Here is a 115343-nt window from a genome sequence, read left to right on the forward strand (position 1 = left end):
GCATCTCCGTCCGCTTCCGCCGCTCCTTGCTGCCCCCGGCGGCCGCGCGGCGGCCCGGCGGGCGGCCGCGGGCGGCAGGGACTGGTGGAGGCGCGGCGAGCCGGCCAGCGGGCCGCAGCCGGCAGACGGCCCCCGCACGGCGGCGCGCCGCGCCGCCGCCGCGGGCGGCAAGGAGCGGCGGAAGCGGACGGAGATGCCCCCGGCCGGCCACGTGCCCGGCGGCGAGCCGGGGGACGTCCCGGACCGGCGCCCGCCCGCGGAGGCCCTGCCGGTCAACGGCGGGCCGGGCGCCCCCGGCGAGGATTGGCGCAGGCGCGCAGAGGTGCCCCCGATGGACGGCCCGAGTGCCCCCGGCGGCCGCGCGGCGGCCCGGCGGGCCCGGGAGCGTCGCGGACGCGGCGAGGCGCCCCCGGCGGATGGCGAGCCGCTGACCGGCGCGGGTGCCCCCGGCGAGACGGCGGCCCCCGGCGGCCGCGCAGCGGCGCGGCGGGCCGCGGCGAGCGGCAGGGGGCGCCGGAAACGGACGGAGGCCTCCCCGGTCTCCGCCATGGACGGGCACCTGCCCGACGGCGAGGCCTCCGGCGGCCGCGCCACGGCCCGGCGCCGGCGAACGTCGGTGCCCGCGGCCGGTCGCGAAGGTGTCGGCGGCCCGCAGCCGGCCGGCGCCTGGCGGTCCGACGACGAGGGAGGGCACCTCTCCGGGGGCCGCGGGGGTGGCTACCCACCCGCCGGCGCCGACGTCGGGCCGTACCCGGCCGGGCAGGACCCCGCTCCCGCCGGCCGGGCCGCCGCGCGGCGGGCGCGGGTGGCCAGGGGCGCCGGTGGCGCCGGTGGCCGTGCGCCGGACGGGTATCCGCTCGTCGGCGGCGACGCCCCCGGCTGGCACGTCGCCGGGGGGCCGCCCGGCGACGCGGGAGGGGAAGACGCCGGGCAGGACCCCGCTCCCGCCGGCCGGGCCGCCGCGCGGCGGGCGCGGGCGGCGGCGGCCGGGGGTGCCGAGGGGGATCGGGTTGCCGCGCGGCGGCGGCGGGGGGAGCGGCCCGACGCGTTGCGGCGGTTGGTGCCGCAGGCGCTCGTCGTGGCCTTTCTGGCCGGCGGGACGTCCGCGTTCATCGCCGGGGACAAGACCGTCCAGCTCAGTGTCGACGGCAGGCCCCGCACCCTGCACACGTTCGCCGGTGACGTGGCCGAGTTGCTGGACGACGAGGGGATGGCCGTCGGGGAGCACGACATCGTGGCGCCCGGGCCGCATCACGATCTGGCGGCCGGTGACCAGGTGATCGTGCGGTACGGGCGGCCCGTGGCGCTGACGCTCGACGGGGAGCGGCGCCAGGTGTGGACGACGGCCCGTACGGTCGACGGTGCCCTGCGGCAGCTGGGCGTGCGGGCCGAGGGGGCGTACCTGTCGGCGTCCCGTTCGGCGCCCATCGGGCGCCAGGGCCTGGACCTGGACGTGCGCACGGAGCGCACGGTGACCTTCATGGCCGACGGCCGGGAGCGCACGATCCGTACGAACGCGGCGACCGTGCGCGAGGCGCTGGCGCAGGCCGGGATCGGCCTGAACGGCCAGGACACCACGTCCGTGGATCCGGAGAGCTTTCCGCGCGAGGGGCAGACGATCTCCATCATGCGGATCTCGGCCGACACCGAGACGCGCGAGGAGCCCATCGACTTCCCGACCGAGCGCCGCCAGGATCCGACGCTGTACAAGGGCACGGAAGTGGTTGTGCAGCGTGGTGAGAAGGGCGTGCAGCGGGTGACGTACGCCCTGCGCACGGTCAACGGGGTGCAGCAGAAGCCGAAGAAGGTCTCCACGCAGGTGGTGAAGCAGCCCAGGGCGGAGATCATCAAGGTGGGGACGAAGGCCAGGCCGACCACCGTGCAGGGCGCGGACCACCTGAACTGGGGCGCGCTGGCCCAGTGCGAGGCGGGCGGGCGGCCCGACGCCGTGGACCCGTCGGGCACGTACGGCGGGCTGTACCAGTTCGACGTGCGCACCTGGCAGTCGCTGGGCGGCAGCGGGCGCCCGCAGGACGCCTCGTCGGACGAGCAGACGTTCCGGGCGAAGAAGCTGTACGTCAGCCGGGGGGCGAGCCCGTGGCCGGTGTGCGGCCGTAAACTTCACGGGTGAGCTCCAGCCCCAGCACAGACCCCTCCGGCGAGTCCGGCGCCCTGCTCGGCCCGGCCGACGTCCGCGAACTGGCCACCGCCCTCGGGGTCCGCCCCACCAAGCAGCGCGGTCAGAACTTCGTGATCGACGCCAACACCGTGCGCCGCATCGTGCGGACCGCCGAGGTGCGGCCCGACGACGTGGTCGTCGAGGTCGGCCCCGGCCTGGGGTCGCTGACGCTGGCCCTGCTGGAGGTCGCCGACCGGGTGACGGCCGTGGAGATCGACGACGTGCTGGCGGCCGCGCTGCCCTCGACGATCGGCGCCCGGCTGCCGGGGCGGGCCGACCGGTTCGCGCTGGTGCACAGCGACGCCATGCACGTGGCCGAGCTGCCCGGCCCGGCGCCGACGGCGCTGGTGGCCAACCTGCCGTACAACGTCGCCGTCCCGGTGCTGCTGCACATGCTCGACCGCTTCCCCACCATCGAGCGCACGCTGGTGATGGTGCAGTCGGAGGTCGCCGACCGACTCGCCGCGCGGCCGGGCAACAAGGTGTACGGCGTGCCGTCGGTGAAGGCCAACTGGTACGCGGAGGTCAAGCGTGCCGGCGCCATCGGCCGCAACGTCTTCTGGCCGGCGCCCAACGTCGACTCGGGCCTGGTCTCGCTCGTGCGCCGCAGCGAGCCGGTGGAGACGACGGCGACCAAGGAAGAGGTCTTCGCCGTGGTCGACGCCGCCTTCGCGCAGCGCCGCAAGACGCTGCGCGCGGCGCTGGCCGGCTGGGCCGGTTCGGCGGCCGCCGCCGAGGCGGCCCTGGTGGCCGCCGGGATCTCGCCGCAGGCCCGCGGGGAGGCCCTGACCGTCCACGAGTTCGCCGCGATCGCCGAGCAGAAGGGCGCCGCCCAGTGACCGCATCCGTCACGGTCCGCGTACCGGCCAAGGTCAACGTCCAGCTGGCCGTGGGCCCGCTGCGGCCGGACGGCTTCCACGACCTGGCCAACGTCTTCCTGGCCGTGGGCCTGTACGACGAGGTCACCGTGCGCCCGCACGACGGGCTGAAGGTCACCTGCGAGGGGCCGGACGCGGACAAGGTGCCCCTGGACGCCGGCAACCTGGCCGCGCGCGCCGCCCTGGCCCTCGCCGCCCGGCACGGGCGCGAGGCGAATGTGCACATCCACATCGCCAAGGACATCCCCGTCGCGGGCGGCATGGCCGGCGGCAGCGCCGACGGCGCGGGCGCCCTGCTGGCCTGCGACGCCCTGTGGGGCACGGGCGCCTCCCGGGACGAACTGCTGGAGATCTGCGCCGAGCTCGGCAGCGACGTGCCCTTCAGCCTCGTCGGCGGCGCGGCCCTCGGCCGCGGCCGGGGCGAGCTGCTCACGCCGCTGGAGACCGGCGGCACCTTCCACTGGGTCTTCGCCGTCGCCGACGGCGGCCTGTCCACGCCGGCCGTGTACGCCGAGTGCGACCGCCTGCGCGCCGGGACGGCCGTCCCCGACCCGGAGCCCTCGGCGGACCTCCTCGCCGCCCTGCGCGCCGGTGACGCGCCCGCCCTCGCGGCCGTGCTGGCCAACGACCTGCAGCCGGCCGCCCTGTCCCTGCGCCCGGCGCTGGCCGGGACCCTCGCCGCGGGCAGCGGCGCCGGTGCCCTGGCCGCGCTGGTCTCCGGCTCGGGCCCGACGACCGCCTTCCTGGCGGCGGACGAGTCCGCGGCCCGCAAGGTGGCCGACGCCCTGACCGCCTCCGGCACCTGCCGGGCGGTGCGCACGGCCCGCGGCCCGGTGCCGGGGGCGACGGTGGTGGCGGGCTGACGGCGCCTGCTGCCCGCGCAGGCGGGACGACGAAGCGGCGCGGGTGCCTGTGGAGGTACCCACGCCGCGCGTCATGGGCCGCTGACCGGCTCGACGAGCCGTGCGCTCCCGATCAGATGTGGATGTTGCTGCCGGGGGAGCCGACCCCGCCGGCGAACAGGCCGACCTTGATCCAGCCGTTGCCCGTGTCGCCGCCGTTGTTCAGCCAGGCCTGGATCGCGCCGTTGTCGTCGACGGCGAGGTAGTCGGCCTTGCGGTCGCCGTTGATGTCGGAGAACCGGACCTTGCTGCCTGCGGAGCCCACGCCGCCGGCGATCTGGCCGGCGGTCTTCCAGCCGTTGCTGCCGGCCGTGTCGCCGCCGTTGAACAGCCAGGCCTTGACGGCGCCGTCGTCCTCGACGACGAGGTAGTCGGCCTTGCCGTCACCGTCGATGTCGGCGAAGCGCACCTTGCTGCCCGCCCCGGTACCGCCGGCGATCTGGCCGAGCGACTTCCAGCCGTTGCTGCCCGCCGGGTCACCGCCGTTGTTGAGCCAGGCCTTGACGGCGCCGTTGTCCTCGACGATCAGGTAGTCGGCCTTGCGGTCGCCGTTGAGGTCGGCGAAGCGGACCTTGCTGCCCGCCCCGGCACCACTGGCGAGCTGGCCGTACGTGCTCCAGCCGTTGCCGGTGTCGCCACCGCGGTTGAGCCAGGCGCGGACGGCGCCGTTGTCGTCGACGGCGAGGTAGTCGGCCTTGCCGTCACCGTCGATGTCGGCGAAGCGCACCTTGGTGCCGGGAACGCCCACGCCCGAGGCGACCTGTCCGAGCCCCTTCCAGCCCTTGCCGGTGTCACCACCCTGGTTGAGCCAGACCCGGACGGCGCCGTTGTCGTCGACGACGACGTAGTCGGCCTTGCCGTCACCGTCGAAGTCGACCTGGTAGTCACCGAGGGGAGCGGAGGGCCGGGGCTTGGGCTCCGGAGGCGTGGTGACCTCGCGGACCCAGCCGGCGAGGTCGTCGACGCGGGTGTCGAGCGCCCCCGTACGGGTCTCCTTCTCGTCCGTACCGAAGCAGCCGCCCCGCCAGGAGCGGCTGTTGACGGCCACCAGCTCGGCGCGGCCGCCGACCTCGCGGAACGCCGGACCGCCGGTGTCGCCCTGACACACGGCCGCGCCCGCAGACTTGCCGGCCAGCCCGACGGTCGTGCCGTTCAGGGTGCCCACCGAGAAGGTCGCGGTGTGCAGGCGGTCCGGAACCCACTCGTCCTTGGTCCGCCCGTAGCCGGTGACCCGCAGTTCCTCACCCGCCAGCGGGGCGTTCGTGGTGACGGCGACCGGGGCGATGCCGGTGACCGGCTTGGCGAGCTTGGCCAGCACCAGGTCGCGGTCCGCACGCGGCACGAGCTCGACCACGTCCACTACGGCGCCCGTCTCGCGCGTGAGGTCGGCGCGGCCGATGGTGGCGGTTGTCGGGGCCGCGGGCTTGCCGGCCGGGATCGCGAAGCCGGCGTTGGGGGAGTCGGCGAAGCAACTGGCCGCGGTTATCAGCCACTGGTTGGCCACGAGGGCGGCGGAGCAACTGCGGGAAGCAGTGGTTGGCGTCGCGGCGATGTCGAGCTTCGCGGAGAACGCGAAGGAGTCCTTGACCGGGTCCCCAGCGACGGCGTGTGCGGACGGCGCGGTGAGCAGGCCGGCGGCCGCCGCGGTCGCGAGCAGGCCGGTCGCCCAGGCGGTGCGCGGACGTCTAGAAGTCATGGTGCCTTTTCCCTCTGGTTTGGAATTCCGGAATCGGTCACATGCCGGAGATCGGAAACGTATCACCAGTCGGAGACGGCCCCATGGGTGACGAAGCGCCAGAAAACCGGAGCGGCTAATTCCAGATGTTTTCGCGAGTCGTCTTCTCGGCGGAGAAAGGCCGGGGTCCATTAACCGGCACTGATCGGTGTTTGTGACAATGACCGTGCTCCGGAGCGAACTGCTGTCACGGAGCATGACCGGCTGCCGGTGAGCAGCCCTGAGAAAGAGTCACGGACATGATGCGCAGAACTCACGCCCGCCGCAGACATGCGGCTCGGTTCCTGGTGCCCGCCCTGGCAACCTCGCTGGTGGCGGGCGTCTTCGTCGCTGGTCCGGCCGTCGCGGCCGCGTCCACGGCTCCGGCGGCCACCGCCTCGCCGAACGCCGCCCCGGCCTGGAAGGTGCCGCGGCTCAAGGTGATGCCGCTCGGTGACTCGATCACCCGTGGCGCCGGTAGTTCCACCGGTTCCGGTTATCGCGCCGAACTGCGCAGCCGGCTGGCTGCGCACGCCGACAATCTGCAGTTCGTCGGCTCCGTGCAGACCAATGGACAGAACCATGAAGGTCATTCCGGATGGATGATCGACGATCTGTCCGACAACATCGAGCACTGGCTCGCGGACGCCAAACCCAATGTCGTTCTGCTGGACATCGGCACCAACGACATCGACCGCGACTTCCACGCCGACGAAGCCCCGGCCCGGCTCACCGATCTCGTCGACCGCATCACCACCGCCGCCCCCGACGTCACCCTTCTCGTCTCGTCGCTGGTGCCCAACGGAACCAAGGACGACCCCAGCCGGCAGCAGCGCGTCGAGCGGTACAACAAGTTCGTTCCGCAATTGGTCGAGGAGCGGCGGAAGAAGGGGCTGCACGTCGGCTACGTCGACATGGGTGCCGTCACCAAGGACGACCTCGTCGACAACCTCCACCCCAACGACGCCGGCTACGTGAAAATGGCCGAGGCCTTCTACGGCGGCATCGCACGGGCCGCCGCCGACGGCTGGGTCCGGGAGTCCGTCGACGTGAAACCGGCCCCGCCGGTCAGCGCACCGTTGGGCGACTCCACCGTGGACATCAACGGGGACGGCAAGGCCGACTACCTCGTCGTCGAGGACGACGGCCTCGTCCGCGCCTGGCTCAACAACGGTGGCGACACCGGCAACGGCTGGAAGTCCCTCGGCCAGTTCGCCGGCGGCGTCATGGCCTCCGGCTCCAAGGTGCGCTTCGCCGACATCGACGGCGACGGCAGGGCCGACTACCTCATCCTCGAGAAGGACGGTTCCGTCCGGGCCTGGCTGAACAACGGCGGCGACTCGGGCAACGGCTGGAAGAAGTACGGTCAATTCGCCGGCGGCACCGGCGCACCGGGCAGCAAGGTGCGCTTCGCCGACATCAACGGGGACGGCAAGGCCGACTACCTCGTCGTCGACGACAACGGCGCCGTCCGCGCCTGGATCAACAATGGCGGCGACCAGGGGAACGGCTGGACCTCCTACGGTCAGATCGCCACCGGCGTCGGCATGCCCGGCTCCAAGGTGCGCTTCGCTGACATCGACGGTGACCGCAGGGCCGACTACCTGGCCGTCGACGACAACGGCGGCGTCCGCGCCTGGGCCAACGACGGCGGTGACGGCCACGGCGGCTGGATCAACTACGGCCGCGTCGCCACCGGCACCGGCGACTCCGGCGACCTGGTGCGCTTCGCCGACGTCAACGGGGACGGCAAGGCCGATTACCTCATGGTCGACGCCGACGGCGCCGTGCGCGCCTGGATCAACAACGGCGGGGACAAGGGCAACGGCTGGATCAAGTGGGGCCAGATCGCGACCGGCACCGGCCGGAGCAGCGGCGGCAAGGTCCGCATCTGACCCGCAGAGCACCCGAGGGACCCCACGTACTTAGTTCCCCTCTGAGTACCCCGGCGGTGGTGCGGGCCGTCCCCCGGGCGCGAGAGTGCGCCCATGGCTTCCCGCATCACCGCCAAGGGCCTCGCCGAGGCCACTCCCGCCGCCCGTGACCGCTACGTCGACCTGTTGCGCGTCGCCTCCCTGGGCACCGTCGTGCTCGGCCACTGGCTGATGGCAGCGGTCACCGTCGCCGAGGGCGACCGGCGGGTGGAGATGGGCAACCTGCTCGCCGTGCAGCCGGGGCTGCAGGTGCTCACGTGGGTGCTGCAGGTCATGCCGGTGTTCTTCTTCGTCGGCGGGTTCTCGCACGCCCTGTCCTACCGTTCGCTGGCCCGCCGCACGCAGGGGCCGGTGTACGCGGTCTTCCTGCGGGGACGGCTGCAGCGGCTGCTGCGGCCCACGGGAGTGTTCGTCGCCGTGTGGGGCGGTGGGGCACTCGTGGTGCAGGCAATCGGTGGGGAGGGGGAGACAGCGGGGGTAGCCGCGCGGTTGGTGACGCAGCCGCTGTGGTTCATCGGGATCTACCTGGCCATGGTCGCCTTCACACCGCCGCTGCTGCGGCTGCACCAGCGGTACGGGTGGGCGGCCTTCGCCGCGCTCGTCGCCGCCGCGGCGGCCGTGGACGTGCTGCGCTTCGTGGCCGGCGTGCCCTACGCCGAGTTCCTGAACTTCGCCTTCGTCTGGCTCGCCGTCCACCAGCTCGGCTTCCTGCGGGCCGACGGCCGGCTGCGCCGCCCCGCCCTGCTCGCCGGCGGCGGGCTGGCGGGGGCCGTGGCGCTGGTGGGCCTCGGCCCGTACCCCCTGTCCATGGTCGGCATGCCCGGCGAGCGGATCAGCAACATGGCACCGCCCACCCTCGCCCTGCTCTGCCACGGCATGTGGCTGGTGGGCGCCGTCGAGCTGCTGCGCGGCCCGGGCACCCGGCTCGTGGCGCGGCCGCGCGCCTGGCGGGCGGTGGTCGCGGCGAACGGCATCGCCATGACCGCGTTCCTGTGGCACCTGACGGCGATGCTCGCCGTGTACGCGGCGCTGCTCGCCGCCGGCGTCACCCCGCCCGTTCCCGCGAGCACTGCCTGGTGGGCGCAGGCGCCCCTGCGCCTCGCGGCGGCCGCGGTCGTCACGGCCCTGCTCGTCACGGTCTTCCGCCGCGCGGAGCGCCCGCCGGCGACCGGCCCCACCGCCACCCGCCGCCTGGGCGGGCCTGTCGCCGCGGCCGGCGTGACGCTGGCGCTTCTCGGGGTGCTCGGGCTGTCACTGGTCGGATTCGGCGGCCTGTGGCACGGACACACGGCGCTGCTGGTAGCGGTGCCGGTCACCGCGCCCGCGGCGGTGCTGATGACGGTGGGGGGATGGGGCCTGGTCGAGCTGGCCGCAAGGGTCCGGGCGGGGCACGACGCACGGCATGGGATGCTGGAGGAGTAACGCACAGCGAGGAGCGCAATGGCAGCCAACCTGGTCAATCTGGAAGCCGTCGACAAGGTGTACGGCACCCGTGCCCTGCTCGACGGCGTCTCCCTCGGCGTCAACGAGGGCGACCGGATCGGCGTGGTCGGCCGCAACGGCGACGGCAAGACCACGCTCATCCGCATCCTCGCCAAGCTGGAGGAGGCCGACAAGGGCCGCGTCACCCACGCCGGCCACCTGCACCTGGGCGTGCTCACCCAGCACGACTCCCTCGACCCCGCAGCAACGATCCGGCACGAGGTCATCGGCGACCTGGCCGACCACGAGTGGGCCGGCAACGCCAAGATCCGCGACGTGCTCACCGGCCTCTTCGGCGGCCTGGACCTGCCCGCCTTCCCGCAGGGCCTGGACACCGTCATCGCCCCGCTCTCCGGCGGCGAGCGCCGCCGCATCGCCCTGGCCAAGCTGCTCATCGCCGACCAGGACCTGATCGTCCTGGACGAGCCCACCAACCACCTCGACGTCGAGGGCATCTCCTGGCTCGCCGGCCACCTGCAGCAGCGCCGCTCGGCGCTGGTGTGCGTCACCCACGACCGCTGGTTCCTCGACCAGGTGTGCACCCGCATGTGGGACGTCCAGCGCGGCACCGTCCACGAGTACGAGGGCGGCTACAGCGACTACGTCTTCGCCCGCGCCGAACGCGAGCGCATCGCCGCCACCGAGGAGGCCAAGCGGCAGAACCTCGTCCGCAAGGAGCTCGCCTGGCTGCGCCGCGGCGCCCCGGCCCGTACCAGCAAGCCGCGCTTCCGCATCGAGGCCGCCAACGAGCTCATCGCCGACGTCCCGCCGCCGCGCGACAGCTCCGAGCTGATGAAGTTCGCCAGCTCCCGGCTCGGCAAGACCGTCTTCGACCTGGAGAACGTCACCGTCCAGGCCGGCCCCAAGGCCCTCATCGAGCACCTGACCTGGCAGCTCGGCCCCGGCGACCGCATCGGTCTCGTCGGCGTCAACGGCGCCGGCAAGACCTCCTTCCTGCGCACCCTCGCCGAGGCCGCGCGCACGCAGGGCGAGAAGCAGCCGCCCGCCGGCAAGGTCGTCGTCGGCAAGACCGTCAAGCTCGCCTACCTCTCCCAGGAAGTCGCCGAGCTCGCCCCGGCCAAGCGCGTCCTGGAGGCCGTCCAGGAGGTTCGCGACCGCGTCGACCTCGGCAAGGGCCGCGAGATGACCGCCGGCCAGCTCTGCGAGAAGTTCGGCTTCTCCAAGGAGAAGCAGTGGACGCCGGTCGGCGACCTCTCCGGCGGTGAGCGCCGCCGCCTGCAGCTGCTGCGCCTGCTGATGGACGAGCCCAACGTCCTCTTCCTCGACGAGCCCACCAACGACCTCGACATCGAGACCCTCACGCAGCTGGAGGACCTCCTCGACGGCTGGCCCGGCTCGATGGTCGTCATCAGCCACGACCGCTACTTCGTCGAGCGCACCACCGACCGCGTCTTCGCCCTGCTCGGCGACCGCACCCTGCGGATGCTGCCGCGCGGCCTGGACGAGTACCTGGAGCGCCGCCAGCGCGTCATCGAGGCCGCGGCCCCGCCCGCCCCCGCCCCGGCCGCCGCCAAGCCCGCCAAGCCGGCCGCGGACGCCCGCGCCGCCAAGAAGGAGCTGCAGAAGATCGAGCGCCGCCTCGACCGCATCGGCGAGCAGGAGACCAAGCTCCACGAGCGCATCGCCGAACAGGCCACCGACTTCGAGGCGGTCGCCAAGCTCGACGCCGAACTGCGCGAACTGGCCGCCGAACGCGACGAACTCGAGATGCGCTGGCTCGAACTGGCCGACGACGCGTAAGGGGTTGCGCGCGGCCGCGCCGCGCGCACGGGGGCGGACGAGGGGCAACAGTCTCGTCACGGGCCGGTCTCAGGTGGTTGATACCTCCAGGGATCGGCCCGTGCGGCGTCGGTGCCGGGTGGTACAAAGAACACCCGCTCGCCTGCCGCACACTGGCGGGATTCGTACCCCCGTCCGCGCACCCAGAGGAAAGCCGATGTCACAGCCGCCCCAGCCCCCCGAGCCGCCGAAGGGCCCGCCGGCCCCGCAGGGCGGAGGCTTCGGCGCGCCACAGGACCCCCGCTCGGGCTTCGGCGCCCCCTCGCCCGCGCAGCCGCCCCAGCCGCCGCAGGCGCCCCCCGCCCAGCCGCCGGCCGCCGCGCCGCAGCCCACCTTGGTGGTGAGCCCGCAGCAGCCCCCGCAGGTGCCGGCGCCCCAGGCTCCGCCGGCCCCGCAGCCCCCGCAGGTGCCGGCGCCCCAGGCTCCGCCGGCCCCGCAGCCGCCGCAGGGGCCGCCGCCTCCGCCGCCCCCGCCCGGCGGGCGGCCCGGCGACCCCGGCTACGGCTACCCGCAGACGCCCCCGCCGCCCACCGCGCCCCCCGGCTACGGCTACCCGCCCGCGCCGCCCGCCGGCGGCTACGGCTACCCCGGTCAGGCCCCGCAGCCCGGCGCGTACCCGCCCATGTCCGCCCCCTACCCGGGCGCAGCTCCCTACCCGGGCGCCCCCGCTCCCGCCGGGACGAAGAAGCGCACGGCGGTCATCGTCAGCGCCGCCGTCGCGCTGCTGCTCGTCGCCGGTGGCGGCGTCTGGTTCGCCACCCAGGGCGGCGGCAAGGACGACGAGGCCAAGAGCGGCGGCTCCACCAGCCAGTCCGGCAACGGCCCGCAGGGCGGCGGCAAGGCGCCGCGCACGGTCGACGGCAAGCTGCTCTTCGGCACCGAGCCGGCACAGGTCACCGACCTCGTCTCCGTCAAGGGCATGTGGGTCACCGACAAGGTTGCCGCCAAAGCCGACGTCTACAAGGTGGTCGGCTACGGCCTCTCCGGCGGCAAGCAGTGGGAGATTCCGCTCGACGGCGAGATCTGCTGGTCCTCCCAGCAGACCACGGCCGACGGCAAGACCGCGGTGCTCACCAAGTCCAGCAAGCCGAGCGCCGACCAGAAGTACGGCGGCCCGTGCAGCCAGGTCGTCGCCCTCGACCTCAACAACGGCAAGAAGCTGTGGCAGAAGTCGCTGAAGAACGGCGACCAGGACCTGCGCTTCAACGAGGTCACCGTCGGCGGTGGCACGGTCGCCGCGGGCGGGACGAGCGGCGGCGCGGCCTGGTCGATGGACGGCAAGGAGCTGTGGAAGCCCAAGCAGGGCGACGACTGCCGCGACGACGGCTACGGCGGCGGCAGCAAGCTCGTCGCGGTGCGCCGCTGCGGTCAGTACGACCGGCCGCAGATGCAGGTGCAGACCCTCGACCCGGGCAGCGGGGCGATCAAGTCGGTCTTCAAGGTGCCGTCGGGGCTGAACTGGGTCCATGTTGCCTCGACCGACCCGCTGGTGATCGCCGTCGACGCCGGTGACCACAGTGGCAGCGCGGCCTCCGACTTCATGGTGCTCGACGACAGCGGCAGCGAGGCCAAGCTGCGCTCGAAGATCTCCTCGGAGAACGGCGCCTACACGCCGAAGTGCGACGCCACCAACGTCGAGGGCTGCTTCAAGCTCGCCGTCAGCAAGGACACCCTCTACCTGCCGACCGAGGACCACACCAGCGGCAACCCGCAGCAGCCCGGTCGCGTCAACGAGATCGTCGGATTCGACCTGGCCACCGGCCGGTCGCGGGGCAAGGCCGAGGGCACACCCGGTTCCACTCTGGTCCCGCTGGGCATCGACAAGGACGGCTACGCCATCGGTTACCAGGACCCGACCTACAAGTCGGGCGGCAAGGTGGTACGGATCGATCCGAAGTCGTTCAAGACCGATGTCCTGCTGAAGAATCCGACCGCCTCGGCCCAGAGCGAGAGCCGCCTCACGCCCACCCTCAACCCGGCGCTGTGGAGCCAGGGCCGGCTCTACCTGGGCAGCAAGTACGCCGACAAGCCGCGCTCGGTGCAGCTCGGCAAGGAATACGCCTTCATGATCTTCGGGGGCAGCTGATCCTGATCATTTGACGAGCGCTCCAGCCGTATCCCTGTCCACCGCGTGTGCATGCCTGAACGATCCGTTTCAGTCGGGAAGTACACGTGATTGGCAGGGATTTCGGCATTCCGGGGGACTTCTCACCGGTAAGGGGCGCGGAACGTCGAACAAGCGTGTAGCTTCCCGGGCAAGAGGGTGCCGGGGAGACATGGAGACATACAGACTTGCGTGGTCGGTACCGGGCCACCGCGCACGGACAGTCGGGCGACAGGGGGGAAGCTGATGGGCGTGCGGCTCATGGTGGTCGACGACCATCGACTGCTGGCCGAGGCCCTCGCCTCGGCGCTGAAGCTGCGCGGCCACCGCGTCCTCGCGGCGGCCGCGCCCAGCGCGGGAGCGGCGGAACTGGTCATCAGCCGCGCACCCGAGGTGTGCCTGCTCGGCACCGCGTCCCCGGCCGAGCCGGGCGTCTTCGACCCCGTCGTCCGCATCAAACGCGAACGCCCCCAGGTCGCCGTCGTCGTCCTCGGCCCCGTGCCCAACCCCCTGGGCATCGCGGCCGCCTTCGCCGCCGGAGCCTCCGGGTACGTCCGGCACAACGAGCGCATCGAAGGCGTCGAGCGCGCCATGATGAAGGCGCGGGCCGGCGAGGCGGCCGTCGATCCGCAACTGCTCCAGGGAGCCTTCGTCGAGCTGCTCAACCCGGCCGCCCAGCCGGACGACGAAGGCGCGCGACTGCTGCAGCTGCTCACGCCGCGCGAGGTGGAGGTCCTGGTCCGGGTCGCCGAGGGCGAGGACACGCGGCTCATCGCGGCGGGCATGGGAATAGCGCCCAGCACGGCCCGCACGCACGTGCAGCGGGTGCTCATGAAACTCGGCGTCGGGTCGAGGCTGGAGGCGGCGGCGCTGGCCGCGCGCACGGGCCTGTTGGAACGGGCGGCGGCACGCGGAGCGGGCGCGATCCCGGCCCAGCCGGGCCGCTAGGGCCGCACCACGGCGCCCCGTCAGGGGCGCGGGGAACTGCGCGATCGGCCACCGACGGCCGGCAGCCGAGGCGCTACCCCAGGGCCCGGTGGAGCACAGCACTGCGTCTGTGGGCGCGTCGTGGCTGATCGCGCAGTTCCCCGCGCCCCTACGGGGCGCGCCCGTTTGCGGGTGGCCCCCTCCCGGGGAGGGATGGTGCCGTGAAGAAGACGGCCACCCGGCTCGCGGACGGCCGCGAGCTGATCTATTACGACGCCCGCGACGACGCCGCCCGCGCCGCCGTCACCGACGCGCGTACCCTCCCGCCGCGCCCCGCCGCCGGCGAGGTCCGTGACGATCCGCTGCTCGGGGAGGGCGTCGTCGTCGCCTCGCACCGGCAGGACCGTACGCATCTGCCGCCCCCCGAGCAGTGTCCGTTGTGTCCGTCCCGGCCGGGGCGGCCGACGGAGATTCCGGCCGCCGATTACGACGTCGCCGTCTTCGAGAATCGTTTCCCCGCCCTGTCGGGGGAGACGGGCCGCTGCGAGGTGGTGTGTTTCACCGACGACCACGACGCCTCGTTCGCCGCTCTCGCCCCGGAGCGGGCCGCGCTGGTGCTCGCCGCCTGGACGGACCGGACGGCGGAGCTGTCGGCGCTGCCCGGGGTGGCGCAGGTCTTCTGTTTCGAGAACCGCGGCATCGAGATAGGTGTCACGTTGGCGCATCCGCACGGGCAGATCTACGCCTATCCGTTCGTGACGCCGCGCACCGCCCGGATGCTGGAGCGTGCTGCCGCCCACCGGGCGGAGACCGGGCGGAACCTTTTCGAGGACGTCGTGGCGGCCGAGCGCGTCGACGGCCGCCGGGTCGTCGCCGAGGGCGCGCACTGGACGGCCTTCGTGCCGCGGGCCGCCCGCTGGCCGTACGAGGTCCAGGTGCATCCGCGCCGCCGCGTCCCGGACCTGCTCGCCCTGGACGACGCGGCCCGCGCCGAGTTCCCGGCGCTGCACCTGGACCTGCTGCGCCGCTTCGACCGGCTGTTCGGCGCGGGGGCGCCGCCCACTCCGTACGTGTGTGCGTGGCACCAGGCGCCCGTGGCGCACCCCCACAGGGATGAATTCGGCCTTCACCTTCAGCTCTTCACCGTGCGCCGGGCTCCCGGCAAGCTGAAGTTCCTCGCGGGTTCGGAGTCCGCCATGAACGTCTTCGTCAACGACGTGCCGCCGGAGGCCGCGGCCGAGCGACTGCGAAAGGCGGCGAGCGCATGAGCGCGGGGACGTTCCTGGTCACCGGTGGTGCGGGTTATGTGGGCAGCGTGGTGGCGGAGCACCTGCTGCGGGCGGGGCACCGGGTGACGGTCCTGGACGACTTGTCGACGGGGCACCGTGACGCCGTGCCCGAGGGCGCGGACTTCGTCGAGGGGCGCGTGCAGGACGCCGCGCGCCACGTGAACGGCTCGTACGACGCCGTGCTGCACTTCGCCGCCTGCTCGCAGGTCGGGGAGTCCGTGGCCGACCCCGAGAAGTACTGGCGCAACAACACCGGCGGCACGCTCGACCTGCTGGCGGCCATGCGGGAGGCCGGCGTGCGCCGCCTCGTCTTCTCCTCCACCGCCGCCGTCTACGGCGAACCGGCCGCCGTCCCCCTCACCGAGGACGCCCCCACCGCCCCCACCAATCCCTACGGCGCGAGCAAGCTCGCCGTGGACCACATGATCGCGGGGGAGTGCGCGGCCCACGGCCTGGGGGCGGTGTCCCTGCGCTACTTCAACGTCGCCGGCGCCCACGGCCGCCACGGCGAGCGGCACGCCCCCGAGACCCACCTGATCCCGATCGTGCTGCAGGTGGCCCTGGGCGAGCGCGAGGCGGTCGACGTCTTCGGCGACGACTACCCGACGCCCGACGGGACGTGCGTGCGCGACTACATCCACGTCGCCGACCTCGCCGAGGCCCACCTGCTGGCGCTCGACGCCGTGCGCCCGGGCGAGCACCTGGTGTGCAACCTCGGCAACGGCAACGGCTTCTCCGTGCGCGAGGTCGTCGAGACCGTCCGCAAGGTGACCGGGCACCCCGTACCGGAGCGCCCGGCGCCGCGGCGGCCCGGCGACCCGGCCGTCCTCGTGGCCTCGGCCGCCCGGGCCGCCGAGGTGCTCGGCTGGCGGCCCCGGCGGCCGGACCTGGCCGGGATCGTCGAGGACGCCTGGGAGTTCGCCCGGCGGCGCGGGTGAGCGCGGAGCGGGCCGCGCGGGCGTTCCGCGCCCGGTACGGGACGCCGTGCGCGGGGGTGTGGGCGGCGCCGGGCCGGGTCAACCTGATCGGGGAGTACACGGACGTCAACGAGGGCTTCGTCATGCCGTTCGCGCTGCCGCTGCGCACCTGGGTGGCCGCCCGGGCCCGCGCCGACGGCCGGCTGCGGGTGCACTCCGCCGCGGCGGCCGGCGACGGGATCGTGGACGCGGGGGACCCGGTGCCTGGCGCGGTGCGCGGCTGGGCCGCCTATCCGGCGGGCGTGCTGTGGGCGCTGCGCACCGCGGGGCACCCGGTGGGCGGCGCCGACCTGCACGTGGAGAGCGAGCTGCCGGCGGGCGCGGGCCTTTCGTCGTCCGCCGCGCTGGGCGTGGCCACGGTGCTGGCGCTCGACGAGCTGTACGGGCTGGGCATCGGGCGGCCCGGGCTGGCCCTGCTGGCGCAGCGCGCCGAGAACGACTTCGCGGGCGTCCCGTGCGGGGTCATGGACCAGATGGCGGCGGCCTGCTGCGAGGCCGGGCACGTGCTGCACCTGGACACCCGGGACCTGTCGCGGCGGCAGGTGCCGTTCGACGCGGCGGGTGCCGGGCTGCGGCTGCTGGTCGTCGACACGCGGGTCGCGCACGCGGTGGGGGCGGGCGAGTACGCGCGACGGCGCGCGGGCTGCGAGCGCGCCGCCCGGAGGCTGGGCCTGCGCGCGCTGCGCGACGTGCCGTACGGGCAACTGGACGACGTGCTCGACGCGTTGGAGGCGTCGGGCGCCCCGGAGCTGCGCCCGCTCGTGCGGCACGTGGTGACCGAGAACGACCGCGTCGCGCAGGTGGCGGCGCTGCTCGACGCCGGGGACGTCCGGGCGGTCGGCCCCCTGCTGACGGCCGGCCACGCGTCGCTGCGCGACGACTTCGCCGTCTCCTGCGCGGAGTCGGACCTCGTGGTGGACGCGGCCGTCGCGGCCGGCGCCCTGGGGGCGCGGATGACGGGGGCCGGGTTCGGGGGATCGGTCATCGCCCTGGTGGAGACGGGGGCGGTGGGGAAGGTGAGGGAGGCGGTGTCCGCCGCGCTCACCGCCGCGGGCGGCCGCGCCCCGGCCGTCTTCGAGGCGGTGCCGGCAGCGGGCGCGCACCGGGCCCGGCCGCGCTGAGGCATCGGGAGCGTCAGGGGCGTCAGGAGCCGAAGCGCTTGGTCAGCAGGTGGTCGGTCACGCCCGGCGGATAGTCGTCGATCGTGGCGATCAGCTCGTAGCCGAGCTTGCGGTAGAAGTCCGGGGCCTGGAAGTCCCAGGTCTCCACCTGGCTGCCCACGGCGCCGTGCACGGTGCGGGCCTCCTCCTCCGCCCGCGCGACCAGGCGGCTGCCGAGCCCGCTGCCGCGGTGCCGGGGGTCGACCCACAGGAGTTCGAGGTGGAGCCAGTGCCACTGCAGGTGGCCTGTGGCGCCGCCGGCCAGTTCGCCGTCCGGGCCGGTGGCGAAGACGTGCAGCGGGACGGCGTCCCGCGCGGACGTTCCGGCCAACGCGCGGATGACGGACGAGTGTTCGGCATTGCTCGCCCGCAGACGCGCGTGCACCACATCCCGTCGTTCGGGATCGTTCACCGCCTCAATACTGAACATAAAGCTCACCATAAACAGCGGGGTCAAGCACTTTTGCCAATACGCCACCGGCACCCCGCCCCGGCCGTACGCTGAATCACAGCGCCGGTGGGGGCCGGTGCTGATCAGGGGGCGAGGCAGGCAGGTACGACGCCCGGGGTGGGGTGGTTGTCGGGCACGGCGGCGGCCGTGCGCGTGCGGCGGCCCCCGCCCGGGCGCCGTACCCGCGCTGTGTTCGCCCACCAGGACATGGGGGTGGTTGTGGCACGTATTCGGGTATTGGTGGTCGACGACCACCGCATCTTCGCCGAGTCGCTCGCCGCCGCCCTCGCGGCGGAGCAGGACGTGGACGTCGCGGCCGCCGGCAGCGGGCCGGCGGCGCTGCGCGCGCTGGAGCGCGCGGCAGGTGAAGGGCGGCGTTTCGACGTGCTGCTGATCGACGCCGACCTCGGCGCGGCGGCGGGCGGGGAGGTGGCGCACGTACCGGCGCAGCCCCGGGGTCCCGGCGGGGACGGCACCGACAGCACGGTCGACGGGATCTCGCTGGTCGGCAGGGTGCGCACGGGCCATCCGGGAGTGCGCACGGTGGTGCTGGCCGAGCGGGACGACCCGCGCCGGGCCGCGGCCGCGCTGCAGGCGGGCGCGGGCGGCTGGGTGGCCAAGGACTGCTCGCTCTCCCGCCTGCTCGCGGTGATACGAGGGGTGTTGCGCGACGAGACGCACCTGCCGCCGGCCCTCCTGACGGGCGTGCTGCGCGAGCTGACGGCCGCGCGCAAGCACCGTACGGAGAGCGAGCGGCTGGTGGAGTCGCTCACGCCGCGCGAACGGGAAGTGCTGCGCTGCATGGTGGCGGGGCTGGGCCGCAAGGCCGTCGCCGAGCGGCTGTACCTCTCCCCGCACACGGTCCGCACCCACATGCAGAACGTGCTGGGCAAGCTGGGCGTGCACTCCACGCTGGCGGCCGTGGCGCTGGCCCGGCGGGCCGGGGTCGGCCCGGTGGACCTAACCGGGGACGTTGTCGAACGGGGCGGTCAACTGGCGTAGCAGCCCGGCCAGTTCGGAGCGCCGGGCGGGGGAGAGCTCGACGAGGATGGCCCGCTCCTGGGCGAGCAGGCCGGCCAGCGCCTGGTCGGCCCGGTCCCGCCCCTCGTCGGTGAGCCGGACGAGCACGCCGCGCCGGTCGCTGGGGTCGGGCTCCCGCCGGACCAGGCCCTTCTTGGCGAGCCGGTCGATGCGGTTGGTCATGGTGCCGGAGGTGACCAGGGTCTGGGTGAGCAGCTGGCCCGGCGAGAGCTGGTACGGCGAGCCGGCGCGGCGCAGCGCGGTGAGCACGTCGAACTCCCAGGGTTCGAGCTCGTGCTCGGCGAACGCGGTGCGCCGGGCCCGGTCGAGGTGCCGGGCGAGCCGGGAGACCCGGCTGAGCACTTCCAGTGGTTCCACGTCGAGATCGGGGCGCTCTCGGCGCCACGCCGCGACCAGCCGATCGACCTCGTCCTCCATGTGATTAGTGTAGTTGGTCTGTCGACATGAAGTCTCTTGACATCAAGATAAGCGGGTGAGGATCCTGAGGGCATGCCCCCAGTAGCCACACCCTCCTGGGACCCCGGCCAGTACCTGCGCCACAGCGGCCCCCGCACCCGGCCCTTCCGCGATCTGCTCGCCCGCATCCCCGACCCGCCCGAACAGGGCCGGCGGCCCGCCCGCATCGCCGACCTCGGCTGCGGCGCCGGCAACATCACGGCCCTGCTCACCGCACGCTGGCCCGACGCCGACGTCCTCGGCCTCGACAACTCCCCCGAGATGCTCGCCCGGGCCCGTACCCACGCCGGAGTCACCCCCGGCGGCGGCCGGCTCGCCTTCGCCCACGCCGACCTCGCCGACTGGCAGCCCGACGGGCCCTGCGACCTCATCGTCTCCAACGCGGCCCTCCAGTGGGTCCCCGGCCACGCGCAGTCCTTCGCCGCCTGGATCGAGGCCCTCACCCCCGGCGGCACGCTCGCCTTCCAGGTCCCCGGCAACGGCGACGCCCCCAGCCACGCCCTGCTGCGCGACCTGTGCGCCTCCCCGCGCTGGCACGACCGCCTCGGCGAGGCCGGCCGGCGCCGGGTCGAGGTCCTGCAGCCCCAGGAGTACCTCGACCGGCTGACCCGGCTCGGCTGCACGGTGGACGCCTGGGAGACGACGTACGTCCACGTCCTGCAGGGCGAGGACCCCGTCCTCGACTGGATCAAGGGCACGGGCCTGCGCCCGGCCCTGACGGCGCTCGCGGACGATGCGGAGGCAACGGCCGCCTTCCTCACGGAGTACGCGGCCCTGCTGTGCGAGGCGTACCCGAGCCGCCCGTACGGCACGCCGTTCCCGTTCCGACGGGTGTTCGTGGTGGCACGGAAGCCGGACTGATCGCGGCGCGGCCGTCCTGCCGACCGGGCCCGAGGGGCCCGGTCGGTCAGCTCTTGCGGTGGCCCACCAGGCGGGGCTTGGGCTCCAGGCCGTCCAGGCCGTGCCAGGCGAGGTTGACCAGGTGCGCGGCCACCTCGGCCTTCTTCGGCTTGCGCACGTCCAGCCACCACTGGCCGGTCAGGGCCACCATGCCCACCAGCGCCTGGGCGTAGAGGGGGGCGAGCTTCGCGTCGAAGCCGCGGGCCTTGAACTCCAGGCCCAGGATGTCCTCCACCTGGGTGGCGATGTCGCTGATCAGTGAGGCGAAGGTGCCCGTCGACTGGGCCACCGGCGAGTCCCGCACGAGGATGCGGAAGCCGTCCGTGTACTTCTCGATGTAGTCCAGAAGGGCGAACGCCGCCTGCTCCAGGAGCTCGCGGGGGTGGCCCGCGGTCAGGGCGCCGGTGACCATGTCGAGCAGCTGGCGCATCTCGCGGTCGACCACCACCGCGTACAGTCCCTCCTTGCCGCCGAAGTGCTCGTAGACCACCGGCTTGGAGACCCCGGCCTTCGCCGCGATCTCCTCCACCGACGTGCCCTCGAACCCCCGCTCGGCGAAGAGCGCGCGACCGATGTCCAGGAGCTGCTCGCGGCGCTCCGCGCCGGTCATCCGCACCCGGCGCGGGCGCGGGCGCCGGCTCCCGGAGGGGGCGGGCAGGTCCTTGTCGTTGGTATTGCTGTCGATCGCCACGCCGTCAATCATGCCGCGTGTGCGGCACTTCCCTCCCCGCCCGTCTCCCGGGGCCGCCGCTTGGCGGCGATCCGGTCCGCGTCCGGCCAGCGCACGTCGTACGCCCAGCCGGCCTGCTCGCACCAGCGGATGAGGCGGGCGCTGGAGTCCAGCTGGCCCCGCAGCACGCCGTGCCGGGCGGAGGTGGGGTCGGCGTGGTGCAGGTTGTGCCAGGACTCGCCGCAGGACAGGACGGCCAGCCACCACACGTTGCCGGAGCGGTCGCGCGACTTGAACGGGCGCTTGCCGACCGCGTGGCAGATGGAGTTGATCGACCAGGTCACGTGGTGCAGCAGTGCCACCCGCACCAGCGAGCCCCAGAAGAAGGCCGTCACCGCGCCCTGCCAGGACCAGGTGGCCAGGCCGCCCACCAGCGGGGGGATCAGCAGCGAGATCGTCGTCCACAGCACGAACTGCCGCGAGATCGCGCGGATGGCCGGGTCCTTGATCAGGTCCGGGGCGTACTTCTGCTGCGGCGTCTGCTCGGAGTCGAACATCCATCCGACGTGGGCCCACCACAGGCCCTTCAGCAGGGCCGGCACGCTCTCGCCGTAGCGCCACGGCGAGTGCGGGTCGCCCTCGCCGTCGGAGAACTTGTGGTGCTTGCGGTGGTCGGCGACCCAGCGCACCAGCGGCCCCTCGACCGCCATCGAACCCATGATCGCCAACGTGATCCGCAGGGGCCGCTTGGCCTTGAACGCGCCGTGCGTGAAGTAGCGGTGGTAGCCGATGGTGATGCCGTGGCAGCCGATGAAGTACATGGCCGTCATCAGTGCGAGATCCAGCCAGCTGACACCCCAGCCCCAGGCGAGCGGGACCGCGGCGAGCAGGGCGAGAAACGGAACGACGATGAACAGCAGCAGGGTGATCTGCTCGATCGACCGGCGTTGCTCCCCTCCGAGAGTGGCGGAGGGCAGGGGGGTCTCCTGGGCCTTCGGCGCGTTTTCGATCACGTCGGGGCTTGCAGTCATGGAATCCCTCAGGGGGGTCGGGGCTTGGCTACGGTCTCGTGGCTACGGTTCCGTAACCTACGGCTTCGTAAGTATGGCAGGGCTCGGCCCCCGGGCAAGAGGCCGCGGCCGACCGCGCGTCGCCCGGCGACCTATGCTGGGGGCGTCGGACAGCGCGGTCCGCCACCCCTCCAGACGTGCTCGGAAACACCGCAAGGAGCCGCACCTGTGAGCAGTGCCGACAACACCAACGCCGCCCTGCGCGCCGACATCCGCCGTCTCGGCGACCTCCTCGGCGAGACCCTGGTCCGCCAGGAGGGTGAAGAGCTCCTCGACCTCGTCGAGCGCGTGCGCGCCCTGACCCGTACGGACGGCGAAGCCGCCGCCGAACTCCTCGGCAGCACCGACCCGCAGACCGCCGCCAAGCTGGTGCGGGCCTTCTCCACCTACTTCCACCTGGCCAACATCACCGAGCAGGTGCACCGCGGCCGCGAACTGCGCGCCCGCCGCGCCGCCGAGGGCTCGATCCTCGCCCGCACCGCCGACCAGCTCAAGGACGCCGACCCCGAACACCTGCGGCAGACGATCGAGCACCTCGGCGTGCGCCCCGTCTTCACCGCCCACCCCACCGAGGCCGCCCGGCGCAGCGTCCTGAACAAGCTCCGCCGCATCGCCGAGCTCCTCGACGACCCCACCGCCCACGCCCCCGGCGAGGGCGACCGGCGCCGCACCGACCTGCGGCTCGCCGAGAACATCGACCTGCTCTGGCAGACCGACGAGCTGCGCGTCTCCCGCCCCGAGCCCACCGACGAGGCCCGCAACGCCATCTACTACCTCGACGAGCTGCACGCCGACGCCGTCGGCGACGTCCTGGAGGACCTCCAGGCCGAGCTCGAGCGAGTCGGCCTCGACCTGCCCGCCACCACCCGCCCGCTGACCTTCGGCACCTGGATCGGCGGCGACCGCGACGGCAACCCCAACGTCACCCCCGACGTCACCTGGGACGTGCTGATACTGCAGCACGAGCACGGCATCACCGACGCCCTCGAACTCGTCGACGTGCTGCGCGGCGCCCTGTCCAACTCCATCCGCAACAGCGGCGCCACCGAGGAACTGCTCACCTCCCTCCAGCACGACCTCGAACTGCTCCCCGAGATCAGCCCCCGCTACAAGCGGCTCAACGCCGAGGAGCCCTACCGCCTCAAGGCCACCTGCATCCGGCAGAAGCTGGTCAACACCCGCGAACGGCTCGCCAAGGGCACCCCCCACCAGGAGGGCCGCGACTATCTCGGCACCGGCGAACTCCTGGCCGACCTGCAGCTCATCCAGGACTCCCTGCGCGCCCACCGCGGCCGGCTCATCGCCGACGGGCGCCTGGAGCGGGCCCTGCGCACCCTCGCCGCCTTCGGCCTGCACCTGGCCACCATGGACGTGCGCGAACACGCCGACGCCCACCACCACGCCCTCGGCCAGCTCTTCGACCGGCTCGGCGAGGAGTCCTGGCGCTACGCCGACATGCCGCGCGACTACCGCGGCCGGCTGCTCGCCAAGGAACTGCGCTCCCGCCGCCCGCTGGCCCCCACCCCCGCACCGCTGGACGCGGCCGGCCAGAAGACCCTCGGCGTCTTCCACACCATCGGCGAGGCCCTCAAGACCTTCGGCCCCGAGGTCGTCGAGTCGTACATCATCTCCATGTGCCAGGGCGCGGACGACGTCTTCGCCGCCGCCGTCCTCGCCCGCGAGGCCGGCCTGATCGACCTGCACGCCGGCTGGGCGAAGATCGGCATCGTGCCGCTGCTGGAGACCACGGACGAGCTGCGCGAGGCCGACCGGATCCTCGACGAGATGCTCGCCGACCCCTCCTACCGGCGCCTGGTCGCCCTGCGGGGCGACGTGCAGGAGGTCATGCTCGGCTACTCCGACTCCTCGAAGTTCGGCGGCATCACCACCTCGCAGTGGGAGATCCACCGGGCCCAGCGCCGCCTGCGCGACGTCGCCCACCGCTACGGGGTGCGGCTGCGGCTCTTCCACGGCCGCGGCGGCACCGTCGGCCGCGGCGGCGGCCCCACCCACGACGCGATCCTCGCCCAGCCGTGGGGCACCCTGGAGGGCGAGATCAAGGTGACCGAGCAGGGCGAGGTCATCTCCGACAAGTACTTGATCCCCTCCCTCGCCCGGGAGAACCTCGAACTGACCGTCGCCGCCACCCTGCAGGCCTCCGCCCTGCACACCGCCCCCCGGCAGTCCGACGAGGCGCTCGCCCGCTGGGACGCGGCCATGGACACCGTCTCCGACGCCGCCCACGGCGCCTACCGGCGCCTGGTCGAGGACCCCGACCTGCCCGCGTACTTCTTCGCCTCCACGCCCGTCGACCAGCTCGCCGAGCTGCACCTGGGCTCCCGGCCCTCCCGCCGCCCCGACTCCGGCGCCGGCCTCGACGGCCTGCGCGCCATCCCGTGGGTCTTCGGCTGGACGCAGTCACGGCAGATCGTGCCCGGCTGGTTCGGCGTCGGCTCCGGCCTGCGCGCCGCCCGCGAGGCCGGCCTGGACTCCGTCCTCGCCGAGATGCACGAGCGCTGGCACTTCTTCCGCAACTTCCTCTCCAACGTCGAAATGACGCTGGCCAAGACGGACCTGCGCATCGCACAGCACTACGTCGACACCCTCGTCCCGCAGGAACTGCGGCACGTCTTCGACGTGATCAAGGCGGAGCACGAGCTGACCGTGCAGGAAGTCCTGCGGATCACCGGCGAGGACGAGCTGCTGGCGGCCAGCCCCGTCCTGCGGCAGACGTTCCGCGTCCGCGACGCCTACCTCGACCCGATCTCCTACCTGCAGGTGACGCTGCTGCACCGGCAGCGCGAGGCGGCGGCCCGGGGCGAAGCCCCGGACTCCGTGGTCTCGCGCGCCCTGCTCCTGACCGTGAACGGCATCGCGGCGGGCCTGCGCAACACGGGCTGAGCCGGCGGAGTACCGGACGGGCCCGCGGTCCGTCCGGTACGGCCTCAGCCGTTGTACGTGCTCTGGGCGCGCTCCAGGCCGTCCAGCACGAGGGACTCGACCGCATCCGCCGCGCGATCGACCTCGTAGTCCAGGTCCTTGCGCTCCGTGGAGGAGAAGTCCTTCAGGACGAAGTCGGCGACCTGCATGCGCCCCGGCGGGCGGCCGATGCCGAAGCGGACGCGGCAGTAGTCCGGGCCCAGCGACTTGGTGATCGACTTCAGGCCGTTGTGGCCGTTGTCGCCGCCGCCCACCTTCAGCCGCAGCACCCCGTAGTCGATGTCCAGCTCGTCGTGGACGACGACGATCCGCTCGACCGGCACCTTGTAGAAGTCGCGCAGGGCGGTCGTCGGGCCGCCCGACAGATTCATGAACGACATCGGCTTGGCGACCACGACCCGCTGCGAGGCCGGGCCCGGCGGGCCGATCCGGCCCTCGACGACCTGGGCCCGCGCCTTGTGCGCCTTGAACCTGCCGCCCATCCGCTCCGCGAGCAGGTCGGCGACCATGAAGCCCACGTTGTGGCGGTTGCCCGCGTACTCGGGGCCCGGGTTGCCCAGGCCCACGATCAGCCAGGGGCTGGAGCCGTCCGTCATCTGCATGTCTCCTTCATACGCCGACCGCCGTCCCGCTTCCTCCTGGAAAGCGGGACGGCGGTGGGTCGAAAAGAACTACCGGGGCCTGGATCAGGCCTCGGCGCCCTCGGCCTCGACCGGGGCGACGTCACCGGCGACGACGTGCAGGACGACGGCGTCGGCGTCCACGGCCAGCGCGACACCGGCCGGCAGGACGACGTCCTTGGCCAGGACGGAGGCACCGGCCTCCAGGCCCGCGACGGAGACGGTGACGGCCTCGGGGATGTGGGTGGCCTCGGCCTCGACCGGCAGGGCGGTCAGGGTGTGCTCCAGCAGGTTGCCGCCCGGGGCCAGCTCGCCCTCGGTGTGGACCGGAACCTCGACGGTGACGGTCTCGCCGCGCTTGACGACGAGCAGGTCGACGTGCTCCAGGAAGCCCTTGAGCGCGTCACGCTGGACCTGCTTGGGGATGACCAGCTCGTTGCGGCCCTCGATGTCCAGGGACAGCAGGACGTTCGGGGTCTTGAGCGCCATCATCAGGTCGTGGCCCGGCAGGGACACGTGAACCGGCTCGGCACCGTGGCCGTAGACGACGGCCGGAACCTGGTGGGCGCGGCGGATGCGGCGGGCGGAGCCCTTGCCGAACTCGGTGCGGACGGCGGCGTTGAGCTTGACCTCGGCCATGGTGCACTCCTCGTGACAGATCTTGTGGTGGACGGGTTACCCGGCCCACGACAGGCCTGCTACGAAGAGCGCGTCGATAACGGACCGCCGCACATGAGTGCGGCCTCCCTCGCCGAGCAACTCGCAGAGTCTACCCGGCGGGGGAGGCCGCCCAGAAATCGATCAGTATCCGATCGGCAATCCGATCAGTACCGGATCAGCCCAGCTCGTCGAAGAGGCTGGTCACGGAGCCGTCCTCGAACACCTCGCGCACCGCGCGCGCGATCGTCGGGGCGATCGACAGGACCGTGATCTTGTCGAGCTCCAGCTCGTTCGGCGTCGGCAGCGTGTTGGTGAAGACGAACTCGCTCACCTTGGAGTTCTTCAGACGGTCCGCGGCCGGACCGGAGAGCACGCCGTGCGTGGCCGTCACGATGACGTCCGCGGCACCGTGCGCGAAGAGCGCATCGGCGGCGGCGCAGATCGTGCCACCGGTGTCGATCATGTCGTCGACCAGGACGCACACGCGGCCCTTGACGTCACCCACGACCTCGTGGACGGTCACCTGGTTGGCGACGTCCTTGTCGCGGCGCTTGTGCACGATCGCCAGCGGCGCGCCCAGACGGTCGCACCAGCGGTCGGCGACGCGCACGCGGCCGGCGTCGGGGGAGACCACGGTCAGCTTGTCGCGGTCGACCTTGGCGCCCACGTAGTCCGCCAGGATCGGCAGCGCGAACAGGTGGTCCACCGGGCCGTCGAAGAAGCCCTGGATCTGGTCGGTGTGCAGGTCGACCGTCAGGATGCGGTCGGCACCGGCCGTCTTCATCAGGTCCGCGATCAGACGGGCCGAGATGGGCTCGCGACCGCGGTGCTTCTTGTCCTGACGGGCGTAGCCGTAGAACGGCAGGATCACGGTGATGGAGCGGGCCGACGCGCGCTTGAGCGCGTCGATCATGATGAGCTGCTCCATGACCCACTTGTTGATGGGAGCCGTGTGGCTCTGCATCAGGAAGCAGTCGGCGCCGCGCGCGGACTCCTGGAAGCGGACGTAGATCTCACCGTTGGCGAAGTCGAAGGCCTTGGTCGGGACCAGGCCGACGCCCAGCTGGTGCGCGACCTCCTCGGCAAGCTCGGGGTGGGCGCGGCCGGAGAAGAGCATCAGCTTCTTCTCGCCGGTCGTCTTGATCCCGGTCACAGCACAGTCTCCTTGGATGTCGCTTTGTGTGCGCTTATCACGGTACGCCCCGCACGGCGTGCCGGTGTCACGGTCACTGCTCGCCCTCGCTGTCCCGGCGAGCAGCCTCGGCGGCCTCGGCGGCCGCGCTTCCCGGGCGCTTGCGCGCCACCCAGCCCTCGATGTTGCGCTGCTGACCACGTGCGACGGCCAGCGAACCCGGGGGCACATCCTTGGTGATGACCGAGCCGGCAGCGGTGTACGCGCCGTCCCCGATCGTGACCGGAGCCACAAACATGTTGTCCGATCCGGTACGGCAGTGCGAGCCGATCGTGGTGTGGTGCTTGCTCACACCGTCGTAGTTCACAAAGACGCTCGCCGCGCCGATGTTCGTGTACTCGCCGATCGTCGCGTCGCCCACATACGACAGGTGCGGCACCTTCGTGCCCTCGCCGATCGTGGCGTTCTTCATCTCGACGTACGCCCCCGCCTTCGACTTCGCGCCGAGGCGCGTGCCGGGCCGCAGGTAGGCGTACGGGCCGACGTTGGCACCCTCGCCGATGACGGCGGAGTCGGCCACCGTGTTGTCCACACGGGCGCCCGCGTGGACGGTGGTGTCCGTCAGGCGGGTGTTCGGCCCCACCTCGGCGCCGGTCGCCACGTGCGTGGCGCCCAGCAGCTGCGTGCCCGGCTGCACCAGCGCGTCCGGCTCGAAGGTCACGGTGACGTCCACCCACGTCGTCGCCGGGTCCACCACCGTGACGCCGCTCATCATCGCCGCGTGCAGCAGGCGCTCGTTGAGCAGCTTGCGGGCCTCGGCGAGCTGGACGCGGTTGTTGATGCCCAGGATCTCCCGGTGGTCGTCCGCCACGGCCGCGCCGACACGGTGACCGGCCTCACGCAGGATGCCCAGGACGTCCGTCAGGTACTCCTCGCCCTGGCTGTTGTCCGTCCGCACCTTGCCCAGGGCGTCCGCCAGCAGCTTCGCGTCGAACGCGAACACACCCGAGTTGATCTCGCGGATGGCGCGCTGGGCGTCGGTGGCGTCCTTGTGCTCCACGATCGCGGTGACGGCACCGCTGTCGTCGCGCACGATGCGGCCGTAGCCGGTCGAGTCCGGCACCTCGGCCGTGAGCACCGTCACGGCATTGCCGTCGGCGGCATGTGTGCTCGCCAGACGCTGCAGCGTCTCGCCCGTCAGCAGCGGGGTGTCACCGCAGACGACGATCACGGTGCCGTCGAGGGCGACGCCGCTGTTCGACAGCTCCTCCAGACCCATGCGCACGGCGTGACCGGTGCCGTTCTGCTCGTACTGCACGGCGGTGCGCACACCGGGGTCGATCTCGGAAAGATGCGCGGAAACCTGCTCGCGGGCGTGCCCCACGATCACCACCAGGTGCTCCGGCTCCAGCTCACGAGCGGCGGCGACGACGTGCCCGACGAGGGAGCGGCCGCAGATCGCGTGCAGGACCTTGGGGGTCGCGGACTTCATGCGGGTGCCCTCACCCGCTGCGAGGACGACGACGGCTGCCGGGCGGTTGGCGCTCACGGGTGTGCCCTTCGGCTTCGAGGGGGTGGACACCCGCAGGATACCGGGGCGTAAGAGGGGTGAAACGCGCAAGGGTCCTGACCTGGGCGGTCAGGACCCGTGAGGTGAAGTCCGCTGCTCCCCTGCCAGGACTCGAACCTGGAAAGACGGCACCAAAAACCGTAGTGTTGCCAATTACACCACAGGGGACTGCAAAGACGGCCAAAACGGACACTGTCCCGGAGGGGCCGTGCCGATTGATCGCTCGGCACCTCACACTATGCCGTACCGGCGGCCCTTGATGCGACGGTGCGTGCCGGGGCACGTGTCGTGGACACGCGAAAACCGGTGGCACCCGCCCGTAGTCTGGGTGGTATGACCACAACGGGGGCAATAGTGGAGGAGGGCGCGCGGGGCGCGCCCTCGGGGCCTTGGTGGTGGGCGCGGCGGCGGGCCATGGTGCTGGACGTGGTGCTGGCCCTGGCGTCCGCCCTGGAGTGCCTGCTGGAGGGTGTGGCCTTCGCGCACGAGCTCGGGCTGCCGGGAGCGGTCGGCGGCCTCGTCGGTGTACCCGCGGGGGCCTCGCTGGTGTTGCGGCGGCGGTGGCCCGTGGCCGTGGTGCTGGTGTCGATCGCGATCACGCCCGCCGAGATGGGCTTCCTGATCAGCGTCGTCGGTCTGTACACGCTCGCGGCCTCCGAGGTGGCGCGGCGGATCACCGTGGTGCTGGCGGCGGCGTCGTTCGCGGGCACGGTGATCGTGGCCCTGGCCCGCTTCCACCAGGACGTGGCGACGGGCGCGTACCACCCGGGTCTGTGGCCGGCGATCGCCTTCGCCGTGGTCATGGCGCTCGGCGTCACCGCGCCGCCCCTGCTGCTGGGCCTGTACGTCGGTGCCCGGCGGCGCCTGGTGGAGAGCCTGCGGGAGCGTGCGGACGGCCTGGAGCGGGAGCTGTCGCTGCTGGCGGAGCGGGCCGAGGAGCGGGCCGAGTGGGCCCGTAACGAGGAGCGCACCCGTATCGCCCGTGAGATGCACGACGTCGTCGCGCACCGGGTGTCGCTGATGGTCGTGCACTCCGCCGCGCTGCAGGCCGTCGCGCTCAAGGATCCCGAGAAGGCGTCGCGCAACGCGGCCCTGGTCGGTGACATGGGCCGGCAGGCGCTGACGGAGCTGCGCGAGATGCTGGGCGTGCTGCGCACGTCCTCGTCCGAGGCCGCCGCCCCGGCGCCCGCGCGGGCCGCGGCCGGGCCGGAGCGGCTGGCGGCCGTGGCCGCTGTGGCCGCCGCGCGGGTGCGCGGGGCCGCCGGCGAGGCCGCCGGGGACGCGGCGGACGGGGGGCCGTCGCTGGAGGGCCTGGAGCACCTGGTCGACCAGTCCCGGGAGGCCGGCATGGTCGTCGAGCTGACGGTGCACGGCGACCAGCGTTCGTACGCCCCGCACGTCGAGCAGACGGCGTATCGCGTGGTGCAGGAGGCGCTGACCAACGTGCACAAGCACGCGCCCGGCGCGAAGGCCGTGGTGCGGCTGGCCCACCGGGGCGCCGAGGTGGCCCTGCAGGTGGAGAACGGCCCTTCCGACGGCGAGCAGCCGGGCGCCGGCCTGCCGAGCGGCGGCAACGGGCTGGTGGGCATGCGGGAGCGGGTGACCGCGCTCGGGGGCGTGTTCGTCTCCGGCCCGACGGATGCGGGGGGTTTCCGGGTCTCGGCGGTCATACCGGACGCGGCGTAGGGGACGGTCGTTACCCGCGCGCGGCCGACAGACGGGAGGGGCGGGTGCCGGTGACGAGCGTGCCGATGGCGTGGTCGATGTCCGAGCCGAGGTACCAGTCGCCGGTGGCGTCCAGGCTGTAGACACGGCCGTGCGCGTCGATCACGAGCACCGCCTGCCCGTCGAGCTCCTGCCCGAGCGGGCACACGTCGGCGCCCAGCGCCCGCCCGAGGTCGGCGACGGTGCGGGCGAGGTGCAGGCCGTGCATCGGGTCGATCTCGAAGGGCGTGGGCGCGATGTGCCGCCCGGCCCCCGGCGGCGTCACCCGCAGCCCTCCGAACTCCGCCCACGCCTCCACCGCCGCCGGGAAGACGGTGTGCCGGTGCCCGGCGGGGGAGACGTGGGCGCGCAGGGTGTCGGCCCAGTTCTCGGCGGCCTTGATGTCCCAGCGGCCCGGCTGCCAGCCCGCCTCGCGCAGGGCGGCGTCGACGGCGACGGGGAAGCGGGTGGCGGCGGTGCGGTCGAATGCGCGCATGGTGTGGTGGTCAGTTCCTGCCGGTGGTCGGGGCGGCGGGGTCGACGGGGCGGACGCCGAAGTGGGCCAGCAGCTCGCCGCAGGAGCGGCACGGCGGGGCGTAGGCGCCGTGGCGGGGGTCGCCGTCCTCGCGGATGTGGCGGGCCGTCAGCTTGGCCTGCTTGAGCGCGCGCCGGGCCTCGCCGTGGGTGAGCGGTTTGCGGGCGGCGCGTTTGCTGCGGCCGGCCTCGTGGGCCGTCAGGTAGCGGGTCAGCAGGACCGCTTCGGGGCAGCGGCCCGTGAAGCGTTCGCGCCGGTCGCTGGTCAGGGTGTCCAGGAAGTCCTGGACGAGGGGGTGGAGTCTGGGGGGTTGGTCCGCTTTGCCCGCGGTGCAGGTGAGGGTCTCCCCCCGGACGGACAGGGCGGCCGCGACGGCGGGCAGGATGCCGTCGCGGCGGCGCAGCAGGACCGGCGGCCGGGCCGCGTCCTCGGAGGAACTCCAGGTCAGCCGGGGGTCGCCGGGCGCGGAGCCGTCGGTGTGGCGTTCCTGAGTCGTGTGCATGGCGGTTCTTCCCTCCCGTGCAATCCCCCTGTTGCGGGGATCAGCCTGCCAAATGGGATGCCGGGTGCGGAAGGCAGGTCGGTGTTGCGTGGGGCGTGTGTTCCGGATGATCACTGTGAGGCCGGAACGTACGCAGTCGCAAGCGGCCGCCGCCGCCCTCCTTGCAGCACCGCATAGGCTGTCGGGCACGTAGGAGACACAGTCAGCAGGGGGCTTCCGCCATGACGACAGGCCGGCTCGGGCAACAGACCGCGCCACCGAACGCGGCCTACGCCGGACAGGTCGTGCACTTCCCCGACCCGGTCCGGCGCAGCCGCCACCCCAAGGGCGTGCACGTGGACGACGACGGCTACCCCGTCTTCTCGCCGTACGCCCGCGCCGCCGCCGAGATCGCCGAACCGCCCGAGGGCTTCGGCGTCGACGAGCTGCGGCTGACCGACTACGTCTCGGCCAACGCGGCCCTGCACGCCGCCGGCCACGAACTGTGGGCCAGCCTCTCGCCCGTCGCCACCCCGCACGGCTGGACCTGGCACCACGTCCCGCGCACCCGGCGGCTCGAACTCGTCCCCGTCGAGGTCAAGGCCCTGCTGCGGCACCACGCCGGACTCGCCACCGCCGCCGTCGACCAGGACAAGCGCGGCACCCGGCCCCTGCAGGAGACCCGGCCCGTCCACTTCGCCCTGCCGCAGCGCGACCTCGCCGTGACGGAGGAACAGGTCCAGGGTGTCGAGGAGGACCTCGGCTACCGCCTGCCCGGCGCCTACCGCGCCTTCCTCAAGGCCGCCGGCGGCTGCGCCCCCGTCGGCGCCGCCCTCGACGCCGAACTCGGCCTCCTGGTCGACCAGCCCTTCTTCACCGTGCGCGAGGAAGCAGCGGTCAACGACCTCGTCTACATCAACAAGTGCCTGCGCGACCACTTCACCAAGGACTACCTCGGCGTCGCCTTCGTCCAGGGCGGCGTCCTCGCCGTCAAGGTCAAGGGCGAAGCCGTCGGCTCCGTGTGGTTCTGCGCCTACGACGACGCGCGCGACCGCGACGGCTGGAGCGTGGCGGAACGCGTCGAGAACCTCATGCTCCCCTGCGGCGAGGACTTCGACGACTTCCTGTCCCGGCTCGCAGGCGGCCCGCCGGAGCTGGAGACAGTGGCGAACCTGATGGTCGACGGCGGCTTCGCGTACGCCGTACCGGTGGAGGGATGAGCGGCGTGGTGACGTTCGCGCAGGCACAGGAGCGCGGAGAGCGCTGGGTCAACGGCGACGTGCCGGCCTACCTGCAACGCGAGGTGCGGGTCCGCGAGTTCGACCTCGGCTTCGTGGTGTGGGCCGAGGACCGCGACGACGGCCCCACCGGCGGCGGCGCCCGCCACCGGCTGGTCATCGCCCGCGACAGCGGCGAGACCACGCTGTGGCCCGGCCTGCCGGTGGGCGAGGTCATCCGCCGCTACGAAGAGGAATACGGCACCCCGGAACCGGAAGCGGCCCCCGCCGCGGCGGAGGCGCCTCCGCGCCGCGTGGACCTGGAGGCGACGTCCTTCCTGCTCAGCCCACCGCAGTGGCTGCAGGACGCGGCGGACGCGATGGGCATCCCGGACCGCCGCGCCACGCCCCCGGAGGGGGCGAAGGAGACGGCGCCGGCGCCGGTGCCGGCGGCGTCGCTGGAGAAGGAGGCGGCGCCTCCGCCTCCGCCGGCGCCGGGACCAGTGCTGGAGAAGGAGGCGGCGCCTCCGCCTCCGCCGGCGCCAGGACCAGTGCTGGAGAAGGAGGCGGCACCTCCGGTACCTCCGCCGGCGCGGGCGCCGTCGCTGGAGAAGGCGGACGCGGCGGTTCCGGAGGAGGAGCCTGCCGGGACCGACGGCGGTGACGGCGGTGACGGCGGTACGGAGGACGACGCGGTCGCGAAGGCGTGGGCCGGTACGGACGTCCGTGCGGACGACGACGCCGACGAGGACCGCTCGGTCGGCCTGCCCGCCACGGTGCTGGCCCCGGCCCTGTCGGGCTCGGACGCCGACGACACCCCGCCGCCGGGCGTCCGCCCGGACGCGAAGACGGCACTCATGCCCCGCGGCAGCGCACTCCCCCCGACGGCGATCGCCCCGTCCCTGGAGTCCCTCGACGCGTCCCGCGCGTCCGCGGGCGCGACCCCGGGCGGGCCCGGTGGGCCCGCCGCTCCGGGTACGCCGGGCGCCGGGCACCCCCAGGGTCCCGGCGCGCCGGGTGCTCCCGGTGCCCCGGGTTTCCCGGGTGCTCCCGGTGGGCTTCATGCTCACGGTGCTCCCGGTGGGCCTGGTGCCGGGCAGCCGCAGGGCCCCGGCGGGCCCGGTGTCGGGCACCCGCAGGGGCCCGGTGCCCCGGCTGCGCCCGGTGCCCCCGGCCCCGGTGCCCCGGGTGCTTCCGCGGCCCCGGGCATCCCGGGTGCCCCCGCGGCACCCGGCGTCCCCCCGGCTCCTGGCGTCCCGGGTGCCCCTGGCGCCTCCGCGGCGCCCGGCATTCCCAGTCCTCCTGGCGCTCCCGGTGACCCGAATGCCCCCGGCGCCTCGGCTGCGTCGGGCATGCCGGGTGCCTCGGCCGTCCCCGGGGGCCCGGGTGCGCCCGGTGTCCCCGCTGCTCCTGGCGCCCCGGGCTGGCCCGGGGCCGGGCAGCCGCAGGGCTCCGGTGCGCCCGCGGCGCCCGGTACTCCGGGCGTGCCCGGCGTCCCCCCGGCTCCCGGTGCCCCGGGTGCGCCGGTCGAGCCTCAGGCCGCCGGTGACTCCGGTGCTCCTGGCGCCCCGGCTGCGCCTGGCATTCCCAGCGCCCCGGGCGATCCGGGAGCCCCTGCCGTTCCCGGTGGGCCGGGCGGGCCTCAGGGCCCGGGTGTTCCGGGTGCTCCCCTCGTTCCTGGCGGCCCGGGCATGCCGGGTGCCGGTCAGCCCCAGGGGCCCGGTGCTCCGGCTGCGCCGGGCACCCCGGGCGCCTCTGTTCCGGGTGCGCCGGGCGTTCCCCCCGCTCCTGGTGCACCCGGTGCCGGCCAGCCGCAGGGTCCCGGCGCCTCGGCTGCGCCCGGTTTCCCCCCGGCCCCTGGGGCTCCGGGTGCTCCCGGCGCCCCCGCCGCTCCGGGTAACCCCGGCGCCCCCGGTGTGCCTCAGCCGCCGCAGGCGCCGGGTGCGCCCGCGGCCGGGCCGTCGCAGGGGGCCGGTGTGCCGGCTCCGCCGCAGCCGCCGCAGGCGCCCGGTGCGCCGCAGGCCCCGCACGGGCCCGGTGGGGTGCATGCTGCTGCCACGATGCTGGCCGGTCCCGGTGGGCCGGGGGCGCCGCAGCCCCCGCAGGCCCCCGGTGCGCCCGGTGCGCCGGAGGCGCCCGGTGGGGTGCATGCTGCCGCCACGATGCTGGCCGGTCCCGGTGGGCCCGGGGCGCCGCAGCCCCCGCGGGCCCCGGGTGCCCCCGGCGCCCCGCAGGCGCCGGTGCACGCCGCCGCCACGATGCTCGCCGGCCCCGCCGGCCCCGCCGGTCCCGGTGCCCCGCAGCCGCCCCAGCCGCCGCAGGCCCCGCAGGCGCCCGGTGTGCCCACCGTGGGGCCCGGGTACATGGCCGTGCTGCGCTACCGCGCGCAGGACGGGAAGGAGCAGCAGCTCATCCGGCGCAGTGCCCCCGGCACCCCGCATCCCGAGTGGCAGATCCTGCACGAGTTGCGCGCCATGGGCGTACCCCCGCAGCAGGTGCTGGAGCTGCACACCGAGCTGGAGTCGTGCGATCTGCCCGGTGGCTACTGTGCGCGGATGATCCGCGAGACGTGGCCGCAGGTGCGGGTCAGTCACACCGCTCCGTACGGGCGGGATCACGCCACCCGGCAGCAGGGTGTGCGTCATCTCGTCGCGCATCAGGGCGAGCTGCACCAGGTCGCGGACGGTCCGGCGCGCCCGGCGCCGAATCCGGTGCCCCTGCCGCCCGCCGGCCAGGTGCCGGTGGCGCCGGCGGTGGGGCAGGACGTGATCGGCCGTGAGCTGGCGGAGGCGTTCGGTCCGCAGGGCGTGTTCCGTTTCGATCAGCGTGCCGTCTCGCGTCAGGGCGTGCCGGAGCTGGTGGCGCAGACGCTGGTGTGGGCGGGGCTGCCGGTGGATTTCGGGCCGTTCTTCTGGGCGCAGGCCCAGCCGGGCCGTCCGGTGCCGACGTTGGCGGAGCTGGCGGCGGAGCGTGGTGTGCGTCCGGCGCCGGACGCCGGTTCGTACCTGGTGATGGGTACGGACTTCGGCCGGCAGCTGTGCGTCCAGTACGGCACGGCCCACATCGTGGCCGTTCCGCTGGAGGCGGGCCCCGACGGGGGAGTGGTGCCACCGCAGTTCGTCAACACGAGTCTGCCTCAGTTCGTACGCTCTTTGGCGCTGCTCGGGAAGATGTGGCGCTGGCGCTACGGGCTGACGCCGGAGCAGGCCGGGCGCTGGACCGTGGACTTTCAGCAGCAGCTGGCCTCGCTGGACCCCGCGGCCGTCGCGACGCCCGAGAACTGGTGGGCGGTGCTGCTGGAGCAGATGTGGGACGGTCTCTTCTAGCGTTCGGTGCGGTGTACGCGGACGGTGTCCCGGGCTGCGGAGTGTCGCGTCCGGGGCACTTCGCTCGTACGGGAATGATGTACGCCGGACCGTGTCGCATACCGGATTTCCGGATATAAGGGGCTACAAGGATGAGTTCATCGGTGTCTCCTGACGGTTTCACAGTCGTGCGCGGCCGTGGATACCGGCCTGATCAGGTCGACCGTGCGCTGGCGGAGTACGCCCGTCAGCGCGACTCCGCCTGGGAGCGCGCGGCGCGGCTGACCGTCCTGGCGCGGGAGATGGAGGACGAGGTGCGGCGGCTCGCCCACGTCGTCGCCAAGCTCCCCCCGCAGACGTACGAGTCCCTGGGCCCGCGGGCCCAGGGCCTGGTCACCACGGCCGAACTGGAGGCGGCGGGCCTGCGCGAGCGGGCGGAGGTGGCGGCGGCGGAGCTGCAGGAGGCCGCCCAGAGCCATGCCCGCCAGGTGCGCGACGCCGCACATGAGTACGCGGTGGCGGTGCGCGCCGAGGCGGAGGAGTGGGCCCGGCAGGCGCAGCTCGCGGCCGAGACCGTGGCCGACGACATCCGTACGACGGCCCGCCAGGAGACCGCCGAGCGGCGCGAGGAGTCGCTGGCGGCGCTGAAGGAGATGCGCCAGCGCACGGCGATGATCCTGGCGGAGCAGGAGAAGGAGCACACCGAGCGCTGGGAGGCGGCGGGCCGCGAGATCGCCGAGCGCGAGGCGGCGATGGACGCGCGGGTGGCGGCTCTGGAGGAGTACGCCCGCACGGCCCTGGGCGACGCGCGCCGGCGCTACGCGGACACGGAGGAGGCCGCGCGGCACGGCCAGGAGGACGCCGAGGCGCAGGCGGCGGCGGTGATCGCCCAGGCGCGGGTGCGCGAGGAGCGCATCGCCCGTGACACCGAGCGGGTGCTGCGCGAGCACGAGGAGCGGCGCGAGGAGCTCAAGTCCCACATGGCGCACGTCCGGCACAGCCTGGCGGCGCTGACGGGCAAGCCGGTCGCGGAGGACGCGGCGGCGGAGTGACGACGGCCGGCCCGCCCGCATCGCGCGAGTGGGCCGGCCGTCGCCGTTTCCGGATTACTTCTTGGCCGTGGCCGACGGGCTCGGCGTGGGCGCCGGCTTCGTCGGCTCGGGGGTGGGGGCGGTGACGGTCAGCGTGAGCTTGAGGACCGCACCGTTGGTGGTGGTGAGCTCCAGCGTGTAGGTGCCGGACTGCTCGTCGGTGAACAGCTCGGGCAGCTCGATCCGGCCCTCGTCGTCGGTCGTGAACGTCAGCGGCTTGCGCGCGGGCTTGCCGTTCTCGTCCTTGAAGTACGGACCGGTGGCCGCGGGCTTGCCGTCGGGGCCGAGGATGCTCGCGGTCACCTTGGCGCCGACGACGATGGTGCCGTCGCCGCTCGCCTCGACGGTGATCCGCTGGGCGAACGACCCCTTCGGGGCGGCCTTGAGGTCGCCCTTGCCGATGCGCTCGAGCGCGGTGGCGGGGCGGGGCTTGACGGTGGCATCGACCTTGACGGGATCGACCTTCGTGGCGTCCTTGCCCAGGACGGAGATGCGCAGGACGAACGTCCCCGCAAGGTTGCCCGATTCGAGTGCGGGTGCGGTGGCCGTGCCGTCCTTGTCGACGGTGACGTCCACCAGGGTCTTCTCGCTGGTCTTGGCACTCGGGAAGTGCGCCCCGGTCTTCACGCCGATGACCTCGAAGCGCACCTGTGTGTCCGCGGGCACCGGGCGGCCGTCGGCTGTGACGACCTTGACCTTCGCGGCGTCGGCGAACGTGTCGCCGGCCGTGGCCGTGAGCTCCTTCGCGCCGACGGATTCCAGGCGCTCGATCGTGACCGGCTTCGACGGCGTCGGCTTGTCGCCGTCACCGCCCGGCTTGTTCGGATTGTCGGGCTTGCTCGGGGTCGGGGGCTTTGTCGGCTCCGACGGCTTGTTCGGCCTGCTCGGCTCCGACGGCTTGGTGGGCGTCCCCGGCCGGTTCGGCGTGCTCGGCGCGCTCGGCGTGCTCGGGCGCACCGGGCCGGGGACCGGGGTGTTGCCGGACGGTCCGGTCGGCGTCGGGATCCACGGCGTCCCGCCGCCCGGCAGCGAGCCACTGCCACTGCCCTCGTACGTGTGCATCCACGCGAGGACGGCGTTCACGTACTCGCGCGAGTTGTTGTAGCTGAGGATCGCCTTGTCGAGCTGGGCGGCGTCCGAGAGGTCCTTGCCGCCCGCGCACAGGTAGCGCGCGGTGCCGGCGGCCGCGTCGAAGATGTTGTTGGGGTCGAGCTTGCCGTCGCCGTTGCCGTCGGCGCCGTAGTCCTTCCACGTGGACGGGATGAACTGGGTCGGGCCGACGGCGCGGTCGTAGACCGGGTCGCCGTCCCAGGCGCCGCCGTCCGTGTCCTTCACGAGGGCGAACTTGTCGCCCGTCAGCTGGGGGCCGCGGATCGGCTTGGTGGTGCTGCCGTCCGGCTGCAGGCCGTAGGAGGCGGCGTGCTCCGACTCCACCTTCCCGATGCCGGCGATCAGCTCCCACTTGATGTGGCAGTTCGGGTAGAGGCCCTTCGCCAGGCTCTCGGCGTTCTTGTATGCGGCCAGGGCGGTCGCGGGGATGTCGCTGCTGCCGCCGCCCGTACCGCTGCCGGGTTCGCCCGGCTTGGGCGTGGCGCCGGGGCGCGGCACGAGGTCGGGGAGGGAGAGGTTGGGAACACCGTGCGGCTGGCGCTGCGGGTTGTCGGGACCCGGGGACGGGTCGTCGGCACCCGTCCCGTGCGGCGGGCTGGCGCCGACGGCCGCGGTGGTGAGGCTGGCGACGAGTAGGGCAGTGCACAGTCCCTGGCGGGAGACGCTCGCAGCGCGGGTACGAAGTATCTTCACGGAGACTGCTTCCTCGGGGAGACCGGCGGGCCGTGCGAGGGGGGCCGCACGACTGCCCCCCTCGGCCATAGACCCGAACACTAATTCCCTGTGGCCGCAATTGTCTTGTCCGGGGACGGGCTTCACACGGTCTTCGCCGGGCGATTCCCTCGCACGGGGTGGCGCCTGCGGCGTTGTACGTAGCGGAAGTTGGGCGTCCGTGCGTATGCGGCACCCTGCGCTCGGCCGATCCCGGCCCCCCTCTCGTCACGCCGCACCACGGCGCCCCGTAGGGGCGCGGGGAACTGCGCGATCGGCCACCGACGGCCCGCAGCCGACCCAGCACCCCGGGCTCCGGGCATCTGCGGGCACGTCGTGGCTTGTCGCGCAGTTCCCCGCGCCCCTACGGGGCGCCCCTGTGGGGCGCGGCCCCGGCGTCCGCGGGCTGAGCGCCGAGCGAAGTCGTACGCTGGAAGCCCCGGCCGTGCCCCGCGTGCCGGGTGCTCGCGTTGTTCACCTTGCCCACCACCGGGACGGAAATCTCTTCATGAGCCTGCACGGTCTGCTCGACGCCGTCGTCAAGGATCCGGCGCTCGCCGAAGCGGTCGAGGCCGCGGGTGACGGCAACCGGCCGCACGTCGACCTGGTGGGGCCGCCCGCGGCCCGGCCGTTCGTGATCGCCGCGCTGGCCAGGGACGCGCAGCGGCCCGTGCTGGCGGTGACGGCGACGGGCCGGGAGGCGGAGGACCTGGCGGCGGCGCTGCGCGGGCTGCTGCCGGCCGATGCGGTCGTGGAGTACCCGGCCTGGGAGACGCTGCCGCACGAGCGGCTCTCGCCGCGTTCGGACACGGTCGGCCGGCGGCTGGCGGTGCTGCGCCGGCTGGCGCACCCGAGCAAGGACGACCCGGCGGCCGGCCCGGTCAGCGTCGTGGTGGCCCCGGTGCGCTCCGTGCTGCAGCCGCAGGTCAAGGGGCTCGGCGACCTGGAGCCGGTGAGCCTGCGCACGGGGCAGGGCGCCGATCTCGAAGAGGTCGTGGAGGCCCTCGCCGCGGCGGCGTACGCCCGCGTGGAACTGGTGGAGAAGCGCGGCGAGTTCGCGGTGCGCGGCGGCATCCTGGACGTCTTCCCGCCGACCGAGGAGCACCCGCTCCGTGTCGAGTTCTGGGGCGACGACGTCGAGGAGATCCGCTACTTCAAGGTGGCCGACCAGCGGTCGCTGGAGGTCGCCGAGCACGGTCTGTGGGCGCCGCCGTGCCGTGAGCTGCTGCTGACCGACGCCGTACGGGAGCGTGCCGCGGCGCTCGCGCAGGAGCACCCGGAGCTGGCGGAGCTGCTGGGGAAGATCGCGGAGGGCATCGCGGTCGAGGGCATGGAGTCGCTGGCGCCGGTGCTGGTGGACGACATGGAGCTGCTGCTGGACGTGCTGCCGGCGGGTGCGATGGCCGTGGTGTGCGACCCGGAGCGGGTGCGCACCCGGGCGGCGGACCTGGTGGCGACGTCGCAGGAGTTCCTGCAGGCGTCCTGGGCGGCGTCGGCCGGTGGCGGCGAGGCGCCGATCGACGTGGACGCCGCTTCCCTGCGCGGCATCGCCGATGTCCGTGATCATGCCCGTGAGCTGGGCATGATGTGGTGGTCGGTGAGCCCGTTCGCGGCCGGGGAGGACGAGGAGGACGGCGACACCCTCAAGCTGGGCATGCAGGCCCCGGAGACCTACCGCGGCGACACGGCCCGGGCCCTGGCCGACACCAAGGGCTGGGTGTCCGACGGCTGGCGGACGGTGTTCCTCACCGAGGGCCACGGCCCGGCCGCCCGTACGGTCGAGGTGCTCGGCGGCGAGGGCATCCCGGCCCGCTTGGACGCCGACCTGCCGGAGCTGACGCCGTCCGTGGTGCACGTCTCCTGCGCGAGCCTGGACAGCGGTTTTATCCACGCGGGCCTGAAGGTCGCCGTGCTGACCGAGTCCGATCTGACCGGCCAGAAGTCGGCCAGCAAGGACCTGGGCCGCATGCCGGTGCGGCGGCGCAAGAGCATCGACCCGCTGACGCTGCAGGCCGGCGACTACATCGTGCACGAGCAGCACGGTGTCGGCCGCTACCTGGAGATGGTGCAGCGTACGGTGCAGGGCGCCACCCGCGAGTACCTGCTGGTGGAGTACGCGCCGGCCAAGCGGGGCCAGCCGGGCGACCGGCTATACATCCCCACCGACCAGCTGGAGCAGGTCACCAAGTACGTCGGTGGCGAGGCGCCCACCCTGCACCGCCTGGGCGGCGCGGACTGGACGAAGACCAAGGCGCGGGCGAAGAAGGCGGTCAAGGAGATCGCCGCGGACCTGATCAAGCTGTACTCCGCGCGCATGGCGGCCCCCGGGCACGCCTTCGCGCCGGACACCCCCTGGCAGCGGGAGCTGGAGGACGCCTTCCCGTACGCGGAGACGCCCGATCAGCTGACCACGATCGCCGAGGTCAAGGAGGACATGGAGAAGTCCGTCCCCATGGACCGCCTGGTCTGCGGCGACGTCGGCTACGGCAAGACCGAGATCGCGGTCCGCGCGGCGTTCAAGGCCGTGCAGGACGGCAAGCAGGTGGCGGTGCTGGTGCCGACCACCCTGCTCGTCCAGCAGCACTTCGGGACGTTCTCCGAGCGGTACGCGCAGTTCCCCGTCAATGTGCGGGCGCTCTCGCGCTTCCAGTCCGACACCGAGGCGAAGGCCGTCCTGGAGGGGCTGCGGGAGGGCTCCGTCGACGTCGTCATCGGCACCCACCGCCTCTTCTCCTCCGAGACGAAGTTCAAGGACCTGGGCCTGGTCATCGTCGACGAGGAGCAGCGCTTCGGCGTCGAGCACAAGGAGCAGCTGAAGAAGCTGCGCGCCAACGTCGACGTGCTGACGATGTCCGCCACCCCGATCCCGCGCACGCTGGAGATGGCGGTGACCGGCATCCGCGAGATGTCGACGATCACCACGCCGCCGGAGGAGCGCCACCCGGTGCTGACCTTCGTGGGTCCCTACGACCAGAAGCAGATCGGTGCGGCGATCCGGCGCGAGCTGCTGCGCGAGGGCCAGGTCTTCTACATCCACAACCGGGTCGAGTCCATCGACCGGGCGGCGGCGCGGCTGCGCGAGATCGTGCCGGAGGCGCGCATCGCCACCGCGCACGGCCAGATGTCGGAGTCGGCGCTGGAGCAGGTCGTGGTCGACTTCTGGGAGAAGAAGTTCGACGTGCTGGTCTCGACGACGATCGTGGAGTCGGGCATCGACATCTCCAATGCCAACACCCTCATCGTCGAGCGCGGCGACAACTTCGGGTTGTCGCAGCTGCACCAGCTGCGCGGCCGTGTGGGCCGCAGCCGGGAGCGGGGCTACGCCTACTTCCTGTACCCGCCGGAGAAGCCGCTGACGGAGACCGCCCACGAGCGGCTGGCGACGATCGCCCAGCACACGGAGATGGGCGCGGGCATGTACGTGGCGATGAAGGACCTGGAGATCCGTGGCGCGGGCAACCTGCTCGGCGGCGAGCAGTCGGGCCACATCGCGGGCGTCGGCTTCGACCTGTACATCCGCATGGTCGGCGAGGCCGTGGCGGACTACCGGGCGTCGGTCGAGGGCGGCGGCGAGGAGGCGGAGGCCCCGCTGGAGGTGAAGATCGAGCTGCCGGTGGACGCGCACGTCCCGCACGACTACGCGCCGGGCGAGCGGCTGCGCCTGCAGGCGTACCGGGCGATCGCCTCGGCCAACTCCGAGGAGGACATCAGGGCCGTCCGCGAGGAGCTCACCGACCGCTACGGCAAGCTGCCCGAGCCCGTGGAGAACCTGCTGCTGGTCGCGGGCCTGCGGATGCTGGCCCGGGCGTGCGGCGTCACCGACATCACCCTGCAGGGCGCCAACGTGCGCTTCGGGCCGGTGGAGCTGCGCGAGTCGCAGGAGCTGCGCCTGAAGCGGCTGTACCCGCGCACGGTGATGAAGCCCGCCACGCAGCAGATCCTGGTGCCGCGCCCGGCGACCCGCCCGATCGGCGGCAAGCCGCTGGTCGGCCGCGAGCTGCTGGCGTGGACGGGCGAGTTCCTCACGACGATCCTGGGCAGCTGACGGCTGCGCCGTGCGGCGCCCGCAAGCAGGGTGCGGTGCCGTGATTCGCCCGGGCCTGGGGGTGGCGCGTCGGCTGCGGGCCGTCGATGGCTGATCGCGCAGTTCCCCGCGCCCCTGTGGGGCGCTGCATGATCCGCCGGACGGGCCTACGGCGCGGCGCGCCGCAGCACGACGTAGCCGCCCTCGCTGCCCACGACGACGTACCGGGCGCCCGCGTGGCTGCGGGTGGCCTCGGCCGCGGCGTCGGCGGGCGTGCGGCCGTCGCCCAGGTGCACGGCGACGTAGTCGGGCCTGATGCCGCCGGTGCCGCCGACCCAGAAGACCCGGCAGCGGCCGGTGAGCCGGCTTATCGGCACGACGTCCGCCTCGACGGTGGCGCCGTCGGGGATGCGCTCCAGCAGCCGCTCGGTGGCCCGGACCTGCGGCGGGACGCGGTAGGTGTCCGGCATGGTCAGGCCGTACAGCGGCAGGGACGCGGTCAGGGCCAGGGCCGCGGCCAGGACGGCCGCCGGCAGGTGGTGGGCGTAGGTGCGCAGCCGGCGGCGGGGGCTGGTGCGGCAGGCGGCGAGCGCCTCGGTGAGGGCGATGAACACCACGGGCATCAGCACGGCGCTGTAGTGCCAGTCGGTGCCCCAGTAGTGGTCGTCGTGGGAGACGAACCGCCAGCCCAGGGTGGGCAGGGCCACGATCAGCACCGGTGAGCGCAGGGCGAGCAGGCCGGTGGTGGGCAGCAGCGTCCACAGCAGGGTGCGCACGGCGGTGTCCGGGGGGATCACCGGCGCGGGGCCGCCGTCCCCGCCGAGCTTGTTCCAGTAGTCGTACGAGCCGCCGCTGTTGAAGCTCGGGATGATCAGACCGAGGGCGAGGGCGGTGGCCGCCAGGCCGAACGCGACCAGGGCCGCGCCCTGCGCCACGGCCCGGGTCCGGCCGCGGGCGCCGCGCAGCCGCAGCAGGACCAGCGCCCCGACGGCGGCGGCGGTCACCCCCAGGTCCTCCTTGACCAGCACCAGGGGCGCCGCCCACAGCACGGCGGGCGTCCAGCGCCGGCGGACCACCGCCTCCAGGGAGAAGGCGAGCAGCGGCATCGCGAAGGCGATCTCGTGGAAGTCGAAGTCGACCGCCCGCTGCACGCCCCACGACAGTCCGTAGGCGACGCCGATGGCCAGCCCCCGGCCGCGGCCGAGGAGGTGCGCGGCGAGCCGGGTGACCGGCACGGCCGACAGGGCGAAGAGCGCGGCCTGCACCACCAGCAGGGTCACGGGGGTGGGGAATACGCGGTAGAAGGGGGCGACCAGTGCGGTGATCGGGCTGAAGTGGTCCCCGAGGATGTTGGTGCCGGGCCCCTTCAGGTCGGCTATCGGGGCCCGCAGCTCGGCGTAGCCGCGTATCGCCTGCTCGAAGATGCCCAGGTCCCAGGACATGGTGAGCATCCGCAGGTGCCGGCTGACCGACAGCGTGGTGTAGAGGACGAACAGGACGCCGGCCAGCCAGTAGGGGTCCAGCCGGGGCGCGCCCAGCCGGGCGATCCCCGTCCGCCGCCCCGGGGGAGCGGTCTCGGCCGGCTTGCGGGCCTGTGCCGGAACGGCGGTGGCCGAGTCCATGGACGTCCTTCTCTCGGGTGCGCTTCGTGGGCCGGCAGCCGCTGCCGCCGCAGGACCGGCCCCTTCGAAAGATATGCCGGGTCCGCCGGTCGTCCGGCCTCCCACTCGAAGACGACCGCGGGAGCCACCCGGTTCAGCCGGGTTTCCTCCGGTCCGTGCCCGCCCCCTGCCGCTGCCGCGTGCCCGGACGGCGTGCGAATCGTTGGCCCAATCAGTGACGCGGGCCACGTCTGGTGCCTACCATCGATCACCGCCGGGCCGAAGTCGGTGAACCAGGTGAACTCGGTGAGCCAGGTGAACAAGGTGCACAGCAGCACGTCCCACCCATGCAGCACGACCCCTCCGGGAGGCTTCATGATCCGCCGCAGGACCGCGCTCGTCGTCTCCGCCGCCGGTCTCCTCGCCGTCGCGCCCCTGCTCACCGCCTGCGGCTCCACCCCGCATCCGGGGGCGGCCGCCGTGGTGGGCAAGGAGCGGATCACGGTGGCGCAGTTGCAGGGCCGGGTCGACGACGTGCGCGAGGCCCAGCGCAGCGCCCCGCAGGGCGCCCAGCTGCTGGCGGCCAGCGGGCGGCTGGGCCAGGACACGCTCGTACGGCTCATCCAGTACCGGGTCATCGAGAAGGCCGGGGAGGACAGCGGCGTCGAGGTCACCCGGCGCGAGGTGCAGGAGCGCCGGGCACAGGTCGAGCGGATGCTGGGCGGGGCGCAGGCGGTCGAGGCGCGCTTCCTGGCCGCGGGCATCGCCCCCGACGGGATCGACCAGGAGCTGCGGGTGGGGCTGATCCGCTCCAAGCTGGAGGACGCGCTCGGCAAGGACCGCGCCGGCGAGGTGCTCAGGAAGACCTCCGACTCCCTCGGCGTGCAGGTCAACCCCCGCTACGGCACCTGGGACGCCAAGCGCGGCACCGCCCGCCCGGCGCAGGAGCCGTGGCTGCGCCCGGCCGTGCAGGACGAGCAGGCGGGCCCCGCCTGACGGAACGGGCGGCACGGGGTACGGGCGGGGGCGAGGAACCCCCGCCCGCCCGCATAGGCTCGGTGCTGTGAACGCCTACGACTCCACCGGCCGCATCGTGCTCCTGACCACCAGCCACCGGGTCGCCCCCGGCCTGCTGTCCTGGCCGGCCTGGGGGACGCTGCGGGAGGCCGACCGCGTGCTGTGCGCCGACGCCGCCCACCCCCAGCTGCCGTACCTGCGCGAGGCCGGCGTGGACGTCGAGCACGCCGCGCCCACCGCCCGCGAGCTGGTCGACTACTGCACCGACGGCTCGCGCACCGCCGTCGTGGTCACCTCCGCCGAGGGCGAGAGCGCCCTGACCGACGGCCTGGCCCGGCTGGCCGGCTCCGGCCGCGAGACGATGCCCGCCCTGGAACTGCTCCCCGGCTCCTACGACCTGCCCGGCGCCCGGCTGCTGGACCTGGTGCAGGTCATGGACCGCATCCGGCTCGCCTGCCCGTGGACGGGCATCCGCACCCACGAGGACCTGGCGAAGTACGGGCTGGAGGAGATGTACGAGCTCCTGGAGGCGATCGAGACCGGCGACCGCGAGGCGCTGCGCGAGGAGCTGGGCGACGTCCTGCTGCAGGTCGTCTTCCACGCCCGCATCGCCCAGGACGACCCCGACGAGCCGTTCTCCGTGGACGACGTCGCCGGCGGCATCGTCGACAAGCTCATCCACCGCCACCCGCACGTCTTCGGCGACGCCGACGCCGCGACCCCCGAGGACGTCAAGGCGCACTGGATGCGCACCAAGGCCGCCGAGAAGCGGCGCGAATCCGTCACCGAGGGCGTGCCGCTGGGCCAGCCGGCGCTCGCCCTGGCCGCCAAGCTCGCCTCCCGCGCCCGCGCCGAGGGCCTGGAGGTGGCCCTGCCGTCCGGTGACGGCGTGGGGTACGAGCTGCTGGCGCTGGCCGTACGGGCCGAGGCGGCCGGCGTCGAGCCGGAGACCGCGCTGCGGGCCGCGGCCCGGGCGTATCGGGACGCGATCCTCGCCGCCGAGCGGGCGGCGGGGCGGTAACGGCCTCGCTCACCCGTTCGGCTCAGCGGCAGTCTTGTCCGGGCGGCGGCCGGGTACCCGACATCCATGCGCACTGAGCAGATCGATCTCGCCCTCCCGCCCTGGGTCGGTGGCGCCGCTCCCTTCCTCGTGGGGCTGTGCGTCGGCGCCCTGCTGATCCTCGCGTTCTTCTTCGGGCAGCGGTGGCGGGACCGCGAGCCCCCGCCGCCCGCCCACCCGCAGCGCCGCCAGGGTTCCTGGCAGACGCCGCAGGAGCACCAGCGCGGCCCCGAGTCCCCGGACCACGGGCCCGGCCACAACGACGACGAGGAGAACGCCCTGGGGTACGTCGTCGAGCACCGCGAGAGCGACCAGTTGCAGTCCGAGGCCGACGGCGAGCGCGTCCTGCCGCACGAGATCCACAACCCGGGCAGCCACCCGGAGGAGCTCTCCGACGAGCGTCGCAAGTGGAAGCCGGGCAGCAGCGGCTCCTTCGGCAGCGGCGGCGCGGGCAGCCACTAGGCGTGGCCGGCGGATTGGGCAGCGCCCCGTAGGGGCGCGGGGAACTGCGCGACAAGCCACCGACGGCCCGCAGCCGAGGCGCTACCCCAGGGCCCGGGTGAAGCACAGCACTGCGTCTGCGGGCGCGTCGTGGCCGATCGCGCAGTTCCCCGCGCCCCTTCGGGGCACGGCACCGGTTAGCGTCGGGGGCGTGCACGAGAATCCCACGCCCCCCGCCCCGAAGCTCTTCACCTGGGAGTTCGCCAGCGACCCGTACCCGGCGTACGCCTGGCTGCGCGAGCACGCGCCCGTCCACCGGACGGAGCTGCCCAGCGGGGTCGAGGCGTGGCTGGTCACGCGGTACGCCGACGCCCGGCAGGCGCTCGCCGACCAGCGGCTGTCGAAGAACCCCCTGCACCACTCGGAGCACGCCCACGGCAAGGGCAAGGTCGGCATCCCCGGCGAGCGCAGCGCCAACCTGATGACGCACCTGCTCAACATCGACCCGCCGGACCACACCCGGCTGCGCCGCCTGGTCTCCAAGGCGTTCACCCCGCGCCGGGTCGCCGAGTTCGCGCCCCGCGTGCAGGAGCTCACCGACCGGCTCATCGACGGCTTCTGCGAGAAGGGCGGGGCCGACCTCATCCACGAGTTCGCCTTCCCGCTGCCCATCTACGCCATCTGCGACATGCTCGGCGTCCCGCCGGAGGACCAGGACGACTTCCGCGACTGGGCCGGAATGATGATCCGGCACGGGGGCGGGCCGCGCGGCGGGGTGGCGCGCTCGGTGAAGAAGATGCGCACCTATCTCGCGGAACTGATCCACCGCAAGCGGGAGGATCTCGGCGACGACCTCATTTCGGGACTGATCAGGGCGAGCGACCACGGCGAGCACCTCACCGAGAACGAGGCCGCCGCCATGGCCTTCATTCTTCTCTTTGCCGGTTTCGAAACAACTGTGAACCTGATCGGTAACGGAACCTACGCGCTGCTGCGCCACCCCGAACAGCGCGAGCGCCTGCAGCGCGCCCTCGCCGAGGGGGACGCGTCGCTGCTCGCCACGGGGGTCGAGGAACTGCTGCGCTACGACGGCCCCGTAGAGCTCGCGACCTGGCGTTTTGCCACCCAAAACCTGGTCATCGGCGGGCAGCGGATCGCCGAGGGCGACCCCGTCCTGGTGGTGCTGGCGGCCGCCGACCGCGACCCCGAACGGTTCGCCGATCCGGACGCCTTGGACCTCTCCCGCCGCGACAACCAGCACTTGGGCTACGGACACGGCATCCATTACTGTCTCGGCGCACCGCTCGCCCGCCTCGAAGGGCAGACCGCGCTCGCCACCCTGCTGCGCCGGCTGCCCGACCTCCGGCTCGCCGCCGCACCGGAGGACCTGCGCTGGCGCGGCGGCCTGATCATGCGCGGCCTGCGCACGCTGCCCGTGGAATTCACGGCGCGTCCGCCCGCGCAGGCACCCGCACGCCCTTAGCACATGACGTCCGGTCACCCCGCGGTTATCGCAGCGTGACCTCCGCTACACCGGGTTGTGACTCTTGGGGGCCGTCGCTATGTTCGACGACCATCCGAAGCCGCCTACCCGAGAGGGCCCGAACATGCGCTCAGGCACTGGTAGACATCGCCGTCCCCGTCAGGTCCCCGCCATCGTGCTCGCGGCGGGGGTGACGGGAGCCAGCGTCGCCATGCCGCTGCTGGCTGCCACCAGCGCCACCGCGGCCGACGCGGGCACCTGGGACAAGGTCGCCCAGTGCGAGAGCGGGGGGATGTGGAGCGCCAACCAGGGCAACGGCTTCTTCGGCGGCCTGCAGATCACCCAGGAGCTGTGGGAGCAGTACGGCGGCATCTCGTACGCGCCCCGGCCCGACCTCGCGAGCCGCTCCCAGCAGATCGCCATCGCCGAGAGCATCCTCAAGTCCCAGGGCGCCGGCCCGTGGACGAGCTGCGGTGAGCGCGCGGGCCTCGCCCACAGCGAGCGGGCGCCCGAGGTGGACCCGGGCACCAAGGCCACCCCGCCGCCGGCCGCCGAGACCGGCCGCACGCCGGAGCACACGACCAAGCCCGCGCCGGAGCACGGCTCTCCCGCTCCGGACGCCTCCCGTGCCCCCGATGCCACCCCCGCGCCCTCCGGCACGCCGTCCGGGTCGCCGTCGACGTCGCCCTCCGGGACGGCCACGCCCGCGCCCGGCAGCTCCGGTGCACCCTCCGGCGCCACCCCGGACGCCTCGCACACGCCGGATGCCGGTGGCACTCCGTCAGCTCCCGCGAGCGGCACGCCGGACGCCGGGCCGGGCAAGCACCGCAAGGAGCCCGGCGCCGACCTCCCGTCGGCTCCGGCCGACGGCTCCGCCGGCCCGGCGGGCACGCCCGGAGCCGGCGGCGCGTCCGCCGGGGACGCCGGCGCGGCGGAGGGCTCGGGCCGCCACCGCGCGACCCCGACCGGTCCGGACGACGGCGCACAGCGACCCTCGCGCGGGGGCGATTCCCGGCCGGGCATCCCGGCCGCAAACGACTACACCGTGCAGCCGGGTGACAACCTGTCAGTGATCGCCCAGGAGCACGCGGTCTCCGGCGGCTGGCAGACGCTGTATCAGAAGAACGAAAAAGTTGTCGGAACTGATCCGGACCTTATCCTCCCTGGTCAGCGCCTGGATATCCGTCAATAGCCATGCGGAAAGGGCCGAATGTCCGTTCCAGTCGAAAGTGAGACATGGGTCTCTTCGGCTCGGCGGCGGAGAGCGTCCGTCCGATTTGCGTCCACCTAGGGCCACCTGCGGAAACGTCAGGTTTCCCGCGGTAACCAGAGGCGGCCTTGGCTGAAAAGTGGGGTTTGAACCCGCAGGCCGCCTGTGCTTACCGTCTTCATCGCTCGCCACCGCGAGCACCACGGTCGCCACGCCGAATCCTGCCGGCGGCCGGGGGAGTCGTCGCGCAAGCGCCGTAGGCAGGAGCGGGGGACCCAAGGTAGGTGCCGGACGGACCGGCGGTCAGCGGACCGCAGGGACGGACGGCTTGGGGTGAAGCCCGGTGTTCGCACCGGGCCGGGCAGTCTCACAGCCCGAACCCGACAGCTCACCTCGTAGGCGTCGGTGAGGAAAACGACTTATGTCCAAGGGCAAGCACCGTCGTCCGTCCAAGGCCGTCCGAATCGTCACGCTCGCCGGCGTCACCGGCGCCGCGGTCGCCGCCCCGCTGATGGTCGCGACCTCCGCCAACGCCGCCTCCGTCTCGACCTGGGACAAGGTCGCCCAGTGCGAGTCCAGCGGCAACTGGCACATCAACACCGGCAACGGCTACTACGGCGGCCTGCAGTTCTCGAACGAATCCTGGAAGGCCGCGGGCGGCACCAAGTACGCCCCGCGCGCCGACCTCGCCAGCAAGTCCCAGCAGATCGCCACCGCCGAGCGCCTGCTGGCCATGCAGGGCCCGGGCGCCTGGGGCTGCGCCGGCGCGGGCAACCTGACCTCCGGCGGCGCCAAGGCCGACGTCGACACCTCCGACGACGAGTCCGGCTCCGGCTACACCAAGAAGACCCGCAAGAACACCTCCGCCGAGGGCGCCCACTCCACCAGGAACCACGCGGACCGCAGCGAGCGCCACAGCGCTTCCCAGCGGGCCGCGGCGGCGCAGCAGGACGCCGACGACGCGGGCGAGGAGGCCGCGGCGGCCAAGAAGGCCGCGCCGCGCGAGGTCAAGCAGGGCAACGGCGAGTACAAGGTCAAGGAGGGCGACACCCTCGGGACCATCGCCGACGCCCAGAAGGTGCGCGGTGGCTGGGCGAAGCTCTACGACCTCAACAAGGACGTCATCGACAACGCCGATCTGATCTTCCCCGGTCAGCAGCTGCACCTGCGCTGACCGGAGCCGGTCGAAAGGTGCCGGGCGGCCCGTGGCCGCCCGGCTGCCGGGACCGGCCGCACGACCGCCCCGTTCCGCTGCGCTTCCCCCCGAGCCGCACCGGAGCGGGGCTTCGCCGTTCGAACCACGGTGCCGTTCGAACCGCCGTGCCGGCCGTGTCCCGACGACTGTCCGTTGAGCGAACATACTGGGTTTTCATCCCGTGATATCGGCATTTGTGCCAATTTTCGGCCCGTGGCCCGGTCCAGCGCGGGGAGAGCCCGCGGGGCCCGTTAGGCTCGTGGTGCAGAACTCCAGACACACACGAAGGAGACCCTCGTGCCGTCCATCGACGTCGTCGTAGCTCGCGAGATCCTCGACTCGCGAGGCAACCCCACGGTCGAGGTCGAGGTCGGCCTCGACGACGGCTCCACGGGCCGTGCCGCCGTGCCGTCCGGCGCCTCCACCGGCGCCTTCGAGGCCATCGAGCTCCGCGACGGCGACCCGGACCGCTACCTCGGCAAGGGCGTCGAGAAGGCCGTCCTCGCCGTCATCGAGCAGATCGGCCCGGAGCTGGTCGGCTACGACGCCACCGAGCAGCGCCTGATCGACCAGGCCATGTTCGACCTGGACGCCACCGACAACAAGGGCTCGCTCGGCGCCAACGCCATCCTCGGCGTCTCCCTGGCCGTCGCGCACGCCGCCTCCGAGGCCTCGGACCTGCCCCTCTTCCGCTACCTCGGCGGCCCGAACGCGCACCTGCTGCCCGTTCCGATGATGAACATCCTCAACGGCGGCTCGCACGCCGACTCCAACGTGGACATCCAGGAGTTCATGATCGCGCCGATCGGCGCGGAGTCCTTCTCCGAGGCCCTGCGCTGGGGCACCGAGGTCTACCACACCCTCAAGAAGGTCCTGAAGGCCAAGGGTCTGGCCACCGGCCTGGGCGACGAGGGCGGCTTCGCCCCGAACCTCGGCTCCAACCGCGAGGCCCTCGACCTCATCCTCGAGGCCATCAAGGAGGCCGGCTACACCCCCGGCCAGGACATCGCGCTCGCCCTGGACGTCGCCGCCTCCGAGTTCTACAAGGACGGCGTCTACAAGTTCGAGGGCCAGGACCGCACCGCGGCCCAGATGACCGACTACTACGCCGAGCTCGTCGAGGCCTACCCGCTGGTCTCCATCGAGGACCCGCTGTTCGAGGACGACTGGGACGGCTGGAAGACCATCACCGACAAGCTCGGCGACAAGGTCCAGCTCGTCGGTGACGACCTGTTCGTCACCAACCCCGAGCGCCTCGCCCGCGGCATCGAGGAGGGCACCGCCAACGCCCTGCTGGTCAAGGTCAACCAGATCGGCTCGCTGACCGAGACCCTCGACGCCGTCGAGCTGGCCCAGCGCAACGGCTTCAAGTGCATGATGTCCCACCGCTCCGGCGAGACCGAGGACGTCACCATCGCCGACCTGGCCGTCGCCACCAACTGCGGCCAGATCAAGACCGGCGCCCCGGCCCGCTCCGAGCGCGTCGCCAAGTACAACCAGCTGCTGCGCATCGAGGAGATCCTCGACGACGCCGCGGTGTACGCCGGCCGCAGCGCCTTCCCGCGCTTCAAGGGCTGACCGCACCGGGCTTGAGCCTTAACGGCTGAGCTCTCGCCAGTCTCCGTACGTCCCCGGCCGCGGTCCCGTACCGTGTCCGGGGACGTACGTTCGTAGCGGACCGACAGGGGAGGCGACGTGGGCGCGGACCGGTTCTCCACCGCGACCAGGCTCAAGGCGCTCGGCACGGCGCTGGTGCAGGGGCCCGCCGCGGCCCGGACGTACCGCGCCCGGCAGCCGCGCCGCTCCCGGCTCACCGGCCGGGCGGCCCTGCTGGCGCTCGTCGTCTGCTCGCTCGTGGTGGCCCTGGCCTACCCGATGCGGCAGTGGGTGACCCAGCGCTCCGACATCGCCGACCAGCGCCGCCGCACCGAGCACGCGCGCGAGCAGGTCAAACGGCTGCAGGACGAGAAGGCCCGCCTGGAGGACCCGGCCTACGTCGAGCAGCTGGCCCGCGAGCACCTGCACTACCTGCGCCCCGGCGAGACCGGCTACAGCGTCGTGGACGGCACCGCCCCCGACGGCCGCCACAAGGACGAGGGCGCCGCCGACCGCCCCTGGTACCTCAACCTCTTCGACGACGTGGACGCCTCCGACACCCACCGCTGAGCGTCCCGCGCCACCGGCCCCCCGACCCACCGAGCACGAGCGAGCATTCGAGCACATGGACACGCCCCCGCCCACGACCGAGCCCACCGAGCCGACGGACGCCGACATCGCGGCGTTCGAGGCGCAGCTGGGGCGCCCGCCGCGCGGCCTGCGCGCCATCGCGCACCGCTGCCCCTGCGGCAACCCCGACGTCGTCGAGACCGCCCCGCGGCTGGAGGACGGCACGCCCTTCCCGACGCTGTACTACCTGACGTGCCCGCGCGCCGCCTCGGCGATCGGCACGCTGGAGGCCGAGGGCGTCATGAAGGAGATGAGCGAGCGGCTGCAGAGCGACCCGGAGCTGGCCGCCGCCTACCGGGCCGCGCACGAGGACTACATCCGCCGCCGGGACGCCATCGAGGTCCTGCAGGGCTTCCCGAGCGCCGGCGGCATGCCCGACCGCGTCAAGTGCCTGCACGTCCTGGTCGGTCACTCCCTGGCCGCGGGCCCGGGCGTCAACCCCCTGGGCGACGAGGCGATCGCCATGCTCCCCGAGTGGTGGCGCAAGGGCCCGTGCGTGAACCCCTGCGGCGAGCAGGAGGACGGCGCATGACGCGCGTCGCGGCCATCGACTGCGGCACCAACTCCATCCGCCTGCTCGTGGCGGACGTCGACCCGGCCACGGGCCGGCTGGACGAGCTCGACCGCCGGATGACCATCGTCCGCCTCGGCCAGGGCGTCGACCGCACCGGCCGCCTCGCCCCCGAGGCGCTGGAGCGCACGTTCGCCGCCTGCCGCGAGTACGCCGGCGTCATCGAGGCGCTGGGCGCGGAGCGCATCCGCTTCGTCGCCACCTCCGCCTCCCGCGACGCGGACAACCGCGAGGACTTCGTGCGCGGCGTTGTGGAGATCCTCGGCGTCGAGCCGGAGGTCATCACCGGTGACCAGGAGGCCGAGTTCTCCTTCACCGGCGCGACGCGGGAGCTGGTGGGGCGCGACGACCTCGCCACCCCGTTCCTCGTGGTCGACATCGGTGGCGGCTCGACGGAGTTCGTGGTCGGCGAGGAGCACGTGCGGGCCGCCCGCAGCGTGGACGTGGGCTGCGTGCGCATGACGGAGCGTCACCTGGTGGTGGACGGCGTGGTCACCGACCCGCCGACGGCCGAACAGGTCGCCGCCATACGGGCCGACGTCGAGGCGGCCCTCGACCTGGCCGGTCAGACGGTGCCGCTGACCGAGGCCCGTACGCTGGTCGGGCTGGCCGGTTCCGTCACCACGGTCGCGGCCATCGCGCTGGAGCTGAAGGAGTACGACTCCTCCGTCATCCACCACGCGCGGATCTCCCTGGACCAGGTCCGGGCGATCACCGCGCGGCTGCTGTCCTCCACCCACGACGAGCGCGCCGCGATCCCGGTGCTGCACCCGGGGCGGGTCGATGTGATCGCCGCCGGGGCGCTGGTGCTGCAGTGCGTGATGGAGCGCGTGGGCGTCGACGAGGTGATCGTCAGCGAGTTGGACATTCTGGACGGCATCGCTCTTTCCCTGGTGTAAGGGGCGCAGCGCGGCCGGGCGCCGGGAAATTGTTCGTGAAATCCTTCACATGAAAAAGGGCCAACCAGTTCGCGGAAGAGGGCCTTCGGCCCGCATTCCGGGCCGTGTGGCCCCCCGGCGTCCGGAATCCGGCTGGTTTCGGTCGGGTTAAGGAAACGCTTATGCGTGGCCGCGACGGCGGGTGGTCCAGTCGTCACAGGACCCACAAGGCCAGTTCAGGGCGGGTGCTCAACGCCCTTGGCGGCACTGCGGTTCCCTCGCACGGGTATGGCGTCGGTCACGGTGGCGGCGGAGTGTAGCAGATGCCCCCACCGTTCTTGTGAAGGGGCTCACGAGCACCCCGTGGAGACGTGCTGGATACTCGAAACATGAGCACCACGGAGCGTCCACGGATCCTCGTAGTAGGCGGTGGGTACGTCGGCCTGTACGCGGCGCGCCGCATCCTGAAGAAGATGCGGTACGGCGAGGCGACCGTCACGGTCGTCGACCCGCGCTCGTACATGACGTACCAGCCCTTCCTCCCCGAAGCAGCCGCCGGCAGCATCTCTCCCCGCCACGTCGTGGTGCCGCTGCGACGTGTGCTCCCCAAGGCGGAGGTCCTCACGGGCCGCGTCACCACCATCGACCAGGACCGCAAGGTCGCCACGATCGCACCGATCGTCGGCGAGGCCTACGAGCTGCCCTTCGACTACCTGGTGATCGCGCTCGGCGCCGTCTCCCGTACCTTCCCGATCCCCGGCCTCGCCGAGAACGGCATCGGCATGAAGGGCATCGAGGAGGCCATCGGCCTGCGCAACCACGTCCTGGAGCAGCTGGACAAGGCCGACTCGACCAAGGACGAGGAGATCCGCCGCCGCGCGCTGACCTTCGTCTTCGTCGGTGGTGGCTTCGCCGGCGCCGAGACGATCGGCGAGGTCGAGGACATGGCCCGCGACGCCGCCAAGTACTACCCGACGGTCAAGCGCGAGGACATGCGCTTCATCCTCGTCGACGCCGCCGACAAGATCCTCCCCGAGGTCGGCCCCAAGCTCGGCCAGTACGGCAAGGAGCACCTGGAGAGCCGCGGCGTCGAGGTCTACCTCGGCACCTCGATGGACTCCTGCGTCGACGGCCACGTCGTGCTCAAGAACGGTCTCGAGGTCGACGCCAACACCATCGTGTGGACCGCCGGCGTCAAGCCCAACCCGGCGCTCGCCCGCTTCGGTCTGCCGCTGGGCCCCCGCGGCCACGTCGACACCCTGCCGACGCTGCAGATCAAGGACATGCCGTACGCCTTCGCGGCCGGCGACAACGCCCAGGTGCCCGACCTGGTCGGCCGCGCGGCCGGCAACGAGAACGCCTGGTGCCCGCCGAACGCCCAGCACGCCCTGCGCCAGGCCAAGGTCCTCGGCGACAACGTCGTGGCGGCCCTGCGCGGCTTCGAGGCCGGGCAGAAGGAGTACAAGCACGCCAACAAGGGTGCGGTGGCGGGCCTCGGCCTCCACAAGGGCGTGGCGATGATCGTCATGGGCAAGATGAAGATCAAGCTCAAGGGCCGTCTCGCCTGGTACATGCACCGTGGCTACCACGGCATGGCGATGCCGACCTGGAACCGCAAGATCCGCGTCTTCGCCGACTGGACCCTCGGTCTCTTCCTCAAGCGCGAGGTCGTCTCGCTGCGGGCGATGGAGAACCCGCGCGAGGAGTTCTACGAGGCCGCCAAGCCGGCCCCGCAGGCCACCTCGCCGGCCGAGAAGGCCAAGGCTTCCTGAGGCAGCGGCTTCACCGCGAAGGGCGTCCACCGATCCGTGGGGTGGGCGCCCTTCGGCGTGTGCGCACCCCGCCGGAGGGCAAGGACTAAGGCACGGTCCGCCGGTGTTGAGGCGTCAGGATCTCCTGACCCTCGATCATGGAGGTGTGCGACATGCCCGAGGCCGCTCGACGGCTCGCCGACCTGGCCCAGCAGGCGCTGGGAAGCCCGCTCCCGGTGCGGCTGCGCGCCTGGGACGGCAGCGAGTACGGCCCGCCCGGCACTCCGGTCCTGGTCCTGCGGCGCCGGCGGGCCCTGCGCCGGCTGCTGTGGCAGCCGGGCGAGCTCGGCCTGGCCCGCGCCTGGGTCGCCGGTGACCTCGACGTCGACGGCGACCTCTACGAGGCCCTGCGGCTGCTGGCCGGGCACCTGTGGGAGCGCGGCGGGCAGCGGCGCCGCACGGGCCGGCTGGCGGCCCTGCGCGACCCGGCGCTGCGTGCCGTCGGCCGCGAACTGCTCAAGCTGACCCCGCCCTGGCTGCCGCCCGCCCCGCCGCCCGAGGAGGCCCGCACCGGCGGCGGCGCCCGGCACAGCCTGCGCCGCGACAAGCGCGCCATCAGCCACCACTACGACGTCGGCAACGCCTTCTACGAGCGCGTCCTGGGCCCCTCGATGGTCTACTCCTGCGCCTACTGGGAGAGCCCCGAAGGCACCCTGGAGGACGCCCAGGAGGCCAAGCTCGACCTCGTCTGCCGCAAGCTCGCCCTCGCCCCCGGCCAGCGGCTGCTCGACGTCGGCTGCGGCTGGGGCTCGATGGTCCTGCACGCCGCCCGCACCTACGGCGTGCGCGCGGTCGGCATCACCCTCTCCGAGGAGCAGGCCGCCTACGCCCGCAAGCGCGTGGCCGACGCCGGCCTCGCCGACCGCGTGGAGATCCGCGTCCAGGACTACCGCGAGATCGCCGACGGGCCCTTCGACGCGATCTCCTCCATCGGCATGGCCGAGCACGTCGGTTCGGCCCGCTACGCCGAGTACGCCGCCGACCTGTTCGCGCTGCTGCGGCCCGGCGGACGGCTGCTCAACCACCAGATCGCCCGGCGCCCGCTGCAGGACGAAACGGCCTACGAGGTGGACGAGTTCATCGGCCGCTACGTCTTCCCCGACGGCGAGCTCGCGCCCGTCGGGCGCACGGTGGCGCAGCTGGAGGAGGCCGGCTTCGAGGTGCGGGACGTGGAGGCGCTGCGCGAGCACTACGCGCTGACCCTGCGCAGCTGGGTGGCCAACCTGGAGCGGCACTGGGCCGAGGCGGTACGCCTGACCTCGCCGGGCCGGGCCCGGGTGTGGCGGCTGTACATGGCCGCCTGCGCCCTGTCGTTCGAGGCCAACCGGATCGGGGTGAACCAGGTGCTGGCGGTGCGCACCCCGGACTCGGGCGAGTCCGGGCTGCCGCTGCGCACCCGCGACTGGCGCGGCTGACCGGCGTCACGGACGACGCAAGGGGCCCGGTCCTGGAACAGGACCGGGCCCCTACCGCCGTACCGCTGTGCCTACTCCGCCTTGATGGCGGCCAGCATGTTGAGCTTGGCCGCGCGGCGGGCCGGCCAGAGCGCGGCCAGCATGCCGACGAGGGCGGCCAGCAGCAGGAAGACGGCCATGCTGCCCCAGGGCAGGACAAGCTCGTAGGTGCTGAGGGCCTTCTTGATGAGGTCGCCCGCGGCCCAGCCGAAGAAGACGCCCAGGCCCACGCCCATCACACCGCCGAAGAGCGAGATGACCAGCGATTCCAGGCGGACCATCCGCTTGATGCCCTTGCGGTCCAGGCCGATGGCCCGCAGCATGCCGATCTCCTGCTGCCGCTCGAAGACGGACATCGCCAGGGTGTTGACGACGCCGAGGACGGCGACGACGACGGCCATGCCCAGCAGGCCGTAGAGCATGTTCAGCAGCAGGCCGATGGCCTTGGAGATGTTGTCGGAGATGTCCTGCTTGGTCTGGATCTGAATGGCGGGGTTGTCGCCGAGGGCCTTGGCCAGCCGGTCCTTGGTGGCCTCGGTGGCGCCGCCCTTGGTCTTGATCATCACCTGGCGGTCGTCGATCTGGCTCTGATGCGGGGCCAGGGCCTCCTTGTCGATCCAGACGCCGCGCATCAGGTCGTTGCCCTTGTAGATGCCGGAGACCGACAGCCTGCCCTTGGTGCCGTCCTCGTAGGTGACGTCGAGGGAGGAGCCGAGCTTCCAGTGGTACGAGCGGGCCGTCGCGTCGTCCATGACGACCTTGTCGCCGGAGAGACCGGCGAAGGAGCCCGCCGTGAACTCCAGGCCGGTGAGCTTGCCGATGGTCCTGCCGTCGACGCCGGTGAGGCTCTGGTGCTCGCCGTCGATCCGCGCCGGGGACGAGCGCAGCGGGCTGGCGGCGGTGACGTCCGGGTGGGCGGCCAGCTTCTTCGCGACGTCGGGCGAGAGCGGGGTCATGCTCGCCATGGAGACGACGTAGTCCGCCTTCAGCGAGCTGGTGGCCATCTTGTCGATGGCCTGCTGGACGCTGCCGGCGATGACGGTCAGGCCGGTGATCAGCGTGAGGCCGATCATCAGCGCGGAGGCCGTCGCGGCCGTACGGCGCGGGTTGCGCACCGCGTTCTGCCGGGCGAGCTTGCCGGAGATGCCGAACAGGCGCAGCACGGGCGCCGCGGCGGCGATGACCGGGCGCGACAGCAGCGGCGTCAGCACGAAGATGCCGACGAGGACCAGGGCGGCGCCGATGCCCATCATGGTGGAGCTGGTGGCGGTCAGGACCAGGGCGGCACCCGCGGCCGTGAGGGCACCGCCGATGGAGTTGCGGACCACCAGGGACTTGGTGGTGGCCACGGCGTGCACGCTGTTCATCGCGGCGACCGGCGGGATCTTCGCGGCGCGGCGGGCGGGCAGCCAGGCGGCGAGCTTGGTGACGAGGACGCCGACGGCCAGAGAGGTCACGATCGTCGAGGGGGAGACGACCAGCGGGCCGTCCGGGATGGTCGCACCGGTGCTGTTGAGCAGGGAGCGCAGACCGGCACCGATCCCGATGCCCGCGAGCAGGCCGAGCGCGCCGGCGACGGCGCCCACGACGATCGCCTCGATCAGCACCGAGCGGGTCACCTGGCGGCGGCTCGCGCCGACCGCGCGCAGCAGGGCCAGCTCCTTGGTGCGCTGGGCGACCAGCATGGTGAAGGTGTTGGCGATGATGAAGATGCCGACGAACAGGGAGATGCCGGCGAAGACCAGCAGCACGCTGCGCATGCCGTCCATGCCCTGGGCGATGACGCGGCTCTGCTCGTCCGCGAGCTCCTTGGCCGTGGTGGCCTCGGCGTTCTTCGGCAGGACCTTCGTCAGGGACGTCTTGAGCGCGGCCTGGGAGGTGCCGGCGGCCGCCTTGACGTCGATGCGGCTGAACTCGCCGGGCTTGGCGTAGTGCTGCTGGGCGGTGGCGGTGTCGAACAGCGCGAGGCTGCCACCGGCGGAGACGTTGCCGTCGTCGGTGGTGAAGACGCCGGTCAGCTTCTCGGAGAGCACCGGACCGTCGATGGATATCCGGACGGTGTCGCCGACCTTGTAGCCGGCCCGCTCGGCGGTCTTGGCGTCCAGCGCGATCTCGCCGGCGTTCTGCGGCGCCCGGCCGCTCTTGAGCGGGTAGCGGGGGTCCTTGCCGCCCGCGCCGGGGTAGTAGTTGGAGCCGGTGGAGTCGAAGCCCTCGCCGACCAGCTTGCCCTTCTTGTCGGCGATGGCGGCGAAGCCGCTGACCGTGCCGGTCGCCGATGCGGCGCCGGGCACCTTGGCGGCCTTGTCCAGGAGCTCCTGGCTCAGCCGCGCGGTCGCGCCGGGCCGGCCCTCCTCCTTGTGGCGGGGCTCGATGGCGACGTCGACGCCCGTGAAGCCCTTCTCGGAGCTCTTCTGGAACGCGTCGGAGATGGTCGAGGTGAAGACCAGGGTGCCGGAGACGAAGGCCACGCCGAGCATCACGGCGAGCACGGTCATCAGCAGGCGGGCCTTGTGCGCGAGCACATTGCGCAGCGCAGTGCGGAACATGGGGTGTCAGTCCTGGTGGTCGGATCCGGCGGTGGTCAGCTCGTGCGGCCCTTGGCGTCGAACCGCTTCATGCGGTCGAGCACCGAGTCGGCCGTGGGGTCGCGCAGGTCGTCGACGATGCGGCCGTCGGCGAGGAAGACCACGCGGTCGGCGTAGGAGGCGGCCACCGGGTCGTGGGTGACCATGACGACGGTCTGGCCGAGCTCGCGCACGGAGTTGCGCAGGAAGCCGAGGACCTCGGCGCCGGAGCGGGAGTCGAGGTTGCCGGTGGGCTCGTCGCCGAAGATGATCTCCGGGCGGCTCGCCAGGGCCCGGGCGACGGCCACGCGCTGCTGCTGGCCGCCGGAGAGCTGGCTCGGGCGGTGCTTGAGCCGCCCGGACAGGCCGACGGTGTCGACGACCGTGTCGAGCCACTGCTTGTCGGGCCGGCGGCCGGCGATGTCCATCGGCAGCGTGATGTTCTCCAGCGCCGTCAGGGTCGGCAGCAGGTTGAACGCCTGGAAGATGAAGCCGATCTTGTCGCGCCGCAGCCGGGTGAGCTTCTTGTCGTTCAGCCCGGTCAGCTCGGTGTCGCCGATGCGGGCGGAGCCGGAGGAGACGGTGTCGAGGCCCGCCATGCAGTGCATCAGGGTCGACTTGCCGGAGCCGGAGGGACCCATGATCGCGGTGAACTCGGCCTGCCGGAACTCCACCGAGACGGCGTCCAGGGCGACCACCTGGGTCTCGCCCTGCCCGTACACCTTGGTCAGGTCCGCGGCCCGGGCGGCCACGGCGGTGGTGCGGACGGCGGTCTGGGCGCCGAAGGGCGTGGTGGTCACGGTGGAGCACTCCTTGCGGGACAGCGATGGGCGGACGTACTCCATCGTCGGTGCCCCGCCCGCGCCCGGGATCCGCCCCAGCTCCGGTTCCCGTGACAGTCTCCGGAGGTACGCCGCGGTCGCCGTGTCATCCCTGGGTAGGAGAGCGGCCCTTACCGAGGGCGACGAGATTGCGACAATTCCGCTTGCTCGTGGGGGCGGGGTGATGAACGGGGGAGATCGGCCCCTGGCATGTGCCAATGGCGTCGTCCCACGACTGATGCCCCCTCAGTTGCCAATAAAATAAGACAACCTCCGGTCCCGGATCCGCTGTTTGGGGGGCGCTCCCCGGCTAGGCTCGGGGTGCTCCAGCCCCCCGCCCGGATGGTGGAATGCAGACACGGCGAGCTTAAACCTCGCTGGCCCTTCGGGCCGTGCCGGTTCAAGTCCGGCTCCGGGCACCTCTCTCCCTCTGCTCTCCCTCTGCTTTTCCTCCGCATTCTCCGCGGCCCGCCCGCGGAACCGATCGGCGACGGTTCGCGTTGTCTGCTGTGGGGGCGTCCGCAGTGCAGAGGCGTGACAAAAAGATCGTCCCCTGGCAGGAGCGCCTTTTCTTTGCCTACCCATTACGCTTGAGGCCAAGGCCGCGCAGGGTGGCCATGGAGGAGTGAGATGAGGAGCAGCAACCCGGTCTTCTCGCGACGGGGGTTCAGCCGCGACAGCGGTTACGCGGGCTTCGGAGCGCAGCCGCAGGCCGGGGCCGCGAACCCTTACGCGTCGAACCCGTACGCCGGCACCGCCCAGCCGGGCGGCCCGTACGCGCAGCCCACCAACCCCTACGCGGCGAACCCGTACGCCCAGGGCGGCCAGGACCTCTACACGGGCCAGCCCCAGGCGCCCGTGCAGACCGCCGGGCGGATGACGATCGACGACGTCGTCACGCGCACCGGCATGACGCTGGGCCTGGTGGTCGTCGCCGCTGCCGCCGCCTGGGCGCTGTCGCTGCCCGTCGGCCTCGGCTTCGGCGCGGGCATCGTGGCCTTCGTCCTCGGTCTGGTCCAGACGTTCAAGGCCAAGCCCAGCCCCGCGCTGATCCTGGCCTACGCCGCGTTCGAGGGCCTGTTCCTCGGCGTGGTCAGCAAGGCCTACAACGCGGTCGCCTACGGCGCGCCCGTGCAGGCCGTGCTCGGCACGATGGCCGTCTTCGCCGGCGTCCTCGTCGCCTACCGGACCCGCATCATCCGGGTCGACAACCGCTTCGCCCGCTTCGCGATCGGCGCGGGCATCGGCTTCGTCCTGCTGATGGCGGCCAACTCGCTGTTCGCCGTCTTCGGCGGCGGTGACGGCCTCGGCCTGCGCAGCGGCCCGCTGGGCATCGCCGTGGGCGTCCTCGGCGTGCTGATCGGCGCCGCCTACCTGGCGCTGGACTTCAAGCAGATCGAGGACGGCGTGCGTTACGGCGCCCCGCGCGAGGAGTCCTGGCTGGCCGCCTTCGGCCTGACCCTGTCGCTGGTGTGGATCTACACCGAGATCCTGCGGATCATCGCGATCCTGAACAACGACTAGCCCCCGCGGCTGTCGGGAACAGGGCCGAGCCGAGAACAGGGCCCGGGAAGGCATCGCCTTCCCGGGCCCTTCTCGTGCCGCTCGGCTACCGAAGCTTCCGCGCCGCCCGTCGCAGGTCGTATTCGTGGACGATCGCCTTGGCGTGGCCGTAGGCCAGGTCGTGCGCTCCGCGCAGCCAGCTCACCTTCTCCTCGAAGCGGGAGAGGGAGGGTCCTTCCTCGACCGTGCGCAGCCAGTCGGCGATCTCGCGGCCCGTGCACTGGGGGATGCGGGAGAGCATGTTCCGGTGGGTCTCGTCGGAGAAGACGTGGGACATCGGCGCCTCCGGACGCGTCGAATGATGGTCCTTCATGTCACCGTGCCCGAGTGTTCAAGCGTTGGCAACAGTCGGTGGCAGGCGCATAGGCTCTGGGCGTGGACGATGTGACCCCCCTCCTCACCGCCGTGGACGCGTTCGCCGACCGGCTGCGCACCCTGCCGCAGTCCCGCCTGAGCCGGGGCGCGGCCGCCGAGGCCCTGGCCCTGGCCAGGGAGCTGGCGGCCCGTACCCAGCGGATCGAGGAGCCGGAGGTGAGCGAGGTGCGCGAGATGCCGGACGCGGGCATGTTCGCGGTCGCCGACCAAGTGGCGGTGGCCGGCCACGATTTGGCCGAAGCCCTCTCCGCGTCCGGCGGGGACGTCGCCGAGGCCGTGCGCCTGGTGGAGGCCGCCGCCCACCGCTGCGGGCTGTAGGCGCCTACAGCGAAGCGATGACGCGGTCCGCGAGGACGTAGACGGGGCCGGCCTCGCACCGGAACGTCAGGGCGTAGGCGCCCGAGATCCCCGAGCCGCCCAGGAGCGTGGGGGCCTCGCCGGCCCGCAGGGCCTCCGCCAGGCGCTCGGCCGTCTCCCGGTGCCCCGGCGTCATGCACACCGTCGTGCCGTCCGCGAAGACGTACACGTCCAGCGTGCCCAGCGGGCCGGGACGCACGTCCGCCAGCGGGATGCGCCCGTCGGCCAGTTCGGTGAGCCGCTCGATGGTGCGCTCGTGGTCCCCGACGGCCGAGGCGGCCGTCGGCGAGAAGTCCGGGTGCGAGGGGTGGCGACGGCGGGCCGCCGCGAGCTCCGGGGAGTCGGCGGCCTCGGACTCCAGCTCGGTGAGCGGGTCCACTGCCGCGAGGTCGGGCAGGCCGCCCAGCAGGGCCGCCGTGTCCGCCGCGCCGGCCAGGTCGCGGGCCTCCTGCGCGGCCCAGAACGCCCGGGCCTCGGCCAGCTCGCGCTCGCGCTCCTCGGCCAGTGCGTCGGCGACGGCGGCCCGTATCTCGGCGAGTTCGGCGGCCGGGGCGGTGCGCGCGGCGGGCACCGAGGGGCGCTCGGGCCGGTCCGCGAGGGCCGCGGCCAGGTCGGCCCGCAGGGCCGTGATCTGCCGGCGCAGACCGCGAGTGCTGTACAGGGCGGCGACGCCCGCGGCCGTGGCGGCCGCAGCGCCCAGCAGCAGGGCAAGGGACATGGCGCTCACTGACGTACTCCCGGTTGCTTGGATCCCCCGAATTCCTACCTCAGCATTGCGCATGCCTCGGGAGCCCCACAGTGCAAAACGTCAGCAAACGGACGGGACCAAGGGCCCGGACGTTGTTCCTTCAACCACCCTGACCTGGGGAAACGAATCTCCCCCGGGACGTTGGTCACATCCTGGGGGAGATTCGGTCACGTTTCGGCAAGGTGGCCGATAGTTGTCGTTGGCAGTTGCCGCTTGCCTTTTTGGCGTGGCCGGCGGATCGGGCAGCGCCCCGTAGGGGCGCGGGGAACTGCGCGATCGGCCACCGGCGGCCTGCAGCCGAAGCACGGCGCTTCATCCGCGGGCGCGTCGTGGCTTGTCGCGCCCACGCGGCGGAGCCGCAAATCGACAGGGCCCCGCGCCCGTTACGGGGCCCTAGCTCAGCCGCTCGTGTTCATGGTCGCGCTGAGCTTCGCCTCCGCTGCGGGCAGGTGCCGCCTTCGTTCCTCAGGCGCCCCCTACCCTCCGCTGCGGCTCAGCTCAGTCGCTCGATGACCATCGCCATGCCCTGGCCGCCGCCCACGCACATCGTCTCCAGGCCGAACTGCTTGTCGTGGAACTGCAGCGAGTTGATCAGCGTGCCGGTGATGCGGGCGCCGGTCATGCCGAAGGGGTGGCCGACCGCGATGGCGCCGCCGTTGACGTTGAGCTTGTCGAGGTCGATGCCCAGGTCCCGGTAGGAGGGGATGACCTGCGCGGCGAACGCCTCGTTGATCTCGACCAGGTCGATGTCGTCGATGGTCAGCCCGGCCCGCTTCAGGGCCTGCCGGCTGGCCTCCACCGGGCCGTAGCCCATGATCTCGGGGGAGAGCGCCGAGACGCCCGTGGAGACGATGCGGGCCAGCGGGGTCAGGCCCAGCTCGCGCGCCTTGGTGTCGGACATGATCACGACGGCGGCGGCGCCGTCGTTGAGCGGGCAGCAGTTGCCCGCCGTGATCAGGCCGTCGGGGCGGAAGGCGGGCTTGAGGCCCGCCACGCCCTCCAGGGTCACGCCCGCGCGCGGGCCGTCGTCCTTGGAGACGACCGTGCCGTCGGGGAGGGTGACCGGGGTGATCTCGCGCTCCCAGAAGCCCTTCTTGATGGCTTCCTCGGCGAGGTTCTGCGACCGCACGCCGAACGCGTCCATGTCCTCGCGCGTGACGCCCTTGAGGCGGGCGAGGTTCTCGGCGGTCTGGCCCATCGCGATGTACGCGTCCGGGACCAGCCCGTCCTCGCGCGGGTCGTGCCAGCCCTCGCCGCCGGCCTCGGCGCGGGCGGCCGTACGGGCCTCGGCGTCGGCGAACAGGGGGTTGTGGGTGCCGGGCTGCCCGTCGGAGGAGCCGTTGACCGACCGCGAGACCATCTCGACGCCCGCCGAGATGAACACGTCGCCCTCGCCCGCCTTGATGGCGTGCAGGGCCATGCGGGAGGTCTGCAGCGAGGAGGCGCAGTAGCGGGTGATCGTGGTGGCGGGCAGGTGGTCCATGCCCATCTGCACGGCCACGATGCGGGCGAGGTTGTGGCCCTGCTCGCCGCCGGGCATGCCGCAGCCGAGCATCAGGTCGTCGATGTCGCGCGGGTCCAGCCCGGGCACCTTGGCGAGCGCGGCCTGGATGATCGTGGCGGTGAGGTCGTCCGGCCGCAGCTCCTTCAGGGACCCCTTGAAGGCACGGCCGATGGGGGAGCGGGCGGTCGATACGATCACGGCTTCGGGCATCACGGCTCCAGGGGCGCGGACGGGCGGGACTCTCCGGTCTCACCGGGAAGTTACCCGCAAGTACGAGGCCGGTCACGACTTCACGCCTGTGAAACGGGCCTCTTTCCAGTCTCCCGCGCCCCGCAAGCGCCCTGCTGGGCCCTCATTCGCCCGTCACCGGCGCCGCCGTCACCCCCGGACCCGCGCCGGAACCCGTGCCCGGGGCCCCCGCGTCGGCGCCCGGCAGCCGCCGCCTGCGGCGGCGCTTGAGCAGCGCCCAGCGGGAGCGGGAGGTGGGCGCCACCTCGGTGCCGCCCTCGGCCGCGGCCTCCGCCGCCGCCCGGTCGACCGGCAGGATGCCCTCGCGCCGGGCCGCGTCCGGGCGCTCCTCCTCCGGCCACAGCCCCAGCGCCGCGCACAGCGTGGGCAGCACCGCCATCGCCGCCGTGGCGTAGCCCTCGGCCGAGGGGTGGTAGTTGTCCGGACCGAACAGCTCCCGGGGGTTCGCCGCGAACTCCGGACCCAGCAGGTCGCCGAGGGAGACCGTGCGCCCGCCCGCCTCCAGCACCCCGATCGTCTGCGCGGCGGCCAGCTGCCGGCTCAGCTGCCGGGCCAGCCAGCGCAGCGGCTGGTACACCGGCTCGATCGTCCCGAGGTCGGGGCAGGTGCCGACCACCACCTCGCACCCCGCGCCCCGCAGCCGCCGCACCGCCTCGGCCAGCAGCCGCACCGAGCGCGCGGCCGGCACCCGGTGGGTGACGTCGTTCGCCCCGATCATGATCACGCACACGTCCGGGACCCACTGCGGATCGCTGAGGATCTGGGTGACCTGCCGCTCCAGGTCGTACGACTGTGCGCCCGACAGCGCCACGCAGCGCATGTCGACCGGCCGCTCGGCCACCGCCGCGAGCCCCGTGGCCAGCAGGGCCCCCGGCGTCTGCCGCATCCGGTGCACGCCCTGGCCGGCGGCCGTGGAGTCGCCCAGCACGCCCAGCAGCAGCGGCTCGCGTCCCAGCTGGTGGACGAACGCCGATCCGTAGCGGCCGTCCGCCCGCGGGGGCACCCCGCCGGCGCCGCCGACGACCCGCCGGGCCAGCGCCACCTCGGTGAGCAGCACCCCGAGCGCCGCCCCGCCGAGCACGCCGACCCCGCCGCCCCCGTACGCCGCCGCGGCGGCGATCCGCCGGGCGGCCCTCGCCCTCGCCTTGGACATCGGACGGCCTCCTTCGTGCCGCATGCGCACACAATGCGCCACGGTGCGCGTTTTACACACGCTTCATAAAAGCTTCACGGAACCGGCTCGCCCTTGCCAGTGCGCGCCAATAGCAGGTTGCCCCGTGAGCCGGTGGTCACAACGCGCGTCGCGACAGGTCGGATGCGCTCTACGCTGGCGGCACGGGCATGCGACGACGGCCTGCCCCCGACCGCGGAGATCACCGTGCAGTATCACGATTCGATGATTGAGCTCGTTGGCAACACCCCGCTCGTGAAGCTCAACCACGTCACCGAAGGCATTCAGGCGACCGTCCTCGCCAAGGTCGAGTACTTCAACCCCGGTGGTTCGGTCAAGGACCGCATCGCCCTGCGGATGATCGAGGCCGCCGAGAAGTCGGGGGAGCTCAAGCCCGGCGGCACGATCGTCGAGCCGACGTCCGGCAACACGGGCGTGGGCCTGGCGATCGTGGCCCAGCAGAAGGGCTACAAGTGCATCTTCGTCTGCCCGGACAAGGTCTCCCAGGACAAGATCAATGTGCTGCGGGCCTACGGTGCCGAGGTCGTCGTCTGCCCGACGGCCGTCGACCCCGAGCACCCGGACTCCTACTACAACGTCTCCGACCGCCTGGTGCGCGAGACGCCCAATGCCTGGAAGCCCGACCAGTACTCCAACCCCAACAACCCGCTGTCGCACTACCACTCCACCGGCCCCGAGCTCTGGGAGCAGACCGAGGGGAAGATCACCCACTTCGTCGCGGGCGTGGGCACCGGCGGCACCATCAGCGGCACCGGCCGCTACCTCAAGGAGATCAGCAACGGCCGGGTGCAGGTCATCGGCTCCGACCCGGAGGGCTCGGTCTACAGCGGCGGCTCCGGCCGGCCGTACCTGATCGAGGGCGTCGGCGAGGACTTCTGGCCCTCCTGCTACGACGGCACGGTGACCGACGAGATCATCGCCGTCTCCGACAAGGACGCCTTCCAGATGACCCGCCGCCTGGCCAAGGAGGAGGGCCTGCTGGTCGGCGGCTCCTGCGGCATGGCGGTCGTCAGCGCCCTGGAGGTCGCCAAGCGCCTCGGCCCGGACGACGTCGTCGTGGTGCTGCTGCCGGACAGCGGCCGCGGCTACCTCAGCAAGATCTTCAACGACGAGTGGATGGCCGACTACGGCTTCCTGGAGGAGGCCGGCGACGCCGCCCGCGTCGGCGACGTGCTGCGCCGCAAGGACGGCGGCCTGCCCTCGCTGGTGCACATGCACCCCGAGGAGACCGTCGGCCAGGCCATCGAGGTGCTGCGCGAGTACGGCGTCTCGCAGATGCCCATCGTCAAGCCCGGCGCCGGCCACCCCGACGTCATGGCCGCCGAGGTCGTCGGCTCGGTCGTCGAGCGCGACCTGCTGGACGCGCTGTTCGCCCAGCGGGCCTCCCTGGAGGACCCGCTGGAGAAGCACATGAGCGCCCCCCTGCCGCAGGTCGGCTCCGGCGAGCCGGTCGGCGACCTGATGGCCGTCCTCGGCGGCGCGGACGCGGCGATCGTCCTCGTCGAGGGCAAGCCCACCGGTGTGGTCAGCCGTCAGGACCTGCTCGCCTTCCTGGCCGAGAGCGGCAAGGGCGGCAACGGCGCCACCAAGTAGGAACCGTTCGGCCGCGGGCCGGCCAACTGCCGGACCGTAAAAGGTACGTATGCGTCACGTGGGCGCAGCACCGGCTTAACACGGGTCCGGCATAGTGGTGCTCGCCGGCAAGGAGGAGCACCGCTCCCCGGGCCGGCAGCGCCGACGCGGCGGCGGGTGTTCCGGAGCGGCTCCCGGACACCGGGCCGTCCGGGCGCGGCCGCCCGGGCCCGTACCCGGAACCTGCGGCCGTGCCCCGCGCGGGGACCGCCGTCGTCCCGACCCCGGCTCCGGCCGGGGTGCGGCGGCCCCCGTGCTGCGCGTGCCGCCCCGCTCCCCCCGCTCCCCCTGCTCCCGGTGCGTGTGCCGCCGGTACGGTCGGGGCGTGCCCCGCGCCGGCGGGGCCGGAAGGAGCGGACCGTGACCCCACCCCTGCTGACGGCCCTCTCGGCGCCCGCCACCGCCGACCGGCCGGACGCCCTGACGATCGCCGGGCGGTCCTGCTCGCGGGAGGAACTCCTCGGCGCGGCGGGCGCGGTGGCCTCCCGCATCGCGGGCGCGGACAGCGTCGCCGTGCGCGCCGAACCGGCACTGGAGACGGTCGTGGCCGTCGTCGGCGCCCTGCTGGCGGGCGTGCCCGTCGTCCCGCTGCCCCCCGACGCCGGACCCGCCGAACGCGACCACGTCCTGCGCGACTCGGGCGCCTCCCTCGTCCTCGGCGAGGACGAGCCCGTGGACCTTCGCGCCCGCGCGGCCTGGTCGGGCCCCGAACCCGATCCCAAGGCCACTGCCTTCGTGCTCTACACCTCCGGCACGACCGGGGCGCCCAAGGGCGCCCTCATCCCGCGCGGCGCGATCGCCGCCGGCCTCGACGGCCTCGCCGAGGCATGGCAGTGGACCGCCGAGGACACCCTCGTGCACGGGCTGCCGCTGTTCCACGTGCACGGCCTGGTCCTGGGCGTGCTGGGGGCCCTGCGCACCGGCTGCCGCCTGGTGCACACCGGCCGCCCCACCCCGCAGGCGTACGCGGCCGCCGGCGGCAGCCTGTACTTCGGCGTGCCCACCGTCTGGTCCCGCGTGGTGCGCGAACCCTCCGCCGCCCGCGCCCTGGCCGGCGCCCGGCTGCTGGTCTCCGGCAGCGCCGCACTGCCGGCCCCCGTCTTCCGCGACCTCGAAGCGCTCACCGGAGCGCGCCCCGTCGAGCGCTACGGCATGACCGAGACCCTGATCACCGTCTCGGCCCGGGCCGACGGCGAGCGCCGCCCCGGCGCGGTCGGCGTGCCGCTGCCCGGCGTGCGCACCCGGCTGGCCGCCGTCTCCGGCGGCATCGGCGAACTGGAGGTGACCGGCCCCACCCTCTTCACCGGCTACCTCGGCCGCCCGGAGGCCACCGCGGCCGCCCACACCGACGACGGGTGGTTCCGCACCGGCGACATCGCCACCATCGAGGAGGACGGCACCCACCGCATCGTGGGCCGCGCCTCCACCGACCTCATCAAGTCCGGCGGCTACCGCATCGGCGCGGGCGAGGTGGAGAACGCGCTGCTGGACCACCCGGCCGTCAGCGAGGCCGCCGTCGTCGGCGTCCCCCACGACGACCTCGGCCAGGAGATCGTCGCCTACGTCGTCGCCGACGGCGTCGGCGAGCGGGAGCTCATCGACTTCGTCGCCTCCCACCTGTCCGTACACAAGCGGCCGCGCCGCATCCGCTTCCTGGACGCGCTGCCCCGCAACGCCATGGGCAAGCCGCAGAAGAAGCTGCTGCCACCGCTCTGAGCGCCCTGCATAATTCCATGCAGAAGAATTTCTGCGTGAATGGTGAACGGTGAACGGCGAGGAGGGCCCGGCCGATGGGCGAGACCAACGGTGAACCGGAGGCCACGGCACGGCTCCAAAAACTCTTCGAAGGCCACCGGCTCACCCCCACCCAGCGGCGCATCGCCCACTGCATGGTGCGGCGCGCCGCCGACGCGCCCTTCCTCTCCAGCGTCGAACTCGCCGAACTCGCCGGCGTCAGCCAGCCCTCCGTCACCCGCTTCGCCGTCGCCCTCGGCTTCGACGGCTACCCCGCCCTGCGCCGCCACCTGCGCGACGTCGTACCCGCCGCAGAGGCGGCGCAGGACGCCTCGGCCAACGAGTACCAGCAGGCCGTCCAGGCCGAGATCGACAACCTCCGCCACCTCGCCGGACTCCTCGCCGACCCCGCCCCCGTCGAACGCGCCGGCCGCCTCCTGGCCGCCTCCCGCCCCCTGCCCGTCCTCGGCCTGCGCGCTGCCGCCGCCCAGGCCACCGGCTTCTGCTACTTCGCCCGCAAGGTCCACCCCGACGTCCGGCTGCTCGACGAGGGCGGCACCCTGCTCGCCGACCGCATCGACGGGGCGGTCCGCGCGGGTGCCACGGCCCTGCTGTGCTTCGCGCTGCCACGGCACCCGCGGGAGGTCGTCGAAGCCCTCGCCTACGCCCGCGGGGCGGGCCTGACGGTCGTCACCGTCGCCGACTCCACCTTCGCCCCCGTGGCCCGCCACAGCGACCTCCTCCTCCCGGCGGCCGTCGGTACGGGCCTGGCCTTCGACACGGCGTGCGCACCGATGCTGCTGGGGCGGGTGCTGCTGGAAGCGATGTGCGACGCGCTACCGGACGCGCAGGCGAGGCTGGAGGAATTCGACGCGCGGGCCGCTGCGCGGGGGCTGTTCGTGGAGTGACGGTGCCCGTCCGGCGTGGTCGTCGTCGTGGGGGCACCACGCGCGCCCCATAGCGTCGGCTGCGGGCCGTCGGTGGCTTGTCGCGCAGTTCCCCGCGCCCCTACGGGGCGCCCCGTAGGGGCGCGGGGAACTGCGCGACAAGCCACGGCGCAGCCGCAGATCGGCACCGCCCCGCCGCAGGCGGCTACCGCTCCCGGAGCTCGGGGAAGTGCGGCAGGGCGCCGCCCCCGCGCAGGAAGCGGTCGAAGAAGGCCGCCACGTACGCCCGCGTGACCCCCACGGCCCGCTCGGGCCGCACCGTGCCCACCGCCTCCCGCACCGCGGACCACGGCACGGTTCCTTGCCGCGCCAGCTGCGGCAGCACCACCGTCGCGTCCGTGTACGCCCCGTGCTCCGCTCCCGTGAGGGTCGCGTTGCCCTTCCACGCCCCGTGCGAGTGCCGCCACAGGGCGAGCCAGGACGGCTGGCGGTCGTACTCGCCGGAATCGGCCGCGTCGGTGCCCATCAGCAGCAGGGGCCGGTGCACGCCGGCGCGGGCGACCGCGGAGAGGCCGCCGGGGCCGGGAAAGGCGAGGGTGCCGTCGAGGTCGACGGCGGCGTCGACGCGCCGGTCCTCGTACAGCGCCTGGACGGCCGTGAAGCCGCCCGCGGAGTGTCCCAGCGCCCCCACGTGCCGCAGGTCCATGGCGGCGGCCAGGGCGTGCGGCAGGCGGGCGGCGCGGCGGTCGCCGAGCCGGTCGAGGACGAAGCGCAGGTCGTCGACCCGTGCCCGCATCGCCTTGCGCAGCACCGCGGCGGGGTCCACGTCGCGCCGTGCGGCGAGCGCGGGCAGGACGGAGGTGGCCAGCCGGCCGCCCGGCAGGGCGACCTCGGAGGCGTCGTAGGTGTGGTCGACGGTGACGACGACGTAGCCGCGGGAGGCGAGGTCCTCGACCAGCGAGGTGTTCCAGGTGCGCGGGTCGCCGAGCCCCGGCGAGTACAGCAGGACGGGCCGCACCCGGGCGCCGCGCGCCACGGGCGCGTCGGGGCGCGCGTGGGTGCGTACGGCCGACCAGTCGACGGCCCCGAGGGGCGTGCCCCGGCCGAAGTGGCCGGCCGCGCGCGGCTGCATGTACGGGGCGGTGGGGCCGCCCGCGCGCCAGCCCTCGCGGGCCGCCGGGTACCACAGGCTCACCATGACCTCGCGGTGCGCGCGGCGCCCCGGGTGCCAGGGGTCGGTGCGGGAGGTGTCCACCAGGTGCCGGGTGGTGGTGCCCACCGGGTACGGCCCGGTGGGCGCCGGAAGCTGCACCTCCGCCACCTCCGCCGCGGCGGCGTGGGCGTGGGGCGCGCGGACCCCGAGCAGTCCGGTCAGGACCAGCGCGACCGCCGCCACCACGGCCCGCCTGCGCAGGGCCCGCTCGTTCACCGGCATGGCGCATCCCTCCGCTGCCGTCGATCACCCGTCGATACGACGACCATAGGGACCGCCCGTACGACGACACGACATACGCGGGTGCCAACTCGCCCGTGATACCGGGGTATGACTCCACTGGCCCAGTGCGCGGGCGTCTCTCAGCTCGTCCTCAGAAACGTCGGCTAGCGTGCCGGGCAACTGTCACCGGAAGGCATGGATCGAGGAGGTCTGACGTGGGTCGCGGAGCGTATGCGCTGGCGCGCGTGGCCGTGATCGTGCGGGCGCCGGCCCGCTGGCTGTTCTGGCTCGGGGCCCTGGGCGCGGGCATCGGCGCCCTGGTGCCGGGGCTGACCGGGCGCCGGATCGGGTTGCTGGCGGGCGCGGGAGCGTTCGTGGTCGCGGGGGTGGCGGCGTTCCTCGCGCGCCGGGGGCGGTACGCCGAGCTGGCGGGCGGCGCCGAGCGCGCCGGGCGCTCGGTCTACCTGCAGGACCGCGCCGTTGCGCTGCGCAACTGGCGGCGGGCGCGCCGCTGGTGGCTGGCCGTCGCCTTCCTGGTCGCGGTCGGCTCGTCCTTCGCGGTGCCCGCAGCGGTGGGCCTGGGCCTGGCCGGGCTGGGCGTCGGGCTGTGGGCGAAGGCCCTGTGGCTGGGCCGGTTGGAGCGCCGCGCGGACGCCCTGCTGTGGGTGCGCACCGAACGCGCCCAGGGCAGTCCCGCCGCGGCCGCGGTCAGCGGCTGGTTCGCCACCGGGCTCGCGGCCGGCGACGCCCTGCCCGGCGGTGCCCGGCGCCGTACGCGCCCGGCCGCGGGCGGCGCGGTGGTCACCGCAGCGCGCTGAGCCCCGCGGCGTGCCCGGCGCCGTTCTCGGCCACGAGCTCGTCGAGTGACTGCGGAGGGCGCACGGGAGCGAAACGCACACCCTGTTCGTCGCAGACATAGCCGTAAACCCCCGGACGGGGGAGCGTGTTGTACGCGTAGTGGTGCGCGAAGTAGTACGCGCCGGTGTCCAGGAGCGCCACGTGGTCCCCGGCCTCCAGTGGCGGCAGCGGGCGGCCGGTGGCGACCAGGTCGCCCGCGAAGCAGCAGGGGCCGGCCACGTCCTGCACCACGGGCGCGCCCGTGCGGGGCCGGCCCACCGCGTCGTACGCCGCCACGCGCAACGGCCAGGAGCCGGGGTCGAACACCGTGCGCGAGGCCACCTGGGCGCCCGCGTGCGTCACCGCGATCCGGCGGCCGCCCGCCGTCTTCGCGTACTCCACCCGGGCCAGGATCACGCCGCTCTTCGCCAGCAGCGACCTGCCGAACTCGGTGACCAGGCCGTAGCGCCCGTCGAACAGACCGGGAACGGTGCGGGCCAGCAGCCGGGCGTACGCGTGGTGGGTGGGGTCGACCTCGTCGGAGGCGAAGTTCACCGGCAGGCCGCCGCCGATGTCCACGGTGCGCACCCGCCGCTCGCCCGCCGCGGCGTTGATCTCCTCCGCCAGCTCGTACACGGCCCGTACGCCCTCCGCCAGCAGCTCCAGGGGGCAGCCCTGGGAGCCGGTGTGGGCGTGGACGCGGGTGAGCCACGGGCGCTCGGCGTACGCGCGCACCACCCACTCCCGCGCCCCCGGATCGCGCAGCCCCACCCCGAACTTCGACGTCGCCGTCGCCGTGCTCAGCGCCCCGATGCTGCCGGCACCGACCTGCGGGTTGATGCGCAGGCCCAGCGGCGGCACGGGCCCCGGCAGGGCTGCGACCAGCGCGTCGAGCCGGGCGAGCTCCTGGGGGTTGTCGGCGTTGACCGCCAGGCCCGAGGCGAGCGCCTCGCGCAGCTCCGCGGTGGTCTTGGCGGGGGAGTCCACGACGATCCGGTCGGCCGGCACCCCGGCGGCCCGCGCCACCGCCAGCTCCCCGGGGCTGGCGACCTCCGCGCCCAGGCCCTCATCTGCCAGCAGTCGCAGCACCGGCACCAGCGGCGCCGCCTTCACCGCGAACGCGTGCAGCGCATCCACCGCCCCCACCTGCGCGAACGCCTCCCGCAGGCCGGCCGCGGCCTGCCGGATGCCCGTTACGTCCAGCAGTCCGGCGACCGGCCGGCCTTCCCCGACGATCCCCTGCCCCACGGCGGCCCGCACGGCCGCGTCCCGGCGGCTCGCCGCGCTCTGCATCTCCACACGGCTTGATGTGCCCGGCCCACCCTGTTGACTAGCAGTATTCAGCCACCCAAACTGTGCAGTGTTCTATTCAGAGCCAGGGAGGCAGAGCCCCATGTCCGGACCGCGACCCGTGCGAGCACCCCGAGGCACCGAGCTGAGCGCCCGGGGCTGGCAGCAGGAAGCCGCACTGCGCATGCTGCAGAACAACCTCGACCCGGAGGTCGCCGAGCACCCCGACAAGCTCGTCGTCTACGGCGGCACCGGCAAGGCCGCCCGCGACTGGCGCTCCTTCGACGCCATGGTCCGCACGCTCCGGTCGCTGAAGCAGGACGAGACCATGCTCGTCCAGTCCGGCCGCCCGGTCGGCGTCATGCAGACCCACGAGTGGGCCCCGCGCGTCCTCATCGCCAACTCCAACCTCGTCGGCGACTGGGCCAACTGGGAGGAGTTCCGGCGCCTGGAGGCCCTCGGCCTGACCATGTACGGCCAGATGACGGCCGGCTCCTGGATCTACATCGGCACCCAGGGCATCCTCCAGGGCACGTACGAGACGTTCGCCGCCGTCGCCGCGAAGAAGTTCGGCGGGACGCTCGCCGGGACGATCACCCTCACCGCCGGCCTCGGCGGCATGGGCGGCGCCCAGCCGCTCGCCGTCACCATGAACGACGGCGTCGCGATCTGCATCGACTGCGACCCCCGCGCCATCGAACGCCGCATCGAACACCGCTACCTCGACGTCAAGGCCGACTCCCTCGACCACGCCCTCCAGCTCGCCGTCGAGGCCCGCGACGCCCGCCGCCCGCTGTCCATCGGCGTCCTCGGCAACGCCGCCGAACTCGTCCCGCAGCTGCTCGCGATGAACGCGCCCATCGACATCGTGACGGACCAGACGAGCGCCCACGACCCGCTGGCCTACCTGCCCGTCGGCATCGACTTCGACGACATGGCCGACCGCGCCGCCGCCGACCCCGCCGACTTCACCACCCGGGCACGCGAGTCCATGGCCCGCCACGTCGAGGCCATGGTCGGCTTCCAGGACGCCGGCGCCGAGGTCTTCGACTACGGCAACTCCATCCGCGGCGAGGCCCAGCTGGCCGGCTACACCCGCGCCTTCGACTTCCCCGGCTTCGTCCCCGCCTACATCCGCCCGCTCTTCTGCGAGGGCAAGGGCCCCTTCCGCTGGGCGGCACTGTCGGGCGACCCCAAGGACATCGCCGCCACCGACCGCGCCATCCTCGACCTCTTCCCCGAGAACGAGTCCCTCGCCCGCTGGATCAAGATGGCCGGCGAACGCGTCCACTTCCAGGGCCTGCCCGCCCGCATCTGCTGGCTCGGCTACGGCGAGCGCGACCGCGCGGGCGAACGCTTCAACGACATGGTCGCCAGCGGCGAACTCTCCGCCCCCGTCGTCATCGGCCGCGACCACCTCGACTGCGGCTCCGTCGCCTCGCCCTACCGCGAGACCGAAGCCATGCTCGACGGCTCCGACGCGATTGCGGACTGGCCGCTGCTCAACGCCATGGTCAACGTCGCGTCCGGCGCGTCGTGGGTCTCCCTCCACCACGGCGGCGGCGTCGGCATGGGCCGCTCGATCCACGCCGGCCAGGTCACGGTGGCCGACGGCACGGCACTGGCCGGCGAGAAGATCCGCCGCGTCCTGACGAACGACCCCGGAATGGGCGTCATCCGCCACGTCGACGCGGGCTACGACATCGCGGAGTCGGTGGCCGAGGACCGCGGGGTCCGCATCCCGATGCGGGAAGAGGCATGAGCCCTGCTGCGGGCAATCGTCCCGCAGGGCGGGACGGGTGGGCGCAGCCCGACCACCGGGCCGCACCGGACCACGAAGGCGCGGCCCACCGGGGCCCCGGGGCGGTGCCGCGCGGGGCGGGGGAAAGGCCCGCCGCAGGCGGGTCCTCCTTCCACGAGATGTGGCGCGATCTCGCGCCCATCGGGCGCAGCGCCGAGAGCGGCGGCTACCGCCGCTTCGCCTGGACCGGCGCCGACGGCGACTGCCGTCAGTGGTTCCGCGCCCAGGCCGAGGGCCGGGGCCTGACCTACGAGGTCGACCGCAACGGCAACCAGTGGGCCTGGCTCGGCGACCCCGCCGCCGGCGACGCCGTCGTGACGGGGTCGCACCTGGACTCCGTCCCCGACGGTGGGGCCTTCGACGGCCCCCTCGGCGTCGTGTCGTCCTTCGCCGCCCTCGACGAGCTGCGGGCCCGCGGCGCGGCGCCCACCCGCCCCCTGGCCGTCGTGAACTTCGGCGACGAGGAGGGCGCCCGCTTCGGGCTGGCCTGCGTCGGCTCCCGGCTGACCGCCGGCCAGCTGACCCCGCAGGCGGCCCGCGAGCTGCGCGACGCGGACGGGGTGAGCCTGCCGCAGGCGATGGAGCGCGCCGGCTACGACCCGGACGCCATCGGCCCCGACCCCGAGCGCCTCGCCCGCATCGGCGCCTTCGTCGAGCTGCACGTCGAGCAGGGCCGGGCCCTGGCCGACACGCCGCACGCCGTGGGGGTCGCGTCGGCGATCTGGCCGCACGGCCGCTGGCGCTTCGACTTCCGGGGCGAGGCGAACCACGCCGGTACCACCCGCATCGAGGACCGCCGGGACCCGATGCTGACGTACGCCAACACCGTGCTGGCCGCGCGGAAGAAGGCCCGCCTGGCGGGTGCCCTGGCGACGTTCGGCAAGGTCGCCGTGGAGCCGAACGGCGTCAACGCCATCGCCTCCCTGGTGCGCGGCTGGCTGGACTCGCGGGCCGCCGACGAGGAGACGCTGGCGGCCGTGGTCGCCGAGATCGAGCGGGCCGCGACCGAGCGCGGGGCCCGTGACGGGGTCGAGGTGACGGTGACGCGGGAGTCCTTCACGCCGGTCGTGGAGTTCGCGCACGGCCTGCGCGACGAGCTGGCGAAGCTGCTGGGCGGCGTGCCCGTGCTGCCCACGGGCGCCGGTCACGACGCCGGTATTCTGTCGGCCGCCGTGCCCACGGCCATGCTGTTCGTGCGCAACCCCACCGGTGTCTCCCATTCGCCGGCCGAGACGGCCGCCGAGGACGACTGCGTGGCCGGGGTGGCCGCACTCGCCGACGTACTGGAGGGGCTCGCGTGCAGGTGACGTACTGGGCGGAGCACGCGTGGCTCGACCCGGCGGTCGAGGACGGCGTGGTCATCGAGGTCGCGGACGGCCGCATCACGGCCGTGCGCACGGCCGTGCCGACCCCGCCGCCGGGCGCGGTGCCCCTGCGCGGCCTGACCCTGCCGGGGCTGGCGAACGCGCACAGCCACGCCTTCCACCGCGCCCTGCGCGCCCGCACCCAGGTGGGCAGCGGGACTTTCTGGACGTGGCGCGAGGTGATGTACGGGGTGGCCGACCGGCTCACGCCCGACAGCTACTTCGCCCTCGCCCGTGCCGTCTACGCCGAGATGGCCCTCGCCGGCATCACCTCCGTCGGGGAGTTCCACTACCTCCACCACGCCCCCGGCGGCACCCGCTACGCCGAGCCCAACGCCATGGGCGAGGCCCTGATCGCCGCCGCGGCCGAGGCCGGCATCCGCATCACCCTCCTCGACACCGCCTATCTCTCCTCCGGCTTCGGGGAGCCGCCCACCGCGCACCAGCTGCGCTTCTCCGACGGCACCGCCGAGGCCTGGGCCGAGCGGGCCGCCGGCCTCAAGCCCGCCGAGCACGCGCGCATCGGCGCGGCCGTGCACTCCGTGCGGGCCGTGCCGGCCGGTCAGCTGGCGACCGTCGCCGACTGGGCCGCCCGGCACGAGGCGCCGCTGCACGTGCACCTGTCCGAGCAGACCGCCGAGAACGACGCCTGCCGCGCCGCGCACGGCTGCACCCCCACCCGGCTGCTGGCCGACCACGGTGTCCTCGGCCCGCGCACCACGGCCGTGCACGCCACGCACCTCACCGACGAGGACGTCGCGCTCCTCGGCGGCTCGCGCACGGGCACGTGCATGTGCCCCACCACCGAACGCGACCTCGCCGACGGCATCGGACCGGCGGGCGCCCTCCAGCGGGCCGGCAGCCCCCTGTCCCTGGGCAGCGACAGTCACGCCGTCATCGACCTGTTCGAAGAGGCCCGCGCCATGGAGCTCGACGAGCGCCTGCGCACCCGCACCCGTGGTCACTGGACGGCGGCCGCCCTGCTGCGCGCCGCCACCGCCGACGGCCACGCCTCGCTCGGCTGGGACGACGCCGGCCGGATCGGGGCGGGCGCGCTCGCGGACTTCACGACGATCGCGCTGGACTCGGTCCGTACGGCCGGGCCGCCCGCGCTGCTGGGAGCCGAGACGGCCGTATTCGCGGCGACCGCCGCGGACGTCCGGCACACGGTGGTGGGGGGCCGGCACGTCGTACGGGACGGGGAGCACCGGCTCGTGCCCGACGTGCCGCGGACCCTGGCCGAGTCGATCGCCGCCCTGTACGGCTGACGCCGAGGACCGGAGCAAGCATGAGCACGGCAATCATCAACATCAGCAGTCTCGTCACCAACGACCCCTCCCTCGGCGAAGGCCCCCTCGGCCTGGTCCAGGACGCGGCGGTCGTCGTCGACGGCGACCGCGTCGCCTGGATCGGTGCGTCAAGCAAAGCACCCGCCACTGACAACGCCGTCGACGCCGGCGGCCGGGCCGTCGTCCCCGGTTTCGTCGACTCCCACTCCCACCTGGTCTTCGCCGGCGACCGCACCGCCGAGTTCAACGCCCGCATGTCCGGGCGCGGCTACACGGCCGGCGGCATCCGCACCACCGTCGCCGCCACCCGCGCCGCCACCGACGAGCAGCTGGAGGCCAACCTCCTGCGCTACCTCGACGAGGCGCTGCGTCAGGGCACCACCACCCTGGAGACCAAGTCGGGGTACGGCCTGACCACCGCGGACGAGGCGCGTGCGCTGCGGATCGCCGCGGCCCACACGGACGAGGTCACCTACCTCGGCGCCCACGTCGTCGCCCCGGAGTTCGCCGACGACCCCGCGGGCTACGTCGAGCTCGTCACGGGCGAGATGCTCGACGCGTGCGCGCCGCACGCCCGGTGGGTCGACGTCTTCTGCGAGCGGGGCGCCTTCGACGGCGACCAGGCGCGGGCGGTGCTCACCGCCGGGACGGCGCGCGGCCTGGTCCCGCGCGTGCACGCCAACCAGCTCGGCCACGGCCCCGGCGTGCAGCTGGCCGTCGAGCTCGGTGCCGCCTCCGCCGACCACTGCACCCACCTGAGCGACGCCGACGTCGACGCGCTGGCGTCCGGCACTACCGTCGCCACGCTCCTGCCGGGTGCCGAGTTCTCCACCCGCGCCCAGTGGCCCGACGCGCGCCGGCTGCTGGACGCGGGCGTGACGGTCGCGCTGTCCACGGACTGCAACCCCGGGTCGTCCTTCACCAGTTCGATGCCGTTCTGCATCGCGCTCGCGGTGCGGGACATGGGCATGACCCCCGACGAGGCCCTGTGGTCGGCCACGGCCGGCGGTGCGGCCGCCCTGCGCCGCGACGACATCGGCCGGCTGACCCCGGGCGCCCGGGCCGACCTGGCGCTGCTGGACGCGCCCTCGCACGTCCACCTCGCCTACCGCCCGGGCGTCCCCCTGGTCTCGGCGGTGTGGCGCGGCGGCGCCGTGGTCCACGGGTCGCCTCGGGGCTGACTCGGGGTCACCTCAGGGGCGTTCCCGGAGGCCGGGGGCGCCCCGGGCGGCAAGGATCCTCCCCATGAGGAACACGACGTGGGGACGGGCGGCGTTCACGGCCGGGCCGCTGTGCATGGTGGCCTACGGCCTGCTGCGCCTGATCGACGACCGGCACGGCCCGGGCCCGGACTGGTCGCTGGGGCACCTGGCGCTGCTGGCGGGCCTGCTGCTGTTCGTCCCGGTGTTCGCCGACCTGCGCGACCGGGCGGCCCGGGGCCGGGGCCCGGTGGCGCGCGCCCTGGCCGCCTCCGGCGCCGTCGTGGGGCTGGCCGGTGCGGCCGCCGGTGCCGTGCAGGCGGCCGTCGACCTCGCCGTCGCGTACTGCTCCGCCGACCGGGCCACCATGGACCGCCTGTTCGAGCACGTCCAGAGCGTCCCGGGCGTGATGCCCGTCGTCTACACCGTCGGCCCGGTGCTCTTCTACGTCGGACTGGTGCTGCTGCTCGTGCAGTTGGCGGCGCAGCGCGCGATCGCGCCGTGGCGGCCGGCGGCCGTGGTGGCGGGTGTGGTGGTCACGGCGGCCACCTTGGACCTGCTCCCGGTCGGCGGCCTGCTCTTCCTGCTGGCCCTCGCCCCGCTCGGCCCGCGGGGCGAGGACGGGGTTCAGCCGGTGGTGCGCTCCAGTGCCACGACGGGGACCTCCCGACCGGCGCGTGCCGCCCGCTCCCTGAAGTCGGCGAAGGAGGAGTCGGCGGCTATCTGAAGGGTCCATGCCTCCTCGCGCTGCGGCCCCTCCAGGAGCCGGGCGCGTACGGGGTAGCGCTCGGTGCCCACCTCGACGGTGGCCTCGGGCGCGGCCATCAGGTTGTGGTACCAGCCGGGCGCGGTGGGGGAGCCGCCGTTGGAGGCGAAGACGACCAGGTGCCCTTCGTGGGGGAGGTACACCAGCGGGGTGGTGCGCAGCAGTCCGCTGCGGGCGCCGCGCGTGGTGAGCAGCAGCAGGTTCCTGCCGGCGAAGGGGCCGCCGACGCGGCCCTCGTTCTTGCGGAACTCCTCGATGACCCGGAGGTTGAACGGGTTGCTGTTGACCGCATTGTTCGTCATGACGACCACGCTATGCCGCGCGGGCGCGCCGCGTGCGCCGCACGGGACGATCGGTTCCCGTGCGACGCACACGAAGCGGTGGTGACCGCCGCGGGCCGCTAATCCTCCGTCAGCAGCCCTCTGCGCAGCTTGACGAGGGTGCGCGAGAGCAGGCGCGAGACGTGCATCTGGGAGATGCCCAGCTCCTCACCGATCTCCGACTGCGTCATGTTGGCGACGAAGCGCAGGGAGAGTATCCGCCGGTCGCGGGGCGGGAGTTCGGCGATGAGGGGCTTGAGGGACTCGACGTACTCGATGCCCTCCAGCCCGTGGTCCTCGTAGCCGATGCGGTCGGACAGCGCGCCCTCGGGCTCGTCGTCCTCCGACTGGGCGTCGAGGGAGCTCGCGGTGTAGGCGTTGCTCGCGGCCATGCCTTCGAGGACCTCGTCCTCGGAGATGCCGAGCCGTTCGGCGAGTTCGCCGACGGTGGGCGAGCGGTCGAGCTGCTGGGCGAGTTCGTCGCCGGCCTTGGCCAGGTCGAGCCGCAGCTCCTGCAGCCGCCGGGGCACGCGCACCGACCAGCTCGTGTCGCGGAAGAACCGCTTGATCTCGCCGATGATGGTCGGCATGGCGAAGGTGGGGAACTCGACGCCGCGGCTGAGCTCGAAGCGGTCGATGGCCTTGATGAGGCCGATGGTGCCCACCTGGACGATGTCCTCCATCGGTTCGCTGCGGGTGCGGAACCGGGAGGCCGCGAACTTCACCAGGGCCAGGTTGAGTTCGACGAGGGTGTTGCGTACGTACGCGTATTCGTGCGTGCCCTCTTCGAGCGAGGCGAGACGCGCGAAGAGCGTCCTCGAAAGGGCGCGCGCGTCGACGGCGTCCACCTCGTCGTACGGGGGGATCTCGGGGAGCCCGGCGCGGCCGGGTTCATCGTGCTCGAAGGGGGTAGTCGACGAGGTGGCTTCCCTCTCGGAATGCTTTTCGTCGAGGCGGGGTGACATGGTCTCCTCCATCATTCTCGGCATATGGCAGCCGGTGCCGTGACCTCTTTGCTGCGGTTTGCGGCGCCTCCGAAGCCGTCCGTGGTGGATGTGACCCTCTAGCCCTACCGGTCTTCACCTCTCGATGGCAAGTCCCTTATGTCCATATTCGCCAGTTTTGGCGGAAGTTCAGCTTCCGGACTGGCGCAAGGAAGGCGTAGTGTTCCGTGGGGATTCTTCAAGCGCCACGCGGGCACAGGACAAAGGCACGAAGGGGAGCGCATGGATCGCGGGATGGTCGGCAACGCCAGCAGGGGCCGGCTGCATGTGGAGGTCCGGCGCCAGGGGGCCAGCACGGTCGTCTCGCCTTCGGGTGAGCTCGATCACCACACGGCGGAGCTGTTGCGCGAGCCCCTGGAGGAGTGCGCCGGGCGCAGTGGTGCACGCATCGTGGTCGACTGCTCACGGCTCGACTTCTGCGACTCCACGGGACTGAACGTCCTGCTCGCCGCCCGGATGATCGCGGAGGCCGCGGGCGGCTCCGTCCACCTCGCCGCCATGACCCCCGTCGTCGCCCGTGTGTTCGAGATCACGGGCGCCGGGGCCGTCTTCACCGTGCACGACACGCTCGACTCCGCCCTGGCCGAGTAAGAGGTCGCGTTGGTTCCGTTGCCCTGCTCACAGGGCCCCGCCGCAATCCGATGGTGTTCCTCCGATTCCGGCGGGCAGGAGACAGCTGAAATCCGTGGAAGATGTTCGTGTACGTATAGGTGAATCGGTGAGGTGAAGCGCTGATGAGCACCACCCGGGCGTGCCCACCGCCGGACGGACCGGGCCGGGAGCAGGGGGGCCCCGCTTCCGCCGGCTCCCCGGCGCCGGCCGCACGGGCAGCCCGCCGGCTTCGCCTCGTGGGGGTCGGCGGCGCCGTGCCGCTGTCCCGCGACTTCACCCGGCAGGCCCTGTACGACTGGGGCTGGCTGCCGGCGGCGACGGCGGACCACCGGGCGGCGGCCGAGGACGTCCTGCTGGTGGTCTCCGAGCTCGTCACCAACGCCTGCCTGCACGCCGACGGCCCCGAGGAGCTGTGCGTCAGCCGTTCGGGCAAGGTCGTGCGGCTGGAGGTCAGCGACCTGGGCGCCGGCACCCCGGCCCCGCGCAGCCCGCACCGGGCGGGGCGGCCGGGCGGCCACGGCATGTTCATCGTGCAGCGGCTCTGCCTCGACTGGGGGGTCACCCGGCAGGAAGGCGGCGTGGGCAAGACCGTCTGGGCCGAACTGGCCGGGCCGTCCTAGCCCCTACCCGACGGTTCGGGCGGCCCCGTCAGGGTGCCGTGCTGCGCCCGGGTCTCGGGGTGGCGCGTCGACTGCGGGCCGTCTGTGGCCGTTCGCGCAGTTCCCCGCGCCCCTGACGGGGCACCGCATCTGACCACGGTGCCCCGTCAGGGGCGCGGGGCGTTGTCGATGTGAGGCTGCCGCCGCGCGGGCGCGACAAGCCACCGCGCGCCCGCAGATGGGGCACCGTGGCGAAGGTCCGCCGGGCAGGCACAGCCGTTTCGCGTTCCGCGTCTTCCCTCTCCACGGCCACGGGCGTACCTTCGGCCTCCGATCTGATGTGCCGTCAGCTCTGCCGGGTCGCCCCGGCTGCCGGCACCGACGAGAGGGGAACCCCAGGTGTCCCACGCATTACGTCATCCCGTGCGCGGTCCCGTGCGCCGCGCGGGCGCGCTCGCGCTCGCGGCGGCACTGGCCGGCGGTACGGCCCTGCTGACCGCCCCCGTCGCCCACGCCGACACGGTCGACGTCAACTACCAGTGCAAGACCCCCATCGGGGACCGCAGCGCGGTGTCCCCCATCGACATCAAGGCGGTCCCGAGCGGGGACGCCTACAAGGTCACGATGACCTTCCAGAAGGGCGTCTCCTCCAGCCCCGTCGAGCTGGGCAAGGGCGCCATGAAGCCGAGCGCCGTGATCAAGCTGGGCGGTGCGGACAGCGGCACCCTGGACGTCTCGGGACCCCCCAACGACCAGCCGATCCCGGCCAACACCCCGATCAAGATCAGTGATCTGTCGGGGACGTACACGCCGAAGAAGAGCGGTCAGGTCACCTTCACGGCCGGCACGCTCACGATCCTGGCCCTGGGCACCACGACCACCTGCACCCCCACCAACAACCCGAAGCCCTCCCTGACGCTGGACGTCAAGGCCCCGGGCGGCAGCACCGGCGGCTCGACCGGCGGCTCGACCGGCGGCTCCACGGGCGGGTCGACCGGCGGATCGACCGGAGGTTCCACCGGCGGCTCGACGGGTGGGTCCACGGGCGGCGGCAGCACCGGCGGGACCACGGGCGGCTCCACCGGCGGCACGACAGGCGGCTCCACCGGCGGCGGCCAGCTCCCGCAGACCGGGCCCGACGACTCCGCCCTCGCCCTGGGCACCCTCGGCGGCACCGTCCTGCTCACCGGCATCGCCGGCACCCTCTGGCTCACCCGCCGGCGCCGCCCCGCCGGCTGACGCCCCCGCCCGGCCCAGGGAGCCGCCCATGCCGTACCGCACCGCCGCCGCCCTGCTGCTGCCCGTCGTGCCGGCCGTCGTGCTGAGCGCCCTGCTCGCGCCCGCCGCGGCCCGCGCCGACGCCGGGCCCCTGTGGACGGCCGCGCCCTCGGCCGGGGACCGGCCGGCGGCGGCGCCGGGCCGCGGCGCCTTCTACCTGGAGGGCACCGCGGGCGCCGTCCTCGCCGACCGGCTCTCCGTCGTCAACCCCGGCGACCGGCCCCGCACGATCGAGCTGCACGCCACCGGCGGGTGGATCGCCCTGGCCACGGGCCGGGTGGGCGTCCCGGCCCGCACCCGCGCCGAGGTCCCGCTCACGGTGACGGTGCCCGCCGGCACCCCGCCCGGCGACCACGCCGCCGCCGTGGTCGCCGGCGGCGAGGGCCGCGTGGTCCGGGTGCCGGTGACCGTACGGGTGCGGGGGCCTGTCCTCTCCGCGCTGTCGGTCGAGCACGTCCGGGTCGGCGGTACGGGCCGGGGCGCGGTGATCGCGTACGAGGTGGTCAACCGCGGCAGCACCGTCCTCGCCCCGAAGGTGGCCATCCGTGCCGAGGGCCTGTTCGGCGAGGTGCTGCGGCGGCCGGCCGCCCGGGCGCCCGCCTCCCTGGCGCCGGGCGCGAGCGCACGGCTGTCGGAGGAGTGGCCCGGCGCGCCGCGCCTGGACCGGTTGCGGGTGAGCGTCACGGCGACGGCCGCCGACGGCACGTACGCCGCCGCCTCGGCCGCGTACGTGCCCCTGCCGTGGCTGTGGCCGTCCCTGGCGGCCGCGGGGGCCGTGGCGGCCGCCGCGGCCGTCCTGGGGGCCGTGCGCCGGGCCGGCCGGCGCCGGGCGCGTCCATGAGCGGCTCCGGCGTACGGATGCGGGGGTCGGCGCTCGTCCTGCTCCTCGCCCTCGTGCTCGCCCTCGCGCACCCGGCGGCCGGGCGGGCCGCCGACGGCCCCCGGGCCGCCCTGGACCGCGCCGCGGCGCCCAAGGGCGCCTCCGTCACGGTCACCGGCGCCGGCTGGCCGCCGAGCGCCCTGCTCACGCTCCTGCTGTGCGGGCAGAACATGACCGGCGGCACCAACGCCTGCGCCAACGCCGACGGCCGGGCCGTGACCACCGCCTCCGACGGCACCTTCCGCGGCAGCCTGCCGGTGGCCGCCCCGCCCGTGCCCTGCCCCTGCGTCGTCCACGTGGCGACCGTCTCCGCCCCCGCGGCCGCCGCCGACGCACCGCTGACCGTCACCGGCCACCCGGTGGCGCCGCTGCCGCAGGGGAGCGGGCAGGAGCGGCTGAGCGTCCTGGAGGCCCGTCTGGAGGGCTCCGGCGGGCTGCTGACGTGGTTCGGCGCCCCGCCGAAACGCCGCCTCGTGGTCACCGTCGCCGATCTCGGTGCGGCGCCGGTGAAGGACCCGCGCTTCCGCCTCGGGGTGGCCCGGGGCGTCCTCGCCCCGACCTGGGAGGAGCGGCCCTGGCGCGGCACGCTGGCCCCGGGTGCCCGGCAGCGGATCGCCCTGGACGTGGAGCTGGCGGCGGGCGCGTACGGGCCGTACGCGGTCTCCCTGGAGTACGGCGGCCGGCTCCTGGTCGAGCAGCCCTGGGACGTGCCCCGGCCCTGGGGCGTGACGCTGTTCTGGGTGCTGCTGGGCACCGTCGTGCCCCTGGCGCTCTTCCGCGCCGGCATGGCGGTCGTCGACCGGCTGCGCCCCCGGCGCCCCGTGGCGCCCGCTCCGGCGCCCGGCGAGGCCCCCGCGCTGCCCTGGTTCGCCCCCGGGTCCGGGCCGCCGGCCGCGGGGCCGGGGTGAGGGGCCCGCAACGACGCGAAGGCCCCCGGCGCTCGCGCGCCGGGGGCCTTCGTCGTGTGCGGGGAGAGGGGAACGTCAGCGGACGTCGCCCATCAGACCCTCGATCTTCTTGCGGGAGACCCACACCGCGATGCCCGCGAGGGTCGCGGCCGCGGCCTGGCCGACGATCACGCCGACGCCGTCCAGCGGCACCTTCGCCGTGGCCAGCAGGGTCATGATGCAGTCACCGGCGGTGACGGCGAGGAACCACACGCCCAGCATCTGGCTGGCGTACTTCTGCGGCGCCATCTTCGTGGTGAGCGACAGACCCACGGGGGAGAGGCACAGCTCGCCCATCGTCTGGATCATGTAGATCATCAGCAGCCAGGCGGGGCTGACCGTGTGGCCGCCCTCGGCCATGCCCATCGGGACGGCGAAGACGAAGAACGAGGCACCGATGCCCACCATCGCCATGGCGAACTTCACCGTGGTGCTCGGCTCGCGGTCGCGCTTGGCCAGCCAGACCCACAGCCAGGCGAAGACCGGGGCCAGCGCCATGACCCACAGCGGGTTGACCGACTGGAACCAGGTGGACGGGAAGTGCAGGCCGAAGACGTTGTCGGTGGTCTTCTTCTCGGCGAAGGTCGACATCGTCGAACCGGCCTGGTCGAAGATCATCCAGAACACGGCGGCGGCGACGAAGAACCAGATGTAGCCGCTGACCTTGGTCTGCTCGGTGGCCGAGAGCTCCTTGTCGCGCTTGATGCGCGCCAGGACCGTGATCGGCACGATGAGGCCCAGCAGGGCGATCGGGATCAGCGCCCAGTTGAGGGTGAAGTGACCGGTGCCACCGACCACGCCGTAGAAGGCGGCCGCGACACCCAGCCACAGCAGGGCCTTCATGAGGGTCGCCTTGCGCTCCTCGGCCGACAGCGGCTTGGGCACGACGCTGCTCTTCGCGTCCAGGTGGCGGGTGCCCCACAGGAAGATCAGCAGACCCAGCGCCATACCGGCGGCGGCGATGCCGAAGCCCAGGTGCCAGTTGACCTCCTGGCCGACGGTGCCGATGACCAGCGGGGCGGCGAAGGCACCGATGTTGATGCCGATGTAGAAGATCGTGAAGCCGCCGTCACGACGCGGGTCCTGGGGGCCGTCGTAGAGGTGGCCGACCATCGTCGAGATGTTGGACTTCAGCAGACCCGAGCCGATCGCCACCAGGGCGAGACCGGCGAAGAACGTCGGCTTGCCCGGGACCGCCAGCAGCAGGTGGCCGGACATGATGACGCTGGCCGCGATGGTGACCGTCTTGCGCGGTCCCCAGACACGGTCGCCGAACCAGCCGCCGGGCATGGCGAGCAGGTACACCATGGCGACGTAGACGGAGTAGATGGCCACCGAGCTGGCCTCGGGCATCGCCAGACCGCCGCCCTGGCTGCCGGGCTTGGCATCGGGGCCGCCGGAGATCAGGTAGACGACGAGCAGGGCCCGCATGCCGTAGTAGGAGAAACGCTCCCACATCTCGGTCAAGAAGAGCGGGGCCAGGCCGAAGGGGTGGCCGAAGAAGGTCATGCCGCCGCGCGCCGGAGAGGTCGTCTCCTGCTGGGCCGCGTCCTTCGTCAGGCTGGACGCCATGGTCATTCCTAGGGTGCTCGGGACGCGCGGTGGTCCGGAGGACGCGCGCCCGGGTGGGGGTTGGCCGGCACCGGCTACTGACGCCGTCCACCCCCCACTCCCCTGGGGTGCGGCTCCTCGGTCGGAGAAGCCGCAGGACGGCCGTACATCGGGATCCACGCCCTCGCGCACCTTCGCGCGGGGACCCGGCCGACAGGTCGATCACTGTTCGTCCGGGCCGGCGGACCGGCCCCGCGTACCGCAGAGGCCTCCGGCGCGTGGATTACGTTCCGAAAGCCCCCTGCAGTACTAGACGTCCCGTCACCATACGGCACACCCCGCCGGGGCATGGAAGACGTTGAGACGCGTATCACAGGCGAATCCGGAACCGTCAGCGCGCAATCGAAGGTGATAGCACTTTCGGTGAAGTGTTGCCCTAGGTAGCCCTCGGTACACCTCTGACGTGCGCCCGAGCGGACTACCATCACCCCATGACCCGAGTACTGCTCGCCGAGGATGACGCGTCCATCTCGGAGCCGCTCGCACGCGCTCTGCGCCGCGAAGGGTACGAGGTGGAGGTGCGCGAAGACGGCCCCACGGCACTGGACGCCGGCCTGCAGGGAGGGGTGGACCTGCTCGTCCTCGACCTCGGGCTGCCCGGCATGGACGGTCTCGAGGTCTGCCGCAGACTGCGCACGGAGGGCCACAGCTTCCCCGTCCTGGTGCTCACCGCACGCGCCGACGAGGTCGACACGGTGGTCGGCCTCGACGCCGGCGCCGACGACTACGTCACCAAGCCCTTCCGCCTGGCCGAGCTGCTGGCCCGCGTACGGGCCCTGCTGCGCCGCGGCACCGTCGAGAACCAGCAGCAGCCGCCGGCCACCCACGGGGTGCGCATCGACGTCGAGTCCCACCGCGCCTGGATGGGCGAGGAGGAACTGCAGCTGACGGCCAAGGAGTTCGACCTGCTGCGGGTGCTGGTGCGCGACGCCGGCCGCGTCGTCACCCGCGACCAGCTCATGCGCGAGGTGTGGGACACCACCTGGTGGTCCTCCACCAAGACCCTCGACATGCACATCTCCTGGCTGCGCAAGAAGCTCGGGGACGACGCCGCCAACCCCCGCTACATCGCCACGGTGCGCGGCGTCGGCTTCCGCTTCGAGAAGAGCTGACAGGGGGCCGGTCCAGCCAGTGCGCCGCCGTCTGATCAACTCGACGCTCGCCGTGGTGCTCGTCGTGATCGCCGTCTTCGGCATCTCGCTCGTCATCGTCGAGACCCGCACCATCGAGAACAGCGCCCAGGAGAGCGTGCAGTCCGAGGCGGTGCGCCTGGTCAGCATCGTCGACAGCCGGCTGCTCGGCGGCGAGCGCGTGGAATCGGGGGTGCTGCAGGAGCAGATCACCCCCGAGCGCTACGCCCGCATCGACATCCCCGGGCGGCAGGCCATCGAGATCGGCGACCGCCCCGAGGGCGGGATCATCACCGCCACGCAGAAGGGCGAGCAGGGCGAGACGGTCCGCGTCGAGGAGTCGCGGGCCACCGTCAGCCGCGAGATCGGCCGCACCCTGCTGGTCATCCTCGCCGTCGCCCTGCTCGCCGTCGTCGCCGCCGTGTTCCTCGCCGTGCGCCAGGCCAACCGGCTCACCGCCCCCCTGACCGACCTCGCCGAGACCGCCGAGCGGCTGGGCTCCGGCGACCCGCGCCCGCGCCACCGCCGCTACGGGGTGCCCGAGCTGGACCGGGTGGCCGACGTGCTCGACGCCAGCGCCGAGCGCATCGCCCGCATGCTCACCGCCGAGCGGCGCCTGGCCGCCGACGCCTCGCACCAGCTGCGCACCCCGCTGACCGCGCTGTCCATGCGGCTGGAGGAGATCACGCTCACCGACGACCCGGAGACGGTCAAGGAGGAGGCGACGATCGCCCTCACCCAGGTGGAGCGGCTCACCGACGTCGTCCAGCGGCTGCTGACCAACTCCCGCGACCCGAAGACCGGTTCGGCGGTGGCCTTCGACCTCGACGAGGTCATCAAGCAGCAGATCGAGGAGTGGCGCCCGGCCGCCCGGGCCGCCGGGCGGGCGCTCGTGCGCTCCGGCAAGCAGGGCCTGCGGGCCGTCGGCACGCCCGGCGCGGTCTCCCAGGTGCTGGCGACGCTGATCGAGAACTCCCTGATGCACGGCGACGGCACGGTCGCGCTGCGCACCCGGGTGACCGGCAACCAGGCCGTGGTGGAGGTCCTCGACGAGGGCCCGGGCGTGCCGCCCGACCTGGGCGCGCGGGTCTTCGAGCGGACGGTCAGCGGGCGCAACTCCACCGGACTGGGGCTGGCGGTCGCCCGCGACCTGGCGGAGGCGGACGGCGGGCGCCTGGAGCTGCTGCAGCAGCAGCCGCCGGTGTTCGCCCTCTTCCTCAGCCGCGAGGCCGAGCTGCACGACTGAGGTCTGGCCGCGGGCGGGGCTACTTGCCGGCGCGCACCCGCGGCGGGGCCGAGGCGAGGAAGGACTCCGCGGTCTGCACGGCCTCGCGCGCGGGCAGGGCGCGGAAGACCCAGGTGCGGTACGACCAGAAGCGGAAGACGGTGCCGATGCCGAGGCCGATCACGTTCTTGGAGATGTTGTCGGCGAGCGGGGAGGTCAGGCCCATCCCGTAGTGCGTCAGGGCCAGTATCCCGTTCTCGATCACCAGGCCGACGCCGCTGAAGAGCAGGAAGAGGCCCATCTCCCGGCTGCGCCGGTTCTTGTCGGTGTCCCGGTAGGTCCAGTAGCGGTTGCCGACGTAGTTCGTGGCGATGGCCACGGCTGTCGCGATCACGCCCGAGCGCACGACGGCGAGGCCGAAGCCGTGCACGCAGATGTTGAAGACGACGAAGTTGACCACGAATCCGATGGCGCCGACGGCGCCGAACTTCGCGATTTCGCGGGCCAGCCGCTCCAGCCGGGAACGCACTGTGCGCCGTTGAGTCATGCCGTTCATGCTAACCAGCGGCTCCCGCGGGCGTCCCCGCGAGCCGGGTGAACGCGGAGCGACGGCAGGGCCACCCGTCTTGGAGGATCCTCCAGGGCCCGTCCCGGGGTGGTTCGTGCGTACGGATACCCTGGGGGCGTGACGTTCCCGGTAGTCGGCATGGTCGGCGGCGGCCAGCTCGCCCGTATGACCCACGAGGCGGGCATCCCCCTCGGCATCAGGTTCAAGCTGCTCAGCGACACCCCGCAGGACTCCGCGGCCCAAGTGGCCGGCGACGTCGTCGTCGGCGACTATCGCGACCTGGAGACCCTTCGTGCGTTCGCACAAGGCTGCGACGTGATCACCTTCGATCACGAGCACGTCCCCACCGAGCACCTCAGGGCACTGGAGGCGGACGGCATCCCCGTCCGCCCCGGCCCCGACGCGCTCGTGCACGCCCAGGACAAGGGCGTGATGCGGGCGAAGCTCACAGCGATCGGGGTGCCCTGTCCGCGGCACCGGATCGTCTCCGATCCGGCCGACGTCGAGCGGTTCGCGGCGGAGGGCGACGGCTTCCCCGTCGTCCTGAAGACCGTGCGCGGCGGCTACGACGGCAAGGGCGTGTGGGTCGTGCGCGACGCCGAACAGGCCGCGGAGCCGTTCCGCGCGGGCGTGCCCGTCCTCGCCGAGGAGAAGGTCGACTTCGTCCGCGAGCTCGCCGCCAACGTCGTCCGCTCCCCGCACGGCCAGGCCGTCTCCTACCCCGTCGTGGAGTCCATCCAGGTCGACGGCGTGTGCGACACCGTGATCGCCCCTGCGCCCGGCCTGTCCGACGAGCTGTCCGCGCACGCCCAGCAGCTCGCCCTGAAGGTGGCGGCGGAGCTCGGCGTCGTCGGCCACCTGGCCGTGGAGCTCTTCGAGACCCGCGACGGCCGCGTCCTGGTCAACGAGCTGGCGATGCGCCCGCACAACTCCGGCCACTGGACGCAGGACGGCGCGATCACCTCGCAGTTCGCCAACCACGTCCGGGCCGTGCTCGACCTGCCGCTGGGCGACCCGCGCCCGCGCGCGCCCTGGACGGTCATGGCCAACGTGCTCGGCGGCGACTACCCCGACATGTACTCCGCGTACCTGCACTGCATGGCGCGCGACCCCGGACTGAAGATCCACATGTACGGCAAGGACGTGAAGCCCGGCCGCAAGGTCGGACACGTCAACACCTACGGCGACGACCTGGCCGACGTGCTCGAGCGCGCCCGCCACGCCGCCGGCTACCTGCGAGGAACGATCACCGAATGACATCGAGCTCCCCCCTCGTCGGCATCGTCATGGGCTCGGACTCCGACTGGCCCGTCATGGAAGCCGCCGCCCAGGCCCTGTCCGAGTTCGAGATCCCCCACGAGGTGGACGTCGTCTCCGCCCACCGCATGCCGCGCGAGATGGTGGAGTACGGGGAGAAGGCCGCCGACCGCGGCCTGAAGGCGATCATCGCCGGCGCCGGCGGCGCCGCCCACCTGCCGGGCATGCTCGCCTCCGTCACCCCGCTGCCCGTCATCGGCGTGCCCGTGCCGCTGAAGTACCTGGACGGCATGGACTCGCTGCTGTCCATCGTCCAGATGCCCGCCGGCGTGCCCGTCGCCACCGTCTCCGTCGCCGGCGCCCGCAACGCCGGCCTGCTGGCCGTGCGCATGCTCGCCGCCCACGACGCCGCACTGCGCACGCGCATGAGCGCCTTCCAGCAGGAACTCAACGCGCAGGCCACCGAGAAGGGCCGGCGGCTGCGCGCCAAGGTCGAGGGCGCCGCCGGCTTCGGCTTCGGGAGCTGAGCGCCGTGACCGACCCGCTCGCCCGCGCCCGTGAGCTGCTCGCCGCCCACCCCGTCGTGGACGGCCACAACGACCTGCCCTGGGCCCTGCGCGAGCAGGTCCGCTACGACCTCGACCGGCGGGACATCGCCGCCGACCAGAGCGCCCACCTGCACACCGACCTGCCCCGGCTGCGCGCCGGCGGGGTCGGGGCGCAGTTCTGGTCGGTCTACGTGCGCACCGGCATGTCCGGCGACGACGCGGTCAGCGCCACCCTGGAGCAGATCGACGTCGTACGCCGGCTCGTCGACCGCCACCCGGACCAGCTGCGCGCGGCGCTGACCGCCGACGACATGGAGGCCGCCCGGGCCGAGGGGCGCATCGCCTGCCTGATGGGCGCCGAGGGCGGGCACAGCATCAACTGCTCCCTCGCCACGCTGCGCGCCCTGCACCGCCTCGGCGTGCGCTACCTGACGCTCACCCACAACGACAACGTCCCCTGGGCGGACTCCGCGACCGACGAACCGGCCGCCGGCGGGCTCACCCGCTTCGGCGAGGAGGTCGTCCGCGAGATGAACCGCCTCGGCATGCTCGTCGACCTCTCGCACGTCGCCGCCACCACCATGCGCGACGCGCTGCGGGTCGGCGAGGCGCCGGTGATCTTCTCGCACTCCTCGGCCCGCGCCGTGTGCGACCACCCGCGCAACATCCCCGACGACGTGTTGGCGGCCCTGCCCGCCAACGGCGGCGTGGCGATGGCGACGTTCGTACCGAAGTTCGTCCTGCCCGCGGCGGTCGCCTGGACGAAGGCGGCGGACGAGAACATGCGGGCCCACGGCCTGCACCACCTCGACACCACCCCCGCGGCCATGGCCGTGCACCGCGCCTTCGAGGAGAGGAACCCGCGCCCCCTGGCCACGGTGGAGACGGTCGCCGACCATCTCGACCACATGCGCGAGGTCGCCGGCATCGACCACATCGGCCTCGGCGGCGACTACGACGGCACGGCCTTCACCCCCGAGGGCCTGGCGGACGTCTCCGGCTACCCCAACCTCGTCGCGGAGCTGCTGCGCCGCGGCTGGTCCGAGACCGACCTGGCCAAGCTGACGTGGCGCAACGCGGTGCGGGTGCTGCGCGACGCGGAAGCGGTCTCCCGCGAACTGTCCGCGCGGCGCGGCCCGTCGATCGCCACGATCGACGAGCTGGACGGTGCGTGACTCGGTCGGGTCGCCCCGAAGGGGCGCGGGGAACTGCGCGACAAGCCACAACGCACCCGCAGACAGAGTGCGGTGCTGCGCCCGGCCCCCGGGATGGCACGTCGACTGCAGGCCGTCACTGGCCGATCGCGCCCGCGCGGCGGAGCCGCAGATCGACACTGCCCCGCGCCCCTGGCGGGGCGCTGCCCGATCCGCCGGACAGGTCCTAGATCGCCCGGAAGTCCCGTACGGAGAAGCGCGGCTCGCGCCGGGGCAGCCGGACGCCGCTGAGCAGGATCAGCCGGCACGCCCGGTGCCGCTGCCCCGCGTACGGCTCCAGCAGCTGAAGCATCGCCGCATCGTCCGCCCCGCGGAACCCCGTGAGGGCGTACCCCACGATCCGCGGCAGGTGCAGGTCCCCGGTGGTCACCGCGTCGGGGGAGCCGTTGCTGCGCTGCAGCGTCTCGGCGGCCGTCCACGGGCCGATGCCGGGCACGGCCTGCAACCGGGCGGCGGCCTGAACGTCCGGCATCGCGGCCGCCTCCTCCAGGCGGGCGGCCGCCCGGGCCGCGCGCACGATCGTCGCCGAGCGCTTGTCGTCGACCCCGGCCTTGTGCCACTCCCAGGACGGCACGAGCGCCCACGCCCGCGGATCGGGCATCACCCGCATCCGGGGCGAGGGCCCCGGCGCGGGCTCCCCGAAGCGCTGCAGCAGCAGCCGCCAGGCGCGGTACGCCTCGTCGCTGGTGACCTTCTGCTCCAGGATCGAGGGGATCAGCGACTCCAGCACCAGCCCGGTGCGGGCCAGCCGCAGCCCGGGGTGGCGCCGGTGCGCCTCGTGCACCAGCCGGTGCCGGGGGACGAAGGCGGAGGGATCGTCGTCCGCGCCGAGCAGCGCGGGCAGGCGGTCGAGCAGCCAGTCGCCCCCGGGCCCCCACGCCTCGGCCTCCACGGCCCCGCCGCGGGCGGCCACGCACAGCGTGCCGGGCCCCTCGGGCGTCCGGCTGGCCCGCCACAGCGTCCCGTCGGGGCACACCCGGAACGCCGGATCCCCGGGCCCCCGCCCGAGCACACCGAGCGTCACCCCGAGGTCCAGTGCCCCGTCGGGGACCCACGTACGCCTTGCCATCGTGGCCAGGGTACGCGCGTTGCCGTACCTACTGGTCCGACGAGAAGCGGATCGCGCCGTCGGGGATGGCCGCCCCGCACCACACGCGGGCGCCGGTGCCGAGCTCGTTGTCCGCGCCGACCGCGGCGCCGTCGCCGACGACCGCGCCGTCGAGCACCGTGCGCGCCCCGATGCGCGCGCCCGCGCCGATGAGGGAGTCGCGGACGCTGGCGCCTGCCTCGACGATCGCGCCGTCCAGCACGGTGCTGCCGTCGATGCGCGCGCCGGGGTCGACGCGGGCCCCGGCGCCGACGACCGTACCGCCCATGATCTTGGCGTCGGGGGCCACCTCGGCCCCCGCGAGGACCAGCCGGTCGCCGCAGCGTCCGGGCACCGCCGGGGAGGGGGCGCGGCCCAGGACCAGGTCCGCCGAGCCCCGGACGAACGCCTGCGGCGTGCCCAGGTCCAGCCAGTACGTGGAGTCGACCATGCCCTGCAGGTGGGCGCCGGCGGCCAGCAGCCCGGGGAAGGTCTCGCGCTCCACGGAGACCGGCCGGTCGGCCGGGATGGTGTCGATCACGGACCGGTTGAAGACGTAGGCGCCCGCGTTGATCTGGTCGGTGACGATCTCCTCGGGCGTCTGCGGCTTCTCCAGGAAGGCGGTGACGCGCCCGGTGGCGTCGGTCGGCACCAGCCCGAAGGCCCGCGGGTCGGCCACCCGCGTCAAGTGCAGGGAGACGTCGGCGCCGGTGGTGCGGTGGGTGTCCACCAGGGCCTCGATGTCCAGGCCGGTGAGGATGTCGCCGTTGAAGATCAGCACCGGGTCGTCCGGCCCGGAGTGCAGGCGCGAGGCGACGTTGCGGATGGCGCCGCCGGTGCCCAGCGGCTCCTCCTCGGTGACGTACTCCAGGTGCAGCCCGAGGGCGGAGCCGTCGCCGAAGTACGGCTCGAAGACCTCGGCCAGGTAGGACGTGGCCATCACGATGTGCTCGACGCCCGCGGCCCGGGCGCGGGCCAGCTGGTGGGTGAGGAAGGGCACGCCGGCCGCCGGGATCATGGGCTTGGGCGTGTGCACCGTGAGCGGGCGCAGTCGCGTTCCCTTGCCGCCGACCAGGAGGATCGCTTCTGGCGAAGAAGACAGCTTCGTCACGTAATCGTCTCTGCTTCCTGCTGGGGCCGGCCCGTGATCGGCGGCCAGTGTACGCAGAACGTGTGCTTCCGCCCGCGTCCGGTCACCGCTCGCGGGCCGGACGCGGGCGCGTTCCGGTCAGCGGCCCTGCAGCCGGGCGGCCTGCGCGCGCACCTGGGGCAGCCGGGCGTAGAGCCGGTCGCCGGGGCATTCGGTGGTGAAGCCGTCGCGGTGCCCGGAGATCGCCTTGAGCCGTGCGGTGGTGCCCTTCTTGAAGCGGTTGCCGCCGGCGGAGACCAGGGAGACGGTGCCGAGGGGGTTGACGTCGTAGAGGCCGAGCTTCCAAGCGGTCAGGGTCGCCACGGCGTCGAGCGCGGCGGCGGTCGGGCTGCTCCTCCCAAAGGTGCCGAGCAGGGCGATTCCCATGCTGTTGGTGTTGAAACCGAGAGTATGGGCACCTCTGACGGGTTTCGCCACACCGCCTGCCCGGCCCTCGTAGACGGTGCCGCACTTGTCCACGAGGAAGTTGTAGCCCACGTCCCGCCAGCCGCTGCTCACCACGTGGTAGCGGTAGATACCCCGGATGACGGAGGCGGACTGCGCGCAGCTGTAGCCGTTGCCGGAGGCGGTGTGGTGGATGAACGCGGCCCGCACTTTCTTGTCGTAGGGGAAGCCGCGCTCGCGCAGCGACTCGTCGGCGCCCCAGCCGGCCCGGGTGACGATGCGGGGGCGCGGCCCGACGAAGCGGCCGGAGGGCTCGGTGACGTCGGCGGTGCCGTCGCCGTCGTCGAGGCCGGTCGGCGGGGACAGCTCGTCGTCGCCCTCCGGGTCGGGGGCGCCGTGCCCGTCGGAGACCGGCTTGTCCTGGGCGACGCCGGCCGGCTCCACCTTGGTGGCGGCGATGTCGCGGGCCGAGTCGGGCCGGCCGAGCGCCGGGATCTCCGTGGCGCCGAGGGGGGCGAGGGGGAGGTTGGCCGCGGAGCTGGCGTTCTCCTGCTCCGTGGGCGGTGCCGGGGTGATGCTCGCGCCCCGCGCCCGCCCGGCGGCCCGGCGCGGATCGCGGCCGGGGTCGACGAGCTCGACGCGCAGCCCGGAGGGCAGCGGCCGCACCTGCGCCTCGGGCCGGCCCGCGGCCTGGGTGCCCTGCGCGACGGGTTTCGTCTCGGGCTGCACCCTGACCTGTACGGCGTCGGAGGCGCCCACCCACAGCGGCGCGGTGGCGCCGCGCAGGCTGCCGCGCCGGGCCTCGGGGGAGTCGAGGTCGGGGCGGTCGTCGTCGTGCGTCTGCACGTCCTGCCACTCGGACCAGGTGCTGCTGCCCAGCGCCCGGGTGCGCACCTGGGCCCGGCCGCGCAGCTCGGTGCGGGGGTCGTCCCAGACGATGCCGACCAGGGAGAACGGCGCGACCGCGCGGGCGGGCAGCCCCTGCGGGCCGCGCGGCCGGCCCCGTCCGGGCGCCCCGGCGGGGGCGCCCAGCGGCCGCAGGCGCAGCGAGTGGGTGCTGCCCGGTACGGCGGCGGGCGAGCCCGGCAGCACCCGGGTGCCGTGGCGCGGCACGCCGTCGGTGTGCGCCGCGCCGGTGTGCGCCACGTGGGTGCGGGGGACGGGCGGTACGGCGGGGACGCCGGGCCGGGTGCGCGTCGCCGGGGCCGGCGCGGCCGGGGTGGCGAGGAAGGGCAGGGCCAGGACCGCGGCGCACGCGGCGGCGGCCGGGGAGACAAGATTTCCGCGCATACCAGAAATCGTGGACATATCCGTACTTGTCTGTCCATTCCTCGCCTGACGGCGAGTCGGGTGCCCGCGGCCGGCCCGCGGCCGGTCCGACCACCCGTCAGACGGGCCCTCCGCGTACCCTGTCGCGGATGAACGCCACCGACCGCACCCCCGCCGACCTGCTGCGTTCCGCGCTCGCCGCGGACCCCGCGCGCCCCCTGGTGACCTTCTACGACGACGCCACCGGCGAGCGCGTCGAACTGTCCGTGGCCACCTTCGCCAATTGGGTGGCGAAGACCGCCAACCTCCTCCAGGACGACCTGAACGCCGGACCCGGCGACCGCCTCGCCCTGCTCCTTCCGGCGCACTGGCAGACCGCCGTCTGGCTGATCGCCGCCTCCTCCGTCGGGGTCACCGCCGACGTCGGCGGCGACCCGGCCGCGGCGGACCTCGTCGTCAGCGGCCCGGACGACCTGGAGCGGGCGCGGGCCTGCTCCGGGGAGCGCGTGGCGCTGGCCCTGCGCCCCCTGGGCGGCCGCTTCCCCCAGCCGCCGGCCGGCTTCGCCGACTACGCCGTCGAGGTCCCCTCCCAGGGCGACCGGTTCGCCCCGTACGCCCCCGTGGACCCCGCCGCCCCGGCGCTCGCCGTCGGCGGGCTCGAACTGACGGGCGAGCAGCTGGTCGACCGGGCCCGCGCGGACGCCGCCCGGGACGGCCTGGGGCCCGGCTCGCGCGTCCTGTCCGCCCAGGGCTACGACGGCTGGGAGGGCCTGTCGGCCGGCCTGTACGCCCCGCTCGCCGCGGGCGGCTCCGTCGTGCTGTGCCGCCACCTCGACCGGCTGCCCCAGGAGGCGCTGGAGCGACGGTGCGCGGACGAGCGCGTCACCGTGACGGCCCTCTGACGCTGCCGGAGCGCCGCAGCCGCGCGATGATCGGCGGTAGGTGCGGCTCCCCACGGGCCGCACCGACCGCAGCCCGACGCGCAGGAGGGACGCACGTAAGCCGTGACGCCCGGCCCCGGTACGCCCGGCCGGCCGAACCGCCCCGGGGTCCGGGGGCCGCTCGGCCGGCCGGGCGTGCCCCGGCGGCGCCGGCGCCGCTGGCTGCGCGGCTTCGCGGCGCTCCTCGCGGTGCTGCTGCTGGGGTTCACGGGGCTCGGCTGGTTCCTCTACCAGCGCCTCAACGGCAACATCCACACCGACACCGCGACCGAGGAGGAGCTGCGCCGCTGGGAGAAGGAGCGGCCCAGTGCCCTGGTCGCCGGCGCCCAGAACATCCTGATCATCGGCTCGGACACGCGCAGCGGCACCGGCAACGGCCAGTACGGCGGCGCCGACGACAGCCAGCGCTCGGACACCACGATCCTTCTGCACCTGGCCGCCGACCGGAAGAGCGCGACCGCCGTCAGCCTCCCGCGCGACCTGATGGCGACCATCCCCAGCTGCCGCAAGCCCGACGGCACCTACACCAATGAGCGCTTCGCCCAGTTCAACTGGGCGTACGAGCTCGCGGGCACCGCCTGCACCATCCGCACCGTCGAGAACATCACCCGGATCCGGATCGACCATCACGTCGTCCTGGACTTCAACGGCTTCAAGCGCCTGGTCGACGCGGTCGACGGCGTCGAGGTCTGCCTGAACCGGCCCATGGAGGACCGCGAGGCCCGCCTCTCGCTGCCCGCCGGGCGCCAGGTGCTCAACGGCGAACAGGCCCTCGGCTACGTCCGGGCCCGCTACGGCGTCGGCGACGGCAGCGACACCGAACGCATGGGGCGGCAGCAGAAGTTCCTGGGGGCCCTGGTGCAGGAGGTGCAGAGCGAGGGCGTCCTGCTCAACCCCGCCCGGCTCTACCCCGTGCTGGACGCCGCCACCAAGTCGGTGACCACCGACCCCGGCCTCGGCTCGCTGAAGCGGCTGTACAACCTCGTGCGCACCGTGCGCGGCATCCCCGCCGACCGCGTGCAGTTCCTGACGGTGCCGCGCCGGCCGTACCCGTACAACAGCGCCCGCGACGAGCTCGTCCAGCCGGACGCCGACCAGCTTTTCGAACAGCTGCGCAGGGACCGCCGGGTGACGCTGAGCGCCCACGTCCGCCCCGCCGACGACAGGCCGGCCGCCGTCCGGCCCGGCCGCGAACCGGAACCCGAGGGCACCGACGGCGCCGAACCCCAGCCGCCGCCCCCCTCCGCCTACGCGACCACCACCGCGCCCTCCCCGCTGCCGACCGCCCCGCCCACGTACGAGGGCACCACCGCGGCACGCGGCAGCTGCGGCTGACAACCGATCACCTACGCGGTAAAAACGGGCGAACGGCCCGGCCGGCGCCCTGTCCCCGTGTTCGCCCGGGCGACCGTCCACGCGAAGGGATTGGGCAGATTGCCCAGTTGTAGGGGAGTGCAATTTGTCACGGGCGTCGCTTGACGCTGAACTGGGCGGATAGTGTGAGCGATCCCGGTGCGCACTGCCGGCCGACCGCGCACTGCACCAACGACACTCTCGTGCGCCTCATGGGGGGTAGGCGCCGCGTGGCACCGACGGAGGACTCAAGCGACCGTGGATGCGCAAGGCCGTGGGCGAGCGGGCGGCATCGATCCCGCCGACCAGTGGGTGTTCGACCCCGACACCGGCAGCTACGAGCTGCGTATCGATGAACCCGCAAGCCCCGACAGGGCCGCTTCCGGACCCACCACCCCGGCACCCAGCCGCCGCACCGCCCCCGCCAGAGCCACCGCCGCGCCCCGCAAGCAGCCGGGCACCCGCACCGTGCCGGGGCAGCGCGGCACGGGCGGCGGCGGTCGCCGCGCCGCGGCCAAGGCGGCGACCGGGCGCCGGCGGCCGAAGCCGAAGAAGCAGGCCGCCAGGAAGAAGAAGGTCCTGATGTGGACCGGCGGCACCCTGGGCTTCGTGCTGGTCGCCGGCTCGGTGGGCGGGTACCTGCTCTACCAGCACTTCAACAACAACATCGACAAGGTCGACGTCGGCATCAACAACGACGCCGTCATCGACGGCCCGGTCAACATCCTGGTGATCGGCACGGACAAGCGCTCCGGCAAGGGCAACACCGGCTACGGCGACGACGGCAGCGTCGGCCACGCCGACACCACCTTGCTCTTCCACGTCTCCGAGGACCGGACGAACGCGACGGCGCTGTCCATTCCGCGTGACATGATCACCGACATTCCGGACTGCCCGACCAAGTCGGGCGGAAAGTCCCGGACGATCCCCGGCTCCAAGGGCGTGCGCTTCAACGAGAGCCTCGGCCAGGAGGACCGCGACCCGGGCTGCACCTGGCGCACCGTCGAGCAGCTCACCGGCCTGAAGGTCACCCACTTCATGATGGCCGACTTCAACGCGGTCAAGGAGCTCTCCGCGGCCGTGGGCGGCGTCGACGTCTGCCTCGCCAAGGACATCAACGACCCCAAGTCGCACCTGAAGCTCTCCAAGGGCCACCACAGCATCCAGGGCGAGGACGCGCTCGCGTTCGTCCGCACCCGGCACAGCGTCGGCTTCGAGAGCGACCTGGACCGCATCAAGCTCCAGCAGCAGTTCCTGAGCTCGATGATCCGGAAGATGAAGTCGGGCGACACCCTCTCCAACCCCAAGAAGCTCTACGACCTCAGCGACGCCGCGACCAACTCGCTCACCGTCGACACCGGCATAGGCTCGATCAGCAAGCTGATGAGCCTCGCCAAGGAGCTCAGCAAGGTCAACCTGAAGAACATCACCTTCGCCACCGTGCCCGTCGTCGACAACCCCGCCGAGGGCAAGTTCCACAAGACCGTCGTGCTGGACAAGCCGAAGGCCGAGCCGCTGTTCGCCATGGTCCGCCAGGACGTCTCGCTGACCGAGGTCAAGGAGAAGGAGCGCAAGCAGAAGGAGGAGGCCGACGCCAAGCAGGCCGCCCTCCTGCAGGGCCCCAAGGCCGCGCCCGCCCAGGTGCGGGTCAAGGTCCTCAACGGCAGCGGCAAGGTCGGCGCCGCCCAGGAGACCGTCGCCTGGATGCAGAACACCAAGGGCATGGGCCACACCAGCAACGGCGGCAACGCCGCGGGCGGCAAGAAGGACAAGACCGTCCTCGAATTCGCGCCCAACCAGGCCGATCAGGCCCGCCGTCTGGCCGAGGACATGGGCCTGCCCGCCGACGCCCTCAAGCAGAGCGCGACCGACGCCGCGCCCACCGCGGAGATGACCCTCACCCTCGGCGCCGACTTCCACGGTGCGGGCACTCCCGTCACCGCGCCGCAAAAGGCCCCGGAGGGGATTCAGAAGGTCGAGGCGGACGATGAGAACATCTGTGCAAAGTGAACCCTGACGAGGTTCTTTCGCATCTCATTACGTAGCAGGACTCGAGCGGGACACACGTCTGCCCATCGGGCCGGTACGCACCATCCAAGGGGAGGGCCCGATGCGGCAGAGCAGTGGTGCGCGGAATGAGGCGGCCGGCAAGGCCGCCGCGACCGCGCCGAAGCAGCGTTCCGCGGAGCACGAGAGCGCCGGGACCGCCGGGACCGCCGACGGCGGGGCCGGCGCCCGGGACGCCGCCGAGGAGGCCGGATCCGGCGCGATACCCGGCCCCGCCGCACGCCCGGCGGGGACTCGTCCCGGCGGCGGCCGGCCGCGCCGCCGCCGCATCGGCCGGATCCTGCGCTGGACCGCCCTCGGCCTCGCCGTCCTGATCCTCGGCGTGGCCGCGGCGGGCTGGTTCTACTACCAGCACCTCAACGACAACATCAAGAAGAACAAGCTCAACCTCGGCGACAAGCAGCTCGACCGCAGCGCCGCCAACGCCGACGGCCAGCGCCCGCTGAACATCCTCCTCCTGGGCTCCGACAGCCGCGGCAGCAAGGAGAACCAGGACCTCGGCGGCGCCCGCGACGACGCCGACCGCCCGCCGCTGGCCGACGTGCAGATGCTCGTGCACGTCTCGGCCGACCGCAGCAACATGTCGGTCATATCCGTCCCGCGCGACACCCGCGTGACGATCCCCAAGTGCACCGACCCCGACACCGGCAAGGTCTACAAGGAGACCAACCGCCAGATCATCAACACCAGCCTGGCCAACGGCGGCCCCGGCTGCACGGTCGCCACCTGGGAGGAGCTCACCGGCATCCCCGTCGACCACTTCATGATGATCGACTTCTCGGGCGTGGTGAACATGGCCGACGCCGTCGGCGGCGTCCCCGTCTGCGTCGACGCGAACGTCCGCGACGAGAAGTCCGGGCTGCAGCTGCCCAAGGGCAGCCACACCATCAAGGGCAAGCAGGCCCTGCAGTGGCTGCGCACCCGGCACGGCTTCGAGGACGGCAGCGACATCGGCCGCACCCACGCGCAGCACATGTACATGAACGCGATGGTCCGCCAGCTCAAGGCCGGCACCAAGCTCTCCGACCCCGGCCAGCTCACCGACCTCGCCGAGGCCGCCACCAAGGCCCTGACCGTCGACAAGGACCTGGGCTCGGTCAAGGACCTCTACGGCCTCGCCGACGACATCAAGCGCGTGCCCTCCAACCGGATCACCATGACCACCATGCCGTGGGCCACCGACCCGCAGGACCCGGACGCGCACGTCATCCCCAAGCCCGGCGACGCCGACAAGCTCTTCTCGCTCGTCCGCAACGACATCGCCCTCGACGGCAAGGACAAGAAGAAGGACGACAAGGCCGGCGTGCCCACCGTGCCCGCCACCCGGAAGACCGACATCGCCGTCACCGTCTTCAACGGCACGGGCACCGCCGTCGAGCCGCCCGCCACCGGCCGCGGCTCCGACATCGCCGCCCTCCTGGTCAAGCAGGGCTTCACCAAGGCGATCGCCGACTCCACCCCGCGCGCCCAGGCCGACACCACGATCACCTACCCCCGGGCCACCCAGCGCGCCGACGCGCTCGCCGTGGCCAAGGCCCTCGGCCTGCCGGAGAGCGCGGTGCGCCACTCGCCCGAGGTCCGGCAGATCACGCTCGTGGTCGGCGGGGACTGGCGTACGGGCACGACGTACCCCAAGGCCGCGGACGACGCCTCCGCCACCACGCCCGAGCCGGGCGCCTCCGCCTCGGCCTCGGCCTCCGCGTCCGCCAAGCCGGGCGAGGGGAAGCCGGACGGCAAGGACGGCAAGAAGGACGGCGACAACAAGGCCCCCGAGAGCTCGGACCCGCTCAACGGCGCCGACACCTCGGCCTGCATGAAGGTCAACCCGGCCAATCGCTACTGACCGACCGGGTTCCTCTTCTCCTTCGGCTACTTCACTGCCGGGCGGCGGCTGGCGATGACCTTCTTCGCCAGCGAGCGGGGGCTGGTGAGGAAGCCGTAGCCCCACGACATGTGCATCGTGGCCAGCGCCAGCGGGATCCGCACCCGGGCACCGGCCGGCAGGCCCTTGCCCGCCGGCACGGAGCCGGCGGCGATGGCCGCCAGGTAGCCGGCGGGCACGACGAAGCCCCACGGGGTGACGGTCGCGCCCACCACCGCGCCGGCCGCGATCGCGCAGACCGCGGCCGGCGCGGCCAGGTAGCGCAGATTGATCGAGCCCTGGTGGTAGCGGGCCACCACGTGCCGCCAGCGGCCGTAGTTGCGGTACTGCTTGGCCAGCTCCTTGACGTTCGGGCGGGGACGGTAGGAGACCTTGAGCTCCGGCGAGAACCAGATGAGCCCGCCGGCCTCACGGATGCGGAAGTTCAGCTCCCAGTCCTGGGCGCGGATGAACTCCTCGTTGTAGCCGCCCTGCTGCTCCAGCACCTCGCGCCGGAAGACGCCCAGGTAGACGGTCTCGGCCGGGCCGGCCGCGCCGCCGGTGTGGAAGGCGGCGTTGCCCACGCCGATGCGCGAGGTCATCGCCGCGGCGACGGCCCGCTCCCAGTCGTTCTCGCCCTCGGCGTGCATGATGCCGCCCACGTTCTGGGCGCCGGTCTCCTCCAGCAGCCGCACGGCCGTGGCGATGTAGTCCGGGGAGAGCATGCCGTGCCCGTCGACACGTACCACGATCGGGTGACGCGAGGCCTTGATCGCCGCGTTCAGCGCCGCCGGGGTGCGACCCGAGGGATTCGGCACGGTGTGGACCCGGGGATCCTCCCGGACCAGCTCCGCGGCGATCTCGTCGGTGCGGTCCGTGGACGGACCGAGGGCGATGACCACCTCCAGCTCACCGGCATACTCCTGCTCCAGGATGTGCCGCACGGAGGTGCGCAGATGCCGTTCTTCATTGAGCACCGGCATGATCACGGAAACGGCTGGCAGCTGCTGATCGGGCATGGTTCCTCGGGAGTACGGGGGCCGGGGACCCGGCCACGTTACCGCCAATGGGCGAAGCGGCTCCGCCCCGGCCGGGTGGTGGGACCGCCCCGGACGGCGTGGGGCCGCGGACAGTTCATCGTATGGGCCTACCGTGCTGCTGCAGTGCGCGAGCTTCCCCCGCCGTGCTCCCCGACCGTCGCGGAGGTTACGCAGTGACCGCACCCGACCGCTCCTTGCGCACCTGTCCGCCCCACCGCCGCCCGACCCGCCACCGCCGGCCCGCCGCCCGCCGCCCGCGCTGGGGCATGCGGCTGGCCACCGGGGCCGCCCTGGCCGTGCTGGGCACCGGGGGCATCGGGCACGCCGTGGTCACCGGCTTCGCCGGCGGCATCGGCCGGGTGGACCCCTTCGGCGGGCTGTCGAACCGGCCCCAGGTCAGCCGCGGCACCAACATCCTGCTCGTCGGCACCGACGGCCGCGACAAGATCACCGAGGAGGAGCGACAGCGCTACCACCTGGGCGGGATGCCCTGCCACTGCACCGACACGATGATGCTGGTGCACCTGTCGGCCGACCGCGAGCGGGCCACCGTCGTCGGGCTGCCCCGCGACACCTACATCGAGATCCCCGAGCGCACCGACGAGACCGGCCGCATCCGCCCGGCCCACGGGCAGAAACTCAACGCCGCCTACGCCGAGGGCGGCCCCGGCCTGACCGTGCGCTCCGTCGAGCGCCTCACGGGCGTCCACGTCGACCACTACATGGAGGTCGACTTCACCAGCTTCATGAAGACCGTCGACGCCGTCGGCGGCGTCCAGGTCTGCAGCGCCAGGCCGCTGCACGACACCTACACCGGCCTGGACCTGCCGGCCGGCACCAGCACCCTCGACGGCGGGCAGGCCCTGCAGTACGTGCGCTCCCGGCACCTGGACGGCGCCGCCGACCTCGGCCGGATGCAGCGCCAGCAGCGCTTCCTCGCCTCGCTCATGCACCGGGCCACCGACGGCGGCGTCCTGCTGAACCCGGTGAAGTTCCGGCAGGTCGCCTCCACCGTCAGCGGCTCGGTCCGCGCCGACCGGGGCCTGGGCACCGCCGACCTCGTCGACCTGGGCCGGGCCATGCGGGGCCTGACGCCGGCCTCCGCCGAGTTCACCTCCGTACCCGTGGCGGTGGCCGACTTCCCCGTACCCGGCATCGGCTCCACCGTGCGCTGGGACGAGGCCGCCGCCGGCAAGCTCTTCCAGGCCCTGCGCGAGGACCGGCCGGTCAATGCCATCCCGCGCGCTCCGCACCGGGTGCAGGATGCCAAACCCCAGGGGCAGCCGCCCACCACGGTCGACGTGCCGCCGGAGCGCATCCGGGTGCAGGTCCTCAACGGCACCGGCCGCACCGGCCTGGCCAAGAGCGCCGACGAGGCGCTGCGGGCCACCGGCTTCCTCACCACCGGCCGGCCCGCCGACGCGCCGCCGCCCGCCACTGCGCGCACCCTGATCACCTACGACCCGCGCTGGGACCGCTCGGCCCGCTCGCTGGCCGCCGCCCTGCCGGGCGCCGAGCTGCGCCCGGTGCCCGGCCAGGGGCCCGTGCTGCAGGTGGTCCTCGGCACGGACTTCACCCGGGTCCACCCCGTGCGCGCCGAGCAGCCCGCGGAGCAGCCCGGCGGCCTGTCGGTGGTCACCGGCGACCAGGCGGTCTGCCCGGAGGGGTGAGGGGTGAGCGGGAGAGAGGCTCAGTCCTCGATGCCCTCGGCGGCCCGGTTCTGCCGGAGCTCCATGATCGCGCGGCGCCGGGCGAGCCGGTGGGTGCGGCGGATCTGGGCCTCCTGGTAGCGGCGGCGGTCCTGCTCGGTCTCGGGCATCACCTGGGGTACGGCGCGGGGCTTGCCGTCGCCGTCGACCGCGGCGAAGACGAGGTAGGCGCTGCCGACCTGGACGGGAGGCGCGGCCTCGTTCCAGCGCTCGGCGAGCACGCGTACGCCGATCTCCATGGAGCTGCGCCCGGTCCAGTTCACCTGGGCCTTCACGTGGACGAGGTCGCCGACGCGCACCGGTTCGAGGAAGGCCATCTCGTCCATCGAGGCGGTGACGGCGGGTCCGCCGGAATGCCGGCCGGCGACCGCACCGGCGACGTCGTCCACCAGTTTCATGATCACGCCACCGTGGACGGTGCCCAGCAGGTTGGTGTCGTTGTTGGTCATGATGTGGGACAGCGTCGTGCGGGACGCCGAGGTCGGCTTGCCCGGTATGTCGGACTCCGGGTTCCGGTCCTGAATGGTCATGTCCACCACTGTATGCGGGCCCGGTCGCACCCGCGGCGTTTGCATCAGCTCTGCAACAGCACTGCCCCGGTTCCGTCCGCACCCTGGGAGGCCGGGCGCCACGGAAGGCACACTCGGGAGCATGAGTGATTGGCCCGATGGGCGGACGCACACACGCCGTGCGGGCCCGCCCGCGCAGTACCAGCCGCCCCGTGGCTACGACGCCCCGCACGGGCCCGGCCCCCAGGGCGGCCCCCCGCAGGCCGACGGCTACTCGGCCGGGCAGGTCTACGGGCGCGGCGGCGCGGCCCCCGCCGGGCCGGGCGCCCGTGGGACGCGTACTGCCTCCCCCGACTGGCGCAAGCGGCTGAAGATCGGCGCGATTGCACTGGTCACCGGCCTGGTGGTGGTCTCCGTGAGCACCTACTTCTGGGCCGACGGCAAGCTGCGCCGCGAGGTCGACCTCTCCTCGGTGCCCGACCGGCCGCCGGCGGGCGAGGGCACGAACTACCTGATCGTCGGCTCCGACAGCCGCGAGGGCCTGTCGGAGGAGGACAAGAAGGAACTGCACACCGGGTCGGCCGACGGCAAGCGCACCGACTCGATGATGATCCTGCACACCGGCTCCAACGGCACCACGATGCTGAGCCTGCCGCGCGACTCGTACGTGACCATCCCCGCCTTCACGGGCAAGCAGTCCGGCAAGCGCTTCCCGGCCTCGACCCACAAGCTCAACCAGGCCTACTCCGACGGCGGGCCCGAGCTGCTGGCGCAGACCATCGAGTACAACACCGGCCTGCACATCGACCACTACGCGGAGATCGGCTTCGGCGGCTTCCGCAACCTCGTCGACGCGCTCGGCGGCGTCCAGATGTGCCTGGACAAGCCGCTGAAGGACCGCGACTCGGGCGCCGACTTCAAGGCCGGCTGCCAGGAGCTCAACGGCGCGCAGTCCCTCGCCTTCGTCCGCCAGCGGCACCAGGAGGCCGACCAGGACCTGGGCCGGATGCGCAACCAGCAGAAGTTCCTCAACACCCTCGCCAAGCAGGCCGCCTCCCCGTCGACGATCCTCAACCCCTTCCGGCTCTACCCGGTGATCGGCTCGGGCCTGGAGACGCTCATCGTCGACAAGGACATGGAGCTGTGGGACCTGACGTCGATGTTCTGGGCGATGAAGGGCGTCACCGGCGGTGACGGCAAGCAGATGACCGTCCCCATCTCCAACCCCAACCTGCCCACCCGCAGCGACGGCGTGGCCGTCAAGTGGGACACGGCCAAGGCCAAGCAGCTCTTCGACCAGCTGAAGAAGGACCAGAAGGTCACCGCCGGCGACCAGTGACCTCAGGCGGTGGGCGGCTGCGGCCCCGTCGCGTCGATCACCGCGAAGACGGCGCCCTGCGGGTCCCGCAGGACGGCCATCCGGCCGGCCACCATGTCGAACGGCGGCTTGAGCACCGAGCCGCCGGCCCGCACCAGGGCGTCGGCGGTGCTGTCGGTGTCGTCGACCGAGAAGTACGTCAGCCAGTGCGAGGGCGAGCCGGGCGGGGAGTTCTGCAGGTCCTGCATCCCGCCGACCACCCGGCCGGCGGCCTGCAGGGAGAAGTAGCCCTCCACCTCCTCCATCGGGGCGGCGGAAAGGCCCAGCGTCTGCTGGTAGAAGCGGGCGGCCGTGTCCGGGTCGGCGGTGTTGAGCTCGTTCCACACCACCGCGCCCGGCTCGTTGACGACCTGCGAGCCGATGAACTCCTTGGCCTGCCACAGCCCGAAGACCGCACCCGTGGAGTCGGCCACCACGGCCATCCGGCCCAGGTCGAGCACGTCCATGCAGTCGTAGAGGACCGTGCCGCCGCCGGAGGAGATCGTCCGCGTCGCGGCCTCGGCGTCCTCGACGGCCAGGTAGGTGGTCCACGAGGGCGGCGGCTTCGAGCCGCCCTCGGCCGTCATCGCGGTCATGATCCCGGCGACCGGCTTGCCGCGCAGCGTGCACACGGCGTACCCGCCGGTCTCCGGCGGCCCGGGCTCGCCCTGCCAGCCGAAGAGGTCCCCGTACAGGTCGAGGGCCTCGCGCTGGTCGGGGACCACGAGGTCCACCCAGCAGGGCGTGCCGGGCACATACGGTCCGCGTACGTCGGGCATGGGGCGACCTCCCGTGGTCCTTCTTCCGCGACCACCTTCACCCGCCCCCACGCCCGCCGCCACCGGAAGGCGGCCGCCGGTGCTACCGGGCCCTACGGCAGGTTGCGCGCCATGACGATGCGCTGGACCTGGTTGGTGCCCTCGTAGATCTGCGTGATCTTCGCGTCGCGCATCATGCGCTCGACCGGGTAGTCACGGGTGTAGCCGTAGCCGCCGAGGAGCTGGACGGCGTCCGTGGTGATCTCCATCGCCACGTCCGAGGCGAAGCACTTGGCCGCGGCGCCGAAGAAGGTCAGGTCCTCCTTCGCGCCGCCGCCCGAGACCCGCTCGGACTTCGCGGCCGCCGCGTAGGTCAGCTGGCGGGCGGCCTCCAGCTTCATGGCCATGTCGGCCAGCATGAACTGGACGCCCTGGAAGTCGCCGATCGGCTTGCCGAACTGCTTGCGCTCCTGGACGTAGCCCTTGGCGTAGTCCAGGGCGCCCTGGGCGATGCCGAGCGCCTGGGCGGCGATGGTGATGCGGGTGTGGTCCAGGGTCTTCATCGCCGTGGCGAAGCCCGTGCCCTCCTCACCGATCATGCGGTCGGCGGGGATGCGCACGTTGTCGAGGTAGACCTCGCGGGTCGGCGAGCCCTTGATGCCGAGCTTCTTCTCCGGGGCGCCGAAGGAGACGCCCTCGTCGCCCTTCTCCACCACGAACGCCGAGATGCCCTTCGAGCGCTTCTCGGGGTCGGTGACGGCCATGACCGTGTAGTACTCGGAGACGCCCGCGTTGGTGATCCAGCGCTTGACGCCGTTGAGGACCCAGAAGTCGCCGTCGCGCACCGCGCGCGTCTTCATCCCGGCCGCGTCCGAACCGGCGTCCGGCTCGCTCAGGCAGTACGAGAACATGCCCTCGCCCTTGGCCAGCGGGCCCAGGTACTTCTTCTTCAGCTCCTCCGAGCCGGACAGCTGCACCGGCAGCGAGCCGAGCTTGTTGACCGCGGGGATCAGGGAGGAGGAGGCGCACACCCGGGCGACCTCCTCGATGACGATCACGGTCGCCAGCGCGTCGGCGCCCGCCCCGCCGTACTCCTCCGGGACGTGCACGGCCTGCAGGTCGGCGGCCACGAGCGCGTCCAGGGCCTCCTTCGGGAAGCGGCCCTCCTCGTCCACCTCGGCGGCGAACGGCGCGATCTTCGCCTCGGCCAGCGACCGGACGACCTTGCGGAGCTCGTCGTGCTCCTCCGACGGCCGGAAGAGGTCGAAATCCTTGTTTCCCGCCAAGGCGTACTCCCCAGAAGAGTTAACTACCGTTTAGTAACAACAAGTCTAGAGCGAGCCCCTCCGCAGCCGATACGTGAGCTTGCCGACAACCCGCCCCGCACCCCGGTCGTCCCCGCGATCCTTCCCGGGCGCCCCCCGACTATGCTCGGGCAACGCAATCCGGCCCGTCAGCACGTCCGTCAGCACATGGAGCACCGCATGGCCCTCAAGATCACCGTGATCGGCACCGGATACCTCGGCGCCACCCACGCCGCGGCCATGGCCGAGCTCGGGTTCGAGGTCCTCGGACTGGACGTGGTGCCGGAGAAGATCGCCATGCTCTCGCGCGGCGAGGTCCCCATGTACGAGCCCGGCCTCGACGAACTGCTCCGCAAGCACGTCGCCGGCATCGAGGGCGCCACCGGACGCCTGCGCTTCACCACCTCCTGGGAAGAGGTCGGCGAATTCGGCGACGTCCACTTCCTGTGCGTGAACACCCCGCAGAAGCACGGCGAGTACGCCTGCGACATGTCCTTCGTCGACAGCGCCGTCGCTTCCCTCGCCCCCCAGCTGCGCCGCCCCGCCCTCGTCGTCGGCAAGTCCACCGTCCCCGTCGGCAGCGCCGCCCGCCTCGCCCGTACGCTCGCCGAACTCGCCCCCGCCGGCAACGACGTCGAACTCGCCTGGAACCCCGAATTCCTGCGCGAGGGCTTCGCCGTCCAGGACACCCTGCACCCCGACCGCATCGTCGTCGGCGTCGCCGGCGAGCGCGCCGAGAAGCTCCTGCGCGAGGTCTACGCCACCCCCATCGGCGACGGCACCCCCTTCGTCGTCACCGACTACCCCACCGCCGAACTGGTCAAGACCGCCGCCAACTCCTTCCTCGCCACCAAGATCTCCTTCATCAACGCCATGGCCGAGGTCTGCGAAGCCGCCGACGGCGACGTCGTCAAGCTCGCCGAGGCCATCGGCCACGACGAGCGCATCGGAAGGAAGTTCCTGCGCGCCGGCATCGGCTTCGGCGGCGGCTGCCTGCCCAAGGACATCCGCGCCTTCATGGCCCGCGCCGGCGAACTCGGCGCCGACCAGGCCCTCACCTTCCTGCGCGAGGTCGACTCCATCAACATGCGCCGCCGCGGCCACATGGTCGAACTCGCCCGCGAAACCGTCGGCGGCAGCTTCCTCGGACGGCGCGTCGCCGTCCTCGGCGCGACCTTCAAGCCCGACTCGGACGACGTCCGCGACTCGCCCGCCCTCAACGTCGCCGGCCAGATCCACCTCCAGGGCGGCCAGGTCACCATCTACGACCCCAAGGGCATGAACAACGCCCGGCAGGTCTTCCCCACCCTCTCCTACGCCCCCAGCGCACTGGAGGCGTGCCGGGGAGCGCACGTGGTGCTGCACCTGACCGAATGGGCCGAGTTCCGCGACCTCGACCCGGCAGCCGTGGGCGACGTCGTCGCGGCGCGGCGCGTCCTGGACGGCCGCAACACGTTGGACGCGGCGGCGTGGCGAGCGGCGGGCTGGACCTTCCGAGCCATGGGCCGCCCCCAGGCCTGACGGCCTGCCCGTTTGTGGGCAGGCGTCCCGGCCCGTTTGTGGGCAGGCGTTCCGCAGGGCGGAACGGGTGGGCACAAACCGGCCCACCGGCGGATGCGTCCCGCAGCGCCCACGGTGCGGAGCGCCGATCTCCGTCGGCGGCTGTCCCGCCGCGGCGCGCCTTCGGCGCGTTGGGGTGGTGCGGCCCGGTGGGCCGGTTGTGCCCACCCGTGCCGCCCCAGCGGCACGACTGCCCACAACCGGCGCTAGCGGGTGACGACGAACGGATCCGCCGCGCGGGCAGGGCGCGGCTTCGGCGGAGCCGCTGCGCGGCCGACCGCGATGGCGCCCATCGGGTCCCAGTCGGCCGGGAGGCCGAGGACCCGCCGCACCACGTCGCGGCAGAACATCGTCGACGACACCCACGCCGACCCCAGCCGTTCCCCCGCCAGCGCCACGAGGAAGTTCTGCACGGCCGCTCCCGCCGCCACCACGAACATCTCGCGTTCGGCCGTCGCCCGCCGCGCGTCCGGGTAGTCGTGGGAGCCGTCCATGACGAGGCACGGCACCACGAGGTAGGGCGCTTTGCGCAGGACGTCGCCGCGGCGTACGCGCCGGGCGATGCTCTCCTCCGAGCGCCCGTCCGCCCGCAGGTCCGCGATCCACGCCTCCCGCATGGCGTCGAGCAGCTCGTGCCGTGCGCTCTCGCTCTCCAGGAGCACGAACCGCCACGGCGTGGTGTGGTGGGGGGCCGGTGCGGTGACCGCGGCGGCGACGGCGCGCCGTACGGCGCCGGGGTCGACGGGGTCGTCCGTGAACTCGCGCACGGTGCGCCGCAGGGCGACCGCCTCCCGTACGGCCTCGGAGGTGCCGAGGCGGAACATGTCGTCCTCGGCGGGGCGTACGAGCCACCGGGCGCCGTCGTCGGAGGGGCCGACCACGTGGGCCAGTCCGCGGACGACGGCGACGGGCAGTGCGCCGGCCTTGCCCTTGACGAGGTCGCCGGCGGCGGCGAGTTCGTCGACGGTGGCCACGACCGTGGCGACGAGCGGGTTGCCGTGGGCGTCGACGTCGCCGCGCAGGTCGTTGGCGACCTGGACGCCGGCCGCGCCGATGGCGAAGTCGGTCACGCCCTTGCGCCAGGGCCGTCCGGCGGTGTCGGTGACGACGACGCCGACGTCCACGCCGAGCGCGTCGCGCAGGCCGTCGCGGATGCGGCGGGCGGAGGCGTCGGGGTCCTCGGGCAGGAGCAGGACCGTTCCGGCGGTGGTGTTGGAGGCGTCGACGCCGGCGGCGGCCATGACGAGGCCGAGCCGGTTCTCGACGATGCGCAGGGTGCCGCGGCGGGCGACGAGGCGGACGGTCTCGGCGTCGATGGCGGCCTCGCGGTCGTCGGCGGCGACGATGCGTCCCTCCGCCTTGCTGACGATCTTCGAGGTGACCACGAGGACGTCGCCGTCGGCCAGTCCGGGCAGGCCGTCGGCCGTGGCGGCGGTGGCGATGAGCTTGACCAGGTCGTCGCCGGGCCGCACCTCGGGGATGCCGGGCACCGCCCAGACGCGGTAGGAGGGCAGCGCGGTCATCCGCGCACCTCCTCGGCCAGGGCCAGGGCCGCGCGGGCCATGGCGGCCGTCGCTTCGAGGTCCGTCATCATCAGCGGCACCGCGCGGCAGCGGATGCCGGCGGCCTCGACGTCGGGGACGGCCGCGGCGTCGACGGAGTCGACGAGCCAGCCGTCGAGCAGGTCGGGGCCGTAGTGCCGGGCGACGGCGGCCGCGGTGGACTCGACGCCGACGGCGGCGAGGACCTTGTCGGCCATGCCCCGCACGGGCGCGTCGCCGACGATGGGGGAGAGGCCGACGACGGGGGCGTCCGCGGCGGTCACCGCTTCGCGGATGCCCGGCACGCCGAGGATCGTGCCGACGCTGACCACGGGGTTGGACGGCGGGAGGACGATGACGTCGGCCGCGGCGATCGCCTCCAGCACGCCGGGCGCGGGCTTGGCCTGTTCGGCGCCGACGGGGACGATGGCGTGAGCGGGGACGGAGGCGCGCAGCCGTACCCAGTACTCCTGGAAGTGGACGGCCTTGCGGGCGCCCGGCGCACCGTCCGGGTCGTCGATCATCACGTGGGTCTCGATGCGGTCGTCGCTCATGGGCAGCAGCCGCACGCCCGGCTGCCACCGTGCGCACAGCGCCTCGGTGACCGCGCTGAGCGGGTAGCCGGCGGCGAGCATCTGCGTACGGACGATGTGGGTGGCGAAGTCGCGGTCG

93 protein-coding genes, 2 tRNA genes and 1 riboswitch (1 of these 96 running past the window's edge) are annotated in these 115343 nt (G+C 73.3%); of the genes, 60 read left to right on the forward strand and 35 right to left on the reverse strand.

Annotation, left to right across the window (positions count from 1 at the left end):
- The first annotated feature begins 616 nt into the window (after nt 1-616).
- The 3 genes from ABD361_RS23685 to ABD361_RS23695 are packed head-to-tail and all read left to right on the forward strand — an operon-like array spanning nt 617 to nt 3920.
- Nucleotides 617-2131 (forward strand): resuscitation-promoting factor, encoded by a 1515-nt coding sequence (locus tag ABD361_RS23685; RefSeq protein WP_425583307.1) that lies wholly within the window; start codon nt 617-619, stop codon nt 2129-2131.
- The gene (gene rsmA / locus ABD361_RS23690) at nt 2128-3018 is read left to right on the forward strand and encodes a 16S rRNA (adenine(1518)-N(6)/adenine(1519)-N(6))-dimethyltransferase RsmA (protein WP_344437676.1); all 891 of its coding nucleotides are present in this window, start codon (nt 2128-2130) and stop codon (nt 3016-3018) included. Before ABD361_RS23685 ends, rsmA begins: the two co-directional genes overlap by 4 nt.
- The gene (locus ABD361_RS23695; protein ID WP_344437678.1) at nt 3015-3920 is read left to right on the forward strand and encodes a 4-(cytidine 5'-diphospho)-2-C-methyl-D-erythritol kinase; all 906 of its coding nucleotides are present in this window, start codon (nt 3015-3017) and stop codon (nt 3918-3920) included. The genes rsmA and ABD361_RS23695 overlap by 4 nt, the downstream gene beginning before the upstream one ends.
- A gap of 112 nt (nt 3921-4032) precedes the next feature.
- Here ABD361_RS23695 and ABD361_RS23700 read toward each other — a convergent pair whose 3' ends face one another.
- Nucleotides 4033-5655, reverse strand: a complete 1623-nt coding sequence (locus ABD361_RS23700) for an FG-GAP-like repeat-containing protein (RefSeq protein WP_344437680.1) — start codon at nt 5653-5655, stop codon at nt 4033-4035.
- Between the two features lie 278 nt (nt 5656-5933).
- On the opposite strand from ABD361_RS23700, the gene ABD361_RS23705 reads away from it, so the two are divergent.
- The 8 genes from ABD361_RS23705 (at nt 5934) to galK (ending at nt 17307) form a co-directional block, all read left to right on the forward strand.
- Entirely contained in the window at nt 5934-7568 is a 1635-nt protein-coding gene (locus ABD361_RS23705) for an FG-GAP-like repeat-containing protein (protein ID WP_344437682.1), read from the forward strand.
- Nucleotides 7569-7661: 93 nt separating this feature from the next.
- Complete coding sequence (locus tag ABD361_RS23710; protein WP_344437684.1) at nt 7662-9029, forward strand: acyltransferase family protein; 1368 nt, start codon at nt 7662-7664, stop codon at nt 9027-9029.
- An 18-nt stretch (nt 9030-9047) separates the two neighbouring features.
- The gene (locus ABD361_RS23715; RefSeq protein ID WP_344437686.1) at nt 9048-10850 is read left to right on the forward strand and encodes an ABC-F family ATP-binding cassette domain-containing protein; all 1803 of its coding nucleotides are present in this window, start codon (nt 9048-9050) and stop codon (nt 10848-10850) included.
- A 196-nt stretch (nt 10851-11046) separates the two neighbouring features.
- Nucleotides 11047-12975 (forward strand): hypothetical protein, encoded by a 1929-nt coding sequence (locus tag ABD361_RS23720; RefSeq protein ID WP_344437688.1) that lies wholly within the window; start codon nt 11047-11049, stop codon nt 12973-12975.
- A gap of 264 nt (nt 12976-13239) precedes the next feature.
- Nucleotides 13240-13941, forward strand: coding sequence for a response regulator transcription factor (locus ABD361_RS23725; RefSeq protein WP_344437690.1), 702 nt, complete (start codon nt 13240-13242; stop codon nt 13939-13941).
- A gap of 200 nt (nt 13942-14141) precedes the next feature.
- Nucleotides 14142-15188 carry a galactose-1-phosphate uridylyltransferase gene (galT, locus tag ABD361_RS23730; RefSeq protein WP_344437692.1) on the forward strand — a complete coding sequence of 349 codons (1047 nt, stop codon included), beginning with the start codon at nt 14142-14144 and terminating at the stop codon, nt 15186-15188.
- Nucleotides 15185-16147: a UDP-glucose 4-epimerase GalE gene (galE, locus tag ABD361_RS23735; RefSeq protein ID WP_344437694.1), complete on the forward strand. Its 963-nt coding sequence runs from the start codon at nt 15185-15187 to the stop codon at nt 16145-16147. Before galT ends, galE begins: the two co-directional genes overlap by 4 nt.
- Nucleotides 16144-17307, forward strand: coding sequence for a galactokinase (galK, locus tag ABD361_RS23740; RefSeq protein WP_344437696.1), 1164 nt, complete (start codon nt 16144-16146; stop codon nt 17305-17307). Before galE ends, galK begins: the two co-directional genes overlap by 4 nt.
- A gap of 22 nt (nt 17308-17329) precedes the next feature.
- On the opposite strand, the gene ABD361_RS23745 is transcribed toward galK, so the two are convergent.
- The gene (locus tag ABD361_RS23745) at nt 17330-17776 is read right to left on the reverse strand and encodes a GNAT family N-acetyltransferase (RefSeq protein ID WP_344437698.1); all 447 of its coding nucleotides are present in this window, start codon (nt 17774-17776) and stop codon (nt 17330-17332) included.
- A gap of 240 nt (nt 17777-18016) precedes the next feature.
- On the opposite strand from ABD361_RS23745, the gene ABD361_RS23750 reads away from it, so the two are divergent.
- Nucleotides 18017-18799, forward strand: coding sequence for a response regulator transcription factor (locus ABD361_RS23750; protein WP_344437700.1), 783 nt, complete (start codon nt 18017-18019; stop codon nt 18797-18799).
- Here ABD361_RS23750 and ABD361_RS23755 read toward each other — a convergent pair.
- On the reverse strand, nt 18758-19255 hold the full coding sequence (locus tag ABD361_RS23755) for a MarR family winged helix-turn-helix transcriptional regulator (RefSeq protein WP_344437702.1): 498 nt from the start codon (nt 19253-19255) through the stop codon (nt 18758-18760). The two genes, ABD361_RS23750 and ABD361_RS23755, sit on opposite strands and share 42 nt — an antisense overlap.
- Nucleotides 19256-19327: 72 nt before the next feature.
- On the opposite strand from ABD361_RS23755, the gene ABD361_RS23760 reads away from it, so the two are divergent.
- On the forward strand, nt 19328-20155 hold the full coding sequence (locus ABD361_RS23760) for a trans-aconitate 2-methyltransferase (RefSeq protein WP_344437704.1): 828 nt from the start codon (nt 19328-19330) through the stop codon (nt 20153-20155).
- 46 nt (nt 20156-20201) lie between these two features.
- Here the strand turns inward: ABD361_RS23760 and ABD361_RS23765 are convergent, their stop codons facing one another.
- Both ABD361_RS23765 and ABD361_RS23770 read right to left on the reverse strand, forming a co-directional pair.
- Entirely contained in the window at nt 20202-20897 is a 696-nt protein-coding gene (locus ABD361_RS23765; protein ID WP_344437706.1) for a TetR family transcriptional regulator, read from the reverse strand.
- Nucleotides 20894-21895: an acyl-CoA desaturase gene (locus ABD361_RS23770; RefSeq protein WP_344437708.1), complete on the reverse strand. Its 1002-nt coding sequence runs from the start codon at nt 21893-21895 to the stop codon at nt 20894-20896. Before ABD361_RS23770 ends, ABD361_RS23765 begins: the two co-directional genes overlap by 4 nt.
- A 207-nt stretch (nt 21896-22102) precedes the next feature.
- Here ABD361_RS23770 and ppc point away from each other — a divergent pair, with 207 nt between their 5' ends.
- Nucleotides 22103-24835, forward strand: a complete 2733-nt coding sequence (gene ppc, locus ABD361_RS23775; protein WP_344437710.1) for a phosphoenolpyruvate carboxylase — start codon at nt 22103-22105, stop codon at nt 24833-24835.
- Between the two features lie 44 nt (nt 24836-24879).
- On the opposite strand, the gene pth is transcribed toward ppc, so the two are convergent.
- The 5 genes from pth to ABD361_RS23800 all read right to left on the reverse strand — a co-directional run bounded on the left by pth (nt 24880) and on the right by ABD361_RS23800 (nt 29024).
- A complete protein-coding gene (pth, locus tag ABD361_RS23780; protein ID WP_344437881.1) occupies nt 24880-25470 on the reverse strand; it encodes an aminoacyl-tRNA hydrolase in 591 nt (196 codons plus the stop codon).
- Between the two features lie 90 nt (nt 25471-25560).
- Nucleotides 25561-26133, reverse strand: a complete 573-nt coding sequence (locus tag ABD361_RS23785) for a 50S ribosomal protein L25/general stress protein Ctc (RefSeq protein ID WP_344437712.1) — start codon at nt 26131-26133, stop codon at nt 25561-25563.
- A gap of 196 nt (nt 26134-26329) precedes the next feature.
- Nucleotides 26330-27307 (reverse strand): ribose-phosphate diphosphokinase, encoded by a 978-nt coding sequence (locus ABD361_RS23790; RefSeq protein ID WP_190132144.1) that lies wholly within the window; start codon nt 27305-27307, stop codon nt 26330-26332.
- Between the two features lie 73 nt (nt 27308-27380).
- A complete protein-coding gene (gene glmU, locus ABD361_RS23795) occupies nt 27381-28835 on the reverse strand; it encodes a bifunctional UDP-N-acetylglucosamine diphosphorylase/glucosamine-1-phosphate N-acetyltransferase GlmU (protein WP_344437716.1) in 1455 nt (484 codons plus the stop codon).
- A 117-nt stretch (nt 28836-28952) separates the two neighbouring features.
- Nucleotides 28953-29024, reverse strand: a tRNA-Gln gene (locus ABD361_RS23800).
- A gap of 165 nt (nt 29025-29189) precedes the next feature.
- Between ABD361_RS23800 and ABD361_RS23805 the strand changes: the two genes are divergently transcribed.
- The gene (locus ABD361_RS23805; protein WP_344437719.1) at nt 29190-30542 is read left to right on the forward strand and encodes a sensor histidine kinase; all 1353 of its coding nucleotides are present in this window, start codon (nt 29190-29192) and stop codon (nt 30540-30542) included.
- A 10-nt stretch (nt 30543-30552) separates the two neighbouring features.
- On the opposite strand, the gene ABD361_RS23810 is transcribed toward ABD361_RS23805, so the two are convergent.
- Together ABD361_RS23810 and ABD361_RS23815 are read right to left on the reverse strand one after the other, a co-directional pair.
- Nucleotides 30553-31056: an SUKH-3 domain-containing protein gene (locus tag ABD361_RS23810; RefSeq protein WP_344437721.1), complete on the reverse strand. Its 504-nt coding sequence runs from the start codon at nt 31054-31056 to the stop codon at nt 30553-30555.
- 10 nt (nt 31057-31066) lie between these two features.
- Nucleotides 31067-31597 carry a YwqJ-related putative deaminase gene (locus ABD361_RS23815; protein WP_344437723.1) on the reverse strand — a complete coding sequence of 177 codons (531 nt, stop codon included), beginning with the start codon at nt 31595-31597 and terminating at the stop codon, nt 31067-31069.
- Between the two features lie 221 nt (nt 31598-31818).
- Here ABD361_RS23815 and ABD361_RS23820 point away from each other — a divergent pair, with 221 nt between their 5' ends.
- The 3 genes from ABD361_RS23820 to ABD361_RS23830 all read left to right on the forward strand — a co-directional run bounded on the left by ABD361_RS23820 (nt 31819) and on the right by ABD361_RS23830 (nt 37150).
- On the forward strand, nt 31819-32796 hold the full coding sequence (locus ABD361_RS23820; RefSeq protein WP_344437725.1) for an SMI1/KNR4 family protein: 978 nt from the start codon (nt 31819-31821) through the stop codon (nt 32794-32796).
- Nucleotides 32793-36119, forward strand: coding sequence for an SUKH-4 family immunity protein (locus ABD361_RS23825; protein ID WP_344437727.1), 3327 nt, complete (start codon nt 32793-32795; stop codon nt 36117-36119). The genes ABD361_RS23820 and ABD361_RS23825 overlap by 4 nt, the downstream gene beginning before the upstream one ends.
- Before the next feature lie 143 nt (nt 36120-36262).
- A complete protein-coding gene (locus tag ABD361_RS23830; protein ID WP_344437729.1) occupies nt 36263-37150 on the forward strand; it encodes a coiled-coil domain-containing protein in 888 nt (295 codons plus the stop codon).
- A 54-nt stretch (nt 37151-37204) separates the two neighbouring features.
- Here the strand turns inward: ABD361_RS23830 and ABD361_RS23835 are convergent, their stop codons facing one another.
- On the reverse strand, nt 37205-38992 hold the full coding sequence (locus tag ABD361_RS23835) for a lytic transglycosylase domain-containing protein (RefSeq protein ID WP_344437731.1): 1788 nt from the start codon (nt 38990-38992) through the stop codon (nt 37205-37207).
- 526 nt (nt 38993-39518) lie between these two features.
- Here ABD361_RS23835 and mfd point away from each other — a divergent pair.
- Nucleotides 39519-43055, forward strand: a complete 3537-nt coding sequence (gene mfd / locus ABD361_RS23840) for a transcription-repair coupling factor (protein WP_344437733.1) — start codon at nt 39519-39521, stop codon at nt 43053-43055.
- Nucleotides 43056-43201: 146 nt separating this feature from the next.
- Here the strand turns inward: mfd and ABD361_RS23845 are convergent, their stop codons facing one another.
- Nucleotides 43202-44656, reverse strand: a complete 1455-nt coding sequence (locus ABD361_RS23845; protein WP_344437735.1) for a DUF2079 domain-containing protein — start codon at nt 44654-44656, stop codon at nt 43202-43204.
- A 354-nt stretch (nt 44657-45010) separates the two neighbouring features.
- On the opposite strand from ABD361_RS23845, the gene ABD361_RS23850 reads away from it, so the two are divergent.
- The 12 genes from ABD361_RS23850 to ABD361_RS23905 all read left to right on the forward strand — a co-directional run bounded on the left by ABD361_RS23850 (nt 45011) and on the right by ABD361_RS23905 (nt 57942).
- The gene (locus ABD361_RS23850; RefSeq protein ID WP_344437737.1) at nt 45011-45631 is read left to right on the forward strand and encodes a SurA N-terminal domain-containing protein; all 621 of its coding nucleotides are present in this window, start codon (nt 45011-45013) and stop codon (nt 45629-45631) included.
- Between the two features lie 67 nt (nt 45632-45698).
- Entirely contained in the window at nt 45699-46673 is a 975-nt protein-coding gene (locus tag ABD361_RS23855; RefSeq protein WP_344437739.1) for a nucleoside triphosphate pyrophosphohydrolase, read from the forward strand.
- 66 nt (nt 46674-46739) lie between these two features.
- Entirely contained in the window at nt 46740-47174 is a 435-nt protein-coding gene (locus ABD361_RS23860; RefSeq protein ID WP_344437741.1) for a DUF6479 family protein, read from the forward strand.
- Between the two features lie 190 nt (nt 47175-47364).
- Nucleotides 47365-48636 carry a cytochrome P450 family protein gene (locus ABD361_RS23865; protein WP_344437743.1) on the forward strand — a complete coding sequence of 424 codons (1272 nt, stop codon included), beginning with the start codon at nt 47365-47367 and terminating at the stop codon, nt 48634-48636.
- 190 nt (nt 48637-48826) lie between these two features.
- Nucleotides 48827-49828 (forward strand): transglycosylase family protein, encoded by a 1002-nt coding sequence (locus ABD361_RS23870; protein ID WP_344437745.1) that lies wholly within the window; start codon nt 48827-48829, stop codon nt 49826-49828.
- Between the two features lie 260 nt (nt 49829-50088).
- Nucleotides 50089-50263: riboswitch (cyclic di-AMP (ydaO/yuaA leader) on the forward strand.
- A gap of 4 nt (nt 50264-50267) precedes the next feature.
- Nucleotides 50268-51020: a transglycosylase family protein gene (locus tag ABD361_RS23875; protein WP_344437747.1), complete on the forward strand. Its 753-nt coding sequence runs from the start codon at nt 50268-50270 to the stop codon at nt 51018-51020.
- Nucleotides 51021-51338: 318 nt separating this feature from the next.
- Nucleotides 51339-52619, forward strand: a complete 1281-nt coding sequence (gene eno, locus ABD361_RS23880) for a phosphopyruvate hydratase (protein ID WP_344437748.1) — start codon at nt 51339-51341, stop codon at nt 52617-52619.
- Nucleotides 52620-52736: 117 nt separating this feature from the next.
- Complete coding sequence (locus ABD361_RS23885; protein ID WP_344437749.1) at nt 52737-53207, forward strand: FtsB family cell division protein; 471 nt, start codon at nt 52737-52739, stop codon at nt 53205-53207.
- A 55-nt stretch (nt 53208-53262) separates the two neighbouring features.
- On the forward strand, nt 53263-53799 hold the full coding sequence (locus ABD361_RS23890) for a DUF501 domain-containing protein (protein WP_344437750.1): 537 nt from the start codon (nt 53263-53265) through the stop codon (nt 53797-53799).
- Complete coding sequence (locus ABD361_RS23895) at nt 53796-54737, forward strand: Ppx/GppA phosphatase family protein (protein ID WP_344437752.1); 942 nt, start codon at nt 53796-53798, stop codon at nt 54735-54737. The genes ABD361_RS23890 and ABD361_RS23895 overlap by 4 nt, the downstream gene beginning before the upstream one ends.
- Before the next feature lie 368 nt (nt 54738-55105).
- Entirely contained in the window at nt 55106-56488 is a 1383-nt protein-coding gene (locus tag ABD361_RS23900) for an NAD(P)/FAD-dependent oxidoreductase (protein ID WP_344437753.1), read from the forward strand.
- A 152-nt stretch (nt 56489-56640) separates the two neighbouring features.
- A complete protein-coding gene (locus ABD361_RS23905) occupies nt 56641-57942 on the forward strand; it encodes a class I SAM-dependent methyltransferase (RefSeq protein ID WP_344437756.1) in 1302 nt (433 codons plus the stop codon).
- A 71-nt stretch (nt 57943-58013) separates the two neighbouring features.
- On the opposite strand, the gene ABD361_RS23910 is transcribed toward ABD361_RS23905, so the two are convergent.
- Both ABD361_RS23910 and ABD361_RS23915 read right to left on the reverse strand, forming a co-directional pair.
- On the reverse strand, nt 58014-60527 hold the full coding sequence (locus tag ABD361_RS23910; protein ID WP_344437758.1) for an ABC transporter permease: 2514 nt from the start codon (nt 60525-60527) through the stop codon (nt 58014-58016).
- 35 nt (nt 60528-60562) lie between these two features.
- Nucleotides 60563-61390 carry an ABC transporter ATP-binding protein gene (locus ABD361_RS23915; RefSeq protein ID WP_425583304.1) on the reverse strand — a complete coding sequence of 276 codons (828 nt, stop codon included), beginning with the start codon at nt 61388-61390 and terminating at the stop codon, nt 60563-60565.
- 312 nt (nt 61391-61702) lie between these two features.
- Here ABD361_RS23915 and ABD361_RS23920 point away from each other — a divergent pair.
- A tRNA-Leu gene (locus tag ABD361_RS23920) sits at nt 61703-61785 on the forward strand.
- Nucleotides 61786-61996: 211 nt separating this feature from the next.
- Nucleotides 61997-62890 (forward strand): Bax inhibitor-1/YccA family protein, encoded by an 894-nt coding sequence (locus tag ABD361_RS23925; protein WP_344437762.1) that lies wholly within the window; start codon nt 61997-61999, stop codon nt 62888-62890.
- A gap of 85 nt (nt 62891-62975) precedes the next feature.
- Here ABD361_RS23925 and ABD361_RS23930 read toward each other — a convergent pair whose 3' ends face one another.
- Nucleotides 62976-63206, reverse strand: a complete 231-nt coding sequence (locus ABD361_RS23930) for a DUF4287 domain-containing protein (RefSeq protein ID WP_344437764.1) — start codon at nt 63204-63206, stop codon at nt 62976-62978.
- Between the two features lie 98 nt (nt 63207-63304).
- On the opposite strand from ABD361_RS23930, the gene ABD361_RS23935 reads away from it, so the two are divergent.
- Nucleotides 63305-63622 (forward strand): hypothetical protein, encoded by a 318-nt coding sequence (locus ABD361_RS23935; RefSeq protein ID WP_344437766.1) that lies wholly within the window; start codon nt 63305-63307, stop codon nt 63620-63622.
- Nucleotides 63623-63626: 4 nt separating this feature from the next.
- On the opposite strand, the gene ABD361_RS23940 is transcribed toward ABD361_RS23935, so the two are convergent.
- The 3 genes from ABD361_RS23940 to ABD361_RS23950 all read right to left on the reverse strand — a co-directional run bounded on the left by ABD361_RS23940 (nt 63627) and on the right by ABD361_RS23950 (nt 67315).
- Nucleotides 63627-64388, reverse strand: coding sequence for a hypothetical protein (locus tag ABD361_RS23940; RefSeq protein ID WP_344437768.1), 762 nt, complete (start codon nt 64386-64388; stop codon nt 63627-63629).
- Between the two features lie 514 nt (nt 64389-64902).
- Nucleotides 64903-66123 (reverse strand): acetyl-CoA C-acetyltransferase, encoded by a 1221-nt coding sequence (locus tag ABD361_RS23945; protein WP_344437770.1) that lies wholly within the window; start codon nt 66121-66123, stop codon nt 64903-64905.
- A gap of 142 nt (nt 66124-66265) precedes the next feature.
- Nucleotides 66266-67315 carry an SGNH/GDSL hydrolase family protein gene (locus ABD361_RS23950; protein ID WP_344437772.1) on the reverse strand — a complete coding sequence of 350 codons (1050 nt, stop codon included), beginning with the start codon at nt 67313-67315 and terminating at the stop codon, nt 66266-66268.
- A gap of 225 nt (nt 67316-67540) precedes the next feature.
- Between ABD361_RS23950 and ABD361_RS23955 the strand changes: the two genes are divergently transcribed.
- The 3 genes from ABD361_RS23955 (at nt 67541) to ABD361_RS23965 (ending at nt 71628) form a co-directional block, all read left to right on the forward strand.
- Nucleotides 67541-68947, forward strand: a complete 1407-nt coding sequence (locus ABD361_RS23955) for a cystathionine beta-synthase (protein WP_344437774.1) — start codon at nt 67541-67543, stop codon at nt 68945-68947.
- Between the two features lie 399 nt (nt 68948-69346).
- The gene (locus ABD361_RS23960) at nt 69347-70702 is read left to right on the forward strand and encodes an acyl-CoA synthetase (protein ID WP_344437776.1); all 1356 of its coding nucleotides are present in this window, start codon (nt 69347-69349) and stop codon (nt 70700-70702) included.
- 74 nt (nt 70703-70776) lie between these two features.
- Entirely contained in the window at nt 70777-71628 is an 852-nt protein-coding gene (locus ABD361_RS23965) for a MurR/RpiR family transcriptional regulator (RefSeq protein ID WP_344437778.1), read from the forward strand.
- Between the two features lie 184 nt (nt 71629-71812).
- Here ABD361_RS23965 and ABD361_RS23970 read toward each other — a convergent pair whose 3' ends face one another.
- Complete coding sequence (locus ABD361_RS23970; RefSeq protein ID WP_344437780.1) at nt 71813-73042, reverse strand: alpha/beta hydrolase family protein; 1230 nt, start codon at nt 73040-73042, stop codon at nt 71813-71815.
- Between the two features lie 215 nt (nt 73043-73257).
- Here ABD361_RS23970 and ABD361_RS23975 point away from each other — a divergent pair, with 215 nt between their 5' ends.
- Nucleotides 73258-73860, forward strand: coding sequence for a hypothetical protein (locus ABD361_RS23975; protein WP_344437782.1), 603 nt, complete (start codon nt 73258-73260; stop codon nt 73858-73860).
- Here ABD361_RS23975 and ABD361_RS23980 read toward each other — a convergent pair.
- On the reverse strand, nt 73844-75172 hold the full coding sequence (locus ABD361_RS23980) for a type III PLP-dependent enzyme domain-containing protein (RefSeq protein ID WP_344437883.1): 1329 nt from the start codon (nt 75170-75172) through the stop codon (nt 73844-73846). The genes ABD361_RS23975 and ABD361_RS23980 overlap by 17 nt on opposite strands.
- A 100-nt stretch (nt 75173-75272) precedes the next feature.
- Between ABD361_RS23980 and hutU the strand changes: the two genes are divergently transcribed.
- The 5 genes from hutU (at nt 75273) to ABD361_RS24005 (ending at nt 81549) form a co-directional block, all read left to right on the forward strand.
- Nucleotides 75273-76931, forward strand: a complete 1659-nt coding sequence (gene hutU, locus ABD361_RS23985; RefSeq protein WP_344437785.1) for a urocanate hydratase — start codon at nt 75273-75275, stop codon at nt 76929-76931.
- A 158-nt stretch (nt 76932-77089) separates the two neighbouring features.
- Nucleotides 77090-78277 (forward strand): allantoate amidohydrolase, encoded by a 1188-nt coding sequence (locus tag ABD361_RS23990; protein ID WP_344437885.1) that lies wholly within the window; start codon nt 77090-77092, stop codon nt 78275-78277.
- Complete coding sequence (locus tag ABD361_RS23995) at nt 78268-79602, forward strand: formimidoylglutamate deiminase (protein WP_344437787.1); 1335 nt, start codon at nt 78268-78270, stop codon at nt 79600-79602. The genes ABD361_RS23990 and ABD361_RS23995 overlap by 10 nt, the downstream gene beginning before the upstream one ends.
- Nucleotides 79603-79622: 20 nt before the next feature.
- Nucleotides 79623-80804, forward strand: a complete 1182-nt coding sequence (hutI, locus tag ABD361_RS24000; RefSeq protein WP_344437789.1) for an imidazolonepropionase — start codon at nt 79623-79625, stop codon at nt 80802-80804.
- Nucleotides 80805-80868: 64 nt separating this feature from the next.
- Nucleotides 80869-81549, forward strand: coding sequence for a hypothetical protein (locus ABD361_RS24005; protein WP_344437791.1), 681 nt, complete (start codon nt 80869-80871; stop codon nt 81547-81549).
- On the opposite strand, the gene ABD361_RS24010 is transcribed toward ABD361_RS24005, so the two are convergent.
- Together ABD361_RS24010 and ABD361_RS24015 are read right to left on the reverse strand one after the other, a co-directional pair.
- Nucleotides 81450-81890 carry a nitroreductase/quinone reductase family protein gene (locus ABD361_RS24010; RefSeq protein ID WP_344437793.1) on the reverse strand — a complete coding sequence of 147 codons (441 nt, stop codon included), beginning with the start codon at nt 81888-81890 and terminating at the stop codon, nt 81450-81452. The two genes, ABD361_RS24005 and ABD361_RS24010, sit on opposite strands and share 100 nt — an antisense overlap.
- A gap of 98 nt (nt 81891-81988) precedes the next feature.
- Complete coding sequence (locus ABD361_RS24015) at nt 81989-82873, reverse strand: RNA polymerase sigma factor SigF (RefSeq protein WP_344437795.1); 885 nt, start codon at nt 82871-82873, stop codon at nt 81989-81991.
- A 261-nt stretch (nt 82874-83134) separates the two neighbouring features.
- Between ABD361_RS24015 and ABD361_RS24020 the strand changes: the two genes are divergently transcribed.
- The 5 genes from ABD361_RS24020 to ABD361_RS24040 all read left to right on the forward strand — a co-directional run bounded on the left by ABD361_RS24020 (nt 83135) and on the right by ABD361_RS24040 (nt 87189).
- On the forward strand, nt 83135-83503 hold the full coding sequence (locus ABD361_RS24020; RefSeq protein WP_344437797.1) for an STAS domain-containing protein: 369 nt from the start codon (nt 83135-83137) through the stop codon (nt 83501-83503).
- Nucleotides 83504-83646: 143 nt separating this feature from the next.
- On the forward strand, nt 83647-84144 hold the full coding sequence (locus ABD361_RS24025; RefSeq protein WP_344437799.1) for an ATP-binding protein: 498 nt from the start codon (nt 83647-83649) through the stop codon (nt 84142-84144).
- A 402-nt stretch (nt 84145-84546) separates the two neighbouring features.
- Entirely contained in the window at nt 84547-85362 is an 816-nt protein-coding gene (locus ABD361_RS24030) for a peptidase (RefSeq protein ID WP_344437801.1), read from the forward strand.
- 28 nt (nt 85363-85390) lie between these two features.
- A complete protein-coding gene (locus tag ABD361_RS24035; RefSeq protein ID WP_344437803.1) occupies nt 85391-86242 on the forward strand; it encodes a COG1470 family protein in 852 nt (283 codons plus the stop codon).
- Entirely contained in the window at nt 86239-87189 is a 951-nt protein-coding gene (locus tag ABD361_RS24040; RefSeq protein ID WP_344437805.1) for a hypothetical protein, read from the forward strand. The genes ABD361_RS24035 and ABD361_RS24040 overlap by 4 nt, the downstream gene beginning before the upstream one ends.
- Before the next feature lie 75 nt (nt 87190-87264).
- Here ABD361_RS24040 and ABD361_RS24045 read toward each other — a convergent pair whose 3' ends face one another.
- Nucleotides 87265-88800: a peptide MFS transporter gene (locus ABD361_RS24045; RefSeq protein ID WP_344437807.1), complete on the reverse strand. Its 1536-nt coding sequence runs from the start codon at nt 88798-88800 to the stop codon at nt 87265-87267.
- A gap of 470 nt (nt 88801-89270) precedes the next feature.
- Between ABD361_RS24045 and ABD361_RS24050 the strand changes: the two genes are divergently transcribed.
- Nucleotides 89271-89951 carry a response regulator transcription factor gene (locus ABD361_RS24050; RefSeq protein ID WP_344437809.1) on the forward strand — a complete coding sequence of 227 codons (681 nt, stop codon included), beginning with the start codon at nt 89271-89273 and terminating at the stop codon, nt 89949-89951.
- A gap of 19 nt (nt 89952-89970) precedes the next feature.
- Complete coding sequence (locus ABD361_RS24055; RefSeq protein ID WP_344437811.1) at nt 89971-91215, forward strand: ATP-binding protein; 1245 nt, start codon at nt 89971-89973, stop codon at nt 91213-91215.
- A 19-nt stretch (nt 91216-91234) separates the two neighbouring features.
- Here the strand turns inward: ABD361_RS24055 and ABD361_RS24060 are convergent, their stop codons facing one another.
- Complete coding sequence (locus ABD361_RS24060; protein WP_344437814.1) at nt 91235-91741, reverse strand: GtrA family protein; 507 nt, start codon at nt 91739-91741, stop codon at nt 91235-91237.
- A 159-nt stretch (nt 91742-91900) separates the two neighbouring features.
- Here ABD361_RS24060 and ABD361_RS24065 point away from each other — a divergent pair, with 159 nt between their 5' ends.
- The 3 genes from ABD361_RS24065 to ABD361_RS24075 are packed head-to-tail and all read left to right on the forward strand — an operon-like array spanning nt 91901 to nt 94742.
- Entirely contained in the window at nt 91901-93019 is a 1119-nt protein-coding gene (locus ABD361_RS24065) for a 5-(carboxyamino)imidazole ribonucleotide synthase (RefSeq protein ID WP_425583308.1), read from the forward strand.
- Complete coding sequence (gene purE, locus ABD361_RS24070; RefSeq protein WP_344437818.1) at nt 93016-93546, forward strand: 5-(carboxyamino)imidazole ribonucleotide mutase; 531 nt, start codon at nt 93016-93018, stop codon at nt 93544-93546. Before ABD361_RS24065 ends, purE begins: the two co-directional genes overlap by 4 nt.
- Nucleotides 93547-93551: 5 nt before the next feature.
- Complete coding sequence (locus tag ABD361_RS24075; protein ID WP_344437820.1) at nt 93552-94742, forward strand: dipeptidase; 1191 nt, start codon at nt 93552-93554, stop codon at nt 94740-94742.
- A 205-nt stretch (nt 94743-94947) separates the two neighbouring features.
- On the opposite strand, the gene ABD361_RS24080 is transcribed toward ABD361_RS24075, so the two are convergent.
- The 3 genes from ABD361_RS24080 to ABD361_RS24090 form a co-directional block, all read right to left on the reverse strand.
- A complete protein-coding gene (locus ABD361_RS24080; protein WP_344437822.1) occupies nt 94948-95850 on the reverse strand; it encodes a DNA-3-methyladenine glycosylase family protein in 903 nt (300 codons plus the stop codon).
- 28 nt (nt 95851-95878) lie between these two features.
- Nucleotides 95879-96970: a mannose-1-phosphate guanylyltransferase gene (manB, locus tag ABD361_RS24085; protein ID WP_344437886.1), complete on the reverse strand. Its 1092-nt coding sequence runs from the start codon at nt 96968-96970 to the stop codon at nt 95879-95881.
- A gap of 126 nt (nt 96971-97096) precedes the next feature.
- Nucleotides 97097-98692 carry a peptidoglycan recognition protein family protein gene (locus tag ABD361_RS24090; RefSeq protein ID WP_344437824.1) on the reverse strand — a complete coding sequence of 532 codons (1596 nt, stop codon included), beginning with the start codon at nt 98690-98692 and terminating at the stop codon, nt 97097-97099.
- Nucleotides 98693-98820: 128 nt separating this feature from the next.
- Here ABD361_RS24090 and ABD361_RS24095 point away from each other — a divergent pair, with 128 nt between their 5' ends.
- From ABD361_RS24095 to ABD361_RS24110, 4 genes are all read left to right on the forward strand, one after another.
- The gene (locus ABD361_RS24095; protein WP_344437826.1) at nt 98821-99573 is read left to right on the forward strand and encodes a TIGR03089 family protein; all 753 of its coding nucleotides are present in this window, start codon (nt 98821-98823) and stop codon (nt 99571-99573) included.
- Nucleotides 99574-99675: 102 nt separating this feature from the next.
- A complete protein-coding gene (locus tag ABD361_RS24100) occupies nt 99676-100947 on the forward strand; it encodes an LCP family protein (RefSeq protein ID WP_425583306.1) in 1272 nt (423 codons plus the stop codon).
- A 276-nt stretch (nt 100948-101223) separates the two neighbouring features.
- Nucleotides 101224-102975 (forward strand): LCP family protein, encoded by a 1752-nt coding sequence (locus ABD361_RS24105; RefSeq protein ID WP_344437828.1) that lies wholly within the window; start codon nt 101224-101226, stop codon nt 102973-102975.
- A 100-nt stretch (nt 102976-103075) separates the two neighbouring features.
- Nucleotides 103076-104875 (forward strand): LCP family protein, encoded by a 1800-nt coding sequence (locus ABD361_RS24110; RefSeq protein WP_344437830.1) that lies wholly within the window; start codon nt 103076-103078, stop codon nt 104873-104875.
- A 26-nt stretch (nt 104876-104901) separates the two neighbouring features.
- Here ABD361_RS24110 and ABD361_RS24115 read toward each other — a convergent pair whose 3' ends face one another.
- The gene (locus ABD361_RS24115; RefSeq protein ID WP_344437833.1) at nt 104902-105912 is read right to left on the reverse strand and encodes a glycosyltransferase family 2 protein; all 1011 of its coding nucleotides are present in this window, start codon (nt 105910-105912) and stop codon (nt 104902-104904) included.
- 194 nt (nt 105913-106106) lie between these two features.
- On the opposite strand from ABD361_RS24115, the gene ABD361_RS24120 reads away from it, so the two are divergent.
- Nucleotides 106107-107603, forward strand: a complete 1497-nt coding sequence (locus ABD361_RS24120) for an LCP family protein (protein WP_344437835.1) — start codon at nt 106107-106109, stop codon at nt 107601-107603.
- A 20-nt stretch (nt 107604-107623) separates the two neighbouring features.
- On the opposite strand, the gene ABD361_RS24125 is transcribed toward ABD361_RS24120, so the two are convergent.
- Complete coding sequence (locus ABD361_RS24125) at nt 107624-108172, reverse strand: acyl-CoA thioesterase (RefSeq protein WP_344437837.1); 549 nt, start codon at nt 108170-108172, stop codon at nt 107624-107626.
- A gap of 121 nt (nt 108173-108293) precedes the next feature.
- On the opposite strand from ABD361_RS24125, the gene ABD361_RS24130 reads away from it, so the two are divergent.
- The gene (locus ABD361_RS24130) at nt 108294-109490 is read left to right on the forward strand and encodes an LCP family protein (RefSeq protein ID WP_344437839.1); all 1197 of its coding nucleotides are present in this window, start codon (nt 108294-108296) and stop codon (nt 109488-109490) included.
- 2 nt (nt 109491-109492) lie between these two features.
- On the opposite strand, the gene ABD361_RS24135 is transcribed toward ABD361_RS24130, so the two are convergent.
- Both ABD361_RS24135 and ABD361_RS24140 read right to left on the reverse strand, forming a co-directional pair.
- Nucleotides 109493-110287 (reverse strand): VOC family protein, encoded by a 795-nt coding sequence (locus ABD361_RS24135; protein ID WP_344437841.1) that lies wholly within the window; start codon nt 110285-110287, stop codon nt 109493-109495.
- 92 nt (nt 110288-110379) lie between these two features.
- Entirely contained in the window at nt 110380-111552 is a 1173-nt protein-coding gene (locus ABD361_RS24140) for an acyl-CoA dehydrogenase (RefSeq protein ID WP_344437843.1), read from the reverse strand.
- 198 nt (nt 111553-111750) lie between these two features.
- Between ABD361_RS24140 and ABD361_RS24145 the strand changes: the two genes are divergently transcribed.
- Nucleotides 111751-113091 (forward strand): UDP-glucose dehydrogenase family protein, encoded by a 1341-nt coding sequence (locus ABD361_RS24145; RefSeq protein WP_344437845.1) that lies wholly within the window; start codon nt 111751-111753, stop codon nt 113089-113091.
- 245 nt (nt 113092-113336) lie between these two features.
- Here ABD361_RS24145 and ABD361_RS24150 read toward each other — a convergent pair whose 3' ends face one another.
- Nucleotides 113337-114653 carry a coenzyme F420-0:L-glutamate ligase gene (locus tag ABD361_RS24150; RefSeq protein ID WP_344437847.1) on the reverse strand — a complete coding sequence of 439 codons (1317 nt, stop codon included), beginning with the start codon at nt 114651-114653 and terminating at the stop codon, nt 113337-113339.
- On the reverse strand, nt 114650-115343 hold the 3' portion of the coding sequence (gene cofD / locus ABD361_RS24155) for a 2-phospho-L-lactate transferase (protein ID WP_344437850.1). Its footprint extends 278 nt past the window's final position; the window shows 694 of its 972 coding nt (coding positions 279-972); its start codon lies off the right edge, out of view; it ends in the stop codon at nt 114650-114652. The genes ABD361_RS24150 and cofD overlap by 4 nt, the downstream gene beginning before the upstream one ends.

Origin of the sequence: Streptomyces luteosporeus, from assembly GCF_039532865.1 — a bacterium.
Lineage (GTDB): Bacteria > Actinomycetota > Actinomycetes > Streptomycetales > Streptomycetaceae > Streptomyces > Streptomyces luteosporeus.

Coding starts and splice junctions, on each gene's coding strand:
- ABD361_RS23700 (WP_344437680.1), bottom strand. CDS start 5,655: ATGACTTCTAGACGTCCGCGCACCGCCTGGGCGACCGGCCTGCTCGCG.
- ABD361_RS23705 (WP_344437682.1), top strand. CDS start 5,934: ATGATGCGCAGAACTCACGCCCGCCGCAGACATGCGGCTCGGTTCCTG.
- ABD361_RS23710 (WP_344437684.1), top strand. CDS start 7,662: ATGGCTTCCCGCATCACCGCCAAGGGCCTCGCCGAGGCCACTCCCGCC.
- ABD361_RS23715 (WP_344437686.1), top strand. CDS start 9,048: ATGGCAGCCAACCTGGTCAATCTGGAAGCCGTCGACAAGGTGTACGGC.
- ABD361_RS23720 (WP_344437688.1), top strand. CDS start 11,047: ATGTCACAGCCGCCCCAGCCCCCCGAGCCGCCGAAGGGCCCGCCGGCC.
- ABD361_RS23725 (WP_344437690.1), top strand. CDS start 13,240: ATGGGCGTGCGGCTCATGGTGGTCGACGACCATCGACTGCTGGCCGAG.
- galE (WP_344437694.1), top strand. CDS start 15,185: ATGAGCGCGGGGACGTTCCTGGTCACCGGTGGTGCGGGTTATGTGGGC.
- ABD361_RS23745 (WP_344437698.1), bottom strand. CDS start 17,776: ATGTTCAGTATTGAGGCGGTGAACGATCCCGAACGACGGGATGTGGTG.
- ABD361_RS23755 (WP_344437702.1), bottom strand. CDS start 19,255: ATGGAGGACGAGGTCGATCGGCTGGTCGCGGCGTGGCGCCGAGAGCGC.
- ABD361_RS23760 (WP_344437704.1), top strand. CDS start 19,328: ATGCCCCCAGTAGCCACACCCTCCTGGGACCCCGGCCAGTACCTGCGC.
- ABD361_RS23765 (WP_344437706.1), bottom strand. CDS start 20,897: ATGATTGACGGCGTGGCGATCGACAGCAATACCAACGACAAGGACCTG.
- ABD361_RS23770 (WP_344437708.1), bottom strand. CDS start 21,895: ATGACTGCAAGCCCCGACGTGATCGAAAACGCGCCGAAGGCCCAGGAG.
- pth (WP_344437881.1), bottom strand. CDS start 25,470: ATGACGGACGGCTCCAGCCCCTGGCTGATCGTGGGCCTGGGCAACCCG.
- ABD361_RS23785 (WP_344437712.1), bottom strand. CDS start 26,133: ATGGCCGAGGTCAAGCTCAACGCCGCCGTCCGCACCGAGTTCGGCAAG.
- ABD361_RS23805 (WP_344437719.1), top strand. CDS start 29,190: ATGACCACAACGGGGGCAATAGTGGAGGAGGGCGCGCGGGGCGCGCCC.
- ABD361_RS23810 (WP_344437721.1), bottom strand. CDS start 31,056: ATGCGCGCATTCGACCGCACCGCCGCCACCCGCTTCCCCGTCGCCGTC.
- ABD361_RS23815 (WP_344437723.1), bottom strand. CDS start 31,597: ATGCACACGACTCAGGAACGCCACACCGACGGCTCCGCGCCCGGCGAC.
- ABD361_RS23820 (WP_344437725.1), top strand. CDS start 31,819: ATGACGACAGGCCGGCTCGGGCAACAGACCGCGCCACCGAACGCGGCC.
- ABD361_RS23825 (WP_344437727.1), top strand. CDS start 32,793: ATGAGCGGCGTGGTGACGTTCGCGCAGGCACAGGAGCGCGGAGAGCGC.
- mfd (WP_344437733.1), top strand. CDS start 39,519: ATGAGCCTGCACGGTCTGCTCGACGCCGTCGTCAAGGATCCGGCGCTC.
- ABD361_RS23845 (WP_344437735.1), bottom strand. CDS start 44,656: ATGGACTCGGCCACCGCCGTTCCGGCACAGGCCCGCAAGCCGGCCGAG.
- ABD361_RS23850 (WP_344437737.1), top strand. CDS start 45,011: ATGATCCGCCGCAGGACCGCGCTCGTCGTCTCCGCCGCCGGTCTCCTC.
- ABD361_RS23860 (WP_344437741.1), top strand. CDS start 46,740: ATGCGCACTGAGCAGATCGATCTCGCCCTCCCGCCCTGGGTCGGTGGC.
- ABD361_RS23875 (WP_344437747.1), top strand. CDS start 50,268: ATGTCCAAGGGCAAGCACCGTCGTCCGTCCAAGGCCGTCCGAATCGTC.
- ABD361_RS23890 (WP_344437750.1), top strand. CDS start 53,263: ATGGACACGCCCCCGCCCACGACCGAGCCCACCGAGCCGACGGACGCC.
- ABD361_RS23895 (WP_344437752.1), top strand. CDS start 53,796: ATGACGCGCGTCGCGGCCATCGACTGCGGCACCAACTCCATCCGCCTG.
- ABD361_RS23900 (WP_344437753.1), top strand. CDS start 55,106: ATGAGCACCACGGAGCGTCCACGGATCCTCGTAGTAGGCGGTGGGTAC.
- ABD361_RS23905 (WP_344437756.1), top strand. CDS start 56,641: ATGCCCGAGGCCGCTCGACGGCTCGCCGACCTGGCCCAGCAGGCGCTG.
- ABD361_RS23910 (WP_344437758.1), bottom strand. CDS start 60,527: ATGTTCCGCACTGCGCTGCGCAATGTGCTCGCGCACAAGGCCCGCCTG.
- ABD361_RS23915 (WP_425583304.1), bottom strand. CDS start 61,390: ATGGAGTACGTCCGCCCATCGCTGTCCCGCAAGGAGTGCTCCACCGTG.
- ABD361_RS23925 (WP_344437762.1), top strand. CDS start 61,997: ATGAGGAGCAGCAACCCGGTCTTCTCGCGACGGGGGTTCAGCCGCGAC.
- ABD361_RS23930 (WP_344437764.1), bottom strand. CDS start 63,206: ATGTCCCACGTCTTCTCCGACGAGACCCACCGGAACATGCTCTCCCGC.
- ABD361_RS23945 (WP_344437770.1), bottom strand. CDS start 66,123: ATGCCCGAAGCCGTGATCGTATCGACCGCCCGCTCCCCCATCGGCCGT.
- ABD361_RS23950 (WP_344437772.1), bottom strand. CDS start 67,315: ATGTCCAAGGCGAGGGCGAGGGCCGCCCGGCGGATCGCCGCCGCGGCG.
- ABD361_RS23965 (WP_344437778.1), top strand. CDS start 70,777: ATGGGCGAGACCAACGGTGAACCGGAGGCCACGGCACGGCTCCAAAAA.
- ABD361_RS23970 (WP_344437780.1), bottom strand. CDS start 73,042: ATGCCGGTGAACGAGCGGGCCCTGCGCAGGCGGGCCGTGGTGGCGGCG.
- ABD361_RS23980 (WP_344437883.1), bottom strand. CDS start 75,172: ATGCAGAGCGCGGCGAGCCGCCGGGACGCGGCCGTGCGGGCCGCCGTG.
- hutU (WP_344437785.1), top strand. CDS start 75,273: ATGTCCGGACCGCGACCCGTGCGAGCACCCCGAGGCACCGAGCTGAGC.
- ABD361_RS23990 (WP_344437885.1), top strand. CDS start 77,090: ATGTGGCGCGATCTCGCGCCCATCGGGCGCAGCGCCGAGAGCGGCGGC.
- hutI (WP_344437789.1), top strand. CDS start 79,623: ATGAGCACGGCAATCATCAACATCAGCAGTCTCGTCACCAACGACCCC.
- ABD361_RS24005 (WP_344437791.1), top strand. CDS start 80,869: ATGAGGAACACGACGTGGGGACGGGCGGCGTTCACGGCCGGGCCGCTG.
- ABD361_RS24010 (WP_344437793.1), bottom strand. CDS start 81,890: ATGACGAACAATGCGGTCAACAGCAACCCGTTCAACCTCCGGGTCATC.
- ABD361_RS24015 (WP_344437795.1), bottom strand. CDS start 82,873: ATGTCACCCCGCCTCGACGAAAAGCATTCCGAGAGGGAAGCCACCTCG.
- ABD361_RS24020 (WP_344437797.1), top strand. CDS start 83,135: ATGGATCGCGGGATGGTCGGCAACGCCAGCAGGGGCCGGCTGCATGTG.
- ABD361_RS24025 (WP_344437799.1), top strand. CDS start 83,647: ATGAGCACCACCCGGGCGTGCCCACCGCCGGACGGACCGGGCCGGGAG.
- ABD361_RS24035 (WP_344437803.1), top strand. CDS start 85,391: ATGCCGTACCGCACCGCCGCCGCCCTGCTGCTGCCCGTCGTGCCGGCC.
- ABD361_RS24040 (WP_344437805.1), top strand. CDS start 86,239: ATGAGCGGCTCCGGCGTACGGATGCGGGGGTCGGCGCTCGTCCTGCTC.
- ABD361_RS24045 (WP_344437807.1), bottom strand. CDS start 88,800: ATGGCGTCCAGCCTGACGAAGGACGCGGCCCAGCAGGAGACGACCTCT.
- ABD361_RS24050 (WP_344437809.1), top strand. CDS start 89,271: ATGACCCGAGTACTGCTCGCCGAGGATGACGCGTCCATCTCGGAGCCG.
- ABD361_RS24060 (WP_344437814.1), bottom strand. CDS start 91,741: ATGACTCAACGGCGCACAGTGCGTTCCCGGCTGGAGCGGCTGGCCCGC.
- ABD361_RS24065 (WP_425583308.1), top strand. CDS start 91,901: ATGGTCGGCGGCGGCCAGCTCGCCCGTATGACCCACGAGGCGGGCATC.
- purE (WP_344437818.1), top strand. CDS start 93,016: ATGACATCGAGCTCCCCCCTCGTCGGCATCGTCATGGGCTCGGACTCC.
- ABD361_RS24080 (WP_344437822.1), bottom strand. CDS start 95,850: ATGGCAAGGCGTACGTGGGTCCCCGACGGGGCACTGGACCTCGGGGTG.
- ABD361_RS24090 (WP_344437824.1), bottom strand. CDS start 98,692: ATGCGCGGAAATCTTGTCTCCCCGGCCGCCGCCGCGTGCGCCGCGGTC.
- ABD361_RS24095 (WP_344437826.1), top strand. CDS start 98,821: ATGAACGCCACCGACCGCACCCCCGCCGACCTGCTGCGTTCCGCGCTC.
- ABD361_RS24110 (WP_344437830.1), top strand. CDS start 103,076: ATGCGGCAGAGCAGTGGTGCGCGGAATGAGGCGGCCGGCAAGGCCGCC.
- ABD361_RS24115 (WP_344437833.1), bottom strand. CDS start 105,912: ATGCCCGATCAGCAGCTGCCAGCCGTTTCCGTGATCATGCCGGTGCTC.
- ABD361_RS24125 (WP_344437837.1), bottom strand. CDS start 108,172: ATGACCATTCAGGACCGGAACCCGGAGTCCGACATACCGGGCAAGCCG.
- ABD361_RS24130 (WP_344437839.1), top strand. CDS start 108,294: ATGAGTGATTGGCCCGATGGGCGGACGCACACACGCCGTGCGGGCCCG.
- ABD361_RS24135 (WP_344437841.1), bottom strand. CDS start 110,287: ATGCCCGACGTACGCGGACCGTATGTGCCCGGCACGCCCTGCTGGGTG.
- ABD361_RS24145 (WP_344437845.1), top strand. CDS start 111,751: ATGGCCCTCAAGATCACCGTGATCGGCACCGGATACCTCGGCGCCACC.
- ABD361_RS24150 (WP_344437847.1), bottom strand. CDS start 114,653: ATGACCGCGCTGCCCTCCTACCGCGTCTGGGCGGTGCCCGGCATCCCC.